The organism is Parapedobacter defluvii (assembly GCF_014642075.1).
Lineage (GTDB): Bacteria > Bacteroidota > Bacteroidia > Sphingobacteriales > Sphingobacteriaceae > Parapedobacter > Parapedobacter defluvii.
In genome coordinates this window covers 115,343-220,032 of the sequence record NZ_BMIK01000008.1, presented here as the reverse complement: position 1 = coordinate 220,032, position 104,690 = coordinate 115,343, and the positions used below count along the sequence as shown (strand labels likewise).

Here is a 104,690-nt window from a genome sequence, read left to right as displayed (position 1 = left end):
CTGATCCACGGGCCCGAACCGGCATACGTAACCCCCAATAATCCTTCGGCCATGTGCGATGTACCCGGCCATACGGACAAAAATTGGATCGAATACCACATCTGGCAGCTCAAACCGGTTTTCCATGAATTCGAGGACATCATCATGTGTGTCAAAACCGGAATGTTTGGCCCATGGGGCGAACAGCATTCCTCCCCCATGGCCGAGGACCCCGAGGCATACAGGAAGGTTATGGACGCCTATCTGGATGCGGTGCCCGATTCGCGGATTCTGATCGCATATTCTGGCGGATTCTTAGTATGGTATAATGCTACCTACGGGACGACATACAACTTTGATAATATGCACGAGATACCGGTTCCCAAAAAGGGCACACCGGAGGCACGTTTTGGGGTATTTGACGATAGTTATGCAAATAGATATACGCAGACAGAATCCAAAGGACGTAGCTTGTTGACTAATTCCGGACTCGATGCTGGAACTTTTGATCGTTACAAAGCGCTTACCTGGATCCATAACCAAAACACAATGACCCAGGTCGAAGGCGGGATCGGTGATAACGTACATGGCAATATGCCGGGCGCTATCCTAGAAGCCCAATTATTCCGGACAACTGCTGCAAACATGCGGCACGGTAATTATTCGCGGTGGAGCAATTTTAGTTATAATGAAGCGAACGTTACCAAACCGGTTACGTTTCCCGCATCGGGCAGTGAGACAACTCCCCCTTTCACCGGACCAACCAAAACGGCCGTCTTTGACCCGGTATATGACGGCAGGAACGGACTGGAGTACATGCGCGACCGGCTCGGATACCGGTTGGTGCTGCGTGAGGCCAAAGCAAGCGGATGGGTAAAGCAGAACGGTACCCTGAGGTTCGAGGGAAGGATCCAGAACGTCGGTTTCGGCAATGTGGTCAACCGGAAAAATGTGTCGGTTATCCTGAAATCCAAAACCGGTTCCGGCACCTACACCGCACTTACCAACCTGGATGCCAGGGACTGGCTGGCCGATGAGAACGGAAACGGCCGGCCCGACAATACCGCTGCTTGGCGTGACCTGAACTTCTCGGTTGCGATGTCCGAATTTGGCAGCGTTCCCGCCGGAGATTACGGCATCTACCTGAAAATCAACGACCCCAAAGAGCAAAGCGCCAACAGGCGCTGCATACGGTTCGCGAATAAGGGAAATAGCTGGGATGCTGACCTCGGTGCAAACCTAATTGGTTCGACAACGGTAAAATAGGCAATAGGATTTAGTTTTTTAGTTCGCTGCACCGTGAGGAGCGTTACTGAATTCACGTTAAAATAGATTCATATGATGTACAAATCCCTCTTAATCATTGTTTTGTCCCTGATTACTGCATGTAGTAACCGGGAAAGCAATGGGGATGGTGAGAACAAATCCGCGGTTTACCATGTGCAAAAGGCGGCCGATTTTCAGGTCACCGGTGATGGGAGTAACGAAAATTGGGGAAAAGCTGAATGGATCGTACTTGCTAAACGCGAACAGTTTAAAGATAACCCCCTGCAGACGAATGTAAAGGCATTGTATTCTGAAACCGGTCTTTATTTTCTTTTCAGTTGCCAGGACAATAAATTGACTTCATCGATGAACGCTGATTTTATGGACCTATGGAAGGAAGATGTGGCGGAAGTTTTCCTTTGGCCGGATGAGAATTATCCAACATATTTTGAGTATGAAATTTCCCCCCTTAACCATGAGCTCCCCATTCTAGTTGCTAATACGAATGGAGATCTTTTAAGATGGCAGCCATTTCATTACGATGCCGATAGGCAGACCGATCATGAAACAGCTGCGTTGGGTGGCGAAAAAAAACCAGGTGCAGCGGTTGACGGCTGGGTTGCAGAGTTTTTCATTCCCTATAAACTTCTGATCCCTTTAAATCATGTTCCGCCGCACAAGGGTGATCGCTGGCGGGCAAACTTTTATCGTGTGGACTATGATGAGCCAAAGTCGGTTAGCTGGTTATGGCAATTAACAAAAAACAACTTTCATGATTACGAAAGTTTCGGTTCAATTATATTCAATTAACACTTGTCACAGTTCTCGTGTCATTCTTTCTAACTAAGATACACAGCAATTTTCTAATAAGCCACCTAACGGCCACCTTCTTTTTAAATTTATTTCCTTGTTTTTCAACAGGTTGATTAGACACAGGAGTTAGTTGTCTAATTTTTACATCCTTTTTCCCTGCTGAAGTTTCTTAAAAGAGCAAACGGGTTAGGAAGAATACGAGTTTGACACAAAACCAATAATTTGACAGTAATAAATAAACAATTATTCCGATGAAAAATGTTAGAAATGCCATGCTATGCCTATTCTTGATACCGGTTTTGCACACGTATGGACAAGTGGGAGACTTAAAACTGGTTGACTGGAAACCCAAAAGCCAACTGGTTGTAAAAGAAACCGATATCACTAAGCCGAAATACCCCGTTATTGATATTCATAATCACCTTGGCGATCTTTCGAACACGCAGACATATCTTGAAGAGATGGATAAGGCAGGAGTGTGGAAGTGTGTCAGCTTGGACGGAAGATCAATGGGTGATTTCTACAAAGATCATCTTAAGGTGTCCCAGGAAATCGGAGGGGATCGATTCATCGTGTTTTTCCGGCCGGACTTTTCAAAAATTTCAGAACCCGATTTTGGCATTAAAGAAGCCGAAAAGTTGGAAAGTGCTGTAAAAATGGGAATACGGGGTTTAAAAATTTCGAAAGAACTGGGGCTAATCGTGCGGGATAAAGAGAACCGCGTTATTCCTGTGGATGATCCAAGAATCGATCCGATTTGGGCGAAGTGCGGAGAATTGGGGATACCGGTCGTCATTCATGTTTCAGACCCAAAGGCATTCCATACCCCCATCGACGAATACAATGAGCGTTACGATGAGTTGGCTAATAACCCGAGTTGGGCTTTTTACGGCACACAATATCCGTATTCAAAGGAAGAAATTCTCGCGCAACTCTATCGGGTGATTGCGAAGCATCCAAAGACAAATTTTATTTCTACCCACATGGGAAATTTAGCGGAGGACCTCGGACAAGTTTCAAAATGGCTGGATCAGTATCCCAATATGTATGTCGATATCGACGCACGAATCAGTGAATTGGGCAGGCAACCGTACACTGCACGGAAATTTATGATCAAATACCAGGATCGGATCCTTTTTGGAACAGATACACCGTGTAAAGCAACGGCTTATCAGGTATATTATCGCTTTCTTGAAACGGACGACGAATATTTTGATCCCGCGCCAAGCCACCATCAGCAGGGTCGCTGGATGATTTATGGCATCTATCTGCCCGATACCGTACTAGAGAAAATCTATAACAAAAATGCACTGAAACTGCTGGGCATGAACGATATGAAATGAATATCACCATTAAAAAATGGAATTATGAATAACAACACTTTTGATCGAAGAAATTTTCTAAAACTATCAAGTGCTGCGATTGGCGGAATAGCCCTAAACGCAGGTTTGACAGGAGTGCTGGCATCCCCTGTCAGGAAAGTAGGGGAAAAGAAGACTATTAAACTGGGGTTTGTTGGCTTGGGGGGACGGGGCTCGTATCATTTGAGCGCGGCGTTGGGCATACCCGATGTCGAAGTGAAAGCACTCTGTGAAATAGTGCCGGATCGGTTAGAGCAAGCCAAAAAATGGGTGTCGGAATACGGACAACCAGCTCCCAATTTATACGGCAGAGGGCCGATGGATTACGTCAGGTTGTGCGAAGAGGAAGATCTCGACGCTGTGATCTGCGCTACACCTTGGGATTCACACAGCGCTATTTGCCTGGCAGCGATGAGGAATGACAAACACGCTGCTTGCGAAGTACCGTTGGTTCAGACCCTAGAAGAAGCCTGGGAATTGGTCGAAACCCATGAAAAAACCGGCAAATGGGCGAGTATCGTCATTGGGGGCTTCGGCGATCTCACGTTATTGAACATGGTGAGAAACGACCTATTGGGAGACATACTTCATCTGGAAAGCGGTTATATCCATGATTTAAGGAAGGTCAAATTCGATCCGGAAGGAGAGCCATGGAGGCTCGCGTATACGGCCATCCGTAATGGCAATCTATATCCGGATCACCCAATGAGAAATATGATGCCGATATTGAACATTAATCATGGCGACAGGTTTGATTATTTGGTGTCCATGAGCACCAAATCCGTGATGATTAACCAATATGCCGCAGCGAAATTTGGTCCAGACTCGGAATACGCCACTAAGAAACTCACACTAGGCGATTACAACGCTACGCTGATCAGAACAACGAATGGTAAATTGATCACGCTAAACCATGATACGCACACACCGCACCCTAGAGAAGATTTTCGGGTTCAGGGCACAAAGGGCGTCTACGTGCGAGATAAATCAAGAAGTAGAATTTATTTGGATGAAGTCAGCCCCGAATCACACGAATGGGAATCTCCCGACAAATACTTAGAAAAATTCGCACATCCGATCGACCTCAATTATAAACCAGCGCCGCGCCGGTCAGGCCCCATACGCGGTCACGGCCAGCAGTCTTCTACTACACCCATAAACTGGCACCGGTTGGTTTTGGCATTACAAGAGGAGAAAATGCCCGACTGGGATGTTTATGACTCCGTCACAAGCAGCGCGATTATACCGTTGACTGAGCTATCTGTAAATAATAAGAGTAAACCAGTTGATTTTCCGGACTTTACCAAAGGAAATTGGAAAACAAGGAAACCGATTTATTCTTAGCGTTAACCCTACTATATGCTTACCGGTAGATTGAACGTTTTTATTTTGATCCTATGTTGCGGGATTCCCATACAGCATGTCAGCGCACAAGTAGAACATCGGAACAATCACCTTTCACTTTCATTAATGAATGAGATTTGGGAAGCTGCTGCGACACTCCGGTTTCAAGTTTATCGCGAGCGTCCGGAATCAAATCCCACGATGAAACCTGAATTTTCTGATAAATTGATGGCTTTAGACGGAAAGGATGTGAAATTGTCAGGTTACATGATACCCATTACATCCAGTAGAAAACATGAAAAGTTTCTATTATCTGTTTTGCCCGTTTTGCAATGCATGTATTGCGGGCAAAACGGAATACCGCCAATGATAGAGATTTTCATGGAATCCGAATCTGTACAGTTCACGGAAACGCCAATAACCGTAAAAGGTCGCCTACGTCTCAATGAGGATTATAGCAAAGGAGCTGAAATACAGTTGCACGCTGCCGAATTGATCGGACAATAGAGAAAGCAGAAACTTATGTCAATTTGAAGATGGATAGCATAAAAATATCGACGGCCCAGTTCGAGCACAAAAGCGCAGATAAAAGCTATAATTTGTCAGTTATTGAAAGCCTTTCCCAAAAAGCGGCAGCCGAAGGCTCAAACGTAATTGCTTTCCATGAATGTTCGATCACAGGTTATACGTTTGCAAGGCATCTTTCGAAATCTGCAATGCTTGAACTCGCGGAATTCATTCCCTCCGGGCCCAGTCTCTTGAAACTTATCGGGATAGCCAAACAACATGACATGATCCTATTAGCCGGATTATTCGAGAAAGATAAAAACGACAACATCTACAAAGCCTATGTCTGTGTGGATAAAAACGGACTGGTCGCGAAATACCGAAAATTACACCCCTTTATCAATCCATATATAACACCGGGCGAAAGCTATTGTGTTTTTGACATCCATGGATGGAAATGTGGCATCTTAATTTGTTACGACAATAACATCATCGAAAATGTCAGGGCTACGAGACTTTTAGGGGCTGATATTATCTTCATGCCCCATGTAACGATGTGCACACCATCCACCAGGCCGGGCGCAGGTTTTGTTGATCCGAAACTTTGGGATAACCGTGACGCCGATCCAACTTCTTTGCGTTTGGAGTTTGATGGGATGAAAGGCCGGGCCTGGCTGATGAAATGGTTGCCGGCAAGAGCTTACGACAATGGCATCTATGTAGTTTTTTCTAATCCGATTGGCAGGGACGACAATCAACTAAAAAACGGTTGCTCCATGATAATCGACCCCTTCGGAGATGTTATTGCTGAGTGCCGTTCATTTGACAACAGTTTTACTACCGCCATTATTACACCTGAAAAGCTGATTCAGGCAGGTGGTTACCGATACATACAAGCACGAAAACCCGAATTATACAAAGATATTATCGGGCAAAAACATACCCCCGTACAGAACGTGGCCTGGCTCTCCTAATCACGGTGTGCCCGAGAGGTAATATCGGGTAGTCAAAAAATTCTTTTATCTTTGGCCGCTGGAAGTTCCTTTCCAAGACGATAATTTTATGAAGTATAAACGCATCCTACTCAAACTTAGCGGGGAAGCCCTCATGGGTGACCAGAATTACGGCATTGACATCAACCGTGTCACACAATATGCCAGCGACATAAAAGAAATTCACAGCAAAGGCATGGAAGTGGCCATCGTCATCGGAGGTGGAAATATCTACCGGGGGCTCAGCGCCGAAAAAGCAGGGATGGACCGTGTCCAGGCGGACTATATGGGTATGCTTGCCACGGTCATTAATAGCATGGCTTTGCAGGATGCCCTGGAAAAGCTGTCTATCAAGACGCGACTGCTAACCGCCATCAAAATGGAGCAGATCTGTGAACCCTTTATCCGTCGGAGAGCCGTACGCCACCTTGAAAAAGGCCGTGTCGTTATCTTTGGAGCCGGCACAGGCAATCCTTATTTCACTACGGATACCGCCGCTTCATTACGCGCCATTGAAATCAATGCCGATGTGGTACTGAAAGGAACCCGTGTGGACGGCATCTACACGGCAGACCCACTCAAAGATCCCACAGCCACCCGATTTGATGAAATTACGTTTCAGGATGTATACAACCGGGGGCTCAGCGTGATGGATATGACGGCCTTTACCCTGTGCCAGGAAAACAAACTACCTATCATTGTCTTCGATATGAACAAGCCCGGAAATCTTTCCCGGCTTGCAGATGGCGAACCCATTGGAACTTTAGTACGAGAATAATTATCTTTGACCCAACGATAACGCATAACCATGGACGAACTAATATCCCTACAACTGGAAGATACCGCCGAGCAAATGAAAAAAGCGGTGGCACACACGGAATCCGAACTTACCAAAATCCGCGCGGGCAAAGCCATGCCTTCCATGCTCGATGGCATCCAAGTAGATTACTATGGTACATTCACTGCCCTTTCGCAGGTAAGCAATATCAACACGCCGGATGCACGTACATTGGTCATACAACCTTGGGAAAAAACAATGTTGTCTCCCATTGAGAAAGCCATCCTTGATGCAAATATCGGACTGACTCCCCAAAATGATGGGTCGGTTATCCGGCTTAACATTCCGCCGCTTACCGAGGAACGCCGCCGGGATCTGGTAAAGAAAGTAAAAGAAGAAGCTGAAAAAGGAAGGGTGGCCGTACGCAACATCCGCAAGGACGCCAATGACGTCATCAAAAAGCTGAAAAACGATGGTGTATCGGAGGATGAAATCAAAACCGGAGAAGCCGAAGTCCAAAAGCTGACCGACAAATACATCGCTGACGTAGACAGGCTAGCCGATGCCAAGGAAAAGGATATTATGACGGTATAACCTTGATATATCGACAAATAGATAAGCCATCCATACCGATGGCTTTTTTTATGCCCTCCGTTACTACCGGATCTACCTCCAACAGAAACCCGGAGCAGCCGAAAAGATCTATGTGGATTACGTTCAAAAACGAATAGAAGAGCTCGAATAACACCGTACAACCAGCAACTTTGTCATCAACCCGTAGAAACACCCGACGGATTTGCAGGTCGCGGCGATATTTTTTATATTCGTGACGATCGGTGTCGGCCATATCGTCAGCGCAATGCATGCGGTATACTTTTTGCCGAACACTTTCAATAAGTAGAAACAAAAACAGTAAAGTAAAAGATATATGGCAAGTTATTGGATTATTTTCATCGGAATCATGTTGGTCAGCATGATTGTACAGTGGCGTTTCAAAAGCAAGTTCAAGAAATATTCCGAAATGCCGTTGAGCAGCGGAATGACCGGCAGGGATGTAGCCGAAAAAATGCTGCATGACAATGGTATTTATGACGTTCAGATCATTTCGGCCCAAGGCCGGTTGAGCGACCATTATAACCCCGCTAACCGGACGGTAAATTTAAGTCCGGAAGTATACAGCGGCCGCAGTGTGGCCGCCGCCGCGGTAGCCGCTCACGAATGCGGGCACGCTGTCCAACACGCCAAAGCTTACTCTTGGCTTCAATTCCGTTCGGCAATGGTACCGATCGTGAGTGTTGCTTCCAACTTGGTTCAATGGGTGTTATTAATTGGTGTAATCATGGCTTTTTCGGGCAATATTTGGGTATTGACCATCGGTGTAGCCTTGCTGGCGATTACGACACTATTTGCCTTCGTGACGTTACCAGTAGAGTTTGACGCGTCCAAGCGGGCACTGGCTTGGCTAGACAACAAAGGTATTACCCACAGTACGGTAGAGCACGATGGGGCAAAAGATGCCCTGTGGTGGGCGGCAATGACCTACGTCGTAGCAGCGTTATCGTCATTGGTAACCCTGCTCTATTACGCCAGCATGCTGTTGGGAAGAAGGGACTAACGATTCTTTTCATAGTTTTAGGTTTAGGTGGGTCCGCCCCCGGATTTTTCGGGGCGGACTTTTTTATGATAGATTTTGTAGCTTTGCAGCTCATTGATATTTATATAGTAACGGAACAATGTTTCAGAATTTACAGGATAAGTTAGACAGAGCGTTTAAGGTATTAAAAGGCCAGGGAAATATTACCGAAATTAACGTAGCGGAGACGATGAAAGAAATCCGCAAAGCGTTGCTCGATGCGGACGTAAACTATAAAACGGCCAAAGCATTTACCGACGAGGTAAAGCAGAAGGCTCTTGGCCAGAATGTACTCACCAGCATCTCACCGGGCCAGTTGCTCACCAAGATCATGAACGACGAGCTGACCGAACTGATGGGCGGCTCGGCTACCGATCTCGATTTATCAAAAAACCCCACGGTTATTCTGATCGCCGGTCTTAACGGTGCGGGTAAGACCACATTTTCCGGTAAACTTGCAAAATACCTGAAAGAAAAAAGGGGCCGGAAGCCTTTGCTCGTGGCAGGCGATGTATACCGCCCGGCCGCTATCGACCAATTGGAGGTGCTTGCACAGCAGGTAGATGTGCCGGTATATACAGACCGCGAATCAAAAGACCCCATTGGTATTGCTCAGGCCGGCGTGGCCGAAGCCAAACATAAGGGATATAATGTCGTCATCGTCGATACAGCTGGGCGCCTGGCCATCGACGAAGCATTGATGAATGAAATATCAGCCGTAAAGGATGCAACACAGCCCCATGAAATCCTCTTCGTGGTGGATGCGATGACCGGTCAGGACGCAGTCAATACCGCGAAAGCATTCAATGACCGCCTTGACTTCACCGGTGCGGTACTTACGAAGCTAGATGGTGATACCCGCGGCGGGGCCGCCCTGTCCATTAAATCGGTAGTCAATAAACCCATCAAGTTTATCGGTACCGGCGAAAAAATGGAGGCCCTCGATGTGTTCCATCCCGATCGGATGGCCTCCCGTATTTTGGGCATGGGCGACGTGGTCTCACTCGTCGAACGAGCACAGCAGCAATTTGATGAAAAACAGGCCGCAGAACTGCAGCGTAAAATCCGCAAAAACAAATTTGATTTCAACGACTTCCGTAGCCAGATTCAGCAAATCAAGAAAATGGGTAACATGAAGGATCTCATGGGTATGATCCCCGGTGTGGGCAAAGCCATCAAAGATGTCGATATCGATGACGATGCATTCAAACCCATCGAAGCCATCATCAATTCCATGACGCCCTACGAGCGTGAAAACCCGGATGCGATTGATCAAAAGCGGCGCGCCCGCATCGCGAAAGGTTCTGGCACCGATCTGGTGGAAGTAAATAAGCTGATGAAGCAATTTGGCGATATGCGCAAGGTGATGAAACAAATGTCCAATCCGGCGGCGATGGCCCGGATGATGCGCGGCATGCCAAAAACGCCTATGGGAAGATAAGGCTATGGCGATGAAAACCGCTTGACCTCCACTTGCTTTTCTTCTACTTTAAGTACAAACGTAGGCCCTGTATTAATTGCATTAGCCTCAACAGCGATATGCTGGATGGGTGTTTCCACATAGACGTGCTGAGGCATCCTATTTTCCACAATACTGACCTCATAGCTGCCTGTGGGCAGGAAAAGCACATAATTCCCTTGATTATCTGTTACTGCCCGTGCGGTATAGCCGGTGGTACTTTTTGCAACAACCGTAAAGCCGGCTAATACCGCATCTACTTCAAAGCTCAGGCGATTATCAAACTGATACCGTATACTTCCACGCACTGAGCCTGCCTGCTGAAGGCCAACGGTGGCCCTAAGCCACTTTGAGCCGAGTTCCACCGTCGCACTTGGGGCATACCAACCCTGCTGCACAGGCACACTGATCTGCTGCGGGCCATACGGTACACGACGATAAGTCGCCTTGCCGTCATTACCGGTGATGAAGACCGCCTGGTTTATCATAACCATGGTGTTGACGGCCGCAATATCGCCTTCATCGAAAATGCCATTGTTGTTCACATCACGATAAACGAAAAGTTCGATAGATCCCCGCTTTTCGACCAAAGTTCCCCTTCCGGCCGGCAATGTCTGATGGATACCCAGCTGTATGTTGGTATTGGAGAAACCGGCATAATAGGGAGTATGATACCGATACAACTGCCCCAAAAAGAAAAAAGCCGTCTTTGGAGTCACCGCATACTGCACACGGGCGTTACCCATCCAATTCTGACCGGAGAAACTGTCGCTGTAATAACTAATACCAGCTTCCGTTTGCAACCGTTTGGCCATAAACTCACGGCGGGCAGAAGCCGATGCCCCAGTGCGGTAAGCTCCCGCTCTGCCGAAATACCAGTTGTTGGCCGCCTCAATCAGTGAGAAATTGCCGCGTTGCAGATTTGCGTTGAAGTTGAACCATGCATAGTTATAAGACAGGTTTGCCCGCAACTGCCATTCTCCGCCTGCCGTGAGTGACGACTGCATCCGTCCCCCCTCCATCTGCAGGTAAGCATACTGTTGATGGTTCCGGCTGCGCCAGTTGAGGGTACTGTTCAGGCGATACGTACGAAGGCTCATATCGGGTTGTGTTTGGTTGCCATTCCCAAAATAGTAACGACCTTCTTCATATTCATACAACGGAACCACCGAAAGACTGAGAAAGTCAGTCAAGGGGAAAGATATTCCCAACTCCGTGCGGGATGTCAGAAAGTCGTTCTGATAAAACGGCTGGTTCTCAAAATACTTCGGCGCATATTGGTATAAGCTATATCCTACCCAGGTATTTGCCCGCCGAACCGGATGGGTGACCCGCTGGTTGAGTTGCAGTGCACCCCGCCTAATACCCGGATAATATCCCGTACTGTAATAATTGGTGCTGTTGATCATCCACTGTGCAAGATTTGCCTGTAGCTGTACCCCCGCTGCCATTGCCGGCTGGTAGTCCCCGTCCTTTGCATCATACAGCGGTCGCGTCAGGGCGGGACCAAAATCGGCTACCAACCGTACTTTGTTTTGAAGGCCCTGTCGCAATACGTCAAAACTATTCATATACAGGATACTTTCACTGTTTTCAAATGGTAGCCGTTCGTATATGGCAGTCCCCACATAACGCTTCCGCTCGGGAATTCCTTCACCCAACCGTGTGCGCAGATAAGCCGTGAAGCCGTTGCCGAACGCCGGCCGATAATCCGATCCCAATAGATCGAACGTCCGATCTACAAATCCCGCTTCTATATGCTCGGATTTCAGCGAATCCGAAAAATAAACCTTTACACCCCTGCCGTTTACGAATGTTTCCAGGTTCTCTGTGATATTCCCAACGGTAATCCCCTTGTTATCCTGCTCAACGTTCAGCCATGTGTTATTCAAAATCGGCGTATTCCGCCAGGCGCCCCATTGGTAAGCAAATGTGCTGAAGTCAAGATGCCCCTGAGCCAGCTGATAACTCCCCTGACCATTCAATTGCCAGGACGGATAATCGCTGAACGGATTGCGTGCAATGAAAGTGGCGTAATTACGCTGGTAAGACCAAACGGGAACAGAAGTATGCAGCGGATCTTCATACCGCCTGTTTGCCGATGCGTTTTGTACACTGATGGTTGTATTACCGAAAATCTCGTCGTTGCTGTACATGCCCACAACGTTGACCGTGAAGCGCTCCAGCCGAATCAAATCCCGGTCAATCACATACCCGAAAACCAGCGTTGTATCCCCCGCCGCCCCTAATTCCAAATCTTTCGCAGCAAACCGGCGCCCTCCCTGCTGATTAGGCATTGAAATCACGAGACGTACCCGTTCCTGCGTATTGCCGGCATTGCGTATCAATACACGGATGGACAACGAGTCGCCTACCTGCCGCATCAGTTCATTGGCAGTAAGGGCCTGCAGCCAAACGGAACGCTTAGGTTGAATACGCAGTGTTGTCTGCACATGTGCCAAAACCTGCCCCGATACATCGGTCCATTGAATAATGACCGGATATTCACCCGCTGCGGCATCTGCACCTAATTGCAGCTTGATAGGGACGTACCGCTTTCCGGCTGCGGCAAGCTCCAGTTCCCGCATGCGATTTCCAAGAACCTGTACGCCCATTGGTACCACAATACGAAGGGACCCTTTTACGGTATCTGATGCAGAACTTTCCAAAGCTACCGTGATTCCAACGATATCCCCGTTTGTCCCAGTAACCAACGAGTCAGCCACTAGCCCATACGCACCTTGCATAACCGTTTGCTGTTGCACCGCCGATGCCGGAACTGCAAACAACCCAAATAGGCTTACCGTAAGAAGGATATGCAGGTAATGAATGCCCATATGACTGATTATTGTGGAACCAACTGGTAAAGCAGCGTTGTGGTGTAGGTACCCGACCGTGCGTGAAGCAAACGCTCGTCATTTCCAACTGTGCGATAAGCGATGTTAAAAAACTGCGCCGTGCTTCTTCCAACGGGGGTATTAAACAGTACCTGGTAGGCGTCAGACAAGGTTATCTCCCCGTAACTACCAAGCTGGGCAGGACTGCTGCCGGGGTACAGCCGCAGATGCACAACCGAAACGGGCAGCGTACCCTGCCCCCCAGAGCGTGACACCATCTCCGGACCGACGGCCTTTACAGCGACGGAAAAACCGGTGTTCGAATTAATCTTCAGCCCGTCGTTGTATGCCACTGTTACCCCTTCGGTATAATTGCCGATACTTCCGAATTCCAGCTTACCTTCACGGGCATCACCGAGCACTTCGATACCGTAAGCCGGTTCTGCGGACGGTGTCCCGGACAGGGTTTGGTTCACCTGGATGTGGTAAACTACATCCTGATACCCCAATATATTCCCTTCCCGATTGTACATCGTAAACGTAATGGGTACGGCATATACAATGATTTGGTAAGGTGCGCTATTCTTAAACTGATCAAGATAAGTGCCGCCAGCTACCTGGATGGCAAAATACAAGTTGAACTGCATACTGCCACCGTAGGAGTTTTGATAACGAATGGATGCGTTTGACTTTGGGATCAGCAGGGTCTCACCTGCTGCATTGAACGGGATAAACACCGTACTCGCCCCGATTTCGGCCAGCGTGGGGCTGTTGCCATTGTCGTGCGTAAAGCGGAAACTCAATTTATCCGCAGGAAACGGAAGTCCCGAAACGTTCTGTCCGGAAACCGGTCTGATCTGTCCATTGATCCGCGCACGGATGGCCCAGTTTGGCTCATCGATCTGCTGCCCCTGATATTGGATGTGGAATTGATGCCCGCCATCCGGCGTGGTGTACCCTCCGTAGTCTGTCACATTCAGATATCCGCCGCTGTAAACATTGAACCTCAATTGTGCCTGAAGAACCGACGGCCAGCAACCTACTAACCCGATAGCAATCCACCAAAAAATCCGGTTAGTCATGGCTGAATTCCAATTCGGCAATTTTAATTGTATTTGCCTCCCCATAGTTGACGATGGCCGTCGCAACGTATTTTCCCGCTTCCAACTTTTCCGGCAGCTCCAGGTACTGCTGTCTTTGATCGCCGGGCATCGAGTAAAACAGCACATCGGGAAGTACCGTCTTCGTCCCCGTAGCTTGATTCAGCAACTCCAAACTGATCTGCCCATCCGCCCATACATCACCATCATTCTCAAAATCAAGTATTACCCTGGGTATTTCTACGTTTTCATACCGAAAATTGGTTATTTCCAAATTTGGATGGAAGGATCCAGGCAGACGTTGGTATAATTTGATTCCTGTTCGCACAGCAATGCGGATATTTGCTCCCTGTTGGTCTACTCCATCACGCGGATTGAGCTGCGTCACATACAGGATCGCCGTATGAACGGGTACCGTGTCGTTTCGGTAAGCGGCCGGAACCGTCATTTGCACATCAATTTCTTTGCTTTCGCCCGGAGCAAGTGAAAAATATGCTTCGGGAACGGAGATCCACGCCGCGCATGACGTGGCCAACGTACCGGATTGGAACATCTGATTATCTCCATACGTAGTATATGCCCAGTCTTCGAATGAGACGGCCAATTCCAGTGGATAATCTTGGCTGGGATTACTGACGACCACTTTTTCTGTTTGGCTCTGGCCGGGTCCGATCACGAAATATACCCTCGGCGGACTAATAGAGATTCCCGTTTGGGCCTGCGTTGCGACGCTACCAAACCCCAATAGGAGAACAAAAATACCCCCAATGGCTTTGAGAAGTGTTGTTTTCATAGGATAGATATATAACAATAGGGTTGTAACCGTAGTAGCTACAACCCCAATGTCATTTTGTTTTTAACTGTTGTTATTCACTTACTATCGTATAGACCACGTTTACTGTATATTTGGTCTGTTTGTTTTGGAACAGTTTGTCCAGATATGCACCCTGACCAGCCGCTGCATATTTCACATCGTATGCTTTGTCTACGACATTGGCGTTATTGCTGTGGTGGAAAAGTTCCGCCCCATACGTGCCGCCATTGATCTCATTAATTTTACGGGTGTACGCCTGTACCCCTGATTGGGCCAATCCCGTAACCGTTACCGTGCTACCATCGATGGTATTGTTGTTGCCGTTTTCACCCAACAGATTGGGGGTCGAAGCTTTCACATAGATTTTGTAACCACCGCCTATATTGGTTACCCGAAGGTGGCCGCCGGTCGTTGTATAGCTCACGCCATTTTCGTAATCAGCCGCTGTTTCATACACCAAATTTACCTGGTCGTTACTCACCGTCAACGTGCGTACCGGTTTCAGGATTACATTTAACGCTACCTGTGCGGGACTGCCATTGCCAACAGGCCCAACCTGACTGCCACTTAAACCCGTTGTCTGCGCATCTGCAACTCCGGCAAATACGCCCAGGGTAGCTACCATTGTCGCCAAAACTACTTTTTTCAATTGATTTTTCACGCTGTTTTTCATGATTGTGTTTTTACTATTTTTTTGTTTTTTCTTTTGCTTTCCTTATTAATCCGAAAGGACAGCACAAAGGTAGAGCGGGGTTGAATCCGAAAAAATATGAAAAACAGCACATGAAATATGCATTCTTGTATCGATGTAGTTGTTTATTTACATTTTGTAGGTGAACCCCTACAAACTGGCCCTTCTGCGGAATTCGGTGGGCCTTATACCCGCATATTTGAAGAAGAAAGCACTGAAATTCTGCTCGCCGCTGAATCCCAATGCCAAGCTGATTTCTTTCACATTTTTTTCCGAATGGGTGAGCTGCCGTTTTGCTTCTTCCATTACATGATCAATGATCAGCTCTTTGGCACCGACCCCCGTCACCTGTTCGGTTGCTTTGGTGAGCCGCCGTTCGGTGACATTCAATTTGTCTGCATAAAATTTGACCGATTTCTCGGGAACAAAATATTCGGCAATCAGGGTTCTATACCTGAGCACCAAGAAATTATCCTGATCTTCCCGATAACCCGCATTGGAAACCTGCTTGACATTCATGGATCCCATAATCAGGATCTGCTCAATCAGGTTATGCGCCAAATCCTGGTTAATCCGTTCTCCGATTCCGTTCCGTGCCTGGTATAGTAAGTGTACCATCACTTTCCCGTACAGCAACCCTTCATCCGGCAACGTCATGTAGTAAACCTGACTGTGGTCGTTGAAAAGCGGACTGTTCAGCAAAAAATGCAGATCCCGGTTTGAACGGCCGAAAAAATTGGAAGAAAAAAGCAATACATAGGTATCTTCCGTCATTTCGTTGTCGAATCGGGAAATACGATCGGGGCCAATAAATAATACCGAATAAGGCGGTAGCGTAAATGCCCGGTTGTCAATGTGATGCACTGCTCCCGCTGGTCCTGAAAAAATAACCATATACATACCACGTCTTGCCGGCAAATGTATATTCGGGAGGTGATTTCCTAGTTTTTGCACCCGATAGATTCCGAAATCAATAGCCGTCATACATCAAGACTTTTTTCACAGAAAAACCACAACAACTATACCACGCATAGGATAAAAACAATACCTAACGAGCCGCAAAGACGGATTATTTAACTTGAATGCTGTAAATAAGCAAAGGCCGGTCGAACAAAGCGGAGTAGGTAGCTCTCTTATTTTGGAGATAGACGGCTTTATATTTGCTGGCAACTACATATTCGGGCAAGGCAGTCTCCCCGATAGGTAACGTACCGATCAGGATGCTGTCAACTTCGAGTTGATAGGAAGTTGTTCCGAAAGCCGCTACCTGTCGATTGGGTTTATTCCGATCTGAAGTAAGCTTTCGGAAACGATCCGATTGATCCCGCTTGTCATCAATATGAATGGTTTGAATGGGCTTTAGCACTAAATTGATACCTACCTGATTTCGGGATTGTGCAAATCCAGAAATAGCCGTAATGGCACCCAAAACGGCTAAAACAAGGGGAATAATTAGCTTACTCATTTTCATTCAGGATAGATAATCATTACCGTTGCAATCTAAGAAAAAAACGACTGGCCTTCCAATTTTAAACACAATTAAAACGATCATTAATAATTTCTTTATCTTTGTGGAATATGGACGAGCCGGGGCAGCTTACCGAATTTGGCAAAATACTCCTCATCGGAGTAATGGGTGTGCTGTTGGTATTAGTTACCCTGCTATTGGGTAAAATCATATCCCCCAAAAAACCTACCCCTGAAAAGTTGAGTACGTATGAATGTGGCGAAGAAGCCATCGGCAGCTCTTGGATTGCCTTCAACTCGCGCTTTTATGTCATAGCACTGGTGTTTCTGCTGTTTGATGTGGAGATGATATTCGTCTTTCCTTGGGCCACGGTATTCGGCCGTCCGGAATTGATCGCCGCAGATGCACGTTGGGGATGGTTTACGTTGGTCGAAATGGCCATTTTTATTGGAATATTGGTCATCGGCTTGGTATATGTATGGAGGAAAGGGGATTTGGAATGGGTAAAATCGCGAACCGTACTGCCCCGGGTGGATGTAAACATCCCCAAGTCTGCTTACGACAAACTGAACCGGGAATCCCATCAGATCCGCAAATTTGAACCTTTTGCAACAGAGTCTCCAAAAGCTTTCCAACCCCAGGGCAGTGCAGCTGAGCTAAAAAAACCGGCATTCAAACCGATGTTCAGAAAACCGGGAGGTACGTCATCATGAGTATCAACAAACAACTGGAAAGCAATGGTGTGGTAGTTGCGAAGCTGGACGACCTACTTAATTGGGCACGGTTATCGTCTATGTGGCCCATGAGCTTCGGCATCGCTTGCTGTGCAATTGAAATGATGGGTGCAATGGCTGCTACATATGACTTGGATCGTTTCGGGGTTTTTCCCCGTCCGTCTCCCCGGCAATCGGACGTTATGATTATCGCCGGTACGGTAACCTTTAAAATGGCCGACCGCATACGGCGGTTGTACGAGCAGATGCCCGATCCAAAATATGTAATCTCCATGGGGTCATGTGCCAACTGTGGAGGCCCTTATTGGCAACACGGTTATCACGTGGTCAAAGGTGTAGACCGCATCATTCCTGTTGATATTTATGTGCAGGGCTGCCCCCCAAGGCCAGAAGCACTTATCGGTGCTTTTCTCGAATTGCAGAAAAAAATAGAGACTGAGCATATCGTGGGCGACAAATTGCAGCCCACCCAAGCTTGATCGTTAAAACAATTTCAACCTCTTATATGGCAAAAGACTTTTATGGCGATTTACAGTTAGGCATCCTCGGCGGTGGGCAATTAGGTCGCATGCTGATTCAGGAAGCTATCAATTTCAATGTAAACATCCATATCCTCGACCCCGATAAACATGCGCCATGCCGGAACCTATGCAACCGTTTTGTCAATGGGGCGTTGAATGATTTCGACACCGTATACGCATTCGGAAAAGGACTGGATATGCTGACCATCGAGATTGAGAAAGTCAATGTGGACGCCCTGGAAAAATTGGAAGAAGAAGGTGTACTGGTTTACCCGCAATCCCGCATCATCCGCTTGATACAGGATAAAGGGCTGCAAAAGCAATTCTTCAAGCAGAATGATATACCCACAGCTCCTTTCCAACTGATTTCATCCAAAGAAAACCTAGCCACAGCATCCCTATCTTTGCCTTACATCCAAAAGCTACGCAAAGATGGATACGATGGCCGGGGAGTAAAAAAAATAGTAACGGAATCCGATGTAGCAACCGCTTTCGAAGCCCCCAGCCTCATTGAGCAATGGGTTGATTTCGAAAAGGAGCTGGCGATCATCGTTTCACGCAACGAGAACGGAGAAGTGGCTACATTCCCCTGTGTGGAAATGGAGTTCAACCCCGAGGCGAATCTGGTAGAGTTTCTTATTTCCCCTTCTACCCTACCCTTCGAAATCCAACAGCGGGCTGAGTTACTCGCCAAGAAAATTGCGGAAGATCTGCAAATCATCGGACTATTGGCCGTCGAGTTATTCCTGACCAAAGACGGGCAACTACTGGTAAATGAACTTGCCCCCCGTCCGCATAACAGCGGACACCAAAGTATAGAAGGCAATTTTACCTCGCAATTTGCACAGCATCTGCGGGCCATCTTTAACCTCCCTCCGGGCAATACAGCTACGCGCAGCAATGCTGTAATGGTTAACCTACTTGGGGAAGCTGGACACGAAGGCTTGGCGCGTTACGAAGGAATTGAGGACGTCTTGGCGATGGAAGGTGTATATTTGCACCTGTATGGTAAAAAATACACCAAACCTTTCCGGAAAATGGGTCACGTTTGTATCATTAACGAGGATCGTGAAACCGCCATACGGATTGCAAGAAGTGTACAACAAACGATTAGGGTGGTGACGTAGGGAGGAGTAAGGAACAAGGAGTAAGGAACAAGGAGTAAGGAGTAAGGAGTAAGGAGTAAGGAGCAAAAGGTAAAACAAAGAAACGAATGACCACACATAATTTAGCGGAAGTAGGCATCATTATGGGAAGTAAATCAGATTTACCCGTGATGCAGGACGCTGTAGAAATATTGAAACAATTGGGTGCGCGTGTAGAAGTAACCATTGTATCGGCTCACCGCACACCGGACCGTATGTTCAATTATGCCAAGAGCGCAGCTTCGCGCGGTCTTAAGGTCATCATTGCCGGTGCAGGTGGGGCTGCTCACCTGCCGGGAATGGTTGCTTCCATCACGCATCTACCGGTCATCGGTGTACCGGTTAAGTCATCCAATTCCATGGATGGCTGGGATTCGGTACTTTCCATCCTGCAAATGCCCAACGGAATACCCGTTGCCACCGTAGCGCTTAACGCGGCAAAAAACGCCGGCATTCTCGCAGCCCAGATACTGGCTATCTCAAACGAACAACTTGCCCAGAATCTACTGAACTTCAAAGCCGAATTGGCCCAAAAAGTTGAGGAAAGCGCCAAGGAAGTAGAAGCAGGGCTGGATTAATTCGCGTCATACGTTCGGAATCCGATATCCATTATGGTATTCAGCAGCCAGCAATTTATTTGCTGCATCGCTACTGAAGCGCCCTTTCTGTTCATTCCAATATATTTTTTCTCCCGTACGGTACGCGATGTTGCCCATTTGCGAAAAAATCGCGATGTGTGCCCCCGCAGAAACAGGTGCGTTTAACGCTTCCAATTGCCGGGAGCGCACCACGTCAATGAAATTGGCCGTATGCAGATCCAATCCATTGTCCTGACTTTTCTGAAAAGGCACTGCTTCCATCCGTTTACCCTCGGGGATCACTTCCCAACCTCCGCGATCTACCACCAACGTACCGAAATTACCGATGAAAGCCACTCCGTGATTACGTCCATAGGGACCTCCATCTATACCGTTCGCATGTTCCCACTGTACCGTAAAATCATCAAACTCATATACCGTGGTCAGTGTATCCGGTGTTTCAGCCGCATCGTCCGGGTAGGCGAATTTGCCGCCCGTGGCCATAATGGATTTCGGAGTAGTTGCTTTCATGCCGATCAATGCAAAATCCAGCATATGTACGCCCCAGTCGGTCATTAACCCCCCGGCATAATCCCAAAACCAGCGGAACTCAAAATGAAAACGGTTGGGATTGAAGGACCGCTCTTTTGCAGGTCCCAACCAACGCGTATAGTCTACGCCTTCCGGGGCCGGCCCATCGGGTTTGACAGGAATGCTTTTCATCCATCCCTGGTATGCCCACGCTTTGACCAAACGGATCTTACCCAGCTTACCCGAATGCACAAAATCCATCGCATCACGGAAATGCTGTTGGCTGCGCTGCCATTGCCCTACCTGTACTGCCCGGTTATACTTCGTGGCAGCTGCTACCATGGCGTTGCATTCTGCGATGGAATTGCCCAGCGGTTTTTCTACGTATACATCTTTTCCTGCTGCGCACGCATCCACCATGATCAGGCAATGCCAGTGATCCGGCGTACCGATGATCACAGCGTCCACATTGGAATCGGCCAATAAATCTTCGTGTTTTGCGTATAACTGGGGGATGATATTCCGTGCTTTCAATTCTTCAGCCCGTTTATTCAGCACATTGGCGTCTACGTCGCAAAGTGCGGTGCACTGCACACCAGGTACCTTTAACATCGAGTTGAGATTGGACCATCCCATACCGTTCGCACCAATCAATCCTACCCGGACTGTTTTCGGCTGCTGCCGCGTTCCGATGGAAAAGGTACCCGGAAATGCCGTTGCAGCACCTGCAGTCGCTGCCAACGTTGTCATTGTACCCAAAAATTTTCTTCTGCTGGTATTCATAATTCGATATTCCATTAATGATTAGGCAACTAAATTAAGAAAAAAATGTAATAAACAGATCGGACGTACGATACATTACACGAAAAAGCCTCCGATGTATACATCGGAGGCTTTTAGCAGTGAACTAGTCACTTGTTGTTTAATAGCCCGGGTTCTGTACCAGCTTGTCATTCCGGTTCATTTCGTCGCGATGGATTGGAATAAAATACATCTTATCCAGCCACTGCCGGTTTTCAATACCCGGATCGACGGTGCCCACGGTATACGTATAGGTGTAATTCTCGGGATCATACCGATACACCGAAACACTGCTGCCGGCTTTCAGCCTACCCAATATGCGCACAATCCCCACCTTTCTGCCAAGGGTTTCTCCTGCAATCATCCACCGGCGGGCATCGTGGAAACGATGCTCCTCATAAGCTAATTCGATGCGCCGCTCGTTCCTGTAGGCGTTCCTGAGCGCATCTCCCGATGCGGTGATTGCTGGCATACCTGCACGGTAGCGGATCCGGTTGAGCCAGTTTCTTGCCTCGGCATCTTCGCCGAGCTCGATGCACGCCTCTACATAGTTTAACACCACCTCCGTAAACCGCAGCACGGGCCAGGGAATGAATTGCCTCGTATTCTGATCGACCACCGCAGGATCGGGATCAATGAACTTACGCATATAATACCCCGTATGGCTGCCGTTCCAATCTTCTACCGGACTGTTTCGGGTATCCAGCCCATAGTGGATCACCTTATTTCCTCCCTGCATAATTTCATATTGTCCGGTTTGGATCTGATTGGCCGGATCACGGCCCGCCACATCGGTTGTACGGGGTTTCCAGTCGGCACCGTCGTATAAAATAGTCGCATAAAAACGCGGATCCCGATTTTGATAAGGCATCGCAGCATGCGCCGGATTATTCCAGTTGAACGCGGTGCCGTCTGCCATCGTATAGTCATCGACCAATTGCTGTATAGGCGTGTTTCCGGCCCAATTGTGGTATCCATTGGGACCGTTGTTCCGGCCCACATAGTTGCCACCTTCGTCTTTCAGGTCGATAAAGAACCGACCCAGTATCAGATCGGCTTTCCCATTGGCCGATACCGCACTGCTGCCACCGCCCATTGAAATCGACAGGTAATTCTCCGTACCCTCTTCGGGCGTAACCGGCTCGGTTAGATCCATCATATAACCGGGACCGTATGCGTCCAGCACGGCTTTAGCTGCCTCTTTAGCCCGTTGCCACCGCGCGGTTTGATTGCCGCTGACATACCCTAGGTATTCAGGGTTTACATACCCACTGATCACTTCAGAGTTCGCCGAAGCCGTAGGAATGTCATGGAGATCGCTGGCTGCTTTGGTCAGTACCCGGGCTTTTAATGCAAGCGCTGCAGCCGAAGAAGCGCGGCCGTCCACAACCGGCGCATCGGTCAGCAATTCCGCCGCCTGATCACAGTCTGATACGATAAACTCCACCTGTTCTTCGAAAGTACTGCGGGCAATGGTATAATCGTCATCTTCCAGCCCATAAACATGATCAACCAGCGGAACGGCACCGTAATACCGCAACAGTTCGGTATAAAAAAACGCGCGCAGGAACAATGCTTCTCCCCTTAATCGGTCTGCAATACCCGACGAATTGTCGAATTCCGGCTCCGCCAGTCTCTCAATTGCCACGTTGGTCGCGCGGATCCGGCGATACAGATTGCCCCAATTGTGGGTTCCTCCGCTGATCTGGCTGTTCCATCCCTGGTCGGCATCGTTTGACCGTGCCTCCGTAATCACATTGATACCCCGGCCCGGGTGGGTAAACATCGCCTCATCGGACAACGAGGCCAGCATCTCTTCATCAAATCCGCCCTGTCCGAAGCCATTGTAGATCTCCGTGACAAAAGCCTCAGCCAGTCCAGCGTCTTGCCAAGCAGCTTCATCGGATACTTCGCCCAATGGTTTGGTACTTACAAAATCATCGTTGCAAGCTACCGTACAGATCGCTATTACCCATAGACACTGTACCAATACTTGATATTTTTTGAATCGTTTCATCTCTTTTTTGGGTTTAAAATGTAACAGCGATACCGGTATTTAACAAGCGTGCCTGGGGATAATATTGTCCCGTTTGGTTGATTGATTCCGGATCAAAAACCCCAGTTTCATCCCATGTCAGCAAATTGAATCCACTTACATAGATCCGCAGGTTACTGATTCCGGCCTGTTCCATCCAACGGTTCGGGAAGGTATACCCCAATTCAAGGTTCTTCAAGCGGACATAATCGGTGCTTCGTAACCAGTATGTATTACCCGATGAATAATATTGGTCGCTCCGGTCGGCAATGCGTGGATGTTCGCTGCTGGGTGCATCCACACGCCAGCGGTTTTTGTAAAAATCAACCAGGAAGTTGCCGATGGCGCCGGATTCGTCCGTACCAACGCGCAGCTCCCCGCCTGCTGCTCCTTGAAAGAGTAGGGTCAGATCGAATCCCTTATATTGAAGTCCGATATTCAATCCGCCCTGAAACGTAGGTATTGTGTTTTTATCACGCCGCACACGGTCGTCCGACGTAATCTTACCATCGTTATTATAATCGACAAACCTCATGTCACCGGGCCGCAGCGAATTGGTAACGGATGAATAATCGAGGGTGTTTGCCGCAATCTCAGCTTCATCGCGGAACACGCCGTCGTAAATGTAATATAACCCCGAATTGATGGTGCGTCCCGTCGACTGCTGCCATTCCGGCGCACCCGGTGCTTCATCCCAGAAAATGATTTTGTTCTTCGCGTAACCGCCATTTAAGCCCACGGTCAGGCTCAGATCGCCGAACTGATCTGTATAACCAACCGCAAAATCCCAACCGCCATTTTCAACAATGCCGATATTTTCGGCAGGCAGAGTCATGCCCGTTGTCTGCGGGATGGACGCATTCCGGCGCCAAAGAATACTCTCCCGCCGGTTCTTGAACCATTCTACCGTAAAGTTGAACTTGTTGTCCATCAGTTGCCCATCGAGACCAATGTTGTAGTTATTGGCAACTTCCCATGTAATAAACGAATTGGGTACCCGGCTTTCGTAAAGTGACTTCACCAGTTCGTTGCCGACAATGTAGGTTCCGAAACCATAGGTGGAAAAATACTGGTACTCCTGCAACGTACCGTCGTATTCGATGTTGTCATTCCCCATTTGACCGTATGAACCCCGTAATTTCAGGTAGTTGACAAAGGGTACGCCGTCTTTCCAGAAATTTTCTTCGGAAATCATCCACCCGGCCATGACACCGGGGAAAAACCCGTACCGGCTGCTTTCCGGGAACATATAGGACCCGTCATACCGCCAAAGGAACTCGGCAATGTATTTACTCCGGAAATTATAACCTACCCGGCCGAAGTAGTTAAGCCGTGCACGCTCCCATGCCCCTCCTCCGTTATTCTTTTCCGCTTCGCCCCCGGCAAATAGGTAATCAATGCTTGTGGAGATGAAGTAGCGGCGGAACGCATTGAAGTTATCATTCCGGATGGTTTCCCGGTTTACACCGGCCAGCAGGTTCAACGTATGATCGCCGAAAGTCCGGTCATACGTCAATACCCCACCCAGCAATACATTCAACTGATCTTCATCCCCTTGGGTAAGCCGCGGATCAGCCGGACCGCGCTGTCCACGTACCAGTAGCGGCGTTACACCGTCATCTTCATAGTCGCCCTGCCAAGTATACAGGTACCAGGGAATTTCCCAGCGCTTGGTCTTTTTAATATACTTGTCTACCGACGCTGTACCGCTGAACTTCAGCCCCTCCACCCAGGGGATGGTGATGTCTACCTGCCCGTTGGTTTGGAAATAGTACCGTTTATCGCGATCGTATCCCGTCTGGTCGGTGGTAATTACCACGGGATTTTCGCCGTATTCAATATCCGGCCCCGGCATACCGTTAGGCCAGAATGCAGGCTCGGTGGGAATGCCGCGCATCAGCATACGGAAAATGGTTGCCGCCGATTTTGTGGGAAAATGACGATCTTCCTGTCTGCCCAGTAAACCGATTTTCGTACTGATATATTTATTGATATTAGCGTCCAGATTTATCCGCACATCGTATTGCTCATAACCCGTCGCCGATTTTTTATAATAGGCATCCTGAGTCTGGTAGCCAATAGAGGTCAGGTATTTGATATCCTCTGTACCACCGCTGATCTGCAGGTTGTGCTGGGACTGCGGCGACCAGTTTTTCAGTGCCGCGCCATACCAATCGGTATTGGGATGCCCCCAGGGGTCTGATCCATCGGCATATAGCCGCATATCTTCCGGGGAGGCGGGGGCCGTCAATACCGAACCATCGTTCCGTGTGTACGACCCCGATTCCCTGAATGCGGCCTGAGCGGCCGCCCATTCGTCTACCGGCAGTTTGAAAATCTCCAGTTCGTTACGCATCTCGGAATACTGTACCGCATCGGCAAGTTCCGGAATGACCGTCGGCTGTGAGAATGCCTGATTAAAAGTGTACGAAAGCGAGGGCTTCCCCGTTTTGCCCCGCTTGGTCGTGATGAGGATTACCCCGTTGGCTGCACGTGCTCCGTAAATAGCTGCAGACGCATCCTTTAGTACCGAAATATTGTCGATGTCTGCCGGACTGATCCGCTCAAATCCACCGGCACGTGCGGGAATGCCATCGATGACAATCAAGGGGCCGCTGTTGCCCAGCGTGTTGGTACCGCGTATCCGGATGGATGCGCCATCGTAGCCCGGTTCGGCACTCGATTGGGTAGCCACCACACCCGGTAATCGCCCGGCCAAAGCGTTCGATACGTTTACCGTTGGCGATTTCATCAATTCCGCGCTTTTTACCGAGGCCACCGATCCTGTGATGGTTTCCCGACGTTGGGTACCATACCCCACGACCACCACTTCCTCCAGATCTGACGTTGTCGGTTCGAGAATTACGTCAATCATGTTACGGTTACCGACTGTTTCCTCTTTCGTGGTGTAACCGACCATCGAAAATACCAGCACGGCGCCTGTCGGAACATTTTCGATGGCATAACGCCCTTCCTCATCGGTACTTACCCCTTGGCTGGTCCCTTTGATAGAGACACTGACACCCGCTAGGCGTAACCCATCGGATGAAGACGTAACGATACCGACAACCGTCGACTGCTGTTTCGCACCGGGATGTGGGCTTTCCACGCCCATCACCGGTGGATGGAACGGATGCCCAGCGGCCAGTATCGGTGTGATACCGGTTCCGCTGAGAATCATTCCACCAATCACTGCATTAATAGTGTGTTTGAGATGCATACAAATTGGTTTTTAATTGTTTTAACTAGGTAGGGACAAGTATCGATGGTTTGGACGAATCAAATAAGGGGGATTCTCGCCAAAAAAGGGGGGCAAATTCTTAATCCGAACAAATGCATGCAAAGTTTGGTGAAACGATTTTGTTTTTCGATATTTATGATTCCAATTATATCATCACTCGTGATCGATTATGATAAAAAAGAACGTGATTCTGATGATTTTGTGGACTTGTACCTATTTAAACGTCTCGTCAACAATTAACGGTCAGGTAAAATATCTGGGTATTGAACAAGGGCTATCTAACAATTACGTCACTGATATCTATCAGGATCGGATGGGCTTTATGTGGTTTGGCACATTTGACGGATTAAACCGTTACGATGGTTACCAATTCAAAACGTATCGGAACCGTCCGGGACAGGAGACTTCTCTTCCTGACAACCGGATCACCGATATTATGGAGGATACAACCGGAAGGATCTGGGTAGCGACCAAAATCGGCGCAGCGGTGCTTGATTATAACGATCAGACTTTCAGGCACCTGCGCCTCCATCAGGACAAAGCTGGAACGCGGTCAATTGACTTTGCCATAAATGGCTTGGCGATCGATGCAGAAGGCTCCCTCTTTGCCGCAAGTGAAAAACGCGGGCTGCTGGCTATCGAGGCCTATTCAGGAGCCGATCCCATCGGAACTTCCATCCCGTTGGCCCTTCCCGGACACCGCACAACCAATTATCACGTACGGGGAGTGGAGACAGATTTCAGAAATCGCCTGTGGCTGGTCGTTAAAGATGTCGGCATTTGTTATTATGATAAAAAAAATAGAGTAGTCCGTGTAAAAACCGATGTGGTGCAGTCGGCACGGTGCATACAGGCCTCGGCAAGCGGCGATATCTGGGTGGGTACCGAACAAGGCTTATTCCGCTACAACCCTGTATCGGAGCAGCTCACACATTACACTGAACAAACCGGATTATCCCACAACCGTGTCACAGCGCTGCATAAAACGAAGGAAAATGAAATGTGGGTGTGTACAGATGGCGGAGGAATTACCATCATCGACCTAACAAGGCAACGGTTCAGGTATTTGCTTGGGCACGATGATGGCGGTCCCCTTTCCAGTAAGGCCGTTTTTGCAGTTTATGAAGATCATCAATCCCGCCAATGGATTGGTACCCTCCGGGGCGGGGTCAATATCATTGATCCGCAGGCGCAGAAATTCGGGATAATCCGGCACCATACCCCCGAAGGGAAAACTAGCTCAAAAAACTTCATTCTTTCTTTTGCCGAGGGGAAAGACCATTCCTTATGGATCGGAACCGATGGCAGCGGCCTGTCGAGGTGGGATCGGCGTACGAATCGGTTTCATTTTTTCGAGCATCAACCGGGGGTTCCCGGCACCCTCACCAGCAATTTCGTGACCAGTGTCCTGCAGGACCAACAGGGGCAGCTTTGGGTGGGTACGTACGGAGGGGGAATCAACCGATGGGATGCGAAAAACCGGCGATTCATTCCGTATCCCTGCTTCCACCCCCAGAAAGGGAGTGAATACCCCAATATCTGGCAGCTATTGGAAGACAGCAAAGGGCGGATCTGGGCTGCTACATTGGATGGGGGCGGATTATTCGTATTGAACCGCGAACACGGCAGGTTCGAACCCGTTAATGCAGGAATAACCAACGCACTCTGCCTCATCGAGGATGCCGATGATACCTTTTGGGTAGGCAGCTATGCCGAACTTATCCACTTGGACCTCGCACGAGGACGTGCTACGCGTTACCCAATGGGAAATCCGGTACGCTGCATCCGGAGAAACGATCAGCAACAGCTTTGGATAGGTACCGAAGGTGGCGGATTGTTACTGTTCAACAAAAACACAGGTGATTTCAAGCGCTATACCGAATCCGAAGGCTTGCCCAGCAACGTGGTACTGCAACTGGCAGATGACCATCACGGAAATCTATGGCTCTCTACCTACAATGGTATTGCAAAATTTTCGCCCGCCGAAGGCCGGTTCCAGAATTTTTACGAGTCGGACGGTCTGCAAAGCAACCAGTTCAGCTACAACGCAGCATTGGAATTGCAATCGGGGGAGCTCGTGTTCGGGGGAATTGACGGGTTTAACATTTTTTATCCCGATAGTGTCGTTATCGAACCACTTGCCCCGAAAATCGTCATCACAGACATCCGGGCAGGGACCAAGCCACTCCACGATTACAGCGTTTCGGCGACACCGACAACCGCCGCCGCGGTGGAAAAACTGGTCTTACCTTACGACGATGCTTCCCTTTCGGTTGGATTTGCGGCCCTCGAATATTCCTTCCCCGATAAAATCAACTACGCATTTTACTTAGAAGGATGGGACAAAGACTGGAACCACGTTGAACGCCAGCGCAACGCCTACTATTCTAATCTGCGGGAAGGCAGCTACCGCCTGCGGATCCGGTCTACGGACGCCAATGGAGTGTGGAACAGCGAAGAGCGGGTTTTAGCCATCGAAGTGCTGCCACCCTGGTGGCGTACCTATTGGGCGTATGGATTATACGCACTGCTCGGGCTTTCCGCCGTCTATGCATATATCGTCTACGACCGGCGGCAAACCCGGTTGACGTACCAGGTCGAATGGTCCCGGATGGAGGTTGCCAAGGAGCGCGAACTCAGTGAGCAGAAGCTCGCCTTCTTCACACACATCGCGCACGAGTTCCGCACACCGTTGTCCTTGATTGTAAATCCGGTGAAGGATATCTTATATGGAAATAACAAAGCGGTGGATATCGAAGGTCTGACGTTGGTGTACCGCAACGCCAAGCGGCTTCTGAGCTTGGTAGATAAGCTGTTGCTGTTCCAAAAGGCTGAAAGTCAATCGGACGACCTACGCTTGGTTAAGCTTGACCTAAAACACCTTGTCCATGAAGTCTTTCTGTGCTTCAAGCAACACGCAGACTCCCGATCGCTGGATTACCGGTTTCACTGCGCCGCTGAAAACGTTTACCTGTTCGGCGACCGTGAAAAGCTGGAGATATGTCTCTTTAACCTGATCAGCAATGCCATCAAATTCACTCCGGAACAAGGTACAGTAACGGTGAAGCTCCTCGAGCGGGATCATTATATCGAAATTACCGTATCGGATACCGGCTGTGGTGTACCGCCGCAAATCGGTGATGCCCTGTTTGATCGTTTTTACCGCGACCGGCTGGGAAATAAACAATCGGTTTCCGGCTTTGGAATCGGGCTATTCCTCGTGAAAAAATTCGTAAAGTCGCATCACGGTACCGTTTCCTATGTAAGCAGGGAAAACAGGGGCAGCGAGTTTACACTCCGTCTATTGAAAGGCAAGGAGCATTTTAAGGGGCACCTCCTATTAGAAGACCTGGGTGAGCATTCCATGTTTCTGGAAGAATTAACCGAGGAGCCTCCCCAAAAAATGGACGAAGCAGACAGTCCCGCCACAAATTCACCGGATTATGCCCCCTTACCGGATGAGCAGCCGGTCATGCTGGTAGCTGACGACAACCTACAGATCAGGCAATACATTGCGAAGATTTTCAAAAAGGATTTTTCGGTGTATACCGTGGGAAATGGAAGAGAAGCACTGGAATTTATCAAAAAGCATGAACCGGATATTGTGATCAGTGATGTTGTTATGGACGGTATGTCTGGCATCGATCTATGCACCTGCATCAAGCAAGACCCCGCTCTTAGCCATATCCCCCTCATACTCCTCACAGCAAGCACCTCAAAAGACGTTAAGTTAAAGGGAATCGAAGGAGGTGCCGACGATTACATTACGAAACCTTTTGACAATACGCTTCTGATAGCCAGGGTTGCCAACCTCTTAACTAGCCGAAGCCAGTTGCAGGCTTATTTCTACAATGAAATAACCTTGCAAAGCAATCCGCACAACATATCCAAAGAGTACAGTGATTTTCTTCAACGTTGCATTTCCATTGTTGAGCGCCAGCTGGACAATACCGATTTCACGGTTAAGTCTCTCGCAGAAGAAATCGGGATGAGCCATTCAAACCTTTACAAACGCATCAAATCGATATCCGGCAAATCCGCCAATGAATTCATCCGCTTCATCCGGTTGCGCACCGTTGCCAAGTTACTTGTCGAGTCGGGTTGTACCATCAGGGAAGCTGCATTCGCAGCCGGATTTAACGATATCAAATATTTCCGTGAGCAGTTCTCCAAGCTTTTCGGAATGAAACCTTCAGATTACAAACGAAAGTATGGCAAAACGAAAAAAAATCCCCTGGCAGAACCGCTGAAAACAAAAAACTCATTTGCAAACACTTGAAACTTGGAATACATTTGTAGATTTACCTCCGATGAATAAGTATGCGAAACAGTCTCCCATCTTAGTTGCCGTAGACTGCATTATTTTTGGATTTGATGGCTACGATCTAAAACTATTGCTGATAAAAAGAGGGTTTGAGCCAGAAAAAAACAAATGGAGCCTGATGGGCGGTTTCGTCCAACCAAATGAAAAACCGGAAGAAGCTGCATCCAGGGTACTTAATCAGCTTACCGGACTGAAAAATGTTTACATGGAACAGTTATCGGTCTTCGGAGAGCCTAACCGTGATCCCATAGAACGGACCATCAGCATCACCTATTTTGCATTAATTGACATCAAAAAGTACGAAAAGCAACTGAACGATGAGTATCGCGCAGAGTGGTTTCCCTTAGACCGAATACCCCGGCTGATCTTTGACCACGGCAAAATGGTAGAACAGGCCAAACAGAAACTACGTTATAAGGCTGCCCTGCATCCCATATTATTTGAACTCCTTCCTGAAAAATTCACCATCCCTCAAATTATGACGCTCTATGAGCAGGTATATGACGTTGAATTTGACAAGCGCAATTTTACCCGCAAATTAAGGTCTACGGGCCTGCTCATCAAACAATCCGACAAAGACAAAGAAAACTCAAAAAAAGGAGCTTTTTACTATAAGCTGGATAAAGCTACGTATAAGGAAAAGTTCACCAAATTTCTTAATTTCATATCCAATCCAGCATATTAAGTCACACATAACAACCTTCGATATGAATTTCAATAGGCGCACGTTTTTAAAGCAAGCAGGGCTGGGTGTCGCTGCGGCTTATGTTACCCCGTCTTTTCTTTCCTGCAATTCGGCACAATCCCCTAAAACGACATTGACAGAAGTCGGCTTACAACTATATACTTTACGCGATCAATTGGCCGATGATGCTGCTTCCACACTTGCACGTGTTGCCGAAATTGGGTACAACCACGTGGAAACATTCGGCGCAGAAGCCGATGCTAGCGGTCAAATCCAATTTTGGGGGCTCGGAGTTCGTGACTTATCGGCGCTGTTGCAGGAAAACGGATTAAAATCTTACAGCGGTCACTACGATCTATCCGAATTTCTCACATCCGGTGATGGCAATGAAGAGGCGCTAAAAGCTTACCTCGATATTGCCGCGGAGTTAGGACAAACCTATGTAATCGCTCCCATACCGCCCTTGTTGCTGATTGACAAAATGACGGCTGATAACTATCAATTTATGGCCGATCAACTCAACAAAGGTGGTGCACTTGCTGCTAAATCGGGGTTGAAAATCGGCTATCACAATCATTTTTGGGAATTTCGCACCCTGACTGACGGCAATAAAGGACTGGATATTTTAATTAACCATACCGATAAAGATTTGGTGGCCTTTGAGTTGGATCTGTTTTGGAGCGAAAAATCCGGTACCGACAGCGCTGCCTATTTTGAAACACATCCCGGCCGTTTCCCGTTGTGGCACATCAAAGACATGGACAAGTCCAATACAACTAAGGTAACAGGACCGGATTATGACGAAAAGCCAGTAATGGAAATTGTCTCAGCAATCTCATATGCCGAAGTTGGCACGGGAAGCATTGATTTCAAAAAAATCATGGCTGAAAAAGACACCGCCGGTTTACAATATGCCTTCGTGGAGCAGGATGTCATTACCATTGATCCTTACGAAAGCATTGCAAAGAGCTATAACTACGTAAAGACTGAATTACTAAAGTAATCCTGCCAAATCGGTAGCGCGCTCCTATCTAATACAAAAAAATCGGCAGGATCGGCCTTTCAGCCGATCACTACCGTTCTCAATATTGACCAAGGTTCCTTGGCCAGGGTTTAGGTCAGCCCACAATTAATAGATTCGCAATACAGAAAACCCGGATGACGAAGGCACCTAAGCTTCTAAATCATCCGAATATGGGCGCACTTTTACAATCAGATTTTGTATTTTCTGATGCAAGGCAATCATCAACTTAACTTAATAGATGTTGACACAAAGAAAAATATTCCCATCTGGAATGTACCTACCCAAAAAGGGTGGTTTTTATTTTTTTTGGTTATTCCCGGTAAAAGTAGATACGCCCAGTCTTCTCATACCCATCCGGCGTGTTCTTCACCTGTCGCTTTACATCCTCCACCAAGCGCTGACATTTCTCCACACTACCGGCGTGTATGCAGGGCATCCGATAGGTTTGCAGCATCGGATCATATACCATGGACACCATGGTATAGGGTTTAAATGCAGACGCATATCTTTCCGTACAATAGATATACGGATCCTGCTGCCTTCCATTTTTAAACGATGCAATAACGTGCGTCACCGCCCACTCAGTAGGTGGTTCCGGCCACGGAGATTTTCCGCTCAGGTATTCGGGGAAAACGTTCACATCGACCTTTACATCCGCTGTATACCCGCTCCATATTCCCATCGTCCAATTCCGCGATCGGCTCTCTGCCACCCAAAAGCTATCCAATATACTCCCCAACCGTTCACTTTTCGGCCCCTTCACCGAATAACCAAAATTGGTTACCAAAACCCCGATGTGACGGATATCGGCAAACGTTTTCTGCGAAATACGACCCGCCGCTATTTCACCCCGTAAATAGTCATGCAATCTTTTAGAAAAGCTTTCCATTCCGTCGCCCGGTTCAGGTATCCGGGATCCCGACACAAAAATATTGTCCGTATTCGCGGCCGGCTGCACACGTACCACCACACTGTCCAAGTGGGTATCGAAAAATACTTCCCCTGCCAGTCCTTCATCCGTTTGTTCCGTTAACAATACATTCAACTCACTGTTCAGCTCGCTCAGGGTCATCGGTGGCAGCAACTCATTTACATCGCTATTGAAAGTGTATAACCTTGATAATGAATCCTTACTTATCAAAAAGCTATCCGTTCTTCCGCGTATATCCGATCCGGATAGCCGCTTTTCCAACACGCCTTTTACCGCCAGCGTCAGGCTGTGGGGCAGTGGCTTATCAGCCACTTGGGCCGGAGCGGTCACGATCCATACCATCGCCCCCAAAAAGATTACTATTCTTTTCATAATGTGGGTATTATCCCAAATATATAAAAATGTGTGCAGATCATCGACCGTGCCGGTTTCGATTTTTCGGCAGAGGAACGTGCATCGCGGGAAATCAGCTGGACTTGCAGCAAGCAACTGCCAAAAAACTTCATCATCCTCATCGTACTTAGTTTGCGATACTTTTCTCTAAACTGGCTTCAGCAACGGCTGCAAACAACCAACAAGGATTTCTATCCGACAATCGTTCTCGATGCCTTTCATGTGACCGATGAAATGGCCACACGGGGAGTTGAAGATGGCCTTGAGCCCGTTGTAAAAAGTGATGATTGGCGGTATTGGAAAAAGCCCCTGCCAAAGTCATCAAACGGGACATCGAAAAACTGAAGAAAAAAGCGGCAAAAAGATAGTCCGTCCTATCTAAACCGATATACGGTCCGCGTATGGTATTCTGCCTTGGGTTCGAGCACCGTTGATGGAAAATCCGGCTGGTTCGGTGCATCCGGAAAATGCTGCGTTTCGAGGCAGAATGCCGAACGGTAACCATAAGTTTTTCCGCCTTTCGCATTCTGAACCTTGTCCATGAAATTGCCGCTGTAAAACTGCAGGCCCGGTTCTTCGGTCAAAATATCCATTACAATACCCGTTTTGGGACTTTCAACGGTTGCAACAAGTTGCAGGCCCGGATCTTTCTTAAGCACAAAATTGTGGTCATACCCTTTTCCGAGCAACAACTGCGCGTCCGCGGTATCGATACGTTTTCCGATAGCCGTAGGCTGACGGAAATCGAAGGGTGTATTTTCAACCGGAGCAATCTCTCCCGTCGGTATAAGGGTTTCATCCACGGGTGTATACCCGTCTGCGCGAATGGTAAGCAGGTGATCCAAAATGGTACTGTCGCCTTCGCCACTGAGATTGAAATATGCGTGGTTGGTAAGGTTAACTACCGTCGGTTTGTCGGTACTGGCTCGGTATGTGATATCCAAACCATTATCCGAAGTAAGCGTATAGATGACGGTTGCATCTAGCTTGCCGGGATACCCCGCATCACCGTCGGGCGATATATATTGCAGCTCCAGGCTGCTATCGGTCACATGTTTTACTTCCCACACCTTCCCGAAAAACCCATTGGTGCCTCCATGCAGTGTATTGGGCCCGTCGTTGAGTTCCAATTGATAACTTTGGCCGTCCAACTCAAACCGTCCTTTGGCAATACGGTTGCCATACCTGCCCACAACAGCTCCATAAAATCCTTCGCCCGGTTTCCGGTAAGAAGCCAAATCTTTATAACCCAGCACCACATCTACCAAATTTCCACTTTTATCAGGTACATGGAGACTGATAACACGCGCACCGTAATTGGTAATAGCCGCTGTCGCCTTACCGTTTGTAAGGGTGTATAAATGCACCGAATCTCCGTTAATCTCCGCCTCAAAATCGGCGGGCGATACGGTCAATTCAGCCGTTGAAGCTTGATGGGCCGATTGTTCCTGTGGTGGATTACAGGCTGACATTCCTACGATTGCGGCAACAAAGGCCAATGACTTGCTTGCGTTATGTTTCATGTTCTTAAACTGTCTCGTGGAACCTACGCTTCATCGCGTAGGTTTCGTAATGGTTCAATACCCAAGGTTTGTAAAAGCAGGGATCATCCCCTGGCAAAGATAACAGTAAAATCGTGATATAAAACAGGTGGAAACAACAAGAATTGCAGTCTAATTTATAAACATTCTAAATATCTGTGTTTTACACATTTCTGACAGACCTCTGCACAGAGATGTTGTACTTTTGTTTCCGAAAATTAGTGGAGTATAGACAGCCTTGAAGAATCTCAAAGTCATAGCATTCACCCACAAACATGTGGATTTGAAAGATTTAGGTAATCTGGTTATCTGTAATGAGGAGCTGGAAAGCCGGTTAATCAATCTTAAACACAGCTTTGATATTCCCGAAATTTTTTATGTCGGCACGTGTAACCGTGTGGAATTTGTGTTTTATGGGGCACATGAGCTGAAGCCAGAGTTCATCAAGGAATTTATGCATAAGCTGAATTTCTGTGTACCTTCTGAACGGTTGGAGTGCTTCCTCGGTCAGGTAACTACCTACGAGGGTATGGATGCACTGAATCATTTATTACGGATGTCCTGCTCCTTGGAAAGCCTGGTTGTTGGCGAAAAAGAAATCCTTGCCCAGGTCCGTAAGGCTTACGAACGCTGCCGTGTGAGCGGATTTACCGGAGATTTTTTGCGGTTGGTAATGGATCGATTGGTCAAAACCGCCAAAGAAGTATATACGCATACGCACATCTCCCGTAATCCGGTTTCTGTTGTTTCACTGGCTTACCGAAAATTGCGGGAAATTAAATTGCATGAAAACCCCCGTATTCTCATCATCGGAGCCGGAGAAACCAACCAGAACTTTGCTAAGTATTTGCAGAAACACCGTTTTTCCAATTTTACCATATTCAATCGGACACTGGAAAACGCCCGGGCTTTGAGTAAGGAGCTGAATGCCCAAGCCTATCCGCTGAGTGAACTGCCCCGATACAAAGGAGGGTTTGACATTCTGATTACCTGCACCGGAGCCCCCGAAGCAATTGTGGACACGGAGTTGTATCAATCGTTGCTCAATGGGGAGACCGATAAAAAGGTGATTGTGGATCTTGCCATTCCCAATGATGTACACGCTGAAGTACTGCAGCACCACCCCATACACTACATAGAAGTAAGCGGCCTACAGGCCATTGCTTCCAAAAACCTGCAGCAACGCTATGATGAGCTTGCCCATGCAGAGCGGATCATCGCCGACAATATCCGTGAGTTCCTTCCCATACTCAAACAGCGGCGCGTAGAGTTGGCTATGCGTGAAGTCCCTGAAAAGGTAAAAGAAATACGCTCATTCGCGCTCAACGAAGTCTTCGCCACGGAAGTAAATGCGTTGGATGCAAATTCAAGAATGGTGCTCGAGAAGGTAATTGACTATATGGAAAAAAAATACATCAAGGTGCCCATGGTGATGGCCAAGGATATTCTGGTCAAAACCAATAGCTCCGATCTCAATTAAAATTTTCCGCTAATTTTCCATTGTTCTTCATGAATTTTTCAATTCCTTTTGTATGCAAACCAATAAAATTGCATAGAAAAGCTAACTTAGCGGAGTGGTCTTATGGATACCAAAAGTGTATTGATCCATATCAATAATTTATCTAAGTTTGTCTATGCTAATTGAGGAACCCTTGACGGAAATCGCCAAAAAGCGCACAAAAACAGTAGACCGTGTACTAATTATCGGTACACGGGGCAGCGAACTTGCTTTGTGGCAGGCCAATTATGTAAAAAGTAAACTGGCGGATATTGGCATCCAGGCTGAACTGAAGGTTATCAAAACCCAGGGAGATATTGTACAGCATTTGCGTTTGGACAAATTAGAGGGTAAAGGCTTTTTCACGAAAGAATTGGAAGAGGAGCTGCTAACCGGGGGGATCGATATTGCCGTACATTCGCACAAGGACCTACCAACGGTACAGCCGGAAGGATTGATCATTGCCGCCGTGACTTCCCGTGAAGATCCTTCCGAATTACTCATTGTCCATACCGATTGCGTTGATCTCAAAAAAAGGCTTACACTGAAACACAATGCAACGGTAGGTACGTCATCCAATCGCAGAAAGGCACAGCTGCTAGCCATGCGGCCGGATCTTGAATTCGATGACCTGCGTGGCAATGTATTAACACGCATCGAAAAACTCCGGAATGAGAATTTTGATGCCATTATGCTGGCCAAGGCTGGGATCACCCGGGTCGGGGTAGATCTCAGTGATTTCCATGTAGAAGAACTCCCCCCGGTCGAGATCATCCCTGCACCGGCTCAAGGTGTGCTAGCGATACAGATCAAAGAAAGCAACAAAGATTTGTACGATGTCCTGCAATTGATCAATGACGCCGGGGTAGCAGAAACCATTGCCGTGGAGCGCGAGGTCCTAAATCGGTTTGACGCCGGCTGCCATGCTCCACTGGGCTGTTACTGTCGCAAACAAGATGGCAAATACGAGGTATGGACATCCAAAGCCGACAGCGACGAAGAATTTCCAGACCGGCTATACCTATCCGCAGAAAGCACCGATGGGCTGGCCGAACGGATCGCTAATAAGTTCGATAAAAACCGCAAACTGCCTTCTAACGTTTTTATCACACGGGATGTCAGCGAGTCGAACTATTTTTACCGCGCAATGACCGCCCGCGGCATTGCGGTGGAAGGCCGTTCCCTGATCCGGATATTCCCCATCATCAATAAACTGGATCCTTATATCCTCAAATACGTCGACTGGATATTTTTTGGCAGCAAAAACGGCATAGAAAACTTCTTCCGTCTGGAACCCAGGCTGAGTAAGCGGACAAAATTTGCCGTGATTGGCAGAGGCTCCGAGGAAATGTTGCGCCAGTTTGGCCATGCGCCTGATTTTTCTGGTGAGCGGTTGGGCATTAACATGGAGCAAATCGCGGCTGAATTTGCAAACATTGCAGCCGGAACCACAGTCTTGATTCCACGGGCAAAAGATTCATTGGAGACCATCCAACAATCACTGACGGCCGACACCAAGGTGATTAATCTCCCGGTTTATCAAACCCAAGTCGATACGAACGTTTCCAAATCCAATGCGGACGTGCTGATTTTCACCAGTCCTTCTAATGTAGAGGCCTATTTTGCCGACAACTTAGTTGATCCCGGTCAGAAAATCATCTGTATCGGTCGTTCCACTGCCAGGAAAATCGAAGAATTGGGCCTGTCTTATACGCTTCCTTATTCACCGGATGAAATCGGGTTAGCAGAAGCTGTGTTCGGACTGGATTATTGAAGGAGGGAAACCGATGAAACGAATGCAGCGGATACGCACAGATTTTTATTGTTAACAGATGCTAAGAAGACCCAGAAGGAACCGCAAATCTGCGGTAGTACGTGATATGGTACAGGAGACACACCTGACCGCTGCCAACCTGATTTTCCCCCTGTTTGTCATTGAAGGTAATCACATAAAGTCGGAAGTGAGTTCAATGCCGGGTATTTTCCGCTACTCACTTGACAACTTGCTCCGTGAGGTGGAAACATGCATGAAGCTGGGGCTCCGTGCTTTTGACCTGTTCCCCAACATTGAAGAAGCCCTAAAAGATAAATACGCTACCGAAGCAACGCGGGAAAACAGCTTGTACCTTCGTACGATTGCCGAAGTGAAAAAAAATTTCCCCGAGGCGTGTGTAGTTACCGACGTCGCAATGGACCCATATAGCAGCGACGGCCACGATGGCATTGTTGAAAACGGCGAAATCCTCAATGACGAAACACTCGAAATCTTAGGCAAAATGGCGGTAGCTCACGCCCAGGCCGGCGCGGACATCATTGCACCTTCCGACATGATGGACGGACGGATCGGCTATATACGTGGGGAGCTGGACCAAGCGGGGTTCTCCCATGTATCACTCATGTCCTATACAGCGAAATACGCAAGTGCATTCTATGGCCCATTCCGCGATGCACTCAATTCGGCTCCGAAACACGGCGACAAAAAGACATACCAGATGAATCCGGCAAACCAACGCGAGGCATTGGTTGAAGCAGCACTGGACACACAGGAAGGAGCGGATTTCCTGATGGTGAAACCCGCATTGCCGTATCTGGATGTCATCAATCTCCTGCACGATCAAGTTGACCTGCCTATCGCAGCCTATAACGTAAGTGGGGAATACGCCATGATCAAAGCATCGGCCCGTAATGGCTGGTTGGATGAGCAGCGCGCCACGATGGAAGTCCTGCTGGGAATACGGCGGGCTGGTGCTACGGCGATTCTTACCTACCACGCCAAAGAAGTATTGGAAAAGGGATGGTTGTAGGAAGTACGAGGTATAAGGTACGAGGTATAAGGTACGAAGTACGAGATACGAAGTACGAGACATTGATGATAAGTATATTAGAATTTAGTTTTTAGCGTTACGAAGCATGTTAGATGCGTTAAAAAAAGCTTTTACCGGCAATGATGAACAGCGTGCTGCTGGATCGGGAAAAAAGGGTGATATTTCGAGGGAAAAGTCTGCTGAACTCTACGAAAAAGCAAAACAATATTTCCCGGGGGGTGTAAACTCGCCGGTTAGGGCATTTAAATCCGTACACGGTACCCCGTTGTTCATCGAACGGGGCGACGGCTGCTTTCTGTGGGATGCAGATGGAAATCAATTCACCGACTTCTGTTGCTCCTGGGGGCCGCTGATCCTGGGTCACAACCACCCTAAAATACGGGAAAAAGTAACCAAGACGTTGGAAAAAGGTCTAAGTTTTGGTGCGCCTACGGCATTGGAAAATGAATTGGCTGAGCTGATCCTCAAGCACAATCGGTACATCGAGAAACTCCGCTTCGTCAGTTCGGGCACGGAGGCGGTGATGTCTGCGATCCGGTTGGCACGTGGTTATACCGGGCGTGATAAAATCATCAAATTTGATGGCTGCTACCACGGTCATTCTGATTCCCTGTTGGTTAAAGCCGGATCGGGTTTGGTTACCTTTGGTGAGACTTCCTCAGCCGGGGTGCCGAAGGCGTTTGCAGATGAGACCTTGGTGATTCCCTTAGCAGACCGGGAAGCTGTGGAAACTGCCTTTTCGGAATTCAAGGGACAGATCGCAGCCGTCATCATCGAAGGAATTCCTGCCAATAACGGCTTGCTCATCCAAGAACACGAATACATTCATTTTCTCCGCAACATCACAAAAGAAAACGGCACTCTTCTCATTTTTGATGAAGTGATTACCGGCTTCCGGCTGGGCTTTGAGGGGGCAGCTGCCCATTACGATGTCCAACCCGACATCCTCACCTATGGTAAGATCATCGGGGGAGGTATGCCTGTGGGCGCTTATGGCGCCTCGGCAGCGCTGATGAGCCATATCTCTCCGGATGGAGGGGTCTATCAGGCAGGTACATTGTCGGGCAATCCGGTTGCTATGGCCGCGGGAATCGCCCAGCTTACCGAGCTGCGCAGCAGCGGGTTTTACAAAAACCTCAACCAGAAAACAGCAGAATTTGCAGAAGCTATCCAGCGCTATGCTGCCGCTAAAAATTACAAAGTCAACTTAGTGAACGTGGGCTCCATTTTCTGGTTTGCATTTACCAGTCAGACTACTATCCGTACTGCAGGAGATATCGATCACGGCAGCATGGAGCTTTACAAAGTATTCCACCGTGAATTACTCAATCGGGGGGTCTACCTCGGTCCTTCGGGCTACGAAGTAGGCTTTGTATCCGCAGCGCATAGCAAAACTGAATTGGAAAAAGCCAAGCGTGCAATTTTTGAGAGTTTGGATGAAGTGTTTAGGCATAATCGATAACCAATTCATTCGATTGACTATTGATTATTCGGTCAGTTCCGGAAATGCATTGGTGGGTACATCTGTCATAACAAATTCCAATGTACCTCCTTCCATCAGCTTAGCATGCTTGACAATAAAGTTTGACAGCCGCTCACCATTGAGGTAAACGGCCTTCACATACTTATTCTCTTCCGAAAGATTCCTCGCCCTAACTGTCAATATCCTATTTTCTGATAGACGTAGTGTGATATCGCTGAACTGCGGTGCGCCCAACACATATTCTCCCGAAGCAGGCACCACAGGATAGAAACCCATTACACTGAAGAGATACCATGCTGACATTTGGCCGCAATCGTCATTGCCGTTAATGCCAATGGGAGCGTCGCGAAAATTCTCTTCAGACGTGTGCTTCCGTATGAGTTCCTGCGTTTTCCAAGGCTGACCTACATAATTGTACAAATAGATATAATGGTGGCCCGGTTCGTTATCATGCCGATATAAATGCTGCTGGAAATTCGTATCTAGTTTGCTAACGAACGAATCTCTGCCCCCCATGATATTAATCATGCCCTCAATATCATGCATTGCGCCAAATAGATACGTCCATTTGGAACCTTCGGTGAAACCAACGTCTTTGTCGCGATACCAACTTCCGTCGGAATTACGCGGTGCAATAAAACCCGTTGTTCTGTTGTACAGATTCTTCCAATTGCTACTGCTTTTCATCAGCTGCTCATACATGACGGATTGACCTTGACCCTTCGCCACCTGTGCGATACACCAATCGTCGATTCCGAATTCTATGGTTCGGGAAACCGATTCCTCGGTCTGATCGGCGGGGACGAATCCGCGACCCAAGTAGTAGGTAAGTCCTGCCCTTGCTTCGTAGGATGTCCACCGTTCACGATCTCTCCATCTTTTCAATGTATCACCTTGGGGAGGGGCTTCGGCATTTTTCATCATTGCCGCTAGTGCCAGCTCAATATCATAACCTCTAAACCCCTTTACATAAGCATCGGAGATTACGGCATCAGCATGCGTGCCAATCATAATATTCGTATAGGTTGGATTCGGCCATTTCGGCAACCACCCTCCTTCTTGATACATCTGCAATAGCGAATTGATCATTGGATTCACGCGCTCCGGCTGAATAAGAGCAATTAGCGGGTGCTGCGCCCGGAACGTATCCCAAAGTGAAAAATCGTTGTACGAATCTCCCTTATGGACACGGTCATCAAAAGCACTATAATACCGTCCATATTCAGAAAACTCTCTGGGAAACAGCAATGTTCGGTAAAGCGCAGTGTAAAATATCTTTTTAGATCGATCGTCCACGCTGTTACCAAGCACGAGCCGATCCATACACTGTTTCCAAGCCTGATAGGTATCCGCTACTACCCCTTCGAAATCCCAACCCGGAATCTCATGATTCATATTGTATATGGCTTGATCTTCACTGATAAACGACGTACCTATTTTCACTAAAACCGGCTCATCATCTCCTGCCGACGGACCAAATTCAACATACGCCCCAACTCGCGCTCCGGAAAGCGACTGTCCTCCAGGCACAATGCCCGCTGAGTTCCATGTCCCATAGCCCATGAAATCACGGTCGAACTGGAGGACAAAATACCCACGAAAATTTTCAAGAGGCGGCCCGAGCTGCGCCGATTGGCGATCAGGATTAAAACCGACAATACGTCTATTTACCGGATCAACCCATACATATCCTTCCAGCGTATTCAACCTTGTTTGATAGTCGTTGATTGGGTCATTCAGCGATGAATCTACGTTTATCCCTTGAATGATAATTCTTCTAACCGTCTTGGCTGGAAACGTGAAACGGAATTCAGCTGCACGGCTCGCCCCCGCGATCTCTCCGCGAATGCGTTCTGTCCCGCTTTGCATAATCACCGAATAATAATGTGGTTTGGACACCTCATCTTCGTGCCGAAAGTGAAGTCCCCGACGCTCAGGAAGTACTTCGATCGCCCCGATCTGCGGCATTATCGACACGTATCCGTAGTCGCCCATCCACACCGTAGGCTGGTGGCTTGCCAGAAATCCAATGATACGGTCCTGTTCATATGTATAAGCCATAAGGCCCATCTTATTCTGATTGGTCTGCGCAAGGAAATTGGTCATCGCAAAAGGCCGGTTTACAAATGGGGCCGCTCCCCCTCCCTCCAAACCTGCTGAAAACCCCTCGAAGGCAGTGCCTATCAAGGGGTTTATGTAATCAACAGGTGTTTTCCCGGTATCGCTTACATCGTTTCCTATTTGTCCACTACAAAATGTACTGGACAGCAACAGAAAGATTACTAGTTGGTAGTGCATGGTCGATCCTAAAACGCTCGTATGGCCCTGACCCGCTGCATATCCGAAGTTAATGCTAAATCAACCTGGCCTGTATCGAAATGTACGGTAACACATGTCCAATATTCATTTTCATTACCGGTCGAAGAAAGATACTCCTCGGGCACGAATCCTCCAACAATTTCCTTGTTTGCAAATAACGCTTCCAGCTCCATCGCTGAAGGAAGGTACCAATCATCGTAACCACCTCCCTGGTACTCTCTGCACAGTTTAGCGGCATATATGCCTGAACCATCATCCAGCGGGGCCTGATTAGCAATGATACGCTGCGTATTATTCATCCCCAAGCCTATCCCACTCTCATATGCGGCAATGGCCAACTCTTCTTCGTTATGAGTAATCTTCCAAGAAACCGGCTCTTCATTATTGATATCCGAAAATGCAGCAATTAATCCATGCATGCCGGTTTCATCGACATAAAAAACAATGCCCCCTCCATATTCATCACCTACTTCAAATGTCTGCTTACTCATTGTTTTAAAGTTCAATTCATAGCCATAATTTGTACCTGTATTGTTTGTCGCATATGCCCTTACATAGTAGGTGGTACCGGCAGAAAGACCTGTCATTGTGCTTGAAAATTCCCCGGATGATAAAGATTCCTGGGTTTTTCCCAACGCATTAATCGTAGGATTCGGTTTGGTATCCCAACATAGGCCCTGTGCCAAAATCTCGCCGCCACCCGCTTGGTGTATCAATGCACCACCGATGGCAAAGTCTTCACCTATTTCCAAGATCGGTTCCGTAACAACCTTCGGCCGGCCGTTTCCGATATCCGATGACTTACATCCAGCCAATAATAAAACAAATAATACGTAGCTGCAGACAGCTCCTATCGAAATCCGGTTCATACAAAATGTTTTGATATGACAATTCATTGTTGTGTATTTGACTTAACTAATTGGTATGATTTACCCGGCAAAACCATCATTTTGCCGTTAGTGATTTGCTGTGAATTACCCGCGGGGTCCGTCGCTGTGAACGAATTCCATCCGGGAATTTTGATTTCCAGACGTCGATGGGTGGTATATCCTAATTTGATAACTTCTCGCTGTGTAGAAGTGTTCGTGAATAATTGTTGGACATCCTCCTGCCTAAGAATATCTGGCGAAACATATAGTACAGCTTTCGTATCCGTATCCTGCTGAAAATCATAAAACCCGCTACCTTCGTAATGGATGAATGTCGAATTTCCCCGTCCCAACACGTGCTTGGGCGTCCTTGGAAGCTGATACGGGATCCAATCTTCCAGTGTTTGTGCATACATCACATCAGACGGCTGAACAACCATGGCTTGATACGGTTGAAAACTAACTGCAAAGTCGCCGAACACCTGCTTATCAGAAGTTACCTGATACTTTGTACCCAACGGAATTTCATTGAATGCTTTTCTAGCAATCGCAAAAGCAATCGATTTGGCGGGTGTATATAGATAATTCAGGTAATGGATGCCCCAATCCACATTATACGGAGCCGTAATTGAAGAATCGTATTGAAACTGACAGGCTATCTGAGCGCCCATGCTTCGGTATCTTCGAGCCATAGCCGGATACATTCCAACATTATCAAACGTACCCGGTATATCAAATTCGTAGACTACTTTGGCCTTCTGCCTTACCTGTTGAGGCAACTCATAATTAGCTGCCTCCTCAAATAAGTTCTTTTCTTCATTATATTCAAACCCTCCCGGATACCAGCCATCTGTTACTGCATCTACCTTACTCGCCTGTATGGCATCAAGAACGCCCTTATTATAGGAACTTTCAAACAGGGCTGCCGCTATGGGATGAGCAGATCCCGTTTCCCTGATTACGGAAACCATCCCATTCAAATAGGCTAAAATCTCGCCTTGCTGAAATTTATCGTAGTTAGACTCCGAGGGCATAACGTTCCTTTCCTGACAATAGGCAAGCCATTTAGACTTCCATGTTTCGTAGTCTTTTCGATAGGTTTCTTCAGTGGTTTCATTTTCTTTATGCCAGCTGTGATCCCGGGACACATCCTCCATGGCGGCGTAAGGAAAATACCAAGGCTCATTTAAGATTTCTAACAGGGCAAGATTAGGTTCGTCCACCAACCGATGCCCTGTATAACGATTCTCATGGACCAGGAATTCGTGGACAAACCGCTTTGACGCTTCAACAGCCTGCTCGTCGAACATCATGCCCATCTTGGTTACCTGCTTGCTAAATGAAGTGTCCAATTCATCGGGAGCGTTCCACCAGCTTAAGGGCGTGAGGTATAAATACATCCCCTGTTTGATCAGTTCATCAACAAGCATATCAAAAATGTCAAGGTGGACATTGTCGATCAGCGCACCCTGCTGATCACTTATCTCACGCTCAAACACATGTACCCTGACCACTTGAACTCCCATCTTCTTCATATCACTGATATCTTGCCGAATGACACTTCGAAAATCGGCGCCCAGTGCCTTCATATTCCGATATTGATACCAGCTCATCGGATGATAATTGGTACCAAATAGCGAAACTTCTCTTCCATCTTCAAATGTTAACCTGCCATTTTTCACGGTAATCGAAGCGAATTCCTCGGCAGTAGAAGGAACACTATCCTGCGGCCGCTCCTCCGCAAAGGTGTGCGGTGATTTCTTACAGCCGCCCAAAACAATCAGGCCCATGAAAATCCCTAGCAGACACATAAACAACCCCAAAAACCGAGCGGTCATTAAAAAATTGAATTTCATAATTACAATCCGTTATGTACCCTTATTACCACCCTGGATTCTGCACCAGTAGTCTGTTCCGATCCAACTCGTCCTGCTCAATGGGCCAGAGATAATGCTTAAACTCGAACACCCTATTTTCCACGACCGTTCTTTTATAGAATGTCGGATCGGCAAGGGAAGTACCGGCGTTGCGATCCATTCCATAGATGGCACCTCCATCGGTTTCTGGAGCAATCTTCCAACGTCGCGTATCAAAAACACGGTGACTTTCAAATACAAGCTCTACGCGCCGTTCAGCCCGAATTAACGCTCTCATTTCCTCCTGAGAACCGGGAATGGCTAAGGTCCCCTCTCCATAACCAGGAATACCTGCCCGATACCTAATCAGGTTTAGGTATTTCAAGATATCCGGATGCCCTGGCGCATATTCGTTAAGTGCCTCAACATAATTCAGATACATCTCTCCCAGCCTAAAAAGTATCCATGAAGGAGAAGATAAATAAGTGAAGTTAACGCGGTTGGAATTGGGACCTGAATATTTACGGATAACATATCCTGTCCATGTGGGATTTTGACCTCTCGCACCTCCCTGGATACCATCTTTGCCGGTGGCAAAAAATTCCGCATAATAGTTAGACTTTCCATCCGTACCGTGCCATAGCCATTCCGACCCATTGAAAGTTACCGTCGCATAAAACCGGGGGTCCCGTCCCACATACATATTCCAAACACCAGCCGGCGTATATTCCGTAGCGTCTCTGTGCACGCCGCTTTCAATATAACCTGACTCCGGATTAATTATCGGCTCTCCGTCTGCCTGATACCCAAGGATAGGGCGGTGCCCATTTTCCATAAAAAAAGCGTCAACCTGTTGCTGTGTAACTCCATAATTCGCATATCCGTTGACCTGCACCAACATGCCATTATATTCCCAGGTCTGCGCCTCCCATCCTTCTTTACCTGCTGAATAGGCCCAAATCACTTCTTTATTCCATTTATCGAGATAAATATCCCGATAGGAGTTTACGGGATCTAATTCTCCTTCTGAATCGTACTTAATTAATAGTCCGTCGGGCATTCGATCAATTACCGCTTTTGCGGCCTCTGCAGCAAGCTGCCACTTATTTACATCATATGCTTGGTTGATTAACTGCGTACCGTCTCCGTTTTTAAATGCTGCGTATTCTGTATTGCCATTAAACATATCGCTTGCCGCATATAAAAGCAACCGTGACTTTAGCGCGAGGGCTGTCAACTGATCTGGCCTACCTAACTGGTTAAGGTCCGTAACGCGATCAGGCAGGCCCTGCAATGCCTCATCTAACTCGTTGGCAATGTATCTTACACAATCATCGTATGTGCTTCGAGGCAGCATGATTTCCGCGGGTTCGGCATCTACCGGGATCACTTCGGGCAACAAAACCAACGGGCCATATTGACGAAGCAGTAAAAAGTAGAAATACGCCCGAAGAAACCTCGCCTCAGACTTATAGCGGGTCCTCAAATCAGGTGTGATCTCTTCGCACTCATCCACGCGATTAATAAATACCGATGCCGAGCGAATTCCCCGATACATACTATTCCAACATCCATAAGGGACGGAGGATGTAGGTCCCCAATTACCGATGTTGATTTGAAAACCAGGGACTCCCTGTTCTGAAAACTTAGCTTCGTCTGATGCGGGTGTCAGGTTTACCCGGTCGCCGTTGGCTTCATCCGGAATGTAACTATATACATTGGCCAGGTATTGCTCGGTATACCTTCTTGTCTTAAAAACCTGGTCTAACGTGAGCATGTCGTCCGGCTGCTTATCCAGAAAATCAGAATCGCAGGAAACGATAAAAACAGCGATCGCCAGTGAAAAGAAATATATAAACTTGTCGATTTTCATAACGGTTACTTAAAAGGTTAAATTCAGACCTACAGAAAAGTTTCGCTGGATGGGATAACGTCCACCGTTCCCGGAACCCAATTCGGGATCCCAGTATTTAAATTGGCTCCATGTCACCGGATTCAGCGCTACACAATAGATTCGGGCACTTCCTATTTTAAGCCGGTCGGTTAACGGTTTCGGTATGGTATAACCGGCTTCCACGGTTCTTAGCCGCAAATAACTTCCCTCTCTTTGCCACCAGGTTGACGGCACATAGTTATTTATATTTTCCCCGACTGCCAGTCTGGGGAATAACACATCTTGTGCCGGATTTTCAACAGTCCACCTGTCTAACGCAACCTGCTGGGCGACGATCCCGGAAAGCGATTCGCGAAATGGAAAAAAGCCTTCCCCGCCTAACATAAAATCCATGTGCGTCAATCCCTGAAAAAATGCGGAAAAGTCTATTCCTTTATAGACAAAATTAAGCCCGAAACCGTAAACCATTTCAGGATTTGGAGCATATCCGATGGCGACCATATCGTAGCTGTTCACCAGTCCATCTCCATTATAATCTACGTATTTTATATCCCCGGGATACACCCTCCCTCCAAACCCGGGAACAGGCAACTCCTCCCGCAAAATCCCCTGCGACACATCCAAAAAATCAGTTTCTTCGTATAGGCCAATAGCCTGTAACCCGAATTGCTGACCATAACGCCTGCCTTTTTCGGCCTGGTAAGAATATAGCGGATCAGGCTGGTCGTTTTCCACGACTTTATTTCGAGCATACGTAAAATTGCCCCTAAACGCCAAGTCAATCTCTCCCAATTGTTTCCGGTATTCAAGTGAAACATCAATACCCCGATTGTCCATCTTTCCGATATTACCCCAAGGGTTTTTTGTAAGTCCCATGTAATTCGGTAAAGACGCGCGTTGTAAAAATATGCCAGAACGTTGCCTGTTAAACACATCCGCTTGGAGATAGAAGCCTTTTAGAAAGCGGGCTTCCACCCCGATATTGGCTTCAGTTTCCAGCTCCCAGGTTAAGTCTGCTCCCCACTCATCCTCGCCTGTACCACCAATTGTATTGTCTCCATTAAGTCCATACCGCCATCCTCCGTTCCCGCCGCCGATTGTCGTCAAGTAAGCAAATCGCCTCCCACCAATCTGGTCATTTCCCTTATATCCATATGAACCTCTCAATTTTAAATAAGATATATGCTGCCCAATGGATTCCTTATAAAATGATTCTTCAGACACAATCCATCCAAGGCCCACCGATGGAAAAAAACCGAATCGATCTCCCCGTTTGAAATTTTCCGAGCCATTATAGCCTGCATTCAATTCGATGTAATAGCGCTCCGCATAACCGTAACTCAACTTGCTCACCAATCCCTGAAATCGATAGGGTAATCCAGCAATTGCGTTGTTTGCGTTTGCGTTGACGAAATCCTGTTGATTGTAAAGCAGCAATCCACCAACCGAATGTTTACCAAAAATTCGATTATAGGAAATATCTGCTTGTAGATATATTCGCCTATCCCCGCCGGATACGGTATTATAATTTAAATCTTCTTGCCCGTCCCAATACCTAGTCAGTTGTGGCACTCCAAAACGATCCCTTCCTGTCGCCCTGTATAAATCACCTTCCCTTGTCCGCTGGATGACATGGGAATTATCAGCATCAAACGAAAACATTCCCTTGACAGCTAGTCCTTCGCTAAGCCAAGACAAGCTATGCTTCAGTATCAAACTGGACTGGAGATTATTATTCCAGGTCGTTTGGAAGCCAGAATTGAACAAATCCGCATAAGGGCTTCTGATGGCATGGCTGCCACTTCCTCCATAGACGACACCGTCTCCATCGGGGTTCGGATACACGGGTGCATAATCGCCAGGCCCTGACTTTAATATCCATGACCACAAATGGTCGCTGTCATATCCAGCCATATTTTGCGTAACCAATATCCCACCGATATTCAGTGACAAATCCGTGTATCTATTCAATTTTATATCGGTGTTTGCCCGGAAATTGTATCGGCGTAATGTGGTATTACTGTTATATGCATCCAGATTTCCTCCTTTCCATATCCCATCTTCCGAAAAATATGTGGCAGACACAAAATACTTCGCAACATCCCCACCTCCTGAGATATTTAGATTGGTTCGCCCGCTGTGAGTCCAATCTTTCATCATTAAACCAATCCAATCATTATCCGGATATAACAATGGATCTGATTGAAGTTCGTAGGTTTCAATGATATCTTCTGTATACGGACTTTTAAAGTTTGGATTGACATTTAAATTGGCCTCATTATACAACCTATAAGAGGTTGCTGCGTCCGTTAGCCTGGGAAGTCGGGTAGCTCCAACCATCCCATATTCAGATTTTACACTGATTGTCGGCTTACCGGTTTGTCCCTTTCTTGTATTAACAAGTACGACACCATTTGCTCCCCGTATGCCATAAACCGCTGTCGCCGCAGCATCTTTCAAAACCGAAAAGCTTTCGATTTCTTCCGGCTCGATATTGGACAATGACCGTTCTACACCGTCTACCAACACCAGTGGATTAGCGCCTGCTCCAAATGTACTTACCCCACGTATCCAAAATTGTGCATCATCTTTACCCGGCTCGCCTGAGCGCTGGACCGCAATGACCCCGGCTATGTTACCGGCCAACGCATTGGTCAAAGACCGCGTGGGCACCTTCAAATCCCGCGGTTTTACCGTTGATATCGAGCCAACTACACTTTCCTTTTTTTGGACGCCGTACGCGACCACAGCCACTTCTTCTAAATCACTAATAGCCGTCTTCAGCGTAACATCAACAATTGTTTGTCCGCCGATTTCGCGTTCTACTTCCTCAAAGCCGATCATCGTAAACACTAAAAATTGAGCATCGTTGGGAACGGCGATATGAAAGTTTCCTTCAGTATCTGTTATCGAAGAAATAGCCTTACCTTTTACGGTGATCGTTACCCCTTCTAATGGGTCTCCCTGTTCATTCGTAACTGTTCCGCTGATCGCCTGTTGGAGAGCGGAGGTTGCCGAGGATGGGATTCCGCCACGCCGGTACCCAGCCGACTTCTCCGGAACAAGCGTCACAATGCCCCCGTTGATGCGGTAAGCGATGGACTTTCCCTGAAGACAGGCTTTTAGCGCCTCTTCAAGCGTTGCCTGGTGAAGCTGGACGTTGACATTACCGGCGCTACGGACCAATTTCCTGTCCGCAACAAAGTCGTAACCGGTTTGTCCCCGTAGCTGTTGAATAACGGTTTCAAGAGGAGTATCTTTCACACTCAGACTCACATACTGACCATATGTTTTCGCGCTGACATGTACTAATCCGAGGCAAAGAAATAGGATGAGAAGCTTCATGTAAAGCCCAATTTGAGGCGGCAGGTGCCGCATACATATACGAAAAAAATGCATACCTTTGAAAGGTTTGGTAGTGATTAAAATTCTTATTTGTTTAGTCGCAATCAAGGAAATGGCCTACCAGACATGACCGGATACCGATTGCCGTCGGGATTCGGTTTTTTTGGTGGCTGAATGAGGGAGTAGCTATGTCTTCATGTTGTCATTAATTTTTAGGATTTACAATAATTGTTCTGTTATTACGCTGGAAGCGCACATTGCCGGTGGACTCCATCGCCTGCAAAACCGCTGATAACTCACGCATGCGTGATACCGTACCGAAAAATTCAGCGGATCTGGGTTGGACAGCAGCATACTCCACTTCTACATCATACCAACGTGAAATTTGCTGCATAATCGTTTCCAGCGCTACATTGGTGAGTACGATGTCTCCGGATTTCCACGCGACGGCCAGCGAAGGATCTACCTGAATCACCTCCGTTTGCTGTTGATGTGTGATACTTTGATCTCCGGGCCTTAATGTATGGGTAATTTTAGATGCGCTATTCATGATCTGTACCGATCCGCTGACGAGCGTGGTTCGCGTATCGATATCATCCGGGTATGCAGAGATATTGAATTCCGTACCGAGGACTTCGACCGTCTGACCGTTACTTAATACCCGGAATGGAACCATTTGCTGATTCGCTTTCCCGCGAATGTGGGTTACCGAAAAATAGGCTTCACCGGTCAATTCTACCACACGTTCCGGTCCGGTAAACTGGCTTGGGTATTTAAGCGTCGTGCTGGCATTGAGCCAGACCTGGGATCCATCCGGAAGAATCACCTGGTAGGTTCCCCCTCTCGGAGTCGATAATGTCAGCCACTCAGCATCCGAAGATCGCGACTGGCTTTCTGGCTTTCCGGCTTCCACATGCAGCACATCAGAGCCATCTACATAAGTGATTTCCTTCCCTACCACAATTCCCGATTGGGTTTCGCTCAAGTCGATTGTGCTGCCGTCAGCCCATGTCAACGTTGCCCGGTTGCCACCAGGTAAAATATTACTGCCGACCACGTTCGGTTCGTCTATCTTCTCTCCCGATTTCATCAAAAACCATGCACCCAGTGTGCATGCAAAAATTATTGCCGCGGCATATGGCAGCCACCTGCGGATTCCACGTACGCGACCAGCTCTTCTTCTTCCTTCCTGCTCCAGCAAATGGTTCAAATTTGCTTTCACACGGTCCAGTGCCTCCTGTGCCAACGCACGCTCTTCGTATTCATTTTCCTGTAAATCCGAAAGTGCCTTCACAACGAGGTCTTGGAGTTCTCCCGTATTTTCCTGATCGCGAAAGTACACCATCAAGGATGTCTCCTCGGCTGGTGTCGTCTCCCTTTTCAGGTACCGACTGAACAATTCGTATGGGTAATCGCTTTTCATAATTTTTTAAGCGGCTCTCTAGGTTAACACGAATGGGAATGAGAAAAGGGTGGCTCTAGACTGAAAAAAAATTAAAAACTAAATGCGACGGCTAGTAATACGAGGAAAGGCCCATATTCCTGACTTAATATTTCACGCAGAAAACGGTTTGCTTTGGTCATATGGTCTTTTACCGTGTTACGGGTAAGAGAGAACAACTCCGCCACTTCTTCATACGATTTGCCCTCGATACGACATAGCCTGAAAATACGCTGGCGTTGCGGGGGCAATGCAGAAATAGCCCTGTCGAGTAAAATTTCGGCCTCCTTAAAATTAATGTATTTTTCTATATGGTCGTAGGCTGATTCCTCAATCAATTTTTTCGCCGCTTCCATCGTCTGCCGACGGGCACTTTTGCGGTAAAAGTCGATTGCCAGGTTACCGGATATTTGAAATAGAAAAGACTGGAAGGATTGCCCTGTATTGAGGGTTGCACGAAGTTCCCATACTTTCATGAATACATCCTGTAGCAGCTCCTCCGCAATCGCTTCGGAACGCACTAAGCGAATGAGATTCGCATAAATACGTCTGCTATAGCGATCGTACAATTGTTCAAAGGCCGAGTGGCTGCCCTGACTCAATGCATCCAACAGGAATTCATCCTGTGTCTCCATAACCTTTTTGTCGTGCATTTGTGTCTATTGGTTTCCTCAGCGGGGCAATGTAAGGAATTTTCGCGAAAATGCGGTTACTCCGATTTCCGGCAGGCCTCTCCAGGCCAGAAGACTAAACATTTGTCATTATACTTCCAACGCTTTCGACCGTAGCTTCCGTTTCAATCGATAGAACCGGAATAGCAACTGGTCATATCCGAGCGTAAATAGCAGCACCCCTACGGGCAAAAGCAGTGCTCTCAGTTGGAAGTATTGGTAGAGGTAGCCACCAGCGATTCCCCCGAGGAAAAAGCCCATAATGATCATTAGCTTCAGAAAGATACTTTTGCGCAATCGTGTCCGTTCGGCGGTACCCCGATAGATGAGTCGTTGGGCCAATTCAATTCCCAAGTCCGTGAATAGCCCAGTGAGGTGGGTAGTCCGCACTACGGATTGGGAAACGCGTGTAACCAACGCATTCTGCAGTCCCATTGCAAAAAGGAGTGCACACGCCAAGGCGACGACCGGAGACCTGTCAGTACCGTAATAAATCTCACCGAATGCCGTCACCGCACACAGTATCACGATCTCCACAGCCAACGGCATTAGATAAGCTGTGTGGAACCGGTCAGTCACCGACTCGGTCAGCAGTCCCGATACAAATGCGCCCAACAGAAAAAACAATATATAAATCATGAACACCAGCGCAGTACTGAAATCTTGCAGGAACAACGTTTCGGCAAAGTAGGCAAAATGTCCGGTAACATTGGTGGTTAGTGTACCCAATGCAAGCACGCCGCATATATTAACCATACCGGCCACTCCGGATAATAATGATGCCAGTTTGAGATTGTGGGAATAAGTCCGGCCTTTCCCCTTATGCCTTAACATAATACGCGTATTCCGACAATACTACAAGTAAACCTACACACACATCCACTTCAAAACAATGAACTGATTAAAGCAGCTAAAACCCTACACTCTTCAGCCTCAGGCCAGCATTCTCCTCAAGGCCAAACATCAGGTTCATATTTTGTACGGCCTGTCCGCTGGCACCTTTGAGCAGGTTATCGACGATACTTACGACAAACAGTTTATCGCCATGCTTTTCCAAGTGCAACAGGCATTTATTCGTATTGACTACCTGCTTCAAATCGATATTGGCCTTGCTGATATGCGTAAATGGGTGTGTAGCATAAAAGGACTCAAATAACGCATACACCTCATCTTCACTTAATGTATTGTCCAGGTAAATAGCTGAGAGAATGCCTCTGGGAAAATTGCCCCGTTGCGGAATGATATGGATGCGCTCCATGGCCCGCTGCAGCAAGGTACCGTTACCGGCAGGAAGGAAACCCGGTTGCAACTGATCCAGCGATTCGCTGATCTCCTGCAGGTGCTGATGCTCAAAGGCCTTGTAGATAGAGAGGTTATTGCTCCGCCAGCTGAAATGGGAAGTGGCAGATGGTTTCTGTCCGGCACCGGTGGAACCGGTGGTTGCATTGATATGAATCGGATGCTGAAGCAGTCCCTTGGCGGCCAACGGCAAAAGGGCCAATTGGATACCTGTGGCAAAGCATCCCGGATTGGCTATGTAGTGTGCAGAACGGATAGCGTCCCGATTCAGCTCGGGTAAACCATATATGAAGTGCGCCCCTTGGTAAGCGGTATTTGCCCGCAATCTGTAATCTTGAGAAAGGTCGATTATTTTAACGTGCGGAGCAAACGTATTGGCATCCAAAAACTTACGGGCATCTCCATGCCCCACACAAAGAAACAGCACATCAATATCGCTGTGGTAGGTTTTAGAGAACCGCAAATCGGTATCGCCAAACAAATCGGTATGTATATCCGATATCCGATTCCCCGCGTTACTGCCGCTATGTGCAAACACGATATCCGCTTGGGGATGGTTAATGAGTATGCGTAGCAGCTCACCTCCGGTATAACCAGCCGAGCCAATAATACCTATCTTAATGTTTGTCATGTCTCTTCTTTTATGGAACGCAGATTATACGGATTTGACGTATACTCACTGATCAATTAGATGCGTTCCCTGGTTTACCCGTTCACTTTATGCCAAATGGATACCTGATTGCCAAATATCTTGGAGAATCCTTTCACGTCTTCCCCGGTCCACGTATTGTTCATTTCTCCGTAGCTGCCGAATTTATTGGACATCAGGTCGTGCGGGGACTCGATACCGATAACGGTAAAGCGATAAGGATTCAATTCGACAAATACCTTGCCGCTTACGGTCTGCTGGGTGCTTTGCAGGAATGCCTCGATATCACGCATCACGGGATCGTGCATCTGCCCTTCGTGCATCCAATTCCCATAGAATGCAGCCAGTTGGTCCTTCCAGCTGAGTTGCCATTTGGTCAGGGTATGTTTCTCCAGCGTATGGTGTGCTTTGATGAGAATCAGCGGTGCAGCCGCTTCGAAGCCAACACGTCCTTTGATGCCAATAATCGTATCACCCACGTGGATATCACGGCCGATACCATACGGCTGGGCAATGGCTTGCAGCTCCTGGATCACTTTCACCGGACCGATACGGTTGCCATCCAATGCAACGGGTTCGCCCTTTTCAAACTCGATGGTAACACGGCGTGGCTCGGTCGAAGTAAGCGGGGTTGGCCATGCTTCCTCGGGTAGCGTATCGTGGGAAGTCAACGTTTCCTTACCTCCTACCGATGTACCCCATATACCTTTGTTGATCGAATATTTAGCCTTTTCGGCATTGAATTCAACGCCATGTTTCTGCAGGTACGCAATCTCTTCTTCACGGCTCAATTTGAGATCGCGGATGGGCGTGATGATTTCCACTTCCGGGATCAGTATGTTGAAAATCATGTCAAACCGTACCTGGTCGTTTCCTGCACCTGTACTGCCATGGGCAACGTATTGTGCACCGATCTTTTTTGCGTAATTAGCAATGGCCGTGGCCTGGCTTACCCGTTCTGCACTGACCGAAAGTGGATACGTAGCGTTTTTCAGCACATTTCCAAAGATGAGGTATTTGATGCTGCTGTCGTAGTAGTTCTGCGTTTCATCTACCACTGCATGGGATTTTACACCCAGCGAATACGCCCGCTGTTCGATCTGAGCCAGCTCATCGGCCGAAAACCCTCCGGTATTCACAATAACAGAATGTACCTCCAGCCCCCGGTCTTTGGATAGATAAATGCAGCAAAAAGAGGTATCCAATCCTCCGCTAAACGCTAATACGACTTTGTCCATTGATTATTTTTTGATTCTACAACTATACTGTTTTCGGATAGCGGGCAACGAATGCAGTAACCATCTTTTTGGTGGATTTCCACAGCCTTGCCTCAATACGTTTCAAAAGTGACGATTTTTTCGTAATCTGCTTTAAACGTTCCTTGGCTTTGGCCTTCATTTCGATCCGCTCGCGCAATTCCTTTTCTTTTTCCACCGGATCCCAAAGCATGGCGGTACACATGCAGTTTTTACGCTGCTTCATAGTCAGGATATCGTAGTTAACACAACTTTGACATCCCTTCCAAAACTCCTCGTCCTGTGTCAGTTCCGAATAAGTAACCGGTTCATAGCCCAGATCCGAGTTGATTTTCATGACGGCCAATCCCGTGGTAAGACCAAAAATCTTTGCCTTGGGGTATTTTTCCCGGGAGAGTTCGAAGATACGTTTTTTAATCGCTTTTGCCAAACCCACTTTCCGAAAGTCGGGATTTACCACCAAGCCCGAATTGGCCACAAAGTCGCCATGGCTCCACGTTTCGATGTAACAAAATCCGGCCCAGGCCCTGTCTGCTTTGCGCAAAGCGATCACGGCCTTACCCTCCTTCATTTTGGTGGCCACATATTCAGGGCTCCGACGCGCAATGCCTGTGCCCCGGGCTTTGGCCGACTCGGCCATTTCATCACAAATTTGCTGGGCATAACCGACATGCTGTTCGGTCGCCGGGATGATTATAAAGTCTGAAAGTTCCATTGGAATAAACGACCCCTAAAGATTAAAAACTGTTTGATCGAAGTACAGCGTCGGACTCCCTGCCGTACGTAGTTAGAGAGGCTGCCCCTTATTAAGCCCGGGGCAATATGGGTCGTCGAAACCGGAGTACCGGTCTTTCGGCAGTTGAAATTCCACACAAAAAGCACGTTGCATAATGCTGAACGCATGATGCAGTAGATATAGCTATGATATTTTTTGTGTTCATCCTTAATGCATATTACAGCTACGCTGCAATTAAGGTGCCAAATGTAGCAAAAATATCTTTTATTTACGCAAGGTTTATTTCGTTTTTTTCCGACCTTTGTAGCATGATCGGAACCAGCTGGTTTTTTATATTGATTTTTGCGATTCCCCTCGTAGTCTTCCTCATCTGGTTGATGAAACAGGATAAACGGAAGGGAGCTTGGGGGATTATCCTTGTCATCCTTGCCGCCGCCGCTGCAATGTATGTATCAACAAAATATGGCTCCGGCCTCGCGGCAGCAAATTTTGAGCTCAGAAAAAAAGAGGCTCAGGAGAAAAGCCAGGAAAAATAAAAAAATACATCCCTAAACTTCTATAGCCGCAGGCATGTTAAATCGTTTTACCTTGCAGGTAACCTGTAAATAGGTATTCTGCGCCCTATACCATTACCTCCCTACTGAGGTTAAGGCATTTCATTTAAATGAATCAAAATCCTATATTGCTGCCCTAATTATAGCCAATTGAAACGCCAGGTATACAAAATCCATAAATTTTTTATCATATGAATTATTCAAGAAGGGAATTTCTGAAAACTGCGGGGATAACCACCCTTGCGGGTGTAGCCACGACGAATTATGTATTGGCATCAGACGGTTTTTGGTCATTAAACACCGACACGCTGAAGGTCGGGCTCATCGGTTGCGGAGGCCGGGGCACCGCTGCGGCTATGGAGGCACTGAATGCAGACCAAAACGTTGTATTAGCCGCGATGGCTGACGCATTCAGCGATCAGTTGGAAGATTCCTACAATACGATTAAATCCCAGATGGGCGACAAAGTACAGGTGGATGACACCCATAAATTTGTGGGCCTCGATGCCTACCAACGCCTCTTGGAAAGTGATATTGACGTCGTGTTGTTGGCTGCCCCTCCCGCATTCCGGCCCACGCACCTGGAAGCTGCGGTGAACGCAGGCAAGCATATTTTCTGTGAAAAACCCTTTGCGGTGGATGCGCCCGGCCTGAGACGGGTTATCGCAGCTTCCGAAAATGCTAAATCAAAGAACCTCGCTTTGGTTTCCGGATTCTGCTGGCGTTATCATCTTCCCAAGCGGGAAACATTCGGTCGGGTATTGGATGGAAAGATCGGAAAAATCCTGACTGCCGAAGCAACTTACAACACGGGAGAGCTATGGTACAAAGAACGACAGCCGCAATGGACGGATTTTGAATACCAATTGCGGAATTGGCTGTATTACAACTGGCTTTCAGGCGACCATATCATCGAGCAAGCCATCCACAGCCTGGATATGATGCAATGGGCCATGGGCGATACGTTACCGCTTCGCGTTACGGGAAGTGGGGGCCGCCAAAAAAGGACCGATAAGAAGTTTGGCAACGTGTTCGACCATTTCGCCATGGTATATGAATACGAAGACGGTGTAAAAAGCTATTTCTTCTGCAGGCAACAGGCAGACACCGCACCTGCCTATGCCGTGGAATTAGTCGGCGATAAAGGCCGATGCATTGTTGACTGCCGAACGGGAAGCCACGAAATACTTGGCCGTAGGGCATGGAAATATGACGACCAAACGAAGTTCACCGACGAAAATGCCTATAAAAATTCGGAATCCAGGAGCATGTATCAACAGGAACACGACGAGTTATTTGCCTCCATCCGGAAGAACAAGCCTAAATATGACGGCGATTGGATGGTAAAGTCCAATTTGGTGGCCTTAGCCGGCCGGATGGCCGGTTATACGGGGCAGACGGTCTCTATTCAGGAGGCTTTGGCCTCGGATGAGGTTCTCTTCCCTGAAAATGTATCATGGGACATGAAATATGACATACCGGCGGCGATACCCGGAATTAATTCATAGCAAGCATAAATGATGGAAAGAAAAACTTTCATACAGATGGCCGCCTTACTGGCTACAGGGGCAACGATCGCTCCCTTATTGAAGGGATACGGCACACCGGTTAGCAACGCACCTGCACAGAAGCTCACCTTAAAAAAGGGGTTGGGTTTTGGGATGATTGAAGAAGACTTATCGTTGTTAGATAAATTCAAGCTGGTAAAAGATATCGGGTTTGATGGCATTGAGTTCAACAGTCCGGTAGATATCCCCTTAACGGAATTGCTTGCTGCCCGGGACCAGACAGGGATCGAGCTACCGAGCGTGGTTAACAAAGACCATTGGTCGAAGCCTTTGTCTGACCCCGATGCATCGGTCAGGCAATTCACGATCGATTCGGTTGCCAAATCGTTGAGTGAGGTGAAGGAACTTGGCGGCGATACGGTTCTGGTGGTCCCAGGCGTGGTAAATGACAAAGTTCCTTATGAAGTTGCTTACAAGAATGCCCTGGAATCGGTTCGAAAGCTCATCCCTCACGTGGAAAAGACCGGCATGAAAATCGGGCTCGAGAATGTCTGGAATAACTTTATACTGAGCCCCGTTGAGGCACGGGAATTTGTTGACGCCATTGATCACCCGCTGATTGGATGGTACTTTGACATTGGAAACATCTTGCGTTACGGATGGCCAGAACATTGGATAACAACACTGAATTCACGGATCGTCAAACTCCATGCAAAAGAATTCAGCCGTGATAAGATGAATAACGAAGGTTTATGGAAGGGTTTCGATGTAGACTTGTTGGCGGGTGACAACAATTGGCCTGTCGTTATGGATGCACTGAGGAAGGTTGACTACAAAGGGGGATGGATCACCGCAGAGGTGAAAGGAGGTAACGGAACCTATCTTAAAACCATAGCCGACCAATTGGATAAAATCAAGGCATTATAAAGCATAAGGCCGTCACTTCAACATGACGGCCTCCTTTTATGCTATTATATACGTGGCAATTGCTATACCGTGGGCAATTCCCATCCGTTACGGTATTGCCGCTTGACGAACTGATTGACTTCGTCAAAGTTGGTTACTTTCATTGCATTGTTGTCCCAAAGCAATTTCAGGTTCCTGCCGGGATATTTATTATCAACGCGCAAATCGGAACCGCGGATAGCCAGATTAGCCATAAGCAATGCTTCGGTCAGCGGGCCTGCGATTGCAAAGGGAGAACTGACCTCTTTGTTCCCGAATCCGGCGATACAGGCTTCCACCCATTGTGCATAGTGGCCACCTGCGCCTCCGGGTACGCGTGTGTATTTCACCGGCAGCTTGTGCTGCTCGGTCAATGATGTAGGCAGTAACCGCGGATTTTCCGCATAGCAGCCGGCCATCATCTTACCTTTGGTGCCGATGAAAAGAATGCCATTTCCACCGTCACCAAATACCTCATTGGCTCCCAGTTCTTCCGGCCGCTGCGGCTGGATTCCTCCATCCATCCAATGTATCTTCACATCACCGGAAGTTTTTTCAGATTTGGGGAAGGTCAGTACTGCATAACTTGAAGGCGGGCAACTTTCGGGGAAATAACCCCGTTTAAACTCGTCGACATATACGCTACCCACACTCGCCTGTACATCTTTTACGTACTGAAGCCCCAATATGCTAAACGGTGCTTCCATGATGTGGCAACCCATATCGCCCAACGCTCCGGTGCCGTAATCCCACCATCCGCGCCAGTTGAAAGGTACCAATTTATCCACATAATCTTTGTAGGGTGCGGTACCGAGCCAAAGATCCCAGTCCAGTTCTTTGGGAACCTCCGCTTTTTGCTCGGGCCAGGGAATACCTTGTGGCCATACAGGCCGATCGGTCCAGGTATAGATGGTATGCACGTCGCCAATCAATCCGGCATCAAACCACTCACGCATGATGCGGACACCGTCGCCGGAAGCTCCCTGATTGCCCATCTGGGTAACGACCTTGTATTTTTTCGCTGCTTCGGTCAATGCACGTGCTTCAAAGATATCGTGCGTCAGTGGTTTCTGTACATACACATGTTTACCCAGCTGCATGGCAGCAAGCGCTTGAATGGCGTGGTTGTGATCCGGAGTGGATACGGAAACGGCATCGATATTTTTATGCTCCTTATCCAGCATTTCCCTGAAGTCTTTGTAATACTTCGCTTTGGGAAACCGTTTCACGGAATCGGCCGCACGGCGATCGTCCACATCACAGAGAAATGCGATTTCTGCCTTTCCACTGTCGTGAAAGCTTTTCAAATCTGAATTGCCTTTACCTCCGACACCGATACCGGCAACAATCAGTTTGTCGCTCGGCGCAACAAAACCTGCACCTCCGAGTACATGGCGTGGCACTACCATAAAACCTGCTGCTGCCGCAGCGCCCGTTTTGATGAAATCTCTGCGGGTTGCACCTGTTGAGTTTTTATTACTTTCCATTTAACATAAATTATTGATCTACTGTTCGTTTTTAGCGGCATCAATGAAATCGCTATGCTAAGTTGTTTTAGCGTATGCTTGTTTCCTGCAGTACATTGGTTAGCACAATCGATCTCTTTAATTGTGCGGGGCTAATATACTAAAAATTGCCAGCAGTTGCGTAACAACTTACTGGCAATTTCCCGATTATTTATCAATACCCTGGGTTTTGTTCAAGATTTGGATTGATGGCAATCTGTGTATATGGAATCGGGTAGATTTCCCGGTTTGGATCGTTCGTGGGTTCATGATCCCACCATGTTCCATTGGTAAACTTGCCGAAACGGATGATATCGGTACGCCGTTTTCCCTCAAAGATAAACTCGCGCCCCCTTTCTGCAAGCAGCTCATCTAAGGTCAATGTAGCGGTTGTATACCGTGCTTCTGGCCAGTCTTCAGGTGCAAAGGCCCGTTCGCGGCAGGCATTGATGAGGTCAACCGCTTCCTGCGTGGCAGTGCCGCCATTGCGGCGCATGATGGCTTCGGCCTTATTGAAGTAAATTTCGGTAAGGCGGTACATGATGTAATGGTTTTCCCGGTAATTCGGATCACTGACCCGCCCTGATTTGTACTTATTGAACCGGGCACCGCTGTTTTCTTCTCCTTCCGCCATGCTGCCTTCGCTGGTCACATCCCCCTCGCTTTCCCGCCGGATGGAATTAACGTATATAAACGGACGTTCATTCCATTCTTCCGTTCCAAGTATCGGCTCATCCGTGCCGTATTTGTATTGCGGACCGAACAGGCACCATTCCGATTTGCGAAGATCGTTTTCCGCGTACGCGTCGAATGCAGTGGGAATAACAACCATGGCATTATTCCCCGAATAGCCTACATCAAGTGCTTCGCTTATATTCGAATATCCCATCAGGTATGCGCCCCAATCGAAAACGAATCCACCCTGTCTGCTGAACGCAAACTGAAATAGAGACTCCGTTGCATGTTGATTCGTATTGCTGAAGGTAGTGGTTAAATCCGGTGCAAGCTTCGGTGTTCCACCGAGCCCACCGGCTTCTCCATTAATGATTTTGTCGCAAGCTGCGATGCATTCATCCCACATCGGCGTTCCAACGAAATATTCCGCATTGAGATACAGTTCAGCCAGCATGGCATATCCGGCAGAAGCCGAAACCCGTCCAACCAACTCTTCCGAGTAGGGTAACAGCTGCGGCACGTACGTTTCCAATTCGGTGCGGATAAACTCGAACACCTCTTCCCGCGGTTGTGTCGGGAGGTTGGTAGGCTCTTCGGCCACTTCGGTCGAGATCGGCACATTTCCCCATAATTCCATAATTTTCATGTAATGGAATGCCCGTAAGACGTGCAATTCGGCCACGATTGCCGCCATTTCCTCCTCGCTGATGTCCAAGGCTGCATAGTCAACTCCACTGAGATCTGCGATGGCCGAGTTAATGTAACCCACGCCGGTCCACATCAATATCCAGGCCGTCCGTGTCGGGTTTTCGTTGTCTGTCCAGGTGTGATAGTGCTGACGGAAATGATCACCTCCATCGTAACCGTGGCGTCCTTTCTGCGGCCACGCCAATTGATCCGCTGATAACTCCGCGTGATAAAAGTATCCCGTCTGACCGGTGGGTGCCAGCCATGCCTGCATGTGCGTAAATGGCCGGAGTGATGCCTGCAATACTTCCAGGCGGGAATTGTAGAAGCTATCTTTCTCCAATTCGCTGTATAAGTTCTCATCCAAATTGGTACATCCACCGATCAGCACCACCAGGCTCACCAATACGGTGCGTCCCATTTTATTCAAATATCGTTTCATTAGAAAATAATTTTATTCTTAACAGCCTAATGGAACCTGCGTTTTCATCGCCTTCTGCATTAGGCGCCGACACAGCAGGTTTCATTTTCGCCTCTTTTAAAATCCAACATTTAACCCAATTGCCCACGATTGCGTGCGTGGATAAAATCCCCGTTTATCCACGCCGGCCTCAAACCCGGTATCTTCCAGCTCCGGGTCAATACCGCTGTATCCGGTAATGGTTGCGATATTTCTGCCGGTTACATAAACCCGCATATTGCGGATGTACGAGGAGTTCAGTTGAAAGCTATAGCCGAGTGTCACATTGTCCAGCTTCACGAAATCGCCGCGCTCCAGGTAATAGTCGGAATACTGCGGGTCGTCATTCAGTTGATTGTGTGTAGTAATGGCACTCCGAAGCAGGTTGTTAGGCAGCCATCGCTTATTTCCAAAATACAGGTCCTGCGTGTTCAGGATGTCAAAGCCGAATTTTCCCCTGAACAGGATCGTCAAATCGAAATTCTTATAAACAAACGAATTGTTTAGGGAAGCCTGATATTTGGGTACCCCGTTGCCGATGATGGTCAGGTCGTTGGCGTTCATCTCGACGGCGGTTCCGGTCGTTCCATCTGCCTTGTAGAAAAGCCACTGTCCTTCGTCGGTAAAGCCGGCAAAACGCTTACCGTAAAAATTCCCCACTTCTCCACCTTCTTCCAACCGGAAGGCGTTGCCGAGTGCACCCGGCGAAGGCAGTCCATAAAACTCCAACCAGTTTGCCTGGAAGACGTCGGCAGACAGTTTCGTCAGTTTATTGGCATTGGTATTTCCGGCGAAATCGATGTTCCAGCGAAAGTCATCGCGTTGCATGGCTACTGCCGATAGCTGCAGCTCTACACCGTGGTTACGGATGGAGCCTACGTTGGTATAGATCAGATCGCGTACGAATGCGGGCTGTTGTGCATTGTATTCATACAGCAGGTCCTTGGTCTCGCGGTCATAAACGTCTATTGCACCGCTAAGGCGATTGTTGAACAGGGCGAAGTCCAAACCAAAATTCCATTCCGCTTTCTGCTCCCACCGCAGGTTTGGATTGGGGTTACGCGCGGGTCCATACGTCTGGTAGTAAACCCCCTCCTGCGGATACACGCCACCGGTGCCCAAGGTAAGCAATGAACGGTAGTTAGGGATCCCCTGGTTGCCCGTTACACCGTATCCTACCCTGAGTTTGAGCTCGTTTATCTGCGATACATCCTGCAGGAATTCCTCCTCGCTCAATGTCCAACCAACGGATACCGAGGGGAAATTTCCCCATTTGTGGTTGGCACCGAAGCGGGATGAGCCTTCCCGACGGAGAATGGCCTGTGCCATGTATTTACCCCGGTAGGCGTAATTTACCCGGCCGAAGAACGCCACCAGCGTATTATCTTCTTTAAAGCTGCCCATTCCCGGCCGCGGCAAAGCGGTGTTGTTGATGGCACTGCCGGCTCCAAGGTTCCAGTCCAGAAAGCCATCGCTGGTAAAACCGTTGTTATTTACATTGAACCGTTCGACACTGCCGTATTGATAACTGTAGCCGAGCAGCGCCGTTAATGAATGATCTTCATTGAATGTCGTATGATAGTCGACCGTCGACTCCAACGTTTGGGTCCAGGAAAGGTCGTTCCACTTGGCCGCATAGGCCATGCCTTGCCAGTCTGTACCCTCACGCTGCTCCCAGTCATTCGTTGAACGATAAAAACGGTCATTCAGATTCGTTCGTACATACGATCCGAATACAGAGGCCGAAAGACCTTCGATAATATCAAGGGTCAGTTTGGCATCGCCTGAGAATACCTGCTGGTTGCGTTCCGCAATGCGGTTTGCTAACCGAGATATGGGATTATAATTATTATATGCCTGTGTTTCCAGAAACGATCCATCTTCGTTGTAAATCGGTGCAGTTGGATTACGTTGTACAGCTTGCTCGAAATCCGAGCCGGTACTGTTAACCCGGGCGTTTGGGTCGTCCGAATTATCAAACCCACCACCCAACAGGTTTGACTTGGTGAAATTTGCCGCTAGGTTTACCTGCATGCTAAGCCGATCCTGCAAGCCCCGCTGGTTGATGTTGATCCGTCCACCCCACTGTTCCCGGGCGCTTTGCTTCGCGATGCCATTCGCATCGTTGAAAAACACGGATGCCCGGTAATTGGTATTAGCCGATCCACCCGACGCGGCAAAGTTATGGTACTGACTTACATTCTGCCGGTTCACCAGCTCTTCATAGAGATCGGTAGAAGCACCAAAGTCCTGATCGGCACTGATCAACCCCTGTGAAATCAGCTCCCTGAAGTCGGACGCTTTCAGAAAATCCGGTTTTCGATCCACCACTTCCCGCTGCACATAGGTGGAATAGTCAAACCGGGCCTCTCCTTCGCGTCCCTTTTTGGTTGTAATGAGAATAACGCCTGCGTTTCCCCGCGTTCCATAAATTGCTGCAGCCGACCCGTCTTTCAGTACGTCGAACGACTCGATGTCGTCCTGCTGCAGCAAATCCAAGCTTCCACCCGGAATGCCGTCAATCACAATCAACGGCGTGCGCGAGCCCGTCAGTGACGTAACCCCTCGTAATTGGATGGCTGCACCCGAATTGGGATTATTGCCTTGCGTACGAGTAATATTTAACCCGGCTACCTTACCCTGGATCAGGTCCATGGGCGAACGCGCACCGCCGGCATTGAAATCTTCCGCCCGCACGGTGGCCACCGCGGAAGTTACTTCTTTACGGCGCAAGGTACCGTATCCCACCACCACGACCTCCTCCAGCGCCTGGGCATCATCCGGCTGGAGCGCAATGGAAAGTACCTGCTCATCGCCTACTTCTATTTCCTGATCCTGATATCCCAGATAGGTAAAGATAATCGTTTCTCCTTTGGACGCTTCGATGGAAAAGTTTCCGTTATCATCGGTGGTAGTTCCCCGGGAAGTAGCTTTCACCGCAACGGTGACCCCCGTAAGCGGCAGGCTATCCGTGGCTCCGACAACTTTCCCGGTAATGGTTTGCTGCAATATTGGCAGATGGGATACGGTTGCACCGTAAGCTGCCGCCGAAACCAAAAACAGAACGACTAGAACAGTATATCCCCTTGTAAAATAAGTTAAATAGTTCATTTGAATCAGTTTTAATCTTCAATGGTAGATGGGATCTTGCTGATTGGAATCATCAGCAAAAGTTCATGATGTGTGTTAGCTTAAATTTGTGGGTGTCGGAAGACATTTAGGTGCCGACTTCCATAGTAGATGGGAATTTGGAAAAACACCCCCAAAGATTACAATTAATGCAGTTTACTAAACCAATTTAGCAAACGGTGGCGGACGCTTCCTGAATTGCATAATTTGTGTGTGTTTGTAATTTACGTGCTTATAACAGACCCGTTTTTAATAGTTACTGATGTTAACAGCAGCCCCGACAAATGGTTTTTATTTTTCGAAAACCATTGGTGTATACGTTGGGCTACCTCATCAGTTTAACGCCGAGATTGTCTTGACAAGTGTTTTCTTGGCTAAGGGCAACAGGGTGTTCTCCACGGGAAAGGTAATGTCACTTTCCACCTGATAAACCGCCGGATTGGGCACTTCCCTACGGGTATGGATCAGATCTTTCCGTATGGACTCAGGGGTATTGTAAATAAAATGTTTTTCATATTTGGCGACATAAGTGGTGTGAATTCCGCGGTATTTCTCGTGATGATTTTCAAAAAGTGTCACCTGATATTCGTATACCCGCGTCCCCTTTTCGTCGCCATTACGTAACAGCAGGTACCCGTGGAAAGGATACAGTGGCCGCACGCCTATTTCCGAAATGGCTAAATGGCTTTCCACAAAATCATGGATTTGCTGTCCTTCTTTGATGGCAGGTTTAATTTTGCTGACGGCATAGCCAATGATTTGTTCAATTTCCTTCATCATGGCATCGTCATTCACAATTCTCTCATACGTCATCTTGACGGCAGTAAGGTCGATATTACTTAACCGTACCGGAAAATTTGTTTCAAGCATGGTTTTGTCACTTTTGAATTTCTTGAGGTTATTGTAATGGAAAATCAAGTCATTCAAATTGGGATAAAGCTGTGTCTTGTTGAAATGTGTATTGATTTGCTGCAAATAGGCCAACAGCTGGTATTGTTTGTGCTCAAAATCAATGGGTACTTCGATAAACCAATTGGCATTCAATGTTTGCATAAACACCTCCTTGTTTAATTCCAGAAGTGAATATACAAATTTTTTAAAAACGAATAAATTAAAACCATTTCATCCATTCAGCCACGATGAGCTCATGGGTTTAACATCCTTGTAATAACATTCGGTTGTTTCACCGCAAAGCGTTAAGTTTGCCGGAAAACAAGTTATTCGGATGGAGGATGGAACACAGATGACGCGGATGGGGTGGATTTTCACCGATAGACAATTGATCTGTGAGCATCCGTAAAACCAGTGTCATCCGCGTTCTATTGTAAAACATATTCCAATGAAAATCATTGCCATAGGCCGTAACTATACCGAACATGCCAAGGAACTGGATAACCCGATTCCCGAAAAACCGGTTATTTTCCTCAAGCCGGATACGGCTGTGCTGAAAGATAACCGGGATTTTTACTATCCGGATTTTTCCAAAAATATTCATCACGAAGTGGAAATTGTGCTCCGGATCTGCAAGGAGGGAAAGCACATCGGCGCGAAATTTGCACACACCTATTACGATGCAATTGGGCTGGGGATCGATTTTACGGCCAGGGATATCCAGCAGCAGCATAAAGAGAAAGCGTTGCCCTGGGAACTGGCCAAAGCGTTTGATGGCTCGGCACCGGTGAGTGAATTGCTTCCGAAGGAAACAGTTGGAGACGTGTATGACCTGACATTCCGTTTGGATAAGAATGGAGAAACCGTCCAAACAGGCAATACGCGGGATCTTTTGTTTTCGTTTGAAGACATCCTGGTTTTTGTATCGCAGTACATCACGCTACGTAAAGGAGATCTCATTTTTACCGGCACACCTGCGGGTGTAGGCCCCGTGTCTGTGGGTGATTTGCTGGAGGGATTTATCGGCGATCGGCAGCTGCTTCGTTTTTATGTGAAATAATATCGGAAATTTCATGAGGTTTATCTTTGTTTTAGCGATTATCTACACACTTATTATTTCCCATGCGGAGGCACAACTCCCCCTCATCAAAAACCGTGAATACCCCCAGGGATATTTCCGGAGCCCACTGGCCATCCCTCCTCAGGCATCGGGTACCTTTGCCGAACTGCGTTCCACGCATTTCCATGCGGGCGATGACTACCGTACCCAGCAACGGGTAGGACTTCCGGTTTTTGCTGTTGCAAATGGTTATGTATCCCGCGTCCGCGTCCAGATCGGCGGAGGGGGGAACTCGGTTTACATCAACCACCCCAACGGCTATACGAGCGTTTACCTGCACATGCAGGAATTCAGTGCACCACTGATGGCCATTGTCAAAGCGAAGCAATACGAATTACAGCGTTTTGATGTGGACATCCCCCTGGAAGAAAATACAGTGATAGTGAAAAAGAGTGACCGCATCGGCTTATCGGGCAACTCAGGCAGTTCACAAGGACCACATCTGCACTTTGAAATCCGGGATACAAAGACTGAAGCTCCACTCAATCCCCAACTGTTTGGCCTGAAATTTCCCGACGACATTCCTCCCACTATCCGGGGGATTACGGTCTATGACCTCGCGGATGATCCGTTCAGTGAACATACACCCCGGCGTCATCTCTCGCTTACGAATAAACAGACCATCCCCGTAAATGGGCGGTTTGGCGTGGGAATCAACACGGTAGACCGGCATAGCGGCACATCGTTCAACAACGGGGTGTATTCCATCGAACTGTTGCTGGATGGTCACCCCGTCAGCACGGTACTGTTCGAGGAACTGTCGTTCGAAACCTCCAGTACCATCCATTCCTACATTGACTATCCTTACTATATCCTGAAAAAGACCCGGGTGCAAAAAAGCTTTAAGGATCCGAACAACCCTGTTAACATTTTCCATTTTCTCGAAGGAGATGGAAGCATTACGCTGACAGACGAAGCAGAACATACCTTCACCTATCGGGTACGAGATGCCCATGGCAACACCAGCACACACACCTTCAATGTACGGAATACCCCCTCCTACACACCTGCACGACCACGCACCTCCGGTACGGCCATGTTCCGCTACGACCGGGAAAATCACTATGCCGCCGAGCACGTCGAAGTGATTATGCCGTTGGGTGCGCTATACGACCACCTGCATTTCAACTACCATCAGGGAGCACGTCCGAAAGACGGCTACTCCATGCTTCAGCATGTCCACAACCGATTCATCCCCCTGTTCAAAAGTTACGAACTGAAAATAAAGCCCGACGAAACACTGACGGACGCATTGAAACCCAAAGCCATCATTGTTGACGTCGAAAGGCGATCGCAGGGAGGCAATTTTGACGACGGTTGGGTACGCACCAAAACGAGATCCTTTGGCAGTTTCTATGTAACTGTCGATACCCTGCCGCCCACAATCCAACCGCAGAACATCAGTGAAGGCAAGGACATGGGCGCAATAAACCGGGTTAACTTCAAGATTTTCGACGACCTATCAGGCATCCAGTCGTTCAACGGCTACATAGACGATCAATGGGTACTTATGGAGTACGATTCCAAATCGCGTTCCCTCTGGCATGTATTTGAAGGCGATCTCGCCAAAGGGAAACACCGATTCCGTTTGGAGGTTGTTGACTGGAAGGATAACCGGCAAACATACGAAGCAAACTTTATCAACTAAATATACAGCAAGCATCCGAATGAAGAAACTGAAAGTGGGCGATAAGGCCCCTGCCATCAACGCAACCAATCAATATGGAGAGAAGGTCTCATTGGCAGACTACCGGGGAAAGAAAGTCATTCTCTATTTTTATCCCAAAGACAACACACCGGGCTGTACCGCCGAAGCCTGTAATTTCCGGGACAACTACCAATCGTTACTGGCCGATGGATTTGAAGTCATCGGCGTAAGCATCAATACGGAGCGCTCGCACCGGAATTTTACCAAGAAGTTCGATCTCCCGTTTAATTTACTGGTAGATACCGATCAGAAAATCGTCAATGACTACGGTGTCTGGGGTGAAAAAATGCTGTTCGGAAGAAAATACATGGGCACGCTGCGCGTTACATTCGTTATTGACGAGCAGGGAACCATTACGCACATCATCGACAAAGTAGACAATGAACGCGCAGCCCAGCAGGTACGCGAACTATTGGCCAGCTAACGTGAAACGCACACTTGCTATTCTCATAGGCCTCCTGCTGCTGGTTGTGGCTGCTGCATGGGGATATTGGACGTACCGACAGCACCGTTCCTATCAAACGCCGATCCCAATCGAAGCAAAATCCGTTATCCGGATCAGTGTGGATGCACTTCTGGTAGACCTTGCCTGGAATGCGCTTTGGAACCGTTCTTATTACCAGGGCAAAGCGCATGAAAAGCCAATGGAATTCAACCGAGAAACGTTATCACAAACAGGAATATCGGTGCCTGCGAATGTTTTCTTATACCAGCTTGATTCCGCAGCAACCGATGCCTCCTCTGCCCTTTATTTCGGCTCGGTGCCACTGGCCGATACCGCTGAATTTTCCAACTGGTTAACCAAACAATCAACACTGATTGTGCAACGGGATACACTGGGAAAATTTGCCTATTCTGACCATGTGTTGGCTGTTTATGATGCCAATAACGTTTTCTTTGCGGTATCGCCCCAAAAAATCGCATCGCCTTTGCCTGTAATCCGGAAAAAAATAGATGCGCTGATGACATCCGATGCATGGTCAGCGATCAGCGAAAGTCCTTTCCGCGATATCCAGAAATCCAGCGGCCATATTGCCATAAGGGGTGAGCAAGAAGCAGCCATCAAATTTAAAAACGGCCGGATATTATTTTCCATTACGCATACCCTGGGAAATCCACCTACATCCGGAGTGATCGAACCCCGATTCCCCGAGTCCAATACCGCCAGCCTCTGGATAGCCGGCATACCATCCTTCTTAGCGGGTAAACCCATTAAAATCGGCCCCTATACGCTACTGGGGGATAGCCTATTGGAACATTATCAGGGGAATTTAATCGCAGAATGGAAAGGCACGGTAAAGCAACAGGACACGGTTATCAGCTATGACTACGACGAAGATTTCACCATGCACGAACGTGAGGAGCTGGTTGAAAAATCCGTACCAGAAGTTTATTTATCCATCGCGGCCGATGACGGTCTACTGGCTTATTTACAGACCCAAGGGATGCTCGGCCCACAAGGAGTAAATCGGGACGCGATGCCCTTATATCAACTGTACATAAGTGCCGTTCCCGGCGGATTCCTTCAATTTCACACAGCAGATCGTTATTCCGAAATTCCAGCACAGCGTGCTGCTAACGATCGCGTACTGTATTTGCGGATTAATTTCGGACGCATGGACCCGGCTTCTCTCTCGCCTATGTTCACTCCCTATATACAGCTTTTTGATCATCTTGAAGTATCGGGCAGACGGACCGGTGAGGGAAACGTATCCACGCAGGGTACGCTCCGCATGCACAATACCCAGATCAATAGCCTCATTCAACTAGTGAATGCACTTAAAAGTGCTTCGTAACCTGTATCAGGATTGGCTATCCAACTGCGCCAAAATGGCACTTCTCCGCGCAATGTGGGCAAAGGAAACTACTTTGTGTTCCTGTTCCAACGTATCGTAGATGAGCACCACCTTCTCCCAAATTGCGCGTCTGTCTGAAGCATCATCGCTCACGTCAGCCAGTGCATCGAGAAAATCGGCCAACAGACCCAATGCTTCCGGTTTTAGGTCTTCCTTTTTGAACCGCTGTATAAACACGTTGGCCGGAGTTTCCAGCAGATCGGTGATATTTGTACCAAAATACTCCCCGAACACTTCCTGTAAAGTGGACAGCGCCTGTGTTTCCTGCCGCTCTTCAATCAGCCGCTTCACTTTAGCCAGTGTATGGCTCAACTGCTGCATCTGTGCAGTTAATGAATCTCTTTTAAGCATCTTATAATTGACCCTCCGTCACATATCCCAGCATGTATTCCTGGAATTTTTCATAATATACCTTAAACAATTCCTTTCGTTCGGGTGCATCCAACTCCAGGAACAACACGCCCTGATCCTGAAAATCAAAAGACCGTATGGTCATGTTGTCCTTAAACGACACACCTTTGTTTCCCTGCAATTTATATACCGCTTCCTTTGCACACCAACAGGCATATAGCTTTTCGACATGGTCATTACCGACGACTTCCAGCTCTTCCGCTTTCATGAATTTATCCGCAATGCGCAGGATTTTCGGTTTTACCAGTTCCAGGTCAATTCCTACCTCACCGTTATCGCTCATCATCACGGCCGCGTAATCGAAGGAATGTGTCAATGAAATCCGCTGTGGGAAATTTGCCAGATACGGTTTGCCGTTTTCATCCGACGGGCAATCGATGTAGCCGGGCGTGTCCAGCATCTTCCGCAGCAACACCCGGGTGGCCAGCCAGTGCAACGTCCGCTTACCTTTGTTCAAACGGCTGAGCACCGCTTTTTCGCGATCATCCAACTGCAGACGGCCAATCAGATCGTCCGCAGATTCTTCGATGCGCCAGATTGCGAAGCGAACGTTGTTATCCAGCTCGCGTAAATATACCAATGCCATGTAGTCAAACTTAGCGAAAATTGCCTTTTTTCACAAATGTCATTTTTCTGCATAACAATTATTACACTATCTTTGGCGGAACGATTTGTGAAATCAAAAATCCATAATGATCTTATCTGATAAACGCATACTGGAGGAAATTGAACGCGGCTCCATCATCATCGAGCCCTTCCGCCGGGAGTGCCTGGGCACCAATTCTTACGATGTTCATCTGGGAAAATATTTAGCTACCTATAAAGACCGGGTGCTCGATGCCAAAAAACACAACGAAATTGTTCATTTTGAAATTCCAAAAACCGGATTTGTGTTAGAACCCAATACGCTCTACCTCGGCGTGACACTTGAATATACCGAAACCCATAATCACGTGCCTTTTCTTGAGGGGAAATCCAGTACGGGACGCCTGGGTATCGACATCCACGCCACGGCCGGCAAAGGGGATGTTGGGTTTTGCAATACCTGGACACTGGAAATCTCCGTTGCCCAGCCTGTTCGGATCTATGCAGGGATGCCCATCGGTCAGTTGATTTACTTCAAAGTTGAAGGAGAGATCGAAACCTTCTACAATACCAAGGGAAATGCAAAATACAATAATAAAACAACCCGCCCTGTAGAGAGCATGATGTGGAAGAATGAGTTTTAGTGATTACCCACCGAATTCCATTAAGTAGGCCTTTAAAAATTCATCGATTTCCCCGTCAAGTACCGCCTGGGTATTGGAAGTTTCAACATTGGTACGCAGGTCTTTGACCAACTTATATGGATGCAGCACATAGTTCCGGATCTGTGACCCCCATTCGATTTTTTTCTTACTACCCTCTATTGCCGCTGTAGCTTCCTGCCGCTTGCGCATCTCGATTTCATACAGCTGTGACTTCAGTAACCGTAAGGCGTTTTCCTTGTTCTGCAACTGGGAGCGCGATTCCTGATTTTTGATGATGATGCCTGTGGGCTTATGGTGCAGGCGTACAGCCGTTTCCACCTTATTCACATTCTGCCCGCCTGCGCCCCCGGAGCGGAAGGTATCCCATTCGATGTCCGCATCCTTTACTTCAATTTCGATGTTATCATCCACCAAGGGATACACATATACAGACGCAAAAGAGGTGTGCCGCTTGGCGTTGGAATCAAACGGGGAGATCCGGACCAGCCGGTGTACGCCGTTTTCTCCTTTGAGATAACCGTAGGCAAAGTCGCCGGAAAACTGTAAGGTAACCGTTTTGATCCCCGCCACGTCTCCTTCTTGATAATCCTGTTCAGTTACTTTATACCCATTGCTTTCGCCCCACATGATGTACATCCGCATGAGCATACCTGCCCAGTCACAGCTTTCTGTCCCTCCCGCACCGGCGGTGATTTGCAACACAGCGTCTAACTGATCCTCCTCGGCACTCAGCATGTTTTTGAACTCCAGTGCCTCCACTTTCTCCAGCGCGCTTTCGTATTGCTCGCGGAGGTCGGCTTCCGAAGCATCTCCGGATTGGTAAAAGTCAAACATGACCACCGCATCATCTACCGCTGCGGCCACTTCGTCGAAATGGTCGGTCCATATTTTTTTGCTCTTGATGGATTGCAGCGTTTTCTCGGCCGCTTTGGAATCATCCCAAAAATTGGGCTGCAGGGTGATATCCTGTTCTTTTTCTATCTCCGCTTTTCGTGCATCGATGTCAAAGATGCCTCCTCAGGGAAGCTGTTCGATCCCTCAAGTCCTGTATCTGTTCCTTGGTCATGGGGGCAAAGGTAAGGAATTTGATGACAATTGTACATCACAACAATTTTATCTAAGTTTGGCCGCGATGGCAACGCGCGACAAGATCTATTTCGCTTCTGACTTTCACCTGGGAGCCCATCCCCGTTCGGCGACGCGCGAGCGGGAGTCGCGCATCGTTGGTTGGCTGGACGCCATTAAAACGGACGCCGCTGAGCTCTACCTAATGGGAGATATCTTCGACTTCTGGTTTGAGTATGCCACCGTCGTGCCAAAAGGCTACATCCGTTTTTTGGGCAAACTGGCCGAATTGGCAGACCTCGGCGTACGGATTACGCTTTTCAAGGGCAACCACGATATGTGGATGTTTAGCTACCTTAAAAACGAACTGGGGGCCGAAATCATCGACAACGAGCGGGTCATTGAGCGGGGCGGAAAAACATTTTATCTCCATCACGGGGATGGATTGGGCCCGGGTGATGGCACCTATAAATTGCTGAAGAAAATATTCCGCAGCCGCTTCTGCCAATGGCTGTTCGCCCGGCTGCACCCCAACTTGGGGATCGGCATCGCGCAGCGATGGTCTGCCCATAGCCGAATTGCATCCGGCGGGGAGGAAGATTTTCAAGGTGAAGACAAGGAATGGCTGATTGTGTACGCCAAATCTATACTCGAAAAACAGCATTACGACTACTTTATATTCGGGCACCGCCATCTTCCGTTGGAAATCGATTTACCTAAAGGCAGCAAGTACCTTAACCTGGGCGAGTGGATAAATTACAATACTTATGCAGTGTTTGACGGCGCGCAATTGATGTTGCGCCGGTGGGAACCTTAGTTTCAGCATGGATATCCTTACGGTCATATCAGCCATCGCTCAACTGCCTTCCGCGTCAGCACATCGACTGGCGGAAATTGCCCAACCTGTTACGTTGCGCAAGGGTCACCTACTCTTCCGGGCTGGCAAATTAGAGCGCAACATTTACCTTATTTCCCAGGGATTAGCTCGCGTCTACTATCACGACGGCGCCAACGAAGTAACCCTATGTTTCGGAATGGACGGGGATTCCTTAATCTCACTGAGAAGTTATATTCAGCGCCGTCCCGGTTATGAGAATATCGAATTGTTGGAAACGAGCGAACTGTACTGCCTGAAAATAGCCGAATTGCATCAATTATATACCCTCGATGTCCACATCGCAAACTGGGGCAGGAAACTTGCCGAGCAAGAGCTGATAAAGACGGAAGAGCGATTGATGTCACGGCAATTCAAACCTGCCGCTGAACGTTATCATGAACTCGTAACCAATCAGCCGAATTTATTGCAACGCGTCCAACTGGGATACATCGCTTCCTACCTGGGCATCAGCCAGGTCACATTAAGCCGTATCCGTGCTGAATTCAGGTAATTCCTTTTTTTATCATTTGTAAAAAATTCAAAGCCGTTCAATGCGGATATTTGCAGGAAAACATTCCATAATTTTACTATGAATTGGATTATCTTAATTATTGCAGGCCTGTTTGAAGTCGGATTTACAGCAAGCCTTGGCAAAGCGAAAACCACTGTTGGTATGGAATCCATCGGTTGGTACACCAGCTTCGTCGTCTGCCTTACATTAAGCATGGTGCTGCTCATACGGGCTACCCAAACGCTGCCGCTTGGCACTGCCTACGCTGTATGGACGGGCATCGGGGCCGTCGGCACTGTACTGGTCGGTATTATCTTCTTTAAAGAACCGGCTACGCTATGGCGGTTGGTCTTTATCACCACACTCATCGGTTCAATCGTCGGCCTCAAGGTCGTTTCACCACACTGATAGGATAGCGATGCTTTTTTACATCCAAAAAAACGGTAAAAAAACGTATTTTTGTGCGCATATTGCTGATTTGTATTTCTGAAAAAACAAATCAGCGAATTCACGCGTAACAAGCTATGTTAGAAAAATTAAAAGCCATAAAAGATCGGTGGGAAGAGGTAGAGCGCGAATTAAGTAGCCCCGAAGCCATCAACGATATGAAACGGTTTGCCCAGCTCAATAAAGAATACAAAGATCTGGGCAAAATCGTGGAGCAGTATCATATTTATAAAAATATGGTCAGCAATATCGAAACCAACAAAGGCATTCTTGCTAACGAAAAAGACCAGGAATTGCGTGAGATGGCCAAAGAAGAGCTGGATATTCTTTTGGAGCAAAAAGAAGCCAAAGAAGAGGAAATCCGGCTGATGCTCATTCCGAAAGATCCCGAAGATTCCAAAAATGCCATATTGGAAATCCGGGGTGGCACAGGTGGGGATGAAGCCGCGTTGTTTGCGGGTGACCTCTATCGGATGTATACGCGTTATTTTGAACAGAAGGGATGGCGTGCCGAAGTGATGGACGTAACCGAAGGAACCGCAGGCGGTTACAAAGAAGTCATTCTGAAGGTAACCGGCGAGGATGTATACGGCCAGTTGAAATACGAATCAGGCGTACACCGTGTGCAGCGTGTACCCGATACGGAGACACAAGGCCGGGTGCATACCTCCGCTGCATCCGTTGCGGTACTTCCCGAAGCCGAAGAGGTTGACGTGGAGATAAATCCTGCGGATATCGAAATGCAAACATCCCGCTCAGGCGGGGCCGGAGGTCAAAACGTCAACAAAGTAGAGACCAAGGTACAGCTTACCCATAAGCCTACCGGAATTGTGGTTGTTTGCCAGGTGGAGCGATCGCAACTGGCCAACCGGGAACTGGCAATGGAAATGCTTCGTTCGAAGCTATACGAGCTGGAAGTGCAGAAAAAGCAGGGAGATATTGCTGCCAAACGGAAGACGATGGTTTCCACGGGCGACCGTTCTGCCAAAATCCGCACCTATAATTATCCGCAGGGACGGGTCACGGAACACCGCATCGGAATGACCCTATACAACCTTCCAGCTATCATGGATGGTGATATTCAGGATATTATCGACGCCCTCCAATTCGCTGAAAACGCCGAGAAAATGAAGGAAGGTGCGACATTATAAATATTTTAAAATTTTTGTTTGCAAATAGCGAAAACACGCTATATTTGCAGTCCCGAACGGGAAGCAGGTCTGGTAGTTCAGCTGGTTAGAATACATGCCTGTCACGCATGGGGTCGCGGGTTCGAGTCCCGTCCAGACCGCTGACAAAACCCTCTCTAATTTCTTAGAGAGGGTTTTTTAGTTTATGAATGACTTTTCAGCTTGTCTACGCGTGTCCGCACCAATTGGAGCACCTTATCGGTAGCTTGTTTGAATGCGAGACCAATGTCATCAGCGGTGGCCGTAACAGCTTCTGGTTTCAGATTTTTTATACGCACTTCTATCGTGCATCGCTTGTCGTTGCTTCCCTGCCGGGTACTGTTTTCATCGGCGAGGAAAACCTCGATGCGGGTGATGAATTCTTCAAAATGAGAAAGCGTATCAGTTAACTCTTCCGTAATCCGGGCGATAAAGTTTTCGCTGACTTTAATGTGCTTGTCTGAATTGATCTGTACTGTCATACGTTGTTTTTTTTGCGATATTACAAATAAGAATCGGATAGGCAGGGCCGATCAGCCATATCAATGTCATTTATATACCTATTGGCTTATCATCATAAAACACGTTGTTGGTAAAACGGCTGTTTTGGGCACGTAGCTTCTGAAGATGAATGCAAAGTTATGAGCACCTGTTCACGATAATACCCCCAAAAGGGGGTTTTTTGAGGAAGTAAATACACTATCTTTGTTCATAATCGATTAATACGGTCCATAACCCGAATGAAAAAGATAGCTCATCAACGAAGATGGATTTTCCTATTTTTCACTGCCTGCTTGCTTTCAGACGGATTGTTGGCGCAATCGATCGATTCGTTAGAACAGTTGCTGCAAGACAAGAGTCTTCCCACTTCTGAACGCATAAACCTATACGATGACCTCAGTTGGGCATATATGAATAGCGACATGCAGAAATCAGTCGCATATGGCAAGAAAGGGCTTGAACTGGTATCGCAAACCACAGATGAACATATGCGGGCAACATTTTACCGGAATATAGGGGTAGCCTATTACATGGGATCCGTATACGATTCGGCAGCCACCTATCTTGGGAACGCATTAGCCATCGTAGAGCGGATTGGAGAAGAAAGGCTTGAAGCCGTTATCCATGCTGCGTATGGCAACCTGTACCAGAAGCAGGGTCTGTATAGAGAATCGATCGAAAGTTATTTAAAGGCCGTCGGCTACTTCGAACGGGAAAAGAACCTAAGGGAAACGGGCAAGCTGTATGCCAACATCGGCGGCATTTATCAGATGATGATCAATTACGATCAAGCCTTGCTTTACTTTGGGAAGGCTAGGGAATTGGCCGAGCAAACCGACGACAAAGAAGGTCTTGCGGGCGTATATACATCGCTCAGCGACATTTATTTATACAAAGACAAAACGAAGGCTCAATCCCTGCATTACGCTGAGGAGGCTCTCCGGTTATTTCGGGAAAGCGGCAACATGCATAGCGAAAATATCGCATTGCAGACTATCGCCAAAATACATCATCACCATGATGATTATGCAAATGCCTTGCCCATTGCTGAAGAGGCGCTGCGTCGGGCTAACGAACTGGGATTTCCCAACCTGATCGCCCATTCCCTGATCATTTTATCCAACATCCATTTATATCAGGGGCACTATGACCAATGTGTGGAACATGCCATGAAGGTCTTGGACAATGATTCAACCGATACCAATGTCTTGCGGAACGTGTATGCCAACCTCATCCGGGCGCATGCGCATTTGGGGCACGCCGATCTCACATCCCTTTACCTGGATCACTATCGGGACGTCTTGGATCGTTACAGTAGTCAGGATTATCAAAAAGCGGTGTCGGCGTTGGAGGTGAAATACGAAGCAGAAAAAAAAGAATTAAAGATTTATACGCTCGAACGACAACGTCGATTATATGCCTGGTTGGGTATTGCCGGTGCCATAATCCTATTGTGCGGACTGGCCTTTGCGGTGGTTCGCTATCGCTTAGCCGTAAGCCAACGTAAGCTAGCAGAAAAAGAGGCAATCCGCCTGCAACAGGAAAAACAGCTGGTCGCAGCGCAGGCGGCTCTTGACAGCGAAGCCGCCGAACGCAGCCGTTTGGCCAAAGACCTGCACGATGGACTGGGCAGCATGCTTTCCGTCGTCAAACTAAACCTACCCCAAATGAAAAGCGGCACCGTTATGGGAACTATTGATGTGCCCCGCTTTCAAAAAGCATTGGGTATGCTAGATGATTCCATTCAGGAGCTGCGCCGCGTAGCCCATCATATGATGCCTGAATCGTTGATGCGTTATGGCCTGAAAGCTTCGCTATCCGATTTCTGCGGTGCCATCCCAGGCGTAGATTTTCATTATTTCGGCAACGAAGGCCGACTGCCTGAGCAGTTGGAGATACTGATTTATCGCTGCATCCATGAACTTGTTAACAATGCGCTCAAACACGCAGAAGCCACGCATATTAATGTGCAATTCGTTCAAGAACCGGACCGTGTCTCGTTTACCGTCCAGGACGATGGAATTGGCTTCGATCAGCAAATGGTCACTGAGGGCATGGGCCTACGAAACATCCGACAGCGTGTTGCTGCTTTTCAAGGGAATATGGACATTTACTCATCGGAACATGGAACAGAAATCCATGTGGAACTGGAATTGAAGCCAAATGAACAGGTATGATAAAAGTAGCAATCGTTGACGACCATAAGATCCTGGCAGAGGGGTTGCAAGGATTGATCGCCGAATCGACGGTAGCAACCGTGGTTGGGATCGCCCATAATGCGATGGACTGCCGCCATTCCATCGGGTTTTGGAAACCGGATGTATTGCTGCTAGACGTTGGATTACCGGATATGAGCGGCATAGATCTTTGTAAGGAGTTGACCACGCAATTTCCGGACACAAAAGTATTGGCACTGACTACGCACAATGAATATACCGTTGTCAGACAGATGTTGGATAACGGGGCCTCGGGTTACCTGGTTAAAAACGCCATGACCGAGGAAGTGTTGGCCGGAATTGAAGCGGTAGCCGCAGGTAAGACATTTCTATGCCACGAAATCGACCTTCTGATGAAAAAACCTGCCTCAAAAAACATTTGGCTGAGCCAACGGGAGCGGGAATTGCTCCGGCTGATTTGTGAAGGGCTGACAAACGGTGAAATTGCCGAACAGATTTTCCTGAGCCCGGAGACCATCAAAGGCTATCGAAAGAACCTGCTATTGAAGCTAGGTGCGAAAAACACAGCGGTACTCGTCAAAATGGCATTCGAACAGAAACTGATCTGACCGGCACACGCCGGCCCTCCCCTATTGTCGCATCCGCCCCCCTACATTGTCATATTTTCCCATCCCGTGATATTAATTTATCGGCTAAGTTTGTATCATGGAATTCTCGGTTACCGGTAACCATGGAAAATACGCAAGCAAATAACATCAACACGGTCAATCAATACCTAACTTCCATTGGGGAGGACAGCAAAAGAGCGCTATTGGAGCGGCTAAGGGCAATCATTAAGCAGGCTGTGCCGGAAGCCGACGAAGTAATCAGCTACAAAATGCCTACGTATAAGTATAACGGAATACTTATTTATTTTGCAGCATGGAAAAATCACTGGGCGCTCTATCCAGCTAATGCTACCCTTAAAGAGACATTTAAGGAAGAGCTATCCCGTTATAAACAGACGAAAGGTGCCATACATTTTCCCTGGGAGGAGCCGCTTCCGGAAGCGTTGATAACCCGTCTCGTCAAAAAACGTGCAGCGGAAAATAAGGAAAAGGCAAAAGCTAAGGCGAAGCCGTCAAAAAGATAATTTGGATATGTTTTTCTTCGAACGGACGATTCACCACCGCGCCCACACTTATGAAACCTCAATTGATGAACCCCATGAATTGTCAGGTGGCGGAGTCGTACTGAATGTACTGACTTATGCCGATAATCAGGAATTTTTTGACCTATACGCCGGAATTGCCGTACACGGACAGCTTTGGGAATCTCCCATACTGCCCAATGAAACCGCAGAATGTTTTACAAAGCGAATCGTTTCGAGGTGTGAAATGCTGTGGACGATCCGTCTAGCCGACTGTCCGACTAAGGTAATAGGTGACTGTGCATTACACCATTGGAATCGTGAAACCCACGAAATCGAATTCGGCGGATCACTTCTTCCCACATTCCGGGGGAAGGGAATTATGGCCGCAGCATTGGCACTCGTGGCTGCCTTTGCCGCAACATCGTATGGGGTTAAAGTGTTGCGATGCAACACATCATCCACCAACCATAACGCGCGCCGATTTGCCGAAAAAATGGGATTCAAACCATTACGGCAATCCGACAGCACCGTTCTTCTCAGCAAATTCCTCTAAGACAGTGCACGCCATCCACACACAAGAAAAATAATTGTTAATTTTTTTAGTAAAAAATAACTTATGGCTTGGAATTTTGCTAAGAATAATATATTTTTACTAAAAATATTAGATTATGGATGCGCTATTTCAACCCTCTTTTGGATTTCATCTGTATGAATATCTATTAATCATCGAGCCGATTGCCGAAGCACAAAAACAGATACGGGCATTTAAGCAATATTTCATAAGGAGTCATCGCTATCCGAATGCCATTGTTTCCAAGGGTCATATTACCTTGATGAGGTTTGTACAATATGAAACGTATGAAAAAAACATTATCAGACAGCTCCATCAACTCGCGGCAGCAACAAGGCCTTTTGATGTAGAACTACAGGGTTTTGGCAGCTTTGGCCATACGTTATTCGTTCATGTTGCATCGACCGATCCGATACTCGAACTGGTGTCCTTACGTCGTACCGAACTTCGTCCGCTCTTAAATACCAGGGGATTTGCGCCGTATTTTGTTTCAAAGCCTCATGTGACCATCGCGCGAAATCTTACGCCTTCACAACACGAGGCGATATGGCCGATCTGGAACCGGACGAACTATCACGGAAACTTTCAGGCTAAAAACATGATCCTGTTAAAACGAAAGGTGGGAACCCATCCGTATTCGGTAGCACATAAATTTAACTTTCTCGGCATACTACCACGGTTTACCCAAGGAAAGCTGTTTGCCTGATTTACTCATCCGATTTTGAGTGCAAGCTCTTTCCCGTACATCATTTTGCGGAGGTTATTGAGTGCATAACGCATTCTGCCTAACGCTGTATTAATGCTTACTTCCGTAACATCAGCAATTTCTTTGAAACTCATCTCGCCGTAATGCCGCATGATGAGCACCTCCTTCTGATCGTCTGGAAGAAGTTGAATCATTCTCCGCAGGTCTTTATGAGTCTGTTCACGGATCATACGCGTTTCCGCACTTTCGTCGGTAAAGTGGAGCACATCAAAAATATCAAAACCATCGCTGTTTACCACTACGGGAGTACGACGCTCCTTCCGGTAATAATCGATGACTAAGTTATGCGCAATACGCATCACCCAAGGTAAAAATTTACCTTCTTCGTTGTAACGGCCGTTTCTGAGGGTGTTGATCACTTTGATAAAGGTATCCTGGAAGATATCTTCTGCCAGATACTCATCTTTTACCAGCAAATAGATAGATGTATATATCTTTGACTTATATCGGTCAATTAAAATGGCTAGCCCGGTTTCATCACCGGCGATATAAAGACGAATAAGTTCTTGGTCGGTTCGTTGTTCAAGCTTCATAATACGCTACTTTCCCTTTACTATTTTCAACAAATAAGTAATCCTTGTCGTGTAGTCGTATTTCCTATAGTAGCTCTCCTATTTGTATTGGTTCTTCAAAAAAAAACAAAATTTTCAGAATATCAAAGCTTTTGTTTGAATTTAACGTCTTGAATAAACAGAATCAGCATAACTTTTAATCCACAAAAAGGGCTCACACGCTTGTGTGAGCCCTTTTTAAATCTTTCACTGATGTTATTTATACAGTGGATACTCCGTCATCAGCGCTTTCACTTTATTATGGATTTTGCCGAGTGCAGCGTCGTCGTCGTGTTTGATCAGCGCAACATCAATCATTTCAGCAATCTCCAGCATCTGTGCTTCTTTGAGACCCCGCGTGGTGATGGCGGCCGTTCCCAAACGGATGCCGGATGTAACAAACGGCGACCGATCGTCAAAAGGTACCATGTTTTTATTAATCGTGATTCCAGCTTTACCTAGTGCAGCTTCAGCCGCTTTACCACTGATCCCTTTGTTGCGAAGGTCAATCAACATCAGGTGATTGTCGGTACCACCCGAGATGATATGGTAGTCCTTGCCCACAAAAGCCTGGGCCAACGTTGCGGCGTTCTTTTTCACTTGAACGATATACTCCATGTAGTCTTCACTCAGTGCTTCGCCAAACGCAATGGCTTTGGCAGCAATGATGTGTTCCAACGGGCCACCCTGGGTACCGGGGAATACAGCCAAATCCAGTAGTGACGTGATGCTACGGACTTCGCCTTTCGGGGTTTTTATGCCCCAGGGATTTTCAAAGTCTTTGCCTACTAGGATGAGGCCGCCACGGGGACCACGCAGCGTTTTATGGGTAGTGGTCGTGACCACGTGGCAATGGGGCAATGGATCGCTAAGCAGTCCACGCGCAATGAGTCCCGCAGGATGAGAAATGTCTGCGACTACCAAGGCTCCGATTTCATCAGCAACCCGACGGATAAACGCATAATCCCAATCGCGTGAATAAGCCGATGCGCCGCAGATGATGACCTTTGGTTTTTCCTGCAAGGCGATTTCTTCCAATTGCTTGTAGTCTATTAAGCCGGTTTCTTTATCTACACCATAGAACAACGGTTGGTAAAGTTTTCCGGAGAAATTAACTGGTGAACCGTGGGTAAGGTGTCCGCCATGTGAGAGGTCAAAACCCAAAATCTTATCGCCGGGCTGTAACAGTGCTAAAAAGACAGCTGCATTGGCCTGTGCACCGGAGTGCGGCTGCACATTTACCCACTCGGCATTAAACAGCTGTTTCGCACGCTCGATGGCAATGGTCTCCACCTCATCTACCACTTCGCAGCCACCATAGTAACGCTTTCCGGGGAGGCCTTCTGCATATTTGTTCGTCAGCACAGACCCTGCGGCTTCCATCACCTGCTTGCTTACGAAGTTTTCGGATGCAATGAGTTCGATGCCTTCTTCCTGACGCTTGAGCTCCTCATTGATTAATTTGAATATGGTTTCGTCCCTTCTCATTATGATACAAAGAATTGAATGTTAAAAAGTTGCGCAAAGATATAAACTTGCCCGTAATATTCAACTCATCAATTCATTTTTGATGGTTTTAAGTGCCAGTTCATACGGATTTTCGTCTAACGCCGCGACGTGGCCAAGGATCACGTTACTGAGCTCTTTTGCGCTGGCGCCTGCCTGCAGCCCCGTCCTTGCATTGCGGATCAAGGCAACCGTATTGTCTTTTATCTGTTTGGTAACCGACCAGGCGGCGTTGCTCACATACAATTGCTGTGTAACATTATGCTGGTATTCCGCACGTATCTCGTTGACCAGATGTTGTTCAAAATCCTCCGCGCTCAACCCCTGCTCATGCAAGCGTATCAATAAATTGGCGGGATTGATCCGTTCAGCAAAAAGAATAAGCCGTTCGTAAGCCTGCAGCCGCAACGGTAACAGATCCTTGTTGACAGCATGTTTTTTCTCCAGCATTTTGAGCTTAAATGTATAGCTGTTATACTTTGTCCAGAACATCCAATTGGCCAGGCCCACCACAATGCATCCTGCTAACACATATTTAATAAGATCTAACGAAAACGCTGTAATATCCATCCTGTCTGCTTTGTTTATGGAACGTAAAAATCCACATTTATCTGCAAAAGTGGGGAAATTTATGTATTTTTGTTTGTTTGAATTTAAATCAGCATACGATGAGTACAGCAACGCTTTCACCCTCAGCTCCGCTGACGTTGACACCCGGCGCCGTCAGCGAACTCAAAAAACTAAAAGAGCAACAGGAAATATCGGATGATTTTGGACTGCGGGTAGGTGTCGAAGGAGGCGGATGTGCCGGTATGAACTATGTGTTGGGCTTCGACCAGAAGAAAGAAGGAGACTCCGAATACGATATTGAAGGAATACGTGTGTTTATGAACAAGGCCCATGGTCTATACCTTGCAGGCATGGAAATCGATTTTAAAAATGGCCTTGATGCCCGCGGGTTTACATTCAATAATCCGAACGCGAGCAGCACCTGCGGGTGCGGGTCGTCGTTTTCCGCGTAAGTCTTATCCACTAAAGAAGTTATTTCCACGTTAGCTTCTGCCTTAATTCATTAAAGGCAGTACGCTCGTTTTTTCAAGATGCTTCTGCTTCTATACCATTCACGTACCAAAGTTTTACCCTTTCTATACCTTTCCCATAGTTCTTCCTTACGCTTTCCTTACTTCTCGCTTACCAATCCCTTACCTCCGCTTTACCATTTCTTTACCAATTCCTTACCTCGGCCTTACCAAAACGGTAAACAAAAGGTATCAAACAGGTATGTAATTGGTAAGGACGAACTACAGTTGTCTTAAACCAACATTAGTCTTCTCTTTTGTAAAGATATCCTCAACAATTCGGGCGGCTTGCAGACGAAACATAGCAATTGGGAGCAGCGCGAACCGATTCCAGTTGAGGAGCAACCGCCCGAATCACATCTCCTTTTTTCCTTTCGTACTAATTCACTATCTTTGCATCCTCATTTTTGAACACAAACAATTGATGTACAAGGAATATAAGCAGCTTCATTTATCCGAAATCGGCAAAGAGGTATTGGCCCGCTGGCAAGCAGAGAAAATCTTTGAAAAAAGCATTTCCCAGCGTCCGGCAGAAAGGCCTTATACTTTTTATGAAGGCCCCCCTTCAGCCAATGGCATGCCGGGGATCCATCATGTAATGGCACGCACCATTAAGGATATTTTCTGCCGCTATAAAACCTTAAAAGGCTATCAGGTAAAACGCAAAGGTGGATGGGACACCCATGGGCTGCCGATTGAACTTGCTGTCGAAAAAACCCTGGGTATCACTAAAGAAGACATTGGTAAGACGATTTCGGTAGCCGACTACAATGCAGCATGCCGCCGGGAGGTCATGAAATACACCGATGTGTGGAATGACCTCACTGAAAAAATGGGGTATTGGGTAGACCTGGAAAACCCATACATCACCTACGAAAACGAATACATCGAAACCCTTTGGTGGATCTTGAAAGAACTCTACAAGAAAGGGCTGCTTTACAAAGGATATACCATACAGCCTTATTCGCCGGCCGCCGGTACGGGTCTCAGTTCCCATGAGCTCAACCAGCCGGGCACGTACAAGCCCCTGAAGGATACCACCATCGTTGCCGAGTTCCGCCTCAAACGTGACCAGGTACACCCTGCCATGGCGGCCCTTTTTGAGGACGAAAACGAGGATACGGCAATCCTTGCCTGGACGACCACGCCCTGGACACTGCCCGCGAATAGTGCGTTGGTGGTCGGAAAGGACATCCGTTATGTCAAAATCCGCACCTTTAATCAATATACATTTGAATCCGTAAGTGTGATACTGGCTAAGGAATTGGTCAGCAGATATTTTAAATCAGAAGGCCAGGCCATTCCGCTGAAAGATTACAAACAGGGAGACAAGATCATTCCTTGGGAAATCCGGGGAGAATTTTCGGGTGCCGAATTAGTCAATCTCCGTTACCATCAGTTGCTGCCCTATGTTACCAACGAAGAACTGGAGCAAAAGGCCTTCCGTGTCATTGCGGGCGACTTCGTTACTACGGAGGACGGTACGGGTATTGTGCACTCTTCTGCAACGTTCGGTGCGGATGACTTCCGTGTCAGCAAGGAAAACGATGTGCCGGGTGTATTCGTGAAAGACGAAAACGGGAAGGATGTCCCCATCGTTGACAAACGGGGCCGATTCGTGAAGGAAATCGGTGAATTTGGCGGTCGGTTTGTTAAAGAAGAATATTACAGCGACGAAGAGCGGTCGGCAGCAGGGTTTAAACCCACCGATGTGCTGATTGCCATCAAGCTGAAAGAGGAAAATAAAGCCTTTGAGGTCAAAAAATACGAGCACAGCTACCCCCATTGCTGGCGTACGGACAAGCCCATCCTTTATTATCCACTGGACAGCTGGTTTATCCGTACCACGGCGGTAAAAGATGAATTGGTGGCGCTCAATAAAACCATCAACTGGAAACCGGAAGCGACCGGTACCGGCCGTTTTGGCAACTGGCTGGAAAACCTGGTAGACTGGAACCTCTCACGTTCCCGCTATTGGGGCACGCCGCTGCCTATTTGGCGCAGTGCCGATGAAAACGAAGAGATTTGCATCGGATCGATCGCCGAGCTGAAAACACGGATTGAAAGCAGTCTGTCTTCGGATGTGCTCGATGAGGCTGAGAAAGCTAAACTGCAAGCGTATCTGAGCAAATTCGATACAGCGGAACTTGACCTGCACCGTCCGTATGTAGACGATGTCGTCCTGGTATCGGATGCCGGACAAAAACTCTACCGCGAGCCCGACCTCATCGACGTATGGTTCGACAGTGGAGCCATGCCTTTCGCGCAATGGGGGTTGGACCAGCAGAAGCTTGCTGCGGGCAGTGACACGCCATTCAATGCGGCATTTGAGGGCGCCTATCCGGCGGATTTCATCGCCGAAGGGGTCGATCAGACCCGGGGTTGGTTTTTCACCCTGCACGCTATCTCCACCATGCTCCGGCATTCCGTTGCTTTCAAAAATGTGGTCTCCAATGGCTTGGTGCTGGATAAAAACGGCAACAAAATGTCAAAAAGGCTGGGCAATGCAGTCGATCCCTTTGCTACCATTGAGCAATACAGTGCCGATGCCACGCGTTGGTATATGATCAGCAATGCCGCCCCCTGGGATAACCTTAAATTCAATGAAGAGGGGTTGGATGAGGTTCGCCGCAAATTCTTCGGTACGTTGTACAATACCTATGCATTCTTTGCATTGTACGCCAACATTGATAAGTTTGCTTACAGCGAGCCCGATTTACCCATTGCGAGCCGGCCGGAGATAGACCGCTGGATTATCTCCCTGCTCAATAGTTTGACCCAAGAAGTGGACGGTTACTATGCCGACTTTGAACCTACCAAAGCAGCCCGGGCTATTCAAACATTTGTGGATGAACATCTGAGTAACTGGTATGTGCGGCTGTGCCGCAGACGGTTTTGGAAAGGCGATTATACATCCGATAAAATCTCGGCCTATCAAACGCTTTATACCTGCTTAGATACCATCGCCAAGCTGATGTCGCCCATCGCACCGTTTTTCAGCGACCAACTGTACTTGGACCTGAACGGTGTAACCGGCAAAGAATCTGCAGAATCGGTTCATTTAGCTGATTTCCCCGCATATCACCCGGATTTGGTCGATAAAGATCTGGAAGATCGCATGGCCCTGGCTCAGGATATTTCGTCACTGACGTTATCGCTACGCAAGAAAACCGGCATCAATGTACGGCAACCGCTGAATAAAGTCCTGCTGCCCGTACTTGACGACGATTTTCAGCGCAAAGTGGAAACGGTCAAAGATCTGATCCTTTCTGAAACCAACATCAAAGAAATTGAGTTTATTACCGATACATCGGGCATCATCAAAAAGAAAATCAAGCCCAATTTCAAAACCCTGGGGCCAAAAGTAGGCAAGGACATGAAGGAAGTCGCCGGAGTCATCCAGGCGTTTACCGCCGATGAGATTGCCCTGCTGGAGCGCAACGGTCAGATCACAATACGCAATCCAGGGGGTGATGATTCCGCTTCGCTTCCTACGGAATACATCATACAGCTAAATGACGTGGAAATTATTGCCGAGGACGTTGCCGGCTGGCAGGTAGCCAACCTGGGCAACCTCACCGTGGCGCTGGACATCCACATCACCCCCGAACTTAAGAATGAGGGCATTTCGCGCGAGCTGGTAAACCGAATCCAAAATCTCCGCAAAGAGCACGGACTTGAGGTAACCGACCGAATCCGGGTCTGTCTAAGCAACATTCCCGACATCGCTACCGCTGCTCAGGGTAATTTATCTTATATTCGCACCGAGATATTGGCAGACTCTTTGATATTTGAGGATAGCCTCGCTATGGGAGACACAATAGAGATCGCTGAAAAGGAGATGAATGTTTTAATTGAAAAAGTGTAAAATTATGTCAAATAACAACGAAAAAACACGGTATAGTGATGCTGAGCTACAGGAATTCAAGGAAATCATCCTGGAGAAACTCCGCGTAGCGAAAGAAGAATTGTCATCCCTGACCAAATCACTGAATAGCAGCAATGCCAATGGAACTGACGATACGGCAGGCACGTTTAAGACGCTGGAAGACGGATCAGCCACATTGGAAAAAGAGCAGACCAATCAATTGGCAGCTCGTCAGAAAAAATTCATTGATAACCTGGAAGCTGCTTTGGTACGCATTGAAAACAAGACCTACGGTATCTGCCGCGAGACAGGCAAGCTCATCCAAAAAGAACGGCTCCGTGCTGTGCCCCACACCACATTAAGCATGGAAGCCAAGTTGAAACAGTATTAATCAGGCCGTCAGCAATCAGTAATCGGAAATCAGCTTTTGAACCTGCTGGCAAACCGATAGCTGATCGCTGATAGCCGATAGCTATAAACCATGAAAGGCTATACCAAACCCGTCATACTGATCGTGTCAGTACTCCTTATTGATCAAATTTTCAAGTTATGGATTAAGCTTAACATGACGCTTGGTCAGGAGTATAAAATTCTGGGTGATTGGTTCATCATCCATTTTACCGAAAACAATGGAATGGCTTTCGGCCTTGAATTCGGAGGTGAAGCCGGCAAACTGGCCCTGTCTTTATTTCGTATCGCAGCAGTAATCGGGATTGGCTATGGGCTTCATTACATGATCAAACGCAAGTACCACAGGGGCTTTATTCTCAATGTTGCGCTTATTTTTGCGGGAGCCATGGGCAATATTATCGACTCCACTTTCTATGGCTTGATATTCAGCGAAAGTACGTGGTTCGAGAAAGCAGAACTTTTCCCGGCCGGAGGAGGATATGCTGGTTTGCTTCATGGAAAAGTTGTGGATATGCTCTATTTCCCGTTGGTTCAGGGTCATTTTCCCTCATGGTTTCCGATATGGGGCGGAGAAGATTTTCTTTTCTTCAGGCCCGTATTCAACATCGCTGACTCCGCCATTACCGTTGGAGTTGCATTAATACTTTTATACCAAAAGCGATATTTCAAAGAAGAGGTCATAGAACCTGAAAGTTACAACAGTGAAGTCATAGAAGACTGATTATTAAACGCTAAGATTATGTTACCCCGTATCGATTTTACCAAAACAGCAGCCTACAAATACCTCAGCAACCACTACATTGATATCGCCCCAAAACACCTCCGCGATTTGTTTCGTGAAGATCCGGATCGGTTTGAAAAGTTTTCCGTTACATTTGGTGACATTTTTTTCGATTATTCGAAAAATCGTATCGACGATACGACGAAAGCACTACTTCTGCAACTTGCCCGCGAATGCAAGGTGGAGGATGCAATCAGGGCGATGTTTGCTGGGGAGGCCATTAATGAAACGGAGAACCGTGCTGTCCTCCACACAGCGCTCCGTAATCAAGGTAGCGAACCGGTTTTAGTGAACGGGCAAGACGTCATGCCGGAGATACGTGCAGTGCTGGATAAAATGCACGATTTTTCGGAGAAAATTATCAACGGTGACTGGAAAGGCCATACAGGCAAAGCCATCACCGATGTGGTCAACATCGGTATCGGCGGTTCGGATTTGGGGCCTGTCATGGTTACCGAGGCACTCCGGCCGTATAAAAATCACCTCAACATACATTTTGTTTCCAATGTGGATGGCACACACATTGCGGAAACTTTGAAAAGGGTCGACCCTGAATCTACGTTATTTTTGATCGCTTCTAAGACTTTTACCACACAGGAAACCATGGCGAATGCACACACGGCACGGCAATGGTTGTTAGATAGCGGTGCGGACCATTCGGCAATTGCTAAGCATTTTGTGGCTTTATCCACCAATGGAAAAGCCGTGGCCGACTTTGGTATCGATACACAAAATATGTTTGAGTTTTGGGATTGGGTGGGCGGACGTTACTCCCTATGGAGTGCGATAGGCCTGTCCATTGTGTTGAGCATCGGTTACGATAATTTTTCGCAATTGCTTCAAGGGGCCTATGCATCCGATGAGCATTTCCGCAATACTCCTTTTGAAGATAATATCCCGGTACTCATGGCCCTAATGGGGCTGTGGTATAACAATTTCTTTGATGCCGAAACCCAGGCCATTCTTCCGTATGACCAATACCTGCACCGCTTTGCTGCCTACTTCCAACAGGGCGATATGGAAAGTAATGGCAAGTATGTGGATCGGAACGGCAATCCGGTAGACTATCAGACAGGTCCCATCATTTGGGGCGAACCGGGCACCAATGGTCAGCATGCATTCTATCAGCTCATTCACCAGGGTACCAAGTTAATCCCCTGCGATTTTATTGCACCGGCCCAAACACACAATCCCCTGGGTGAGCACCATACACTGTTGTTATCCAACTTTTTTGCCCAAACCGAAGCATTGATGAATGGTAAGGACGGGGCTGAGGTAGTGGCTGAACTGAGAGCATCCGGTAAATCCGATGCTGAAATTGAACGGCTGAAAACATTTAAAGTATTTGAGGGCAATCGCCCTAGCAATTCTTTCCTGATTAAAAAAATCACTCCATATACACTGGGTTCACTGATTGCCCTGTATGAACATAAAATATTTGTACAGGGTATTATCTGGAACATTTTCAGTTTTGACCAATGGGGCGTGGAACTCGGCAAGCAATTGGCTGGAAAAATCCTGCCGGAATTACGGCACGGGGAATCGGTCGACTCACACGATGCCTCGACCAACGGGTTAATTAATCAATACAAACAATGGCGCGTTAACTAACCTCAGGGGCTTATCGGCTCCGGTGAACGGCTCTTTCTTTGTTGTATGGTATATCCCATTGTCCACTCCACAAAGTCAGCTTTTCCCGCGTGGGCTTTGATGGATACACCCGCATAAGCATTTTTCCAGACTTTATAACGTGTGCCTATACGCAGAAAAACGGGCTTGATTTCGCCGTTGAAATGGTTGCGATGCACATAGACACCAATGTTACCGTTGAGGTACAACCGCTTTGTCAGCACATGATCGATATAGAATGCGGGGCCTCCTGAAAGCATGGATCCGATCTTATTGAGCGCATCGCCAGCAATTTCGGGTTGGTTACCCGAATCGGAATAAAACAGGTCTCCACCTACACCGAGGCGCCATTTGTAACCCACGGCGTAACTCCAATACATACCAACCGTAGACTTGAAATACCGTTTCCTGTTCTGCGGTTCAAATTGCTTAATACCGAAAGCGTAATGCAAATGAATCTGTCCTTTTTCATCAAGCTCGGGTAATTCGTGCTTGGTAAAATCGGGTGTCTGCCTGTAGGGAACGTAGGTCATTGTTACACTCAGGGGCAGTAGGTTAATACCCTTATTGGGCTGCCTGATTGAACCGTTGGAAAAGTGGTGGAATGATAATCCAGCTCCCAATTGGAGGTGATTGTTCAGCCGGTAATTTGCCTGTGCACCCAAGTCAATGAAGACATTCCGGTGTGTACCCAATAGGATATTCAACGGGTTATTTTCTTCATCATACGGCTCAAAATTGCTGGCCAATCCCAGCGAAATCCGATAATTAAAATCCCATCGCTTAAATCGGCCTACTTTTATAGGTGCAGCAAAGAACCCGTAAAGGGCTGTAGGCGTGCCTATCTCAGGTTTCCGAAACGTGCTGGCATAAAGCCCGATTCCATAGATCGGATAGTTGTATAGCTGATGATAGTTATCGCCTTCGGTGTCTGTCTGCCATCCAACCCGGAAGTTTATCCCGTTATAATAAATGTTTCCGAAGGATTCACGAACCTGTTTATTATTACTGATCATCCCCCCGTTTTCAATGTCCAACTGCACCAGCAGTTGCTTCCGCTTAGGGATGTTCAAATAAGGGGTATCTAGCTGGCCGCGTGGCCAGATTTGGGCTTGCAGATTGTGTAAACAACTAGCTAAAAAGCCAGCAATGATACCCCATCGGTAGAAATGAGTTATTGCTTTGATCTTATTCTGCTTTTTGTACAGGATTAAGAAATTGCCGCGAGGGCTGCGTCATAGTTGGGTTCATTGGCAATTTCCGGAACCTGTTCCGTGTAGACCACCTTTCCATTTTCGTCGATGACCACAACGGCACGACTCAACAGTCCGGCTAACGGGCCGTCGGCAATCTTCAGTTGGTAGGCATCGGAAAAATTGCTGTCCTTATACTCAGAAAGCGTCACTACATCGCTGATCCCCTCAGCAGCACAAAAACGCCCTTGAGCAAACGGCAGGTCTTTCGAGATACAAAGCACGACGGTATTGTCCAGTCCCGCAGCCTTCTGATTGAATGCTCTCACAGAAGCCGCGCAGGTTCCCGTATCGATGCTTGGGAAGATATTAAGAACAATTTTTTTACCCCGGTAATCAGTCAATGTCTTATCAGACAAGTTGCCGTCAGTCAATTTGAAATCAGGTGCCTGGTTTCCCACCGCGGGAAGCGTTCCAGTCGTATGCACTTCGGAACCTTTGAATGTGATAGTTGCCATAGTTCACTAATTTTCGGGTAATATTAGCAAATTACGATGGCATGTAAAAAGATTAATGCATTTGATTACAACCGAATGATATTACAAGAGCTGCGCAGCCATAAACTAGTTAATTTACTAAATATTCACCTATCTTTGCGCCAAAACACCGACAGCATTCATGAAGCTACCTTCGTTACCCGGTTTTGATGCGCAGGCCTTTGACAAGTACCTGAAAAATACCGGTTGGTTGCTGATGGCCCGTGTGGGATCCCTGTTCATCAAGATGCTGATCACAGCCATTGCGATCCCCAATTACCTAGGCGATGCCCAAACCGGCATTCTCAATTACCCCCTTGCGTTAATATCCTTTTTTGCAGCCGCAAGTGCATTGGGAACCGATAGCCTGGTAACCCGGCAGCTGCTGTTGCATCCGCAGCAGCACCACACCATCCTGGGTTCTGCATTTCGTCTGCGGCTACTTGCGGGACTTGCCGCCATCCCCTTGATTTATTTGGCTTACCTACTTATCAGCCACTTCGCGCCCGAACCCCCAGCAGCACCGTTGAACTATGTAACCATCGTATCGTTCATGTGCGTAGCTCAATCTGTCAACATCATCGACTGCTATTTCCAGTCCATTGCCAAAGGCAAGTATATCATGTATGTGCAGGTCGGAGCCAATCTGTTGTCGGCGCTGGTGAAACTTACCCTCATCCTCTGTAAGGCGCCCTTAGACGCTTTCATCTGGATGCTACTCGGAGACGCCGTGTTGCTATCGGTTGGATACCTCTATGTTTACCGTGCGCAGCACCACAACCCCTTCCATTGGAAGTTTGATCTGACGGTAGCCAAGAACCTTCTTAAGCATGCGTGGCCCCTAGCCCTGTCTTCGGTATTTGTAACCCTCTATATGAAGATTGACCAACTCATGTTGGACGCTTTTTGGGGGAAAGCGTCTCTGGGTGTGTATACCACGGTGGTGACCCTTAGCGAAGGCTGGTATTTTTTCCCCATGGCACTGGTGGCGGCACTGTTCCCGGCGCTTATGCACGCCCGGCGTGATGACCCGGCACGCTATCAGAAGCGGCTACAGCAACTTTACGAGCTCATGGTATTGATCAGCGGGAGTATTGCGCTGATTATCACTTTCGCAGCACCCACGATTTACCAACTACTTTATTCCAACAGGCCCGAATTCCATTCCGGTGCCCCTGCCCTTGCTATCCATATCTGGGCGGGTGTATTCGTATTTCTGGGCACCGCAAGCGGCCAATACTTGATTGCTGAAAACCTTACACGCATATCATTTCTGCGTACAGCCGTCGGTGCCGTTGCGAATATTCTACTCAACCTTTGGCTATTGCCTCGCTATGGCATGAACGGTGCCGCATTAGCTACTCTCTTAGCTTATTTTATTTCCACTTTTTCAGTACTACTCCTTCCCAAAACCCGGCAGCATGGCTTTTCCATGCTCAAAGCGCTTATATTGTGGAATACATTGAGTACTTTAGCACGCAAATCCATCAAAAAATGAAGTTTATTTATCCGATAAGCAGTTTGTTCAGCTTGCGCAAGGTCAGGTCGCTCCTTTCATTCGGTGTGAAAGGCTATTTAGCGGAGATCGGCTGGATGGAAGCCTATCGGGCACGCGTACCGCTGGATAAAAACAGGCAACCTTTGCCTTGGTTTACCTACTCGTTCATCGATTTTATGGAACCACGATTATCCGATACTTTACACGTGTTCGAATACGGTTCGGGTTATTCCACCCGTTATTTTTCGAAACGGGTAGCTTCCGTCACTTCGGCTGAGCATGACCGCGAATGGTTGGCTGCAGGGATGAAAGACAAAGCTGAAAACGTCACACTGATCCACTATGAAGGTGCCGTGGATGGCGATTATTGCCGTGCGGCAACATTACAGGGAAAAAAATTCGACGTGATATTGATCGATGGATTCGACCGCAATAATTGCTGCAAACATGCCGTTGATGCCCTCAGTGAACAAGGGGTGATTATTTTCGACGACACGGAATTGGATAAATTCCAAGAAGGAATCTCTTATCTCAAACAGGCCGGCTTCAAGATGCTACCTTTCAGCGGGATTTCCCCGGGCCTTTTCTATCGGAAAGAAACCAGTGTTTTCTATCGGTCCACCAACTGCTTTTCAATATGAGTCATGTACCGGTATTGTTGATTACATTTAACCGATTGGACACCACCCGGCGGGTATTTGAACAAGTGGCCCGATACCGCCCTGCCAGGCTTTACCTTGCCTCGGATGGCCCCCGGCCACAGGTGCAGGGCGAAAAAGAGAAAGTAGACCATGTACGTCAGTTTCTGATCGATCGCATTGATTGGGAGTGCGAGGTAAAAACGTTGTTCAGACCTGTAAACCTAGGTTGCAAGATCGCGGTGAGCGAGGCGATATCCTGGTTTTTTGAACACGAGGAGCACGGCATTATTTTGGAAGACGACTGCCTTCCCCACCTGTCTTTCTTCCCTTTTTGTGCGCAGATGCTGGATGTTTACCGGGATGACACCCGCATCATGCAGATTTCGGGCACCAATTTCATCGGCCATTATACACCCGACCCGCAGTACCCTTATTTTTTTTCAAAATACGGTGGCATATGGGGGTGGGCCAGTTGGCGCAGGGCCTGGAAGCATTTTGATCTGTCGCCCGGAAAATACCGCCAAGCCAAAGCCACCGGGATACTCAAGGGATTCTTAGGTAGTACCTATGCCTGGCGGATGTACCTCTATGAACAGGTCTTTGAAAAGAGCTTAGACACCTGGGACTACCAATGGAGCTTTTCCCGCGCAATCAATTCGGGTCTGAGCATTGTACCTGCCGTGAATCTGATCAAAAACATCGGTTTCGGAACGGACGCCTCCCACACCCACAAGGCAATAGCCGATATAGCCGATATGCAGACCGATGAACTCGATATACAGGACTTTCAATTAAACCCTTTTGTGGTAGCGGATCAGCGGTATGACGAACGGCTCATCCGCAAACTTTCCGATGGACTCTATCGCATAAAACCCTTCATCCGTAAAGCAAAAGATTTCCTGTCTTAACTCTTAACTGACTTTTCATCACACCGGGCATCGGGGCAGGACAGTACAGTGCAGTTGTTTCAAAAATGTGTATTATCTTTGTTCATCATAATTTAGGTTTATAATTGGTTAGTAAAGGTTTCCATTCTCCCCGTTTGGAAACCTTTCGTTTTTTAAACACGCTGGTAACGCAGACGTTGCCGAAAGCGGTTCACCAATAACAATCCGGCAATGAAGCCACCTATATGTGCCGCATAAGCTACACCACCTGCCTGTTCACCACCCAATGCACCGAGCCCATTGCTCACCTGAAACAGGAACCATAGACCAATTGCGATGACAGCCGGGATCGAAACAACGAAGAAAAACAACAGGAAGGTAATGCGCTTATGTGGAAAAAGCACCAAATAACCCGCCAATACTGCCGAAATAGCCCCTGATGCACCCAAACACGGCGTTAAAAGATCCTGTCCGAAAAACCACACACTCAATACGTGGGTTAAACCACTCAACACACCGCATAGCAAATAGAAAACAAGGTAACGAAAATGCCCCAAACGATCTTCTACATTGTCTCCGCATATCCACAAATAGAGCATGTTCCCTGCCAAATGCCCTACCCCACCGTGCATGAACATGGAGGTAATGAGCGTTAAAAACACAGGAATGCCTGTTGGCTGTAATCCGGGCATTTCAAAAGACTTACCCGAAATCGGATCAACAATGAGCTGATTATCGGTGACGATATCACTACCTGTCAAGATTTCTGCGGGAATGGTGGCATATGAAAATGTGAATTGGATGTTATACCCGAAACCCTGAAAAAATATAAAAACAAAGATGTTTAATCCGATTAACAAATAGTTGACAAATGGAAATGATTTCCGGTCGTGATTCTCGTCTCCAATAGGCAATAACATAGTATCTATTTTATCCGATGAAAGAGCCTCATTGAACGGCCTGTTTCAACAACGCATAGCGCGTCCGCATCTGCTTCAATTGCTTTGTATAGGCCTCATCCTCTGCAACATTATTCAGCTCGTAAGGATCTCGTTTGAGATCAAACAGCTCTTCGTAGCCATACTCCGCATACACCATATATTTGTATCTGTTGCCGATAACACCTTCCACTTTCGGGATACCGGGGCTTCCCATAAAGGTATGTTCGTAAAAGAAATCCGTTCGGGGAGGCCGCCCCTTTAACGCCGTTTGTCTGAGATCCGCTCCTTGCATTGCTACTGGAACAGGCACACCGGCATATCCGAGGATGGTCGGTGCAATATCGATATTCAGCACCATATGCGAAATGTTACCTTGGTCACCAACCAATTTGCGAGGGTCATAAATAATAAGCGGTATGCGCACCGATTCTTCATACCCAAACCATTTTCCCTGCAGGCCGTGATTACCCAAACAGAAACCGTTGTCGCCCATGAAAATGATGACTGTACGGTCATCAATGCCCAATGAAGCCAATTTTTCCCGCAGTTTACCCACTACTTCATCCACTCCGGTAATGAGCCGGTAATAATTCTTTACATTCGTTTGGTATTGTTCCTCGGTACCAAATAAACCCTCCCAACGCTTGCGGGCAATATTGCCATCGTTATGAAAAAAAGGAGGAGTCCGTTTCCAGGATTCGGTCCCTCCATTTGGCTGGGGAGGAATCGTATCCTGTTCATAGCGGCTTTTGAAGCGTTCCTGAACCTGGTATATAGGTGGATCGCCATCAAGTTCGTGAGGAGCTTTGAAACTGACAGACAAGCAAAAAGGTTTCTTTTGCACCCCATACGCATCCAAAAACCGTATTATATCCCGCGCTATGCTGTCGGTTTGATGCACATCATTTCCTGTACCGTCTTTCAACCAATAGGGTGGCTGACCGTGTTCCCAGCAAGACCAAAAATCAAAACGATCGCCAGGCGGCTGGTTGCCTACGCCATACTTACCAATAAACCCGATGTGATAACCGGCTTTCTGCAACAGCATCGGATACGTGTTTGCAAGGGCTGAATCGGAAAAATCGGTACTAAAATCATCGATTTTATGCCTGGACATATACTGCCCGCTAAGCAAGCTGGCGCGGCTTACCGCACAGATCGAAGTGGTCACATAGGCATTGCGGAAAAGGTAGCCAGCTTTAGCCATGGCATCCAGGTAGGGAGTTTGGATGATGGGATTCCCCATAGCTCCCAATGCATCTGCCCGGTGATCGTCTGTTAGCAAGAAGATAATGTTTGGCCGGTTATCCAAAACTGTCCGATCGGTTTGTGCATACACCGACACAGTTGTCAGTATGCTGAACAGCAAGAATGGCAATGGGCTATTCATGGCTTTACTTCTGATAGCGCGCCACTGCTATCTTTTTTCCAATGCTACATAATCAGCCATGATGGATAAACTTTCTTCTTGGATAAAATCGAGGCCCTCATTCACATCAGGCGCAACTACCCCTCCCAACGAGGTGGTCATATTCATCTGTTGAAGCGCGTCTGTACGGCTTTTACTCTTCAATCGGCTATCCTCTCGTTCTTTCTTCAATTTATCTTCTTGAAGTGTTACACTGGTTTCCGATTCCTGTTTCTGCATGGTATCAATGTCTTCCAGCAAAAATTTGTAGGCCTGCGAACTATCCATCCGGGCCTGGTGCATTTTGCTGAGTTGGGTGATGATCGGCTTCAAATCGGCAACCGGCGCAAAATCTGTGGCTTTGATCTGATCCCAGGGCAACGCAGACGGCTCGGAACTCTCACCGTATTTCTCAGCGGAATACAACGATGGAAATACAATATCAGGCTCTACCCCCTTGTGTTGGGTGCTGCTACCCGTAATCCGATAAAATTTAGCTAAGGTAATGTTAATCTGTCCGAACTGGGGTGCACCGGCCGGCAGACCGTCATCGCCGTCAGCCTGTGCCTTCAGCAACAGCCGATCGGTAGGACTGATCACGCGGCTCATGTCAATAGCGGACTGTACGGTCCCCTTTCCATAAGACTGTGATCCTAAAATAACGCCTCTGCCATAATCCTGGATGGCTGCTGCGAAAATTTCAGACGCGGAGGCACTGAAGCGATTGATGATAACCCCTAACGGGCCATCCCATACCACGCCATTTTCGCGGTCGCTGTTTACCTCGACTTGGTTCCGGGTATCACGTACCTGTACTACGGGTCCGTTGTCAATAAACAGCCCTGTCAATTCTATGGATTCCTGCAGCGAGCCCCCTCCGTTAAACCGTAGGTCCATCACCACAGCATCTACATTTTTCTGTTTCAGTGAATCAAGTAACAGCCGGACATCGCGGGTAGTACTCTTGTAATTGGGATCATTTTTACGGTAGGCCTCAAAATCAATATAGAACTTGGGTAGGCTGATAATGCCGACACGATACGTCTTTCCATCGTCTCCCTTTACTTCCTTGATTTCGCTCTTGGCCGATTCGTCTTCAATCACTACCCGATCCCGGGTGAGTGATACGATTTTGGGTTCCGCAGTAAGCTCTTCACCGGCAGGAATTACCTTTAACCGCACTATGGTACCCTTGGGGCCCTTAATCTTTGACACCGCATGATCCAGTTTCCAGCCGATAATGTCTTCAAACTCCCCATCTTTTCCCTGTGCAACAGCAATGATACGGTCATCGATTTTCAAGGCCTTTTCTTTGTATACAGGCCCGCCCACGATGATATCGGCCACCTTCACCATTTCGTTTTCCATGGACAGCCGGGCACCGATGCCTTCAAATGTATTGGCCATATCTTCGTTAAACCGCTGTGCGAAATAAGGATTGAAATAGCTCGTATGCGGGTCGATTGCATCCGTAAGTGCCGTCATAATAACCTGAAACGCCTCGTTGTTATCGGTCTTTTTGGCCATCGAAATGAGATTCTTATACCGATTTGTCAACGTTTCCTTTTGTTTAGCTGTAGCTGAGTCGGTACTACCACCGCTAAGCCGTAAATTCAACAAGTCATATTTTACCCGCTTGCGCCATTGGTCGTTTGCCTCTGCTTCCGACGCAAACCACGCTTCTTTCTCTCGATTGTAAATATACTGTTCGTCTACGGAAAAATCGTGCGGTGCGTTGACCTGTGTCAAGGCATAATCCAACCGTTCCAGGTAACGCTTCATATACACGTTAAACACGTGATAAGCCGCGCTCAGATCGCCATTCCGGAAATCTTCTCCCAATGAATTCCTATACTGCTCAAATCCGTCAATATCCGACTGCATCAGGTAGTTCTTTCCTTGGTCTACCGCTTTGATCAGATTGTCAAAAATCACAGACGAAATAGAATCACTAAAAGGTACCTTCTTATAACTTATCGATTCAAATAGCCCCACCACATCCTTTGCAATAACGGCATGCTGTGCCGTTGGTTTCAAGGCTCCGGTTTCTGCATCGAGGTTCACTCTCGGCTTGGACCCACAGGCTGCTATCGCCACCACAAACAGTGCAAAAAGCACTTTCTTCAACATATTCTCCATCTTCTTAATTAAGCCGCTAAATTTAATCAAAAAACTGCTAATCTATAGTACACCCTTGCCTCTCATTTTGTTTCCCGGTGGTGTCAGTTATCCACAGGTTTCTCCCCTTTGAACAGGATATTTTTGAGTGTGTCATATCGGTTGAGTGCCGAGGCTGCCCCATTGTAGTCGCCCGCTTGATGGTACAAGCTTCCCAGTGCATCCTGAATGGCCAGCTGCATTCCCATGATATGATCTTTTTTTGCCAGGTCGTCTGCTACTTTGTACTCTTCAATGGCCACCCGCGGATTGCCCGAATGCTTCTTTGTTTCCGCCAGGTTGAAGATGATTTCGGGGAGCTGATCCATGATACCCTCTTTGTCAACGATCGTCTTGGCCTGCACCAAAAACCATTGGGCTTCAGGGTATTTGTGTTGGAGGGTATAGATATCGGCCAACGTGCGATAAGCAGAAGCACGGCCAGCTTCATCTTTTGCCCTGCGGAACAACGGCACTACTTTGCGAATAATATCCCGCTCCGCTTCGGGTGAAAACCCCATTTTAGCCTTTACGAGCGCCAGCTCCATGAGCGCTTCAGCCTGCCGTGCAGTGCTCCCGCTCTTGACCGCCCGGTCGTACAATTGCTGACGTAAGGCATGTGCTTTATCCAGTTGTCCCAAATACTCGTATGTTACGGCAAGATTATGTGCTATCGTTTCCCAATCGAATTGGTTACCGGCCGCCTGTTTGGCTTTCATTGCCTTTTCGAAAAACTCAACAGCCAAATCAAATGCCCCCAATGCAACGTATTCCATGGCCAAACGATTTTCCGTATCAGCCTGTATTCCCGCCCGTTCGACCGCACCTGTACGATCTATTTCCATCAATAGTTTGCCTTCGATACTGGAAGTCTGGGTTTCGGCAACGGGTATGTATTTTGCCAACACACGACCGTTTCCGGTCATGTCTAATCGGTGGTAATATTTCATTCTACTGACATATTCTTCCACCATCGCTGAATCAATTTCCTTTTCGGCGTAGCGATCATCCAGCAATTCCTCCGCTGACTTCGGCGGTGGGAGAAAATAGACCGGGGGGCCTATTCCCCGAAATGTACTGTCATATTTGGATACCACGCCGGAGAAATCCGCGTGCTGCTGGGCAAAACCGCAATTCAATACACCGCACAAAAAGAAACAAAAGCATATAACGTGGGTAAACAGCCCTTGTTTTAACTTCATATAAAATTCCAATCTGCGCACTAAGATAAGAATTCTTCCTCACTTTTCTACATAACCTCACAATCCTGTTACGTTTCCGTCCGCCGTTATGGAGGCTCAATCGACTTTTTTGACTTGCGTACACCGAGCAATTTAATTATTTTTGCTAAAAAATATGGCAACACGGATTCCCTTGGCGGAGCGTATGCGCCCCACGACGATTGAAGACTACGTAGGACAACAGCACATCATCGGTGAAGGGGCTGTGTTGCGCAACGCTATTCAGCAAAACAACATTCCCTCCATGATTCTTTGGGGGCCACCGGGTGTTGGCAAAACCACATTGGCTTTTATCATCTCCAAGCAGCTAAAGCGAACCTTTTTCAGCCTCAGCGCCATCAACTCGGGCGTAAAAGATGTACGGGAAGTAATTGATAAGGCTGAACAGCTCCAAAATTTTCAACAGGAGCAACCCATCCTGTTCATCGACGAGATACACCGCTTTTCGAAATCGCAACAGGATTCCTTGTTGGGTGCCGTGGAAAGAGGATTGGTTACGCTGATCGGAGCAACGACCGAAAATCCTTCCTTTGAAGTCATCTCCGCCTTGCTCTCCCGCTGCCAGGTGTACGTACTGGAACATTTAACGGAAGACGAACTGGTGGGCATCATTGACAAGGCATTATCGGAGGATCAATACCTCAGCAAACTGTCCGTTACCGTAAAAGAATACGGAGCCTTACTGCGGCTCTCAGGCGGCGATGCCCGCAAGCTGCTGAATGTACTTGAATTGGTGGTGAATGCTGCGGGAGAACAACCCCTGGAAATCACCAATGACTTT

Annotated in this window: 88 protein-coding genes and 1 tRNA gene (1 of these 89 cut by a window edge); 49 read left to right on the top strand and 40 right to left on the bottom strand. The window is 47.7% G+C overall.

Annotation, left to right across the window (positions count from 1 at the left end):
* From IEX60_RS13395 to frr, 8 genes are all read left to right on the top strand, one after another.
* Nucleotides 1-1,245 (top strand): DUF4832 domain-containing protein (locus IEX60_RS13395; RefSeq protein ID WP_188751433.1); only part of this gene is annotated, 1,245 nt, incomplete at its 5' end.
* Nucleotides 1,246-1,317: 72 nt separating this feature from the next.
* Nucleotides 1,318-2,055, top strand: a complete 738-nt coding sequence (locus IEX60_RS13390; RefSeq protein WP_229717557.1) for a carbohydrate-binding family 9-like protein — start codon at nt 1,318-1,320, stop codon at nt 2,053-2,055.
* Between the two features lie 254 nt (nt 2,056-2,309).
* Complete coding sequence (locus IEX60_RS13385; RefSeq protein WP_188751431.1) at nt 2,310-3,401, top strand: amidohydrolase family protein; 1,092 nt, start codon at nt 2,310-2,312, stop codon at nt 3,399-3,401.
* Between the two features lie 114 nt (nt 3,402-3,515).
* Nucleotides 3,516-4,763: a Gfo/Idh/MocA family protein gene (locus IEX60_RS13380; RefSeq protein WP_229717560.1), complete on the top strand. Its 1,248-nt coding sequence runs from the start codon at nt 3,516-3,518 to the stop codon at nt 4,761-4,763.
* Between the two features lie 201 nt (nt 4,764-4,964).
* Nucleotides 4,965-5,270, top strand: coding sequence for a hypothetical protein (locus tag IEX60_RS13375; RefSeq protein ID WP_188751428.1), 306 nt, complete (start codon nt 4,965-4,967; stop codon nt 5,268-5,270).
* A 29-nt stretch (nt 5,271-5,299) separates the two neighbouring features.
* Nucleotides 5,300-6,244, top strand: a complete 945-nt coding sequence (locus IEX60_RS13370; RefSeq protein ID WP_188751426.1) for a nitrilase family protein — start codon at nt 5,300-5,302, stop codon at nt 6,242-6,244.
* 88 nt (nt 6,245-6,332) lie between these two features.
* Nucleotides 6,333-7,040, top strand: coding sequence for a UMP kinase (pyrH, locus tag IEX60_RS13365; RefSeq protein WP_188751424.1), 708 nt, complete (start codon nt 6,333-6,335; stop codon nt 7,038-7,040).
* 30 nt (nt 7,041-7,070) lie between these two features.
* Nucleotides 7,071-7,634, top strand: a complete 564-nt coding sequence (gene frr / locus IEX60_RS13360) for a ribosome recycling factor (protein WP_188751422.1) — start codon at nt 7,071-7,073, stop codon at nt 7,632-7,634.
* Here frr and IEX60_RS13355 read toward each other — a convergent pair.
* Nucleotides 7,621-7,905 (bottom strand): hypothetical protein, encoded by a 285-nt coding sequence (locus tag IEX60_RS13355; RefSeq protein WP_188751420.1) that lies wholly within the window; start codon nt 7,903-7,905, stop codon nt 7,621-7,623. The two genes, frr and IEX60_RS13355, sit on opposite strands and share 14 nt — an antisense overlap.
* Before the next feature lie 63 nt (nt 7,906-7,968).
* Between IEX60_RS13355 and IEX60_RS13350 the strand changes: the two genes are divergently transcribed.
* Both IEX60_RS13350 and ffh read left to right on the top strand, forming a co-directional pair.
* Complete coding sequence (locus IEX60_RS13350; protein WP_188751418.1) at nt 7,969-8,655, top strand: zinc metallopeptidase; 687 nt, start codon at nt 7,969-7,971, stop codon at nt 8,653-8,655.
* A 118-nt stretch (nt 8,656-8,773) separates the two neighbouring features.
* Nucleotides 8,774-10,114, top strand: coding sequence for a signal recognition particle protein (ffh, locus tag IEX60_RS13345; RefSeq protein WP_188751416.1), 1,341 nt, complete (start codon nt 8,774-8,776; stop codon nt 10,112-10,114).
* 2 nt (nt 10,115-10,116) lie between these two features.
* Here ffh and IEX60_RS13340 read toward each other — a convergent pair whose 3' ends face one another.
* The 6 genes from IEX60_RS13340 to IEX60_RS13315 form a co-directional block, all read right to left on the bottom strand.
* Entirely contained in the window at nt 10,117-12,969 is a 2,853-nt protein-coding gene (locus tag IEX60_RS13340; RefSeq protein ID WP_188751414.1) for a carboxypeptidase-like regulatory domain-containing protein, read from the bottom strand.
* A gap of 8 nt (nt 12,970-12,977) precedes the next feature.
* Nucleotides 12,978-14,051, bottom strand: a complete 1,074-nt coding sequence (locus tag IEX60_RS13335) for a hypothetical protein (RefSeq protein ID WP_188751412.1) — start codon at nt 14,049-14,051, stop codon at nt 12,978-12,980.
* Complete coding sequence (locus IEX60_RS13330; RefSeq protein ID WP_188751411.1) at nt 14,044-14,862, bottom strand: fimbrial biogenesis chaperone; 819 nt, start codon at nt 14,860-14,862, stop codon at nt 14,044-14,046. Before IEX60_RS13330 ends, IEX60_RS13335 begins: the two co-directional genes overlap by 8 nt.
* Nucleotides 14,863-14,935: 73 nt before the next feature.
* A complete protein-coding gene (locus tag IEX60_RS13325; protein ID WP_188751409.1) occupies nt 14,936-15,556 on the bottom strand; it encodes a hypothetical protein in 621 nt (206 codons plus the stop codon).
* A gap of 168 nt (nt 15,557-15,724) precedes the next feature.
* Nucleotides 15,725-16,558 (bottom strand): AraC family transcriptional regulator, encoded by an 834-nt coding sequence (locus tag IEX60_RS13320; protein ID WP_188751407.1) that lies wholly within the window; start codon nt 16,556-16,558, stop codon nt 15,725-15,727.
* 85 nt (nt 16,559-16,643) lie between these two features.
* Nucleotides 16,644-17,039 carry a hypothetical protein gene (locus IEX60_RS13315; protein WP_188751405.1) on the bottom strand — a complete coding sequence of 132 codons (396 nt, stop codon included), beginning with the start codon at nt 17,037-17,039 and terminating at the stop codon, nt 16,644-16,646.
* 113 nt (nt 17,040-17,152) lie between these two features.
* Here IEX60_RS13315 and IEX60_RS13310 point away from each other — a divergent pair, with 113 nt between their 5' ends.
* From IEX60_RS13310 to purE, 4 genes are all read left to right on the top strand, one after another.
* On the top strand, nt 17,153-17,755 hold the full coding sequence (locus tag IEX60_RS13310) for an NADH-quinone oxidoreductase subunit A (protein ID WP_188751403.1): 603 nt from the start codon (nt 17,153-17,155) through the stop codon (nt 17,753-17,755).
* Complete coding sequence (locus IEX60_RS13305) at nt 17,752-18,255, top strand: NADH-quinone oxidoreductase subunit B (protein ID WP_188751401.1); 504 nt, start codon at nt 17,752-17,754, stop codon at nt 18,253-18,255. The genes IEX60_RS13310 and IEX60_RS13305 overlap by 4 nt, the downstream gene beginning before the upstream one ends.
* 26 nt (nt 18,256-18,281) lie before the next feature.
* Entirely contained in the window at nt 18,282-19,424 is a 1,143-nt protein-coding gene (locus IEX60_RS13300; protein WP_188751399.1) for a 5-(carboxyamino)imidazole ribonucleotide synthase, read from the top strand.
* Between the two features lie 86 nt (nt 19,425-19,510).
* On the top strand, nt 19,511-20,020 hold the full coding sequence (purE, locus tag IEX60_RS13295; RefSeq protein ID WP_188751397.1) for a 5-(carboxyamino)imidazole ribonucleotide mutase: 510 nt from the start codon (nt 19,511-19,513) through the stop codon (nt 20,018-20,020).
* Nucleotides 20,021-20,026: 6 nt separating this feature from the next.
* Here purE and IEX60_RS13290 read toward each other — a convergent pair whose 3' ends face one another.
* The 3 genes from IEX60_RS13290 to IEX60_RS13280 all read right to left on the bottom strand — a co-directional run bounded on the left by IEX60_RS13290 (nt 20,027) and on the right by IEX60_RS13280 (nt 26,607).
* Entirely contained in the window at nt 20,027-21,301 is a 1,275-nt protein-coding gene (locus tag IEX60_RS13290) for a Gfo/Idh/MocA family protein (RefSeq protein WP_229717556.1), read from the bottom strand.
* Nucleotides 21,302-21,473: 172 nt separating this feature from the next.
* Nucleotides 21,474-23,369 carry a RagB/SusD family nutrient uptake outer membrane protein gene (locus IEX60_RS13285; protein WP_188751393.1) on the bottom strand — a complete coding sequence of 632 codons (1,896 nt, stop codon included), beginning with the start codon at nt 23,367-23,369 and terminating at the stop codon, nt 21,474-21,476.
* Nucleotides 23,370-23,382: 13 nt separating this feature from the next.
* Nucleotides 23,383-26,607, bottom strand: coding sequence for a SusC/RagA family TonB-linked outer membrane protein (locus tag IEX60_RS13280; RefSeq protein ID WP_229717555.1), 3,225 nt, complete (start codon nt 26,605-26,607; stop codon nt 23,383-23,385).
* A 214-nt stretch (nt 26,608-26,821) separates the two neighbouring features.
* Between IEX60_RS13280 and IEX60_RS13275 the strand changes: the two genes are divergently transcribed.
* The 3 genes from IEX60_RS13275 to IEX60_RS13265 are packed head-to-tail and all read left to right on the top strand — an operon-like array spanning nt 26,822 to nt 32,640.
* A complete protein-coding gene (locus IEX60_RS13275) occupies nt 26,822-30,907 on the top strand; it encodes a hybrid sensor histidine kinase/response regulator transcription factor (protein WP_188751390.1) in 4,086 nt (1,361 codons plus the stop codon).
* 31 nt (nt 30,908-30,938) lie between these two features.
* Complete coding sequence (locus IEX60_RS13270; protein ID WP_188751389.1) at nt 30,939-31,637, top strand: NUDIX hydrolase; 699 nt, start codon at nt 30,939-30,941, stop codon at nt 31,635-31,637.
* 22 nt (nt 31,638-31,659) lie between these two features.
* Nucleotides 31,660-32,640 (top strand): sugar phosphate isomerase/epimerase family protein, encoded by a 981-nt coding sequence (locus IEX60_RS13265; protein WP_188751387.1) that lies wholly within the window; start codon nt 31,660-31,662, stop codon nt 32,638-32,640.
* Nucleotides 32,641-32,971: 331 nt separating this feature from the next.
* Here IEX60_RS13265 and IEX60_RS13260 read toward each other — a convergent pair whose 3' ends face one another.
* A complete protein-coding gene (locus tag IEX60_RS13260) occupies nt 32,972-33,964 on the bottom strand; it encodes a hypothetical protein (RefSeq protein ID WP_188751385.1) in 993 nt (330 codons plus the stop codon).
* 33 nt (nt 33,965-33,997) lie between these two features.
* On the opposite strand from IEX60_RS13260, the gene IEX60_RS13255 reads away from it, so the two are divergent.
* Nucleotides 33,998-34,330 (top strand): hypothetical protein, encoded by a 333-nt coding sequence (locus IEX60_RS13255; RefSeq protein WP_188751383.1) that lies wholly within the window; start codon nt 33,998-34,000, stop codon nt 34,328-34,330.
* A 29-nt stretch (nt 34,331-34,359) separates the two neighbouring features.
* Here IEX60_RS13255 and IEX60_RS13250 read toward each other — a convergent pair whose 3' ends face one another.
* On the bottom strand, nt 34,360-35,508 hold the full coding sequence (locus IEX60_RS13250; RefSeq protein ID WP_188751381.1) for an aldose epimerase family protein: 1,149 nt from the start codon (nt 35,506-35,508) through the stop codon (nt 34,360-34,362).
* 256 nt (nt 35,509-35,764) lie between these two features.
* Here IEX60_RS13250 and hemA point away from each other — a divergent pair, with 256 nt between their 5' ends.
* The 4 genes from hemA to hemL all read left to right on the top strand — a co-directional run bounded on the left by hemA (nt 35,765) and on the right by hemL (nt 41,311).
* Nucleotides 35,765-37,006, top strand: a complete 1,242-nt coding sequence (gene hemA / locus IEX60_RS13245) for a glutamyl-tRNA reductase (RefSeq protein WP_188751379.1) — start codon at nt 35,765-35,767, stop codon at nt 37,004-37,006.
* 154 nt (nt 37,007-37,160) lie between these two features.
* Nucleotides 37,161-38,798, top strand: coding sequence for a hydroxymethylbilane synthase (hemC, locus tag IEX60_RS13240; protein ID WP_188751454.1), 1,638 nt, complete (start codon nt 37,161-37,163; stop codon nt 38,796-38,798).
* A gap of 58 nt (nt 38,799-38,856) precedes the next feature.
* The gene (gene hemB / locus IEX60_RS13235) at nt 38,857-39,828 is read left to right on the top strand and encodes a porphobilinogen synthase (protein WP_188751377.1); all 972 of its coding nucleotides are present in this window, start codon (nt 38,857-38,859) and stop codon (nt 39,826-39,828) included.
* Nucleotides 39,829-39,934: 106 nt separating this feature from the next.
* A complete protein-coding gene (gene hemL / locus IEX60_RS13230; RefSeq protein WP_188751376.1) occupies nt 39,935-41,311 on the top strand; it encodes a glutamate-1-semialdehyde 2,1-aminomutase in 1,377 nt (458 codons plus the stop codon).
* 24 nt (nt 41,312-41,335) lie between these two features.
* On the opposite strand, the gene IEX60_RS13225 is transcribed toward hemL, so the two are convergent.
* The 11 genes from IEX60_RS13225 to IEX60_RS13175 all read right to left on the bottom strand — a co-directional run bounded on the left by IEX60_RS13225 (nt 41,336) and on the right by IEX60_RS13175 (nt 57,646).
* Nucleotides 41,336-43,630 carry a GH92 family glycosyl hydrolase gene (locus IEX60_RS13225; protein ID WP_188751375.1) on the bottom strand — a complete coding sequence of 765 codons (2,295 nt, stop codon included), beginning with the start codon at nt 43,628-43,630 and terminating at the stop codon, nt 41,336-41,338.
* An 8-nt stretch (nt 43,631-43,638) separates the two neighbouring features.
* Entirely contained in the window at nt 43,639-44,520 is an 882-nt protein-coding gene (locus IEX60_RS13220) for an Lcl C-terminal domain-containing protein (RefSeq protein ID WP_188751374.1), read from the bottom strand.
* 23 nt (nt 44,521-44,543) lie between these two features.
* Entirely contained in the window at nt 44,544-46,376 is a 1,833-nt protein-coding gene (locus IEX60_RS13215) for a family 1 glycosylhydrolase (protein WP_188751373.1), read from the bottom strand.
* A 25-nt stretch (nt 46,377-46,401) separates the two neighbouring features.
* A complete protein-coding gene (locus IEX60_RS13210) occupies nt 46,402-48,249 on the bottom strand; it encodes a RagB/SusD family nutrient uptake outer membrane protein (RefSeq protein ID WP_188751372.1) in 1,848 nt (615 codons plus the stop codon).
* 9 nt (nt 48,250-48,258) lie between these two features.
* The gene (locus tag IEX60_RS13205; RefSeq protein WP_188751371.1) at nt 48,259-51,615 is read right to left on the bottom strand and encodes a TonB-dependent receptor; all 3,357 of its coding nucleotides are present in this window, start codon (nt 51,613-51,615) and stop codon (nt 48,259-48,261) included.
* 205 nt (nt 51,616-51,820) lie between these two features.
* The gene (locus IEX60_RS13200; protein WP_188751370.1) at nt 51,821-53,038 is read right to left on the bottom strand and encodes a FecR family protein; all 1,218 of its coding nucleotides are present in this window, start codon (nt 53,036-53,038) and stop codon (nt 51,821-51,823) included.
* A 71-nt stretch (nt 53,039-53,109) separates the two neighbouring features.
* Nucleotides 53,110-53,691 (bottom strand): RNA polymerase sigma-70 factor, encoded by a 582-nt coding sequence (locus IEX60_RS13195; protein ID WP_188751368.1) that lies wholly within the window; start codon nt 53,689-53,691, stop codon nt 53,110-53,112.
* A gap of 126 nt (nt 53,692-53,817) precedes the next feature.
* On the bottom strand, nt 53,818-54,561 hold the full coding sequence (locus IEX60_RS13190) for a YoaK family protein (RefSeq protein WP_188751366.1): 744 nt from the start codon (nt 54,559-54,561) through the stop codon (nt 53,818-53,820).
* 76 nt (nt 54,562-54,637) lie between these two features.
* Complete coding sequence (gene argC / locus IEX60_RS13185; protein WP_188751364.1) at nt 54,638-55,657, bottom strand: N-acetyl-gamma-glutamyl-phosphate reductase; 1,020 nt, start codon at nt 55,655-55,657, stop codon at nt 54,638-54,640.
* Between the two features lie 74 nt (nt 55,658-55,731).
* Complete coding sequence (argG, locus tag IEX60_RS13180) at nt 55,732-56,913, bottom strand: argininosuccinate synthase (protein ID WP_188751362.1); 1,182 nt, start codon at nt 56,911-56,913, stop codon at nt 55,732-55,734.
* Between the two features lie 22 nt (nt 56,914-56,935).
* On the bottom strand, nt 56,936-57,646 hold the full coding sequence (locus IEX60_RS13175) for a GNAT family N-acetyltransferase (RefSeq protein ID WP_188751360.1): 711 nt from the start codon (nt 57,644-57,646) through the stop codon (nt 56,936-56,938).
* A 329-nt stretch (nt 57,647-57,975) separates the two neighbouring features.
* On the opposite strand from IEX60_RS13175, the gene IEX60_RS13170 reads away from it, so the two are divergent.
* The 3 genes from IEX60_RS13170 to IEX60_RS13160 all read left to right on the top strand — a co-directional run bounded on the left by IEX60_RS13170 (nt 57,976) and on the right by IEX60_RS13160 (nt 60,656).
* Nucleotides 57,976-58,203 (top strand): hypothetical protein, encoded by a 228-nt coding sequence (locus IEX60_RS13170; RefSeq protein ID WP_188751358.1) that lies wholly within the window; start codon nt 57,976-57,978, stop codon nt 58,201-58,203.
* A 209-nt stretch (nt 58,204-58,412) separates the two neighbouring features.
* Nucleotides 58,413-59,729: a Gfo/Idh/MocA family protein gene (locus IEX60_RS13165; protein ID WP_188751356.1), complete on the top strand. Its 1,317-nt coding sequence runs from the start codon at nt 58,413-58,415 to the stop codon at nt 59,727-59,729.
* 9 nt (nt 59,730-59,738) lie between these two features.
* Nucleotides 59,739-60,656: a sugar phosphate isomerase/epimerase family protein gene (locus IEX60_RS13160; protein WP_229717554.1), complete on the top strand. Its 918-nt coding sequence runs from the start codon at nt 59,739-59,741 to the stop codon at nt 60,654-60,656.
* Nucleotides 60,657-60,718: 62 nt separating this feature from the next.
* Here IEX60_RS13160 and IEX60_RS13155 read toward each other — a convergent pair whose 3' ends face one another.
* The 4 genes from IEX60_RS13155 to IEX60_RS13140 form a co-directional block, all read right to left on the bottom strand.
* The gene (locus IEX60_RS13155) at nt 60,719-62,161 is read right to left on the bottom strand and encodes a Gfo/Idh/MocA family protein (protein WP_188751354.1); all 1,443 of its coding nucleotides are present in this window, start codon (nt 62,159-62,161) and stop codon (nt 60,719-60,721) included.
* A gap of 193 nt (nt 62,162-62,354) precedes the next feature.
* Entirely contained in the window at nt 62,355-63,983 is a 1,629-nt protein-coding gene (locus IEX60_RS13150) for a RagB/SusD family nutrient uptake outer membrane protein (RefSeq protein WP_188751351.1), read from the bottom strand.
* Nucleotides 63,984-64,079: 96 nt separating this feature from the next.
* Nucleotides 64,080-67,112 carry a SusC/RagA family TonB-linked outer membrane protein gene (locus tag IEX60_RS13145; protein WP_188751350.1) on the bottom strand — a complete coding sequence of 1,011 codons (3,033 nt, stop codon included), beginning with the start codon at nt 67,110-67,112 and terminating at the stop codon, nt 64,080-64,082.
* Nucleotides 67,113-67,463: 351 nt separating this feature from the next.
* The gene (locus tag IEX60_RS13140) at nt 67,464-68,183 is read right to left on the bottom strand and encodes a hypothetical protein (protein WP_188751348.1); all 720 of its coding nucleotides are present in this window, start codon (nt 68,181-68,183) and stop codon (nt 67,464-67,466) included.
* 286 nt (nt 68,184-68,469) lie between these two features.
* Here IEX60_RS13140 and IEX60_RS13135 point away from each other — a divergent pair, with 286 nt between their 5' ends.
* The 4 genes from IEX60_RS13135 to IEX60_RS13120 are packed head-to-tail and all read left to right on the top strand — an operon-like array spanning nt 68,470 to nt 72,645.
* Nucleotides 68,470-69,081, top strand: coding sequence for a fumarylacetoacetate hydrolase family protein (locus tag IEX60_RS13135; protein ID WP_188751345.1), 612 nt, complete (start codon nt 68,470-68,472; stop codon nt 69,079-69,081).
* Between the two features lie 13 nt (nt 69,082-69,094).
* Complete coding sequence (locus tag IEX60_RS13130) at nt 69,095-70,789, top strand: M23 family metallopeptidase (protein WP_188751343.1); 1,695 nt, start codon at nt 69,095-69,097, stop codon at nt 70,787-70,789.
* A gap of 19 nt (nt 70,790-70,808) precedes the next feature.
* Nucleotides 70,809-71,273 (top strand): thioredoxin-dependent thiol peroxidase, encoded by a 465-nt coding sequence (bcp, locus tag IEX60_RS13125; protein ID WP_188751341.1) that lies wholly within the window; start codon nt 70,809-70,811, stop codon nt 71,271-71,273.
* Nucleotide 71,274: 1 nt separating this feature from the next.
* A complete protein-coding gene (locus IEX60_RS13120) occupies nt 71,275-72,645 on the top strand; it encodes a hypothetical protein (protein WP_188751339.1) in 1,371 nt (456 codons plus the stop codon).
* Between the two features lie 6 nt (nt 72,646-72,651).
* On the opposite strand, the gene IEX60_RS13115 is transcribed toward IEX60_RS13120, so the two are convergent.
* The gene (locus IEX60_RS13115; RefSeq protein WP_188751338.1) at nt 72,652-73,056 is read right to left on the bottom strand and encodes a vWA domain-containing protein; all 405 of its coding nucleotides are present in this window, start codon (nt 73,054-73,056) and stop codon (nt 72,652-72,654) included.
* A gap of 1 nt (nt 73,057) precedes the next feature.
* Nucleotides 73,058-73,702: a 4'-phosphopantetheinyl transferase family protein gene (locus tag IEX60_RS13110; RefSeq protein ID WP_188751337.1), complete on the bottom strand. Its 645-nt coding sequence runs from the start codon at nt 73,700-73,702 to the stop codon at nt 73,058-73,060.
* Between the two features lie 106 nt (nt 73,703-73,808).
* Between IEX60_RS13110 and dcd the strand changes: the two genes are divergently transcribed.
* A complete protein-coding gene (gene dcd, locus IEX60_RS13105; protein ID WP_188751336.1) occupies nt 73,809-74,345 on the top strand; it encodes a dCTP deaminase in 537 nt (178 codons plus the stop codon).
* A gap of 3 nt (nt 74,346-74,348) precedes the next feature.
* On the opposite strand, the gene prfB is transcribed toward dcd, so the two are convergent.
* A protein-coding gene (gene prfB / locus IEX60_RS13100) for a peptide chain release factor 2 (RefSeq protein WP_188751335.1) occupies nt 74,349-75,432 on the bottom strand; the annotation gives its coding sequence in 2 pieces (ribosomal slippage) (nt 74,349-75,371 and nt 75,373-75,432; 1,083 coding nt in all).
* Between the two features lie 66 nt (nt 75,433-75,498).
* Here prfB and IEX60_RS13095 point away from each other — a divergent pair.
* From IEX60_RS13095 to IEX60_RS13075, 5 genes are all read left to right on the top strand, one after another.
* Complete coding sequence (locus tag IEX60_RS13095) at nt 75,499-76,248, top strand: UDP-2,3-diacylglucosamine diphosphatase (protein WP_188751334.1); 750 nt, start codon at nt 75,499-75,501, stop codon at nt 76,246-76,248.
* 7 nt (nt 76,249-76,255) lie between these two features.
* Complete coding sequence (locus IEX60_RS13090) at nt 76,256-76,819, top strand: Crp/Fnr family transcriptional regulator (protein ID WP_188751333.1); 564 nt, start codon at nt 76,256-76,258, stop codon at nt 76,817-76,819.
* A gap of 78 nt (nt 76,820-76,897) precedes the next feature.
* Nucleotides 76,898-77,227, top strand: a complete 330-nt coding sequence (locus tag IEX60_RS13085; protein ID WP_188751331.1) for a DMT family transporter — start codon at nt 76,898-76,900, stop codon at nt 77,225-77,227.
* 116 nt (nt 77,228-77,343) lie between these two features.
* Nucleotides 77,344-78,417, top strand: a complete 1,074-nt coding sequence (gene prfA / locus IEX60_RS13080) for a peptide chain release factor 1 (RefSeq protein WP_188751329.1) — start codon at nt 77,344-77,346, stop codon at nt 78,415-78,417.
* A 66-nt stretch (nt 78,418-78,483) separates the two neighbouring features.
* Nucleotides 78,484-78,557: transfer RNA gene (locus IEX60_RS13075), tRNA-Asp, on the top strand.
* A 42-nt stretch (nt 78,558-78,599) separates the two neighbouring features.
* Here IEX60_RS13075 and IEX60_RS13070 read toward each other — a convergent pair.
* Nucleotides 78,600-78,917, bottom strand: a complete 318-nt coding sequence (locus IEX60_RS13070; RefSeq protein WP_188751327.1) for an HPF/RaiA family ribosome-associated protein — start codon at nt 78,915-78,917, stop codon at nt 78,600-78,602.
* A gap of 258 nt (nt 78,918-79,175) precedes the next feature.
* Between IEX60_RS13070 and IEX60_RS13065 the strand changes: the two genes are divergently transcribed.
* The 5 genes from IEX60_RS13065 (at nt 79,176) to IEX60_RS13045 (ending at nt 83,522) form a co-directional block, all read left to right on the top strand.
* Complete coding sequence (locus IEX60_RS13065; protein WP_188751325.1) at nt 79,176-81,113, top strand: tetratricopeptide repeat-containing sensor histidine kinase; 1,938 nt, start codon at nt 79,176-79,178, stop codon at nt 81,111-81,113.
* Nucleotides 81,110-81,721: a response regulator gene (locus tag IEX60_RS13060; RefSeq protein WP_188751323.1), complete on the top strand. Its 612-nt coding sequence runs from the start codon at nt 81,110-81,112 to the stop codon at nt 81,719-81,721. Before IEX60_RS13065 ends, IEX60_RS13060 begins: the two co-directional genes overlap by 4 nt.
* Before the next feature lie 122 nt (nt 81,722-81,843).
* Complete coding sequence (locus tag IEX60_RS13055) at nt 81,844-82,245, top strand: iron chaperone (RefSeq protein ID WP_188751320.1); 402 nt, start codon at nt 81,844-81,846, stop codon at nt 82,243-82,245.
* Between the two features lie 7 nt (nt 82,246-82,252).
* Entirely contained in the window at nt 82,253-82,798 is a 546-nt protein-coding gene (locus IEX60_RS13050; RefSeq protein ID WP_188751318.1) for a GNAT family N-acetyltransferase, read from the top strand.
* A 115-nt stretch (nt 82,799-82,913) separates the two neighbouring features.
* On the top strand, nt 82,914-83,522 hold the full coding sequence (locus IEX60_RS13045) for a 2'-5' RNA ligase family protein (protein WP_188751316.1): 609 nt from the start codon (nt 82,914-82,916) through the stop codon (nt 83,520-83,522).
* Nucleotides 83,523-83,527: 5 nt separating this feature from the next.
* Here IEX60_RS13045 and IEX60_RS13040 read toward each other — a convergent pair whose 3' ends face one another.
* The 3 genes from IEX60_RS13040 to IEX60_RS13030 form a co-directional block, all read right to left on the bottom strand.
* Nucleotides 83,528-84,115: an RNA polymerase sigma factor gene (locus IEX60_RS13040; RefSeq protein WP_188751314.1), complete on the bottom strand. Its 588-nt coding sequence runs from the start codon at nt 84,113-84,115 to the stop codon at nt 83,528-83,530.
* A gap of 234 nt (nt 84,116-84,349) precedes the next feature.
* Nucleotides 84,350-85,621 (bottom strand): serine hydroxymethyltransferase, encoded by a 1,272-nt coding sequence (gene glyA, locus IEX60_RS13035; RefSeq protein ID WP_188751312.1) that lies wholly within the window; start codon nt 85,619-85,621, stop codon nt 84,350-84,352.
* A gap of 60 nt (nt 85,622-85,681) precedes the next feature.
* The gene (locus IEX60_RS13030) at nt 85,682-86,209 is read right to left on the bottom strand and encodes a DUF7935 family protein (protein ID WP_188751310.1); all 528 of its coding nucleotides are present in this window, start codon (nt 86,207-86,209) and stop codon (nt 85,682-85,684) included.
* A gap of 98 nt (nt 86,210-86,307) precedes the next feature.
* Here IEX60_RS13030 and IEX60_RS13025 point away from each other — a divergent pair, with 98 nt between their 5' ends.
* The 5 genes from IEX60_RS13025 to pgi all read left to right on the top strand — a co-directional run bounded on the left by IEX60_RS13025 (nt 86,308) and on the right by pgi (nt 93,389).
* Nucleotides 86,308-86,661 (top strand): HesB/IscA family protein, encoded by a 354-nt coding sequence (locus IEX60_RS13025; protein ID WP_188751308.1) that lies wholly within the window; start codon nt 86,308-86,310, stop codon nt 86,659-86,661.
* Between the two features lie 481 nt (nt 86,662-87,142).
* On the top strand, nt 87,143-90,586 hold the full coding sequence (gene ileS / locus IEX60_RS13020; protein WP_188751306.1) for an isoleucine--tRNA ligase: 3,444 nt from the start codon (nt 87,143-87,145) through the stop codon (nt 90,584-90,586).
* Between the two features lie 4 nt (nt 90,587-90,590).
* Entirely contained in the window at nt 90,591-90,977 is a 387-nt protein-coding gene (locus IEX60_RS13015; protein WP_188751304.1) for a TraR/DksA family transcriptional regulator, read from the top strand.
* A 90-nt stretch (nt 90,978-91,067) separates the two neighbouring features.
* The gene (locus IEX60_RS13010; protein ID WP_188751302.1) at nt 91,068-91,718 is read left to right on the top strand and encodes a lipoprotein signal peptidase; all 651 of its coding nucleotides are present in this window, start codon (nt 91,068-91,070) and stop codon (nt 91,716-91,718) included.
* Nucleotides 91,719-91,736: 18 nt separating this feature from the next.
* Complete coding sequence (gene pgi, locus IEX60_RS13005; RefSeq protein ID WP_188751299.1) at nt 91,737-93,389, top strand: glucose-6-phosphate isomerase; 1,653 nt, start codon at nt 91,737-91,739, stop codon at nt 93,387-93,389.
* Between the two features lie 2 nt (nt 93,390-93,391).
* Here the strand turns inward: pgi and IEX60_RS13000 are convergent, their stop codons facing one another.
* Together IEX60_RS13000 and tpx are read right to left on the bottom strand one after the other, a co-directional pair.
* Entirely contained in the window at nt 93,392-94,480 is a 1,089-nt protein-coding gene (locus IEX60_RS13000) for an acyloxyacyl hydrolase (protein ID WP_188751298.1), read from the bottom strand.
* A 137-nt stretch (nt 94,481-94,617) separates the two neighbouring features.
* The gene (gene tpx / locus IEX60_RS12995; protein WP_188751296.1) at nt 94,618-95,118 is read right to left on the bottom strand and encodes a thiol peroxidase; all 501 of its coding nucleotides are present in this window, start codon (nt 95,116-95,118) and stop codon (nt 94,618-94,620) included.
* 160 nt (nt 95,119-95,278) lie between these two features.
* Between tpx and IEX60_RS12990 the strand changes: the two genes are divergently transcribed.
* Genes IEX60_RS12990 through IEX60_RS12980 form a run of 3 tightly spaced genes read left to right on the top strand, consistent with a single transcriptional unit; the run spans nt 95,279 to nt 98,183 of the window.
* Complete coding sequence (locus tag IEX60_RS12990) at nt 95,279-96,634, top strand: flippase (protein ID WP_188751294.1); 1,356 nt, start codon at nt 95,279-95,281, stop codon at nt 96,632-96,634.
* Nucleotides 96,631-97,275, top strand: a complete 645-nt coding sequence (locus IEX60_RS12985; RefSeq protein ID WP_188751292.1) for an O-methyltransferase — start codon at nt 96,631-96,633, stop codon at nt 97,273-97,275. The genes IEX60_RS12990 and IEX60_RS12985 overlap by 4 nt, the downstream gene beginning before the upstream one ends.
* Nucleotides 97,272-98,183, top strand: coding sequence for a nucleotide-diphospho-sugar transferase (locus IEX60_RS12980; RefSeq protein WP_188751289.1), 912 nt, complete (start codon nt 97,272-97,274; stop codon nt 98,181-98,183). Before IEX60_RS12985 ends, IEX60_RS12980 begins: the two co-directional genes overlap by 4 nt.
* A 152-nt stretch (nt 98,184-98,335) precedes the next feature.
* Here IEX60_RS12980 and IEX60_RS12975 read toward each other — a convergent pair whose 3' ends face one another.
* From IEX60_RS12975 to IEX60_RS12960, 4 genes are all read right to left on the bottom strand, one after another.
* Nucleotides 98,336-99,082, bottom strand: coding sequence for a rhomboid family intramembrane serine protease (locus IEX60_RS12975; RefSeq protein ID WP_188751288.1), 747 nt, complete (start codon nt 99,080-99,082; stop codon nt 98,336-98,338).
* A 28-nt stretch (nt 99,083-99,110) separates the two neighbouring features.
* Nucleotides 99,111-100,493 (bottom strand): sulfatase family protein, encoded by a 1,383-nt coding sequence (locus IEX60_RS12970; RefSeq protein WP_188751286.1) that lies wholly within the window; start codon nt 100,491-100,493, stop codon nt 99,111-99,113.
* Nucleotides 100,494-100,520: 27 nt separating this feature from the next.
* Entirely contained in the window at nt 100,521-102,650 is a 2,130-nt protein-coding gene (locus tag IEX60_RS12965; RefSeq protein WP_308420751.1) for a carboxy terminal-processing peptidase, read from the bottom strand.
* A gap of 83 nt (nt 102,651-102,733) precedes the next feature.
* Complete coding sequence (locus IEX60_RS12960; protein WP_188751283.1) at nt 102,734-103,870, bottom strand: tetratricopeptide repeat protein; 1,137 nt, start codon at nt 103,868-103,870, stop codon at nt 102,734-102,736.
* A 154-nt stretch (nt 103,871-104,024) separates the two neighbouring features.
* Between IEX60_RS12960 and IEX60_RS12955 the strand changes: the two genes are divergently transcribed.
* Nucleotides 104,025-104,690 carry the 5' portion of a replication-associated recombination protein A gene (locus IEX60_RS12955; RefSeq protein WP_188751281.1) on the top strand. The gene runs 615 nt beyond the window's last position, so only the first 666 of its 1,281 coding nucleotides appear in the window; its start codon is at nt 104,025-104,027; its stop codon lies beyond the right edge, outside the window.

Bases quoted from the DNA above. Each gene is read 5' to 3' on its own strand.
- IEX60_RS13390 (WP_229717557.1), top strand. From the start codon at position 1,318: ATGATGTACAAATCCCTCTTAATCATTGTTTTGTCCCTGATTACTGCA.
- IEX60_RS13385 (WP_188751431.1), top strand. From the start codon at position 2,310: ATGAAAAATGTTAGAAATGCCATGCTATGCCTATTCTTGATACCGGTT.
- IEX60_RS13375 (WP_188751428.1), top strand. From the start codon at position 4,965: ATGAAACCTGAATTTTCTGATAAATTGATGGCTTTAGACGGAAAGGAT.
- IEX60_RS13370 (WP_188751426.1), top strand. From the start codon at position 5,300: ATGGATAGCATAAAAATATCGACGGCCCAGTTCGAGCACAAAAGCGCA.
- pyrH (WP_188751424.1), top strand. From the start codon at position 6,333: ATGAAGTATAAACGCATCCTACTCAAACTTAGCGGGGAAGCCCTCATG.
- frr (WP_188751422.1), top strand. From the start codon at position 7,071: ATGGACGAACTAATATCCCTACAACTGGAAGATACCGCCGAGCAAATG.
- IEX60_RS13355 (WP_188751420.1), bottom strand. From the start codon at position 7,905: ATGCATTGCGCTGACGATATGGCCGACACCGATCGTCACGAATATAAA.
- IEX60_RS13350 (WP_188751418.1), top strand. From the start codon at position 7,969: ATGGCAAGTTATTGGATTATTTTCATCGGAATCATGTTGGTCAGCATG.
- ffh (WP_188751416.1), top strand. From the start codon at position 8,774: ATGTTTCAGAATTTACAGGATAAGTTAGACAGAGCGTTTAAGGTATTA.
- IEX60_RS13340 (WP_188751414.1), bottom strand. From the start codon at position 12,969: ATGGGCATTCATTACCTGCATATCCTTCTTACGGTAAGCCTATTTGGG.
- IEX60_RS13335 (WP_188751412.1), bottom strand. From the start codon at position 14,051: ATGACTAACCGGATTTTTTGGTGGATTGCTATCGGGTTAGTAGGTTGC.
- IEX60_RS13330 (WP_188751411.1), bottom strand. From the start codon at position 14,862: ATGAAAACAACACTTCTCAAAGCCATTGGGGGTATTTTTGTTCTCCTA.
- IEX60_RS13325 (WP_188751409.1), bottom strand. From the start codon at position 15,556: ATGAAAAACAGCGTGAAAAATCAATTGAAAAAAGTAGTTTTGGCGACA.
- IEX60_RS13320 (WP_188751407.1), bottom strand. From the start codon at position 16,558: ATGACGGCTATTGATTTCGGAATCTATCGGGTGCAAAAACTAGGAAAT.
- IEX60_RS13315 (WP_188751405.1), bottom strand. From the start codon at position 17,039: ATGAGTAAGCTAATTATTCCCCTTGTTTTAGCCGTTTTGGGTGCCATT.
- IEX60_RS13310 (WP_188751403.1), top strand. From the start codon at position 17,153: ATGGACGAGCCGGGGCAGCTTACCGAATTTGGCAAAATACTCCTCATC.
- IEX60_RS13305 (WP_188751401.1), top strand. From the start codon at position 17,752: ATGAGTATCAACAAACAACTGGAAAGCAATGGTGTGGTAGTTGCGAAG.
- IEX60_RS13300 (WP_188751399.1), top strand. From the start codon at position 18,282: ATGGCAAAAGACTTTTATGGCGATTTACAGTTAGGCATCCTCGGCGGT.
- purE (WP_188751397.1), top strand. From the start codon at position 19,511: ATGACCACACATAATTTAGCGGAAGTAGGCATCATTATGGGAAGTAAA.
- IEX60_RS13290 (WP_229717556.1), bottom strand. From the start codon at position 21,301: ATGACAACGTTGGCAGCGACTGCAGGTGCTGCAACGGCATTTCCGGGT.
- IEX60_RS13285 (WP_188751393.1), bottom strand. From the start codon at position 23,369: ATGAAACGATTCAAAAAATATCAAGTATTGGTACAGTGTCTATGGGTA.
- IEX60_RS13280 (WP_229717555.1), bottom strand. From the start codon at position 26,607: ATGCATCTCAAACACACTATTAATGCAGTGATTGGTGGAATGATTCTC.
- IEX60_RS13275 (WP_188751390.1), top strand. From the start codon at position 26,822: ATGATTTTGTGGACTTGTACCTATTTAAACGTCTCGTCAACAATTAAC.
- IEX60_RS13270 (WP_188751389.1), top strand. From the start codon at position 30,939: ATGAATAAGTATGCGAAACAGTCTCCCATCTTAGTTGCCGTAGACTGC.
- IEX60_RS13265 (WP_188751387.1), top strand. From the start codon at position 31,660: ATGAATTTCAATAGGCGCACGTTTTTAAAGCAAGCAGGGCTGGGTGTC.
- IEX60_RS13260 (WP_188751385.1), bottom strand. From the start codon at position 33,964: ATGAAAAGAATAGTAATCTTTTTGGGGGCGATGGTATGGATCGTGACC.
- IEX60_RS13250 (WP_188751381.1), bottom strand. From the start codon at position 35,508: ATGAAACATAACGCAAGCAAGTCATTGGCCTTTGTTGCCGCAATCGTA.
- hemC (WP_188751454.1), top strand. From the start codon at position 37,161: ATGCTAATTGAGGAACCCTTGACGGAAATCGCCAAAAAGCGCACAAAA.
- hemB (WP_188751377.1), top strand. From the start codon at position 38,857: ATGCTAAGAAGACCCAGAAGGAACCGCAAATCTGCGGTAGTACGTGAT.
- hemL (WP_188751376.1), top strand. From the start codon at position 39,935: ATGTTAGATGCGTTAAAAAAAGCTTTTACCGGCAATGATGAACAGCGT.
- IEX60_RS13225 (WP_188751375.1), bottom strand. From the start codon at position 43,630: ATGCACTACCAACTAGTAATCTTTCTGTTGCTGTCCAGTACATTTTGT.
- IEX60_RS13220 (WP_188751374.1), bottom strand. From the start codon at position 44,520: ATGAACCGGATTTCGATAGGAGCTGTCTGCAGCTACGTATTATTTGTT.
- IEX60_RS13215 (WP_188751373.1), bottom strand. From the start codon at position 46,376: ATGAAATTCAATTTTTTAATGACCGCTCGGTTTTTGGGGTTGTTTATG.
- IEX60_RS13210 (WP_188751372.1), bottom strand. From the start codon at position 48,249: ATGAAAATCGACAAGTTTATATATTTCTTTTCACTGGCGATCGCTGTT.
- IEX60_RS13205 (WP_188751371.1), bottom strand. From the start codon at position 51,615: ATGAAGCTTCTCATCCTATTTCTTTGCCTCGGATTAGTACATGTCAGC.
- IEX60_RS13200 (WP_188751370.1), bottom strand. From the start codon at position 53,038: ATGAAAAGCGATTACCCATACGAATTGTTCAGTCGGTACCTGAAAAGG.
- IEX60_RS13195 (WP_188751368.1), bottom strand. From the start codon at position 53,691: ATGGAGACACAGGATGAATTCCTGTTGGATGCATTGAGTCAGGGCAGC.
- IEX60_RS13190 (WP_188751366.1), bottom strand. From the start codon at position 54,561: ATGTTAAGGCATAAGGGGAAAGGCCGGACTTATTCCCACAATCTCAAA.
- argC (WP_188751364.1), bottom strand. From the start codon at position 55,657: ATGACAAACATTAAGATAGGTATTATTGGCTCGGCTGGTTATACCGGA.
- argG (WP_188751362.1), bottom strand. From the start codon at position 56,913: ATGGACAAAGTCGTATTAGCGTTTAGCGGAGGATTGGATACCTCTTTT.
- IEX60_RS13175 (WP_188751360.1), bottom strand. From the start codon at position 57,646: ATGGAACTTTCAGACTTTATAATCATCCCGGCGACCGAACAGCATGTC.
- IEX60_RS13170 (WP_188751358.1), top strand. From the start codon at position 57,976: ATGATCGGAACCAGCTGGTTTTTTATATTGATTTTTGCGATTCCCCTC.
- IEX60_RS13165 (WP_188751356.1), top strand. From the start codon at position 58,413: ATGAATTATTCAAGAAGGGAATTTCTGAAAACTGCGGGGATAACCACC.
- IEX60_RS13160 (WP_229717554.1), top strand. From the start codon at position 59,739: ATGATGGAAAGAAAAACTTTCATACAGATGGCCGCCTTACTGGCTACA.
- IEX60_RS13155 (WP_188751354.1), bottom strand. From the start codon at position 62,161: ATGGAAAGTAATAAAAACTCAACAGGTGCAACCCGCAGAGATTTCATC.
- IEX60_RS13150 (WP_188751351.1), bottom strand. From the start codon at position 63,983: ATGAAACGATATTTGAATAAAATGGGACGCACCGTATTGGTGAGCCTG.
- IEX60_RS13145 (WP_188751350.1), bottom strand. From the start codon at position 67,112: ATGAACTATTTAACTTATTTTACAAGGGGATATACTGTTCTAGTCGTT.
- IEX60_RS13140 (WP_188751348.1), bottom strand. From the start codon at position 68,183: ATGCAAACATTGAATGCCAATTGGTTTATCGAAGTACCCATTGATTTT.
- IEX60_RS13135 (WP_188751345.1), top strand. From the start codon at position 68,470: ATGAAAATCATTGCCATAGGCCGTAACTATACCGAACATGCCAAGGAA.
- IEX60_RS13130 (WP_188751343.1), top strand. From the start codon at position 69,095: ATGAGGTTTATCTTTGTTTTAGCGATTATCTACACACTTATTATTTCC.
- bcp (WP_188751341.1), top strand. From the start codon at position 70,809: ATGAAGAAACTGAAAGTGGGCGATAAGGCCCCTGCCATCAACGCAACC.
- IEX60_RS13115 (WP_188751338.1), bottom strand. From the start codon at position 73,056: ATGCTTAAAAGAGATTCATTAACTGCACAGATGCAGCAGTTGAGCCAT.
- IEX60_RS13110 (WP_188751337.1), bottom strand. From the start codon at position 73,702: ATGGCATTGGTATATTTACGCGAGCTGGATAACAACGTTCGCTTCGCA.
- dcd (WP_188751336.1), top strand. From the start codon at position 73,809: ATGATCTTATCTGATAAACGCATACTGGAGGAAATTGAACGCGGCTCC.
- IEX60_RS13095 (WP_188751334.1), top strand. From the start codon at position 75,499: ATGGCAACGCGCGACAAGATCTATTTCGCTTCTGACTTTCACCTGGGA.
- IEX60_RS13090 (WP_188751333.1), top strand. From the start codon at position 76,256: ATGGATATCCTTACGGTCATATCAGCCATCGCTCAACTGCCTTCCGCG.
- IEX60_RS13085 (WP_188751331.1), top strand. From the start codon at position 76,898: ATGAATTGGATTATCTTAATTATTGCAGGCCTGTTTGAAGTCGGATTT.
- prfA (WP_188751329.1), top strand. From the start codon at position 77,344: ATGTTAGAAAAATTAAAAGCCATAAAAGATCGGTGGGAAGAGGTAGAG.
- IEX60_RS13070 (WP_188751327.1), bottom strand. From the start codon at position 78,917: ATGACAGTACAGATCAATTCAGACAAGCACATTAAAGTCAGCGAAAAC.
- IEX60_RS13065 (WP_188751325.1), top strand. From the start codon at position 79,176: ATGAAAAAGATAGCTCATCAACGAAGATGGATTTTCCTATTTTTCACT.
- IEX60_RS13060 (WP_188751323.1), top strand. From the start codon at position 81,110: ATGATAAAAGTAGCAATCGTTGACGACCATAAGATCCTGGCAGAGGGG.
- IEX60_RS13055 (WP_188751320.1), top strand. From the start codon at position 81,844: ATGGAAAATACGCAAGCAAATAACATCAACACGGTCAATCAATACCTA.
- IEX60_RS13050 (WP_188751318.1), top strand. From the start codon at position 82,253: ATGTTTTTCTTCGAACGGACGATTCACCACCGCGCCCACACTTATGAA.
- IEX60_RS13045 (WP_188751316.1), top strand. From the start codon at position 82,914: ATGGATGCGCTATTTCAACCCTCTTTTGGATTTCATCTGTATGAATAT.
- IEX60_RS13040 (WP_188751314.1), bottom strand. From the start codon at position 84,115: ATGAAGCTTGAACAACGAACCGACCAAGAACTTATTCGTCTTTATATC.
- glyA (WP_188751312.1), bottom strand. From the start codon at position 85,621: ATGAGAAGGGACGAAACCATATTCAAATTAATCAATGAGGAGCTCAAG.
- IEX60_RS13030 (WP_188751310.1), bottom strand. From the start codon at position 86,209: ATGGATATTACAGCGTTTTCGTTAGATCTTATTAAATATGTGTTAGCA.
- IEX60_RS13025 (WP_188751308.1), top strand. From the start codon at position 86,308: ATGAGTACAGCAACGCTTTCACCCTCAGCTCCGCTGACGTTGACACCC.
- ileS (WP_188751306.1), top strand. From the start codon at position 87,143: ATGTACAAGGAATATAAGCAGCTTCATTTATCCGAAATCGGCAAAGAG.
- IEX60_RS13015 (WP_188751304.1), top strand. From the start codon at position 90,591: ATGTCAAATAACAACGAAAAAACACGGTATAGTGATGCTGAGCTACAG.
- IEX60_RS13010 (WP_188751302.1), top strand. From the start codon at position 91,068: ATGAAAGGCTATACCAAACCCGTCATACTGATCGTGTCAGTACTCCTT.
- pgi (WP_188751299.1), top strand. From the start codon at position 91,737: ATGTTACCCCGTATCGATTTTACCAAAACAGCAGCCTACAAATACCTC.
- tpx (WP_188751296.1), bottom strand. From the start codon at position 95,118: ATGGCAACTATCACATTCAAAGGTTCCGAAGTGCATACGACTGGAACG.
- IEX60_RS12990 (WP_188751294.1), top strand. From the start codon at position 95,279: ATGAAGCTACCTTCGTTACCCGGTTTTGATGCGCAGGCCTTTGACAAG.
- IEX60_RS12985 (WP_188751292.1), top strand. From the start codon at position 96,631: ATGAAGTTTATTTATCCGATAAGCAGTTTGTTCAGCTTGCGCAAGGTC.
- IEX60_RS12980 (WP_188751289.1), top strand. From the start codon at position 97,272: ATGAGTCATGTACCGGTATTGTTGATTACATTTAACCGATTGGACACC.
- IEX60_RS12975 (WP_188751288.1), bottom strand. From the start codon at position 99,082: ATGTTATTGCCTATTGGAGACGAGAATCACGACCGGAAATCATTTCCA.
- IEX60_RS12970 (WP_188751286.1), bottom strand. From the start codon at position 100,493: ATGAATAGCCCATTGCCATTCTTGCTGTTCAGCATACTGACAACTGTG.
- IEX60_RS12965 (WP_308420751.1), bottom strand. From the start codon at position 102,650: ATGGAGAATATGTTGAAGAAAGTGCTTTTTGCACTGTTTGTGGTGGCG.
- IEX60_RS12960 (WP_188751283.1), bottom strand. From the start codon at position 103,870: ATGAAGTTAAAACAAGGGCTGTTTACCCACGTTATATGCTTTTGTTTC.